A 115,343-nucleotide genomic window follows, 5' to 3' on the forward strand; every position below is an offset into this window, starting at 1 on the left:
GCGCGGGGCGCCGCGCGGGGCGGCCCCCCCCCCCGCGGCGGGGGTCAGTGGGTGGCGGCCGCCGGCGGGAGGGCCGCCGCGACCGCGGCGGCCAGGCGGTACGGGTCCCCGCTCGGCCGGTCCGGGTGGCGGGTGGTCCGCCCGGCCCACTCCTCCTCGAAGGCGGGCCAGTCGATCGCCCGCGGCGCGGCCCGCCGCACCAGCGCCTCCTCCAGCGACCCGAAGTAGAGCGCCCACCGCCTCGCGTACAACTCCGAGACCAGGCCGCTCCATTCGCGGTTCGCGTAGTCGTGCAGGAAGCCGCCCTCGCTGGTGCTGCGGCGTCCCCACACGCTGAGCAGGGAGCGGGTGTCGTACTCGTACCGGTCCTGTTCGGCCCGGTCGGCGCCCCAGGAGCGGGCCCCGGCGAGCCGGCTGCCGAGGAGGAAGTTCGGGTCGGATCCGGTGACCGCGTCCAACTTCCGCAACCCGTGCTGCCATTCGGCCGTCAGGGCGCGGAAGCGGGCCAGGTCCTTGGCCTCGTAGGCCGCCTTGATCCTCGGCAGCAGCACCCGCGAGTGGTTGGCGAGGGCCTGCCGTGCGGTGTCGACCAGGTCGAAGCGGTAGGCGCTGGAGCCGCGCAGCTCCGGGGCCACCTTCAGCAGGTGGTCCAGCGCCCTGCGGACCGAGCCGGCCGGATAGCGCATGGACTTGGGGCTCCAGTACGCCGACCCGGCCGCGGTCAGGCCGGGCCGGGCGGTGAACAGGCTGTCCTGCGACTCCGACCACAGCCCCGACGAGGTGCTGTACGGCCCCTTGCGCAGCTCCTCCCAGGCCGCGGCGGCCGCGGCGTCGGGCCGACCGTAGCGGCGGGCCGCGAAATCGGCGAACCACTTCCGCTGGTCGATCACCCCCGGCTCCCAGGCCAGGTCCGTGAAGAGATCGAAGGCCGCCGGGTTCGTCCCGGTGGCCTCCGGCAGGTAGGCGATCCCGGCGAGCGCGCTGTTGCCCTTGGCGCGCCAGGGGCCGAACCGCTCGAGCCACACGGAGGTGTTCGCACCGATCGTGGTGTGCCCGCCGAAGTTGTAGATGGTGCCCATCGCGTACGGCGCACCGCCCCAACGCGCCTCGCGGTCCAGCCGGTTGTACCGGTCCGAGAGCCCGTCCAGGATCAGCAGCCTCGACGTGTCCACCCCGGCCAGCAGCTCCGGGGTCGGGTCGTCCTGCCAGCCCAGCACCGCCCACAGCGCGCCCGGATGGGCGGCGTGCAGCGCCTCCTGGATGGCGCCCGCCGCCGCGCCGACGTCGACGGACCCGGTCTGTCCGCCCTCGTGCAGCGGGCTCATCCGGTACATCGTGCTGTCCCCGAACACCGCGCGCTGCTCCGCGTAGTACGCGGCGGCCAGCCTCCGGAAGACGGGCGAGACGGGGTCCAGCCAGTCGGGACGGTCGAAGCCGGCCCAGTCGCCCTGGGCCACCGTGCCCGCGCCCGGGTTGCGCGCGGCGAACTGCGGCGGCACGGTGCCGAAGTAGCCGGGCAGCACCGGGGTCATGCCGAGCCCGCGCAGCTGCTCGGCGATCCGCCCGCCCAGTTCGGCCCGCTCCCGCATCAGCCGCTCGGTGACCGGGCCGCCGAAACCGCTCAGGTTCTGCAGCAGCCACCAGCTCTGGTGGGCGGGGCCGGGGATCCACTGCCGCAGCTCCTCGGCGGAGTAGCCGAAGTCCTGGAGCGCCCGGTAGTACGGGTACTCCGCCCCCACCTGCACGAACACCTCGTTGATGCCGTGCAGGGCGAGCAGGTCGATCTGCCGCTGGTGCTCCTCGAAGGTGCGGTACGGGCCGGAGTACCCGTCGTCGGTGTCGTTGAGCGCGTACCGGTGCGGGACCTGTGCGCTGCGGGTGACCGGCGCGGGGACGGCCGGCAGGCGGGCGGGCAGCAGGCCGATGCTGTCGCCGGGCCAGCCGATGTCGGCCCCGGCGACGTGCTGGAGGTACCAGCCGACGCCGGTGAGCAGGGTGGCTCCGGTGCTGCCGCGCACGGTGATCGCGCCGGCGGTCCCGGACACGGTGAAGGTGTCGGCGCCGGCGGCCGTGTCGGGCACCAGGGTGAACTGGCCGTGGTGGCGCGGGAGCAGCCGCTCCAGGGCGGCCCGCGCGGGCGCGGTGTCGAAGGTCCGGCTCCGGGGTGCGCCCGCGTGCGCGGCGCTTCGTACGGCGGGCCCCGCACCGGCCCGCGCACCGGGCCGTACGTCGGCGGGTGCGGGCGACCCCGCCCCCGGGGCGGTGGCCCCGGGGGCGGGCCCCGCGCAGATCAGCGCCAGCAGCGCCGCGGGAAGAGCGGCGAGGGCGAGCGGGCGGGGGCCGGGCAGCCGGCGCCCGCTTCGTGGCATCGGGTTGCTCATCCGTGGGCTCGGGCCGTCAGACCGGCAGGGCCCAGGCCTGGTCGACCCGGTGGTCGCCGCAGGCGGTCAGCCGCAGTCGTGCGGCCGGGGCGTCCGGGGTGGCGGCGGCGGCCGGCGCGGTCAGGCACATCCCGCTCGCCTGCTCCACGAGGGCTCCACCGCGCAGGTGCGTCCAGCTCTGGCCGGGCTGCCGGCCCTGCGGGGGCGCGCAGTCGGCCAGTTCCACGAGGCCGTCGTCGCCCGCGGACAGGCACTCGCCGGCCAGCCGCAGGCTCGCGTCGTCGCCCAGGGTCCACCGCTGGTCGGGGGCCCCGGTGCAGGCGGCCAGCACGACCGCGCCGACGCCCGTGGTGTTGGCGCCGTCGGCGCACCGGGCGCCGTCACCGACGACCTGCCCGGTCGGCGTGGCCTCGGCGCAGCCGCGCGGGCTGAGCCGCCAGACCGCGGTGTCGTGCCCGGCCAGCCTCCCGGTCAGCGCGTCGGAGACCTCCCGGCGGGTCCCGTTCCACAGGTCCTGTGCGTCGGCCGTGCAGTCGCTCAGGCCGATCTCGTCGAGCGGCACCCTGATGTCGCGGGTGGTGGCCGAGCGGTTGAGCACGGCCACCGCGCGGTCGCCGTTCGCGAGCGGCCGGGTCAGGATCTCGAAGGTGGCGTTGGAGGAGACCACCGCGCCCTGGCGGCCCATCGGATCCTGGTCGAGCTCGATCATGCGGGTGTTCCCGAGGGCCGCGAGTCCCTGGGAGGTCAGCTTGGAGACGTCGGAGGACAGGATGAACGGGGACGCCATCATGGCCCAGAGGGCGACCTGGCTGCGGCTCTCGGCGGCCGTGAGTCCGGGGGCGCCCGCGATCAGGAAGTCGGGGTCGTTCCAGTTGCCGGGGCCCGCGTACCGGCCGAGCCAGCGGTTGTAGCCGTAGTTGCCCAGGACCGAACTCCACCGTGAGGTGGCGGGCGTGGCCGGGTTGTAGACCTTGATGTCCTTGCCCTCGCGCCACAGCTGGCCGGTCTCGCCGACCCAGCCGAGGACCTTGTGCCAGTCGGAGCCGCCCCACTCGCCCTGCTGGAAGTAGGCGGGCGCGGACGCCGAGAGGACCATGTCCCGGCCGCTCTCCCGCAGAGCCTTCGCGACGGCGTTGTAGGCGTCCCGGTAAGCCTGTTCCTTGGTCTGCCCCGGCGGCACCCACAGGTTGCAGCCGTCCATCTTCACGTAGTCGACGTTCCAGGAGGCGAACTGCCGGGCGTCCTGGGCGTAGTGGTCGGCCCCGCCGCCCTGGGGCGCGCCGCTGCCGGGGTACTTCTCGCAGGTGAGGGAGCCGGCGTCCTGGTAGATGCCGAACTTCAGGCCCTTGGCGTGCAGGTGGTCGCCGAGCCAGGCCATGCCGTGCGGGAACTTCGCCGTGTCGACGACCAGCGCGCCCCGCGCGTCCCGGCTCTTGGTCATCCAGCAGTCGTCGACCGTCACCGTGTCGTAGCCCTTGGCGGCGAGCCCGCTCGACACGAGCGCGTCGGCGTTGGCGACGACCTTGGCCTCGTCGATGTCGCACATGTAGTGCGCCCAGTTGTTCCAGCCCATGGGCGGGGTGAGCGCGAGCGGGGTGTCCGAGGTGGCCCGGGGCTCGGCCGCCACCGGGGCGGGGGAGAGCGCGAGGGCGAACAGGGCGGCCGCGGTCAGACAGGGGAGCGACGCACGCAGGCGAGGCGGCACTGAGTCTCCTTGACGTGGGGGCAGGCGTGCGCCCAGTGCAGCGATGCGATTACCCACTGTCAATAAAAGTCGCTGATTGTCGGCCAATGACCAGCAATATGGCTGCAATCGATGTCACACGAAAGAGTCGATACGTCGTATGTTACGGTGTATCTCATGCCGCGCAGATCAGACGCCCTGGACCGGGCGACCCCCGAGGCCATCGCCGTCGCCGCCCTGCGGATCCTCGACGAGGAAGGGCCGCAGCGCCTCAGCTTCCGCAGCCTCGCCGACCGGCTCGACGTCTCCCACGCCACCGTCCAGCGCCGCTGCACCGACCTCGCCGGGCTGCTCGACCTGTGCACCGAGCACCTGGCCGCCCAGCTCCCCGAGATCCCCGCCGGCACGGACTGGGCGCAGGCCACCGAGCAGCGGTTCCGCGCGCTCTACCTGCTGCTCACCGCCCACCCCGGACTGCTGGTGCTGCGCGGTGGCCGGCCCTGGCTCGGCCGCCAGCTCCTCGCCCGGCTCGTCGAGCCCGCCCTCGCCGACAGCGTGGCCGCCGGGATGACCGCCGCCGAGGCGATGACCGTCTACCGCCGCATGTACCTGCTCACCCTGGGCAGCGCGGCCTTCGTGGACCACCGCGACCCGGCCGCTGCCACCGCCGCCTCGCGGGCCGCCCTGGCCGCACTGGATCCGGCGGAGTTCCCCGTGCTCTCCGGCGGACTGGCCGACGTACTGCCGCCCCTGACGGACCACGAGGTGTACTACGGCGCCCTGCGCCAGCTGATCGAGGCCGCCCGGCCCACCACCTGATGGGGAGACAGACCGTGCAAGCAGCACCCGCACAGCAGCTCGACTACGCCGCCGTACACTCCGCCGCCGACCGGATCGCCGGCGGGATACGGCCCGTCGCGGTGGTCCCCGCGGCCGACGAGGGGGTCTGGTACGCGCTGGAACACCTCCAGCACACCGGCAGCTTCAAGGCGCGCGGCGCCCGCAACTTCCTCGCCGCCCACCACGAGGCCGGCGCCCTCCCGGCCGCGGGAGTCACCATCGCCTCCGGTGGCAACGCCGGTCTCGCCTGCGCCTGGGCGGCCCGCGCGCTGTCCGTGCCCGCGACCGTGTTCCTGCCCGCCAACGCCCCGCGCGTGAAGGTGGACCGACTGCGCGGATACGGGGCCGAGGTACGGCTCGTCGGCGACCGGTACGCCGAAGCGCTCGCCGCCTGCGAGGAGTTCGCCGCCACGAGCGGGGCGCTGAGCAGCCACGCCTACGACCACCCGCTCATCGCCGCGGGCGCCGGGACGCTGCTCGACGAGATCCGGACCGCCCTGCCCGGGCTGGACACCGTGGTCGTCGCGGTCGGCGGCGGCGGACTGTTCGCCGGCGTCGCCACCGCCGCGCGCGAACACGGCGTACGGGTGATCGCGGCCGAGCCGGAGAACTGCCGGGCCCTGAACGCGGCCCTGGCGGCGGGACGGGTCGTGGACGTGGCCGTGGACTCGGTCGCCGCCGACTCCCTGGGGGCCACCCGGGTCTCGGCGGACGCGCTGGCCGCCGCCCAGGAGGAGCACGTGACCTCGGTGCTCGTGCCCGACGCGGCGATCACCGCCGCCCGGCGCGCCCTCTGGGAGGAGCACCGGATCGTGGTGGAGGCGGGCGCGGCCACCGCCCTCGCGGCGCTGCGCGGCGCGCCGGAGCCGCTCGGCGAGCGGGTCGCCGTCATCCTGTGCGGCGCCAACACGGACCCGGGCGACCTGGTGGCCCCCACGGCCTGACCCCGCCGCCGGCCCGAGGTGCTCGTCAGTCCTCCTCGTCCGCGCCCTCGCGGACGACCACGACGGTGCCGGCGGAGTACTGCACGACCTGTTGGCTCACCGAGCCGAGCAGGGCGCCCTTGAAGCCGCCGTATCCCCGGGTGCCGACCACCGTCAGGTCCGCCTCCTTCGAGGCGTCCACCAGGACCTGGGCCGGGGAGCCCTGCTCGACGCGGCGGAACACCGGCACGCCCGGCGAGGCGCCGACGGCTGCGTTGACGGTGTCCGCGAGCTTGCGCCGGGCCGCCTCCTCGGCCGTCACCGCCTCGGCGTCGAAGACCTCGGCGGCCACCGGAGCGATGGCGAACGGATTGCGGTTCCACTCCCAGGCCATGACGGCGTGCACCCGGCCGCCCGTCATCCCGGCCTGCGCGACGGCCCAGCGCAGGGCCTCCTTGGAGTGGTTCGAACCGTCCACGCCGACGACGATCAGAGGCTCGACGGTGTCCTGCTCGCTCACGGTGCTTCCTCTCGCTTTGCCCGAACGGTCGATCTCCTCCTTGTATACCCGGAAGGGCGGCCCGACCTCGAACGACGATCGTTGCGACGGCCGACGACTTTCGAGGACAGCCCCGAGCCGCCGGCCCTTGCGAGGGTGTGAGTGTCCAGGCGACCGCCGCCGGACACGGAGCGACATGGAGGAACGGGCGTGGCTCAGCGCAAGGGTTGTCTGATCGGGTGCGGCGTGGCGCTGGTGCTGGGTGTGGGCCTCCTCGTGGTCGTGGTCTTCGGCATGGGGAAGGTCCTCGACATGGCCGACGAGACCCTGGTCGACCCGACGGTCTACGCGTCCGTGAAGACCGGCGACGCGGAGAGCGAGGTCCGCGGCAAGCTCCCGTCGGGCGAGAGCTTCGTCAAGAGCGCCCTCAAGGAGGGCGGACCGGCCGAGCCCGAGGGCAGCACCTGCTCCTGGTACCTCTCCAGCGGCGACACCAAGAACGGCAAGGAGACCGTGCTCCGCTTCTGCTTCAAGGACGGCACGCTCGCGGAGAAGGCGGAGTACCCGATGCGGTAGGTGCCGCGCCCCCGCACGCGGATGCCCCGGACCGGTCCGGTCCGGGGCATCCGCGGCGATCTGTCGTGACCCGGCTACGGCAGGTCCTGGCCCGACCTGTTCTTCACGAGCTGGACGTCGTCGAGGAACAGCTGGAAGAGCAGCTGACTCGCACCGAGCTCCCTTCCGTTCTTGCCGTTCGCGCCCTGCGCGATGCCCAGGCTGTAGGGCTCCTTGTCCTCGGCCTTCACGCCGATGTACCCACCCAGGGTCCCCTCGTTCGCGTTCGCGTTCTTGTAGGTCCCGCCACCCTCGTTGGCCTTGCGGATCAGGTCGTTCTTGTAGCCCGGTCCGAGAGCCATGTGGTCCTGGTTGAAAAGGAGTTCGTGAGCGCCGGGCTTCAGCGTGAACTTCAGCTGGACCGCGTACGGAGCACCTTGGGTGTCGTAGTACCCGTCGGCCTGACCCTGGTCGCCGAGGTGGGCTCCGATCGTCAGGCCCCCGAACCCCTGCTCCCTGAACCCCTTCGCCGAGCCCTCACCGGACGCCACGTAGTCCAGCAGGGCGTCGCGTGAGGCCGCGTCGCCCCAGTAGGTCAGGGCGCTGTGGGCCTCCTCGAAGCTCATGGACCTGTAGAGCTCCATCCGCCCGGAGTCCGCCCCCATCAGCGCCAGATCGGCCAGGAGCTTGGGGCCGACCGTCTTGACGATCTCGTCGATCGTGCGCGGAGGCTTGTGGGCCTTGAACTTCTTCGCGGCCGCCTTGGACGTGGTGATCTGCTTGGCGCGGTCCTTCGCGGCGCTGCTGCTGGATGCGCCCAGTCCCGCCTTGTCCTCCCAGTACTCGACCGTCATCCGGTCCTGCGGGTTCCCGACGCGCTGCACGGCGGGGAGGGAGCCGGAGGCGGGTGAAGGTGCCGTACGGCGCTGCACGTCCGGGGCGGCGTGGGAGCCGCCCGCCATGACCCGCCTGGCGTTCGCTTCCGCTTCGCGCTCGAACCGGTCCGACGGGTCGGAGACCTTCAGTCCCGTTCCGTTGTCGGTGCCCGCGACGGGGCCTTGGCGCTGCTGGATGACGTGGGTGAGTTCGTGCGCGAGGGTGTGCTTGTCGTGGCCGCCGTCGCCTATGACGACATGGCTGCCGGAAGTGTAGGCGCGGGCGCCCACTTCGGCGGCGGAGGCCTTGGCGGCGCTGTCGTTGTGGATGCGGACGTCGGAGAAGTCCGCGCCGAGCCGCGCCTCCATGTCGGTGCGGGTGGCGTTGTCCATGGGGCGCCCGGGCGTGCGCAGGACGTCGTGGACGGCGGACCGCTGCACGGCGGGCTGCCCGGTCTGCTGGTGTCCGCATCCGTCGGTGTGCTGGTGCTGTTCCCGGTTCCGGGACGGATCGGCCCGACGGAGCATCTGCACGACCGCGGCGTTGCCCGCACCGGCTTGGAGTCCCATCAGCCCCACCGGCGGCGTCGCCGCCCGCTGCGGACTCGCGGCGGAGCGGGAGGATTGCAGTAATTGGTCGTCGTTCTTCTGCGCCGGGCGGGGGTGCTTGGGGCTCACGCGATGCCTTTCACTAGGTCGGGGCAGCCGCTGCGCGCAGCTGCCGGCCACCCCCCTCAAGGGGCGGTCACCAGTCGTGACCAGGGGGTCTGAAGCATTATCAGCCAGCTCGCGGGCACGAAGCCAACATCGGGACGAGGGGCCGGCCCCCGCGGGAGGGGCCCGATGCTAAAGCGCTTTCGTACGGTGCGGGTAAAGCGCATTAGTGCGCCGCCTCGCGAACCGGCCATATGGAGGCACCGACTGACGGCGAGCCAGGTTCGTTATCGAATCGATATCACGCCCAACCGGCTTTGTACTAAAGCGCATTAGTCCAGGTCAACCCGGCCGAGTTGAGGTCAACTGGCGCCTTCTGCCAGCCCGTTGTGGCATTCGCCGTACGGGTATCACCGGCCAATGGTGGCTCCGCCTCATTGACGGGGTCCTGACTTCGGGCGACGGTGGGCACCGCCTCCGGCAAAGCGGCCGGACTTCTGCAAAGGCGGCGACGATGACCCGTTCGAACCCGACCCGTATTGCCGTGGCCACGCTGGTGACCGGCGCCCTCCTGTCGACCGCCGCGTGCGGCCTCAGCGGTGGCGCCGGTGACGCGAAGGAGGCCGAGAGGACGGGCAAGGTGGCCGGTGGGATCACCTTCCGGACCCTCCAGCTGAAGCCCACGTTCACGGCCTACGTACAGGGGGTCATCGACGCCTTCGAGCAGAAGTACCCCGAGGTGAAGGTCACATGGGAGGACGTCCCCGGCGACGGCTACAACGAGAAGCTCGTCGCCGACGCCCAGGCCGGGGCCCTCCCGGACGTGGTCAACCTCTCCACCGACTCCTTCCAGCTCCTCGCCGACCGCGGCATGCTCGCCGATGTCGCCAAGCTCGACGGGGCGGCGGCCAAGGAGTACGTGCCGGGCGCCTGGGAGCAGTTCAAGCTGCCCGGCAAGGGCGACAGCGTGTACGCGTACCCGTGGTACGTGACGCCCGAGATCCTCACCTACAACAGAGAGCTCTTCGAGAAGGCCGGCCTGGACCCGGCCAAGCCGCCGACCAGCGTGGAGCAGTTCTTCGACTACGCCGAGAAGATCGCCGCCACGTCCGGGGGCCGGTACTCCGCCTTCATGGCCGATCCCAAGGGCCGACTGCCCGGGGACTGGCAGAAGATGGGCGTCCCGATCCTCAGCGAGAAGCAGGACCGGTTCACCTTCGACACCGACCAGGCCGTCGCCTGGGTGGAGCGGATGAAGGACCTGTACGCCAAGGGCGCCATGCCCAAGGAGTCCCTCCTCAAGTCCGACGACATCAACCAGCTCTACGGCGGCGGCAAGCTCGTGTTCGGCCCGGGCTCCCCGGGCTTCGTCAAGGACATCAAGCAGAACGCCCCGCAGGTCTACGCGAAGACCCAGGTCGCGGGAGCGGTCACGGGCAAGCTCGGCCACATCGGCATCTACGCCCAGTCGCTCGGCGTCAAGAAGGACACCAAGCACCCCGACGCGGCGGCCGAGTTCGCGAAATGGGTGACCAACGGCCCCAACCAGGTGGAGTTCTCCAGGAAGGCCACGATCTACCCCTCCAACGCCCAGGGCCTCGCCGACCCGTTCTTCTCCGACAAGGGCGACGGCAAGGACGCGGAGACCCTCGCCCGGGCGGTCGGCGCCGAGCAGCTGAAGACCGCCGCGCTGGACGCCAACACCCCCGTCCAGTGGACCAACCAGGTGGGCGACGCCGTCGTACGCGAGGTGCAGAAGGCCATCACGGGTGAGCAGGACCCGAGGACGGCGGTGAAGAAGGCCGAGGAAGCGGCGAACAAGCTCCTCACCGCCGCGGCCGACAAGTGACCGCCGTGGGCGGGCGCGTCGGCCCGGACGTCGGCGCCGCGGAGCCGGGCAGCGGCGCCCGGGAGCCGGGCGGCGGAGCGGGCGGCAGCACCCGGGAGCCGGGCGGCGGCGCCGTGCAGCCGGGCGGTGGCGCCCCGGAGCCGCACGGCGGCGCGATCGCGCGCAGGCGCCGCCGCCGGACCGCGCGGCGTGCCATGGAGGCCGATACGGGCCTGGTCCACCGCCGGTGGTGGACCCCCTACCTGTTCCTCGCCCCCGGTCTGGTGATGGTGGCGCTCTTCAGCCTCTGGCCGTTCGTCAACACCGTCGTCCTCTCCTTCACCGACGCCCAGATCCTGCGCGGCGGCACCTTCGTCGGCCTCGACAACTACCGCCGCGCCTTCGCCGACCCCGACTTCTGGGTCGCCACCGGCAACAGCGTGCTCTACCTCGCGGTCGTCGTACCGTGCCTGGTCTTCCTCCCGCTGGCCCTCGCCGTGCTCGTTCAGGCCAGGATCCCCGGCATCGGGTTCTTCCGGTCCGCCTTCTACACCCCGGTGATCGCCTCGGCCGTGGTCGTCGGGCTGATCTGGCAGTGGGTGCTGCGCAGCGACGGTCTCGTCAACACCGTCTTCGAGCGGCTGAACCTCATCTCCGAACCGATCCCGTTCCTGACGGACTCCGCGATGCTGCTGGTCTCCGCGATGCTGGTGACCGTGTGGAAGGGCCTCGGCTACTACATGGTCTTCTACCTGGCGGCCCTCGGGAACGTCCCCGCCTCCCTCTACGAGGCGGCCGCCATCGACGGCGCCGGCCCCGTCCGCCGCTTCTTCAGCATCACCGTCCCCCAGGTGAAGCCGATGATGCTGCTCGTCGGCACCCTCTCCGCCATCTCCGCACTGCGCGTCTTCACCGAGATCTACATCCTCGGCGGTGAGAGCGGCGGCCCCGGCGGCGGCGCCCGCACCCTGCCCTTCCTCATCCGGCAGGTCGGCCTCGGCTTCTCCGGAGAGACCGGCTACGCCTCCGCCATCTCCATCCTGCTGTTCCTCCTGACCCTGGTCTTCAGCCTGCTGGGCCGCCGCCTGTCGAAGGGAGACGAGAGTTGAGCACCCAGCCCCCTGCGGGAAGCACCCCGCCCTCCCCTCGAAGCGCGCCGCCCCGGCGGCCCGGCGCCGACGGCCGCAGGCGCCGGTGGGCCGGCCGGGCCGCCCGCTACGCCACGCTCGTCCTCATGCTCGTCGTCATGCTGGGCCCGATCGTGTGGCAGTTCCTCACCTCGATCCGCGGCCGCACCGAGAACGTGTACGACGGCGTGCTGCCCTCGCAGCCCACCCTCGACAACTACGTCCGGGTCGCCGAGTCCTTCCCGCTGCTCCAGTACGTCGGCAACACGCTCACCGTCGCGGTCCTCGCGGTCACCTCGAACCTGCTCTTCGCGGCGATGGGCGGGTACGCCCTCTCGCGGGCCGCCTGGAAGGGCCGCCGGGTCGTCTTCACCGTGCTCGTGGCGACCCTGATGTTCCCCTTCGAGTCCGTGATGATCTCGATGTTCCTCACGGTCCGCGAGATGGGGCTGGTCGACACCCTCATCGGCGTCTGGCTCCCCGGCGCGGTCTCCGTGCTCAACATCATGATCATGCGGGCGGCCTTCCTCGCGGTGCCCAAGGAGGTCGAGGAAGCCGCGGTCCTGGACGGGGCCGGCGAATGGACCCGCTTCACCCGGGTCTTCCTCCCCGCCGCCAAGGGCGCCCTGGCCGTCGTCTGCATCACCAGCTTCATGGGGGCCTGGGACGACTTCCTCTGGCCCCTGCTCGTTCTCACGAACAGCGACCACTACACCCTGCAGCTCGGCCTGAAGACCCTGGCCGGCGCCACCACCGTCAACGACCAGCGGCTCATCGCGGCCGGTGCGATGGCCGCGCTCCTGCCGATGATGCTCCTCTTCTTCGCCCTCCAGCGTTTCTTCTTCAAGGGCGTGGGCGAGGGAGCAGTCAAGACCTGACCCCACCCGCCCGCCCCGCCGTCCGTACCGACCATCCAGTCCCTGGAGCAGCCGTCATGCACGACGACCGCAGCATCACCGAGCACCGCCTCCGCCGGGTCCTGAAGGAGCGGATCAAGCCCGCCGTCCACTCCCGCCCGGTCCCGCTGACCGTCGAGCGCTGGGAGGCGCCGGGCGAGCCCGTCCCCGTCGCCGAGGGCCTGGCGGCCCGGTACGGGCCCTGCGCGATCGGCGACCCGTGGGGCCCGGCCTGGGGCACCACCTGGTTCAAGGTCACCGGCACCGTCCCGGCCGACTGGGCCGGCCGCACCGTCGAGGCCGTCCTGGACCTCGGCTTCGACCGGATGATGCCCGGCTTCCAGTGCGAGGGCCTGGTCCACCGGGCCGACGGCGGCGAGATCAAGGCGCTCAACCCCTACAACGACTGGGTCCGGGTGGCCGACCGTGCCGAGGGCGGCGAGCGCGTCGAGTGGTACGTCGAGGCCGCCTCCAACCCGGTCCTGGTCGACCACGCGGCCACGTACGAGGGAGACCGGCTGACCAGCGGCGACCAGCCCCTCTACCGGCTCGCCCGGATGGACCTCACCGTCTTCGAGACCGAGGTGTGGGAGCTGGTCCAGGACCTTGAGGTCCTCTACGACCTGATGATCCAGCTCGACACCCGCGAGGCCCGGCGCCACGAGATCCTGCGGGCCATCGGCTCCGCCCTGGACGCGGTGGACCTCGCCGACGTGCCCGGTACGGCGGCCGCGGCCCGCGCCGAGCTCGCCGGGGTGCTGGCCGCTCCCGCCGGCGCCTCCGCGCACCGGATCAGCGCCGTCGGCCACGCACACATCGACTCCGCCTGGCTGTGGCCGCTGCGCGAGACGGTCCGCAAGGTCGCGCGCACCACGTCCAACATGGTCAACCTGATGGACGAGCACCCCGAGTTCGTCTTCGCGATGTCGCAGGCCCAGCAGCTGGACTGGATCAAGACGCACCGGCCCGAGCTCTTCGAGCGGGTCAAGAAGAAGATCGCGGACGGGCAGTTCGTGCCGGTCGGCGGGATGTGGGTGGAGTCCGACACCAACATGGTCGGCGGCGAGGCCATGGCCCGGCAGTTCCTCTACGGCAAGAAGTTCTTCCTCGACGAGTTCGGCATCGAGACGAACAACGTCTGGCTCCCCGACTCCTTCGGCTACACCGCCGCGATGCCGCAGATCGTGAAGCTCTCCGGCTCCCGCTGGTTCCTCACCCAGAAGATCTCCTGGTCCCAGGTCAACCCCTTCCCCCACCACACCTTCTGGTGGGAGGGCATCGACGGCACCCGCGTCTTCACGCACTTCCCGCCCGTCGACACCTACAACAGCGACCTCGGCGGCGCCCAGCTGGCGCACGCCGCCCGCAACTACCGCGAAAAGGGCCGTGGTTCGCGTTCGCTGGCCCCCTTCGGCTGGGGCGACGGCGGTGGCGGCCCCACCCGCGAACACCTCGCCCGCGCCAAGCGCCAGCGGGACCTCGAAGGCTCCCCGAAGGTCCGCATCGAGCGCCCGGACGCCTTCTTCGAGAAGGCCCGCGCCGAGTACGAGGACGCCCCCGTGTGGGCGGGCGAGTTGTACCTGGAGCTGCACCGCGGCACCTACACCTCCCAGGCCAAGACCAAGCAGGGCAACCGGCGCAGCGAATCGCTGCTGCGCGAGGCCGAGTTGTGGGCGGCCGCCGCCGCCGTGAAGGTGCCGGGGTACGGGTACCCGTACGAGGACCTGGAGCGGATCTGGAAGACGGTGCTGCTGCACCAGTTCCACGACATCCTGCCGGGTTCCTCCATCGCCTGGGTGCACCGCGAGGCGCGCGCCACGTATGCGAGGCTGCGCGAGGAGCTCCGCGGGATCACCCTCGCCGCCCAGCTGGCGCTCGCCGGGGAGGGCGCCGAGGAGCTGGTCTTCAACTGCGCCCCGCACGCCCGGCGCGGTGTCCCGGCCGGCGGGGCGGGGCGCCCGGCCGAGGCGGGGGAGCCGGTCACGGTGGAGGAGCGGCACGGCGGCGGGCACGTCCTGGCCAACGGCCGGCTGCTGGTGGAGATCGACGGCCGCGGGCTGATCGTCTCCGTCTACGACCTGGAGGCGCGCCGCGAGACGCTGGCTCCGGGCTCCGCGGCGAACCTGCTGCAGATCCACCCCGACTTCCCGAACATGTGGGACGCCTGGGACATCGACGCGTTCTACCGCAACCGGGTCACGGACCTGGTGGACCTGGACGCCATGGAGGTCGCCCAGAGCGGGCCGGCGGCCGCCACCGTCCGGGTCACCCGCTCCTTCGGCTCCTCCACCGCCGTCCAGGCGGTCACGCTGCGGGCCGGATCCAGGACGGTGGACATCGTCACGGACGTGGACTGGCACGAGACGGAGAAGTTCCTCAAGGCCGCCTTCCCGCTGGACGTGAAGGCCGAACGGACCGCCTCAGAGACGCAGTTCGGGCACGTCTACCGGGCCACGCACACCAACACCTCGTGGGAGGCCGCCAAGTTCGAGATCTGCGCGCACCGCTGGATCCACGCGGAGGAGCCCGGCTGGGGGATCGCGCTGCTCAACGACTCCACGTACGGGCACGACGTGACCCGGGACGTGCGGCCCGACGGCGGCCAGACCACCACCGTCCGGCTCTCCCTGCTGCGGGCCCCGCGCTACCCCGACCCGGAGACCGACCAGGGCGCCCACACCCTGCGGTTCTCGCTCGCGCCCGGCGCGTCGATCGGGGACGCGGTCCGCGAGGGGCACGCGCTGAACCTGCCCGAGCGCACCGTGACCGGGGCGGGCCCGGTCGCTCCGCTGCTCTGCGTCGACGACGACGCGGTGGTCGTGGAGTCGGTGAAACTGGCCGAGGACCGCAGCGGTGACGTGGTCGTCCGCCTCTACGAGTCCCGCGGGGGGCGTGCGTCGGCGGTCCTGACGGCGGACTTCCCCCTGTCGGCCGCGGTCGAGAGCGACCTCCTGGAACGCCCGCTGGCCGGCTCCGCGGTGGGCGCCCCCACCCCGTCGGGGGCGGTTCCGCTGACCCTGCGCCCGTTCCAGATCGTCACCGTCCGGCTCCACCGGGTATGACCGGTCCGGACGTACGGATGACCCCGGCCGGTCCGGCCGGGGTCAGGTCGGTCCGTACCGGTCAGGACGGGTTCAGCTTGATGGCGAAGCCGTTGAAGATGGCCCAGACGTCGACCCAGCCGAGTCCGGTGCTGCACTCCTGTGAGGCGTTGCATCCCCAGCCGTAGCTGACGATGCCGTTGAGCTGCCGTGAGTTCTGGTCGTTGATGAAGATCACCGGACCGCCGCTGTCGCCGCCCCGGCCGACGATGCCGCCGGCGTGGGGCACGCCGTAACTGCCCCAGACGTCCGTTCCGTTGACGTTCCACTTGGCGTTGCCCGCGTACACCGTACGGATGTTGCAGACGACCTTGGAGTTGTACCCCAGCTGGCAGGTGAAGTCCCCGACCGCGACGTTGCGCACCCCGTTGAGGTAGCGGGTGTAGCCGTTCGCGTCCACGCCGTCCCAGGTGTAGCGGTGCGTCGGTGCCTCGATGAAGGCGGAGTCGATCTCCGGCTTCTTGAACTTGACCTGGCCGATGTAGTTGCCGCCGGCGGCCCACACGTTGTCGCCGACGTTGTAGCAGTGGCCCGCGGTGACCAGCCACTGGCGGCCGTCCCACGTGCTGACGGCCGGAATTCCGCTCGTGCAGTACGACCGACTGCCGGAGGCCGGCCCGAGGGCCGCCCCCGCGTAGAAGGGCGAGGTGTCGTTCCAGCGGTTCAGCGGCCTCGACGGCGGTGCCTGGGTGATGCGGACCGGGGTCGCGCCGGCGGCCTTGCGCTGCTGCGCGACCGCGGGGGAGTCGAAGTAGGCCCGGGCTGCCTCGGGCTTGTCCACGGAGAGGTCGATGGCGGAGCCGTCGACGGAGCTGCCGGCGAGGGAGACCGTGAAGGGGAGACCGGCGCTGCCGGTCAACCCGGAGATCTCCTTCATGAGTTCCTGGCGGGATTTCCTCGCCTGGACGATGTGGATCAGCTTGGCGTTCACCTTGGGGTCGGTCTCGTGCACCGCGGCCAGGAACTCCCGGCTGCGGCCGGGATCGGTCAGGTACACGCGGACCGAGCGGTAGTCGGAGGCCATCTCCACCTGCGTGTAGATGTCCGCCCGCGACCCCTGGCCCACCCGGGCCGCGGCATCGGCCGCCGCCCGCAGTGGTCCCAGCACCTCGGCCTGTCGTTCCGGGGCCATCGCGGCGACCGCTCCCGCGGACAGCGGCCCCGGGGGTTCCGCCTGCGCGGAGACGGTCATCAGCGGCAGGACGGCCAGCGCCCCGGCGAGGGCAAGGGAACGCCGTAGCGCATTCTTCATCTGTCCCCACTCTCCGACCCCACCGGTGTGAGGTCTCTGCGCCTGGACGCTATTGAGGGGGGAGGGGGCCGACAAGGAGGGCGGACGGCCCTTGCGGATGCACCGGTCGGGCCGGTCGGAGCACGGGGGGATCAACCGGCGCGTGAGGTCCGACACAGGTGGCACCGTGAAGGCGTGCGGCGCCCGCGTCCCGGGGCAGGGCGCACGCATCTGGTTATGCACTTAGTTGCAAAACCAGCCCCGCCTCGCTAGAACAGAGTCATCACCCCCGCGCGAGGAGGCGCCCCTCATGAGTTCCCAGAGCCGGTACCCGCACCTGCTGAGCCCCCTGGACCTCGGCTTCACCACCCTGCCGAACCGCGTGATCATGGGGTCGATGCACACCGGCCTCGAGGAGCACGCGGGCGGCTTCGAGCGCCTCGCCGCCTTCTACGCCGAGCGCGCCCGCGGCGGCGCCGGCCTGATCGTCACCGGCGGCATCGCCCCGAACGACGCCGGGCGCCCCTTCGAGGGCGGCTCCCGCCTCACGACCGAGGAGGAGGCCGCCGAGCACCGGGTGATCACCGAGGCCGTGCACGCCGAGGGTGGGAAGATCGCGATGCAGATCCTCCACTTCGGCCGCTACGCCTACCACAAGGACCTGGTCGCCCCCACCGCCCTCCAGGCTCCCATCAGCCCCTTCGTCCCGAACGAGCTCAGCGACATCGAGGTCGAGCGCACCGTCGAGGACTTCGTCCGCGCCGCCCGCCTCGCCAAGCTCGCGGGCTACGACGGCGTCGAGATCATGGGCTCCGAGGGCTACCTGATCAACGAGTTCATCGCCGGCGCCACCAACAAGCGCACCGACCGCTGGGGCGGCGCGTACGCGAACCGCGTCCGCTTCCCGCTGGAGATCGTCCGGCGCACCCGCGCGGCCGTCGGCGAGGACTTCATCCTCATCTACCGGCTGTCCATGCTGGACCTCATCCCCGGCGGCTCCACCCTCGACGAGGTCGTCCACCTCGCCAAGGAGATCGAGGCGGCCGGCGCCACCATCATCAACACCGGCATCGGCTGGCACGAGGCCCGCATCCCCACCATCGCCACCTCCGTCCCGCGCGGCGCCTACACCTGGGTCACCAAGCGGCTGATGGGCGCGGTGAGCGTCCCGCTCGTCACCGGCAACCGCGTCAACACCCCGGAGGTCGCCGAGGAGCTGCTCGCCGACGGGCGCGCCGACCTGGTGTCCCTGGCCCGCCCCTTCCTGGCCGACGCCGACTTCGTCGCCAAGGCCGCGGCCGGCCGCTCCGAGACCATCAACACCTGCATCGGCTGCAACCAGGCCTGCCTCGACCACACCTTCAGCGGCAAGATCACCACCTGCCTGGTCAACCCGCGCGCCTGCCACGAGACCGAGCTCGTCCTGTCCCCGACGCGCACGAAGAAGAGCGTCGCCGTCGTCGGCGCCGGCCCGGCCGGTCTCGCCTGCGCCGTCTCCGCCGCCGGCCGCGGCCACGCCGTCACCCTCTTCGAGGCCTCCGGCCACATCGGCGGCCAGCTCGACGTCGCCCGCCGCATCCCCGGCAAGGAGGAGTTCGAGGAGACCATCCGCTACTTCGGCACCCAGCTCGTGGAGAGCGGTGTGGACGTCCGCCTGGACACCCGTGCCGACGTGGAGACCCTGCGCGGCTACGACGAGGTCGTCGTCGCCACCGGCGTCACCCCCCGCACCCCCGAGATCGAGGGCGTGGACCACGCCAACGTCGTCACCTACCTCGACGTGCTGCGCGACGGCGTCCCCGTCGGCGAGCGCGTCGCCGTCGTCGGCGCCGGCGGCATCGGCTTCGACGTCGCCGAGTTCCTCACCGACAGCGGCGAGGGCGCCTCGCAGGACCCCGAGGTCTACTTCCGCCACTGGGGCGTGGACACCGCGTACACCGGCCCCGGCGGGCTCGCGAAGCCCGAGCGCCCCGCGCCGCCGCGCCGCGTCCACCTGCTCCAGCGCAAGGCCACCAAGGTCGGCGCCGGCCTCGGCACCACCACCGGTTGGATCCACCGCGCCGAGCTCAAGCACCGCGGGGTCGTCTCCGTCGCCGGGGCCGCGTACGACCGGATCGACGACGAGGGCCTGCACATCACCGTCGACGGGGAGCAGCGCCTGGTGCCCGCCGACACGGTGGTCCTGTGCACGGGCCAGGAGCCGCGCCGCGACCTGTACGAGGCGCTGCGCGCGGCCGGCATCGAGGCGCACCTGATCGGCGGCGCCGACGTGGCCGCCGAGCTCGACGCCAAGCGGGCCATCCGGCAGGGGACGGAACTGGCCGCCTCGCTCTGACCGGAACCGTCCGAAAGGGGATTGTGGCGGTCCGGCCGGGCCGCCACAATTCCCCGGTGACGTTCTCTCCCGCAGACGCAGACAAGATCCTCGCCGACAACTTCGCCCCCTGGGTGCTCGCCCTCGGACTGACCGTCCAGGAGACGGGCGAGCGGCACGCCGTGCTGCGCCTGCCCTGGTCCGGGGAGCTGGCCCGGGACGGCGGCGGGCTCTCGGGGCAGGCCATGATGGCCGCCGCCGACACGGCCACCGTCATCGCGATCTCCGCCGCCCGGGGCGGGTACGGCCCGATGACCACCGTCCAGCAGTCGACGAGCTTCCAGCGGCCGGTGGTCGGCGCCGACGTGCTGATCCACGTACGGGTCACCAAGCTCGGCAAGCGGATGGCCTTCGCCGACATCACCCTCACCCCCGAGGGCTCGGAGGAACCGGCCGCCACGGCCTCGACCGTCTACGCGCTGCTCGGCTGAACCGTGGCCCCGCCCGATCAACTGTCCAGCGACAGTGCGTTCTTGGCGTGGGCGACGGATTCCTCGGAGGCGGGGCCACCGGGGTTCTCGGTGGCCAGGGCCTGGTTGAGGGTGACGAAGGGGCGCATCCGCCGCTCGTAGCGGGCGTACGCGGCGCGGTGGTCGCCCTCGTCCCGGGCCAGGCAGTCGGCCAGCACGTGGGCGCCGACGAGGGCCAGGCTGGTGCCCTCCCACCGCATCGACGCGAGCCGGTCCACGACGCGCTGGCCGAGGAAGTTCTCCGCGCTGAACACCGAGAGGTAGCTGCCCAGATGGTGGGCGAAACGCTCCTCCGGGCCGAAGGCCAGGCTGCGTACGGTGGAGTGCAGGCCGTCGGCCCCGACCACGAGGTCGAAGGTGCGGGAGGGCCCGTGCGCGAAGTCGACGTGCACGCTGCTCTCGTCCTCGTGCACCATCTCCACCAGGTCCTCGCGCAGCACCTCGATGTCCTCGCTGTCGAGCCGGCCGCTGCTGAAGGTCGCCTCGGTGGAGCGGCCCTGCTCCTGGCCGTCCACCGGGTGCGTTGACAGCCCCTACAGTCGGGGCATGCGCATCGTCTCCCTGCTGCCGGCCGCCACCGACATCGTCGCCGAGCTCGGTCTGGCCGGTGACCTGGTGGGACGCACCCACGAATGCGACTGGCCGCCGGAGGCGGTCGCCGGCGTCCCGGTCGTCACCGCGGCCGAATTCTCCGCCGAGACGCTCAGCAGCCGGGAGATCTCCGATGCCGTGGGCGGCGCCGCGCACTCCGGATCCTCCCTCTACACGCTCGACACCGAGGCCCTGGCGGCCCTCGCCCCCGACGTGGTCCTGACCCAGGACCTGTGCGACGTCTGCGCCGTGTCCTACCGGGGGGTGTCCCAGGCGGTCCGGGTGCTCGACGCCGGTCCGCGGGTGCTCAGCCTGGAGCCCCGCACCCTGGACGACGTACTGGACTGCCTGGTCACCGTGGGGGAGTTGCTCGGGGTGCGGGAGCGGGCCGAGCGGCGGCGCGAGGAGCTGCGCGCACGGCTCGCCGGGGTGCGCCGGCTGACGGCGGGACGCGCCCGGCCCCGGGTGGTGGCCATCGAATGGCTCGACCCGCTGTGGCCGGCCGGGCACTGGGTCCCCGAACAGATCGGCTGCGCCGGAGGCGAGCCGCTGCTCGCCTCGCCGGGGGAGCACACCAAGGCGATGACCTGGGACGAGGTCGTCGCCGCGCGCCCCGATGTCCTCCTCGTGCTGCCCTGCGGCTTTCCGCCCGAGCGCACCCTGCGGGAGCGGGACCTGCTCACCTCCCTGCCCGGCTGGGCCTCCCTGCCCGCCGTACGGGCCGGCGCCGTCTGGGTCCTCGACGGGCCGGCGTACTTCAACCGGCCCGGGCCCCGGGTGGTGCGGGGCGCGGAGGTACTCGCCCACGTGCTGCACTCCGTACGGGCGGGCGAACCGGTGACCGCGGCGGAGGCCCGGCGGCTGGACTGAGCCGCCCCGCGGCGTCGTTCAGCCGCGTTCCGCGGTGACCGGGTACGGGATGAAGGTGCTGCTGTTCTCGTCGACGGCGAGGGTGCGGCCGAGCGGCGGGACCGCCCGCTGGGGGCAGTCGAGGCGTTCGCAGAGGCGGCAGCCCATGCCGATGGGGGTGGCGGCCGCCGTGTTGTCCAGGTCGAGCCCGTCGGAGTAGACGAGGCGGGAGGCGTGCCGGATCTCGCAGCCGAGGCCGATGGCGAAGGTCTTGCCGGGCTCGCCCCAGCCGCCCCGGTGGCGGGTGACGGCGCGGGCGGTCCACAGGTGGCGCTGTCCGTCGGGCATGGCCGCGACCTGGACGTGGATGCGGCCGGGCGCGGCGAAGGCCTCGTAGACGTTCCAGAGCGGGCAGGTGCCGCCGGCGCGGGAGAAGTGGAAGCCGGTGGCGGACTGCCGCTTGGACATGTTCCCGGCGCGGTCGACGCGCACGAAGGAGAAGGGCACCCCGCGCAGCCTGGGCCGTTGCAGGGTGCTGAGGCGGTGGCAGACCGTCTCGTAGCCGAGTCCGAAGTGGTCGGTGAGCCGCTCGATGTCGTAGCGGAACTCCTCCGCGGCCGTGTGGAAGGCGCCGTACGGGAGGATCAGCGCGGCGGCGAAGTAGTTCGCGATGCCGATCCGGGCCAGGCCGTGGGTCGCGGAACCGGGCGCGAAGTCCTCCGCGGCCAGCCGGTCCAGCTCCTCCCCGTACTCCAGCAGGGCCAGTTGGGTGGCGAGCCGGAAGGCCTGCTGGCCCGGCCGGAGCCGGCTGGAGATGTGCAGGACGCGGGCGCGCTCGTCGTAGTGGTGCAGCCGGTCCGAATCGGCCGCGAGGCGCACCCCGTGCCGGTCCGTGAGCCGCGCGGACAGGGCGCGTACGACGTCCCCCGGACGGATTCCGACCTCGCGGGCCAGCTCCTCGGCGGCGAGGTCGGCGTCGTGCAGGTAGTTCTGCCGCCGGTAGAAGAACTCGCGGATCTCCTCGTGGGGTGAGCGCGGGGTGTCGAGGGCGCCGTCCCGGCCGTCCGCGGCCCCGGCGAGCCGCTCGGCGAGCAACTGGCCTCGCCGGCCGAGGTCCAGCAGGACCGAGGCGACGGCGGGCATGCGGGTGGCGAGTTCCGCGAGGTCCGAGGCGGACACCCGGGCTTCGGCCACCTCCGTGGCGAGCGCCTCGCGGAGGTCGGCCACCAGCCGGCTGGTGTCGCGCTCCGAGAAGAAGCCGGGGTCGACACCGAACGCCTCGGTGAGCCGCAGCAGCACCGGGACGGTGAGCGGGCGCGAGTCGTGCTCCATCTGGTTGAGGTAGCTGGGCGAGATGGCGAGCACGCGCGCCAGCTCGGTTTGGCTCATCCGCCGTTCCTCGCGCAACCGCCGCAGCCGCGCGCCCGCGTACGTCTTGCTCACCGTGCTCCTCGCCTGCTCCACGTGTGCCGGGGACAGCCGCAACCCTATGCGGGATCCGCACGCCGTAGACGTTTGCAAACTTGGCAAAACCGCCTGTGAAGATTCGCAGAACTTGGCATTCGTCCCTCCTTGATGGCACTCGGTGCCACTGTCAGAGTCAGTCCTGCGGCCCGCCGGACCCGGCAGCCGAGACGGACGCTCCGGGCGCGATTTATGCCCTGATGTCGGAGATCCCGGCGGTCCCGGCTCGGCGGCTCGGCACCATTGCTCCGCTCGACCTACGGGCCGGTCCGGCGGCCGCGATCCCCGAATGAGGCACACGGTGCCAGCACGGTGCACAGCTGACCAGAACATTGGCAGATCAAGCGATTCATGGAGACGGTGACGGTCATGGCAGAGGCGAACACGACGGCGGCGGCCCAGCAGCTCGAACAGCGGTGGGCCACGGACCCCCGCTGGGCCGGCATCGAGCGCACCTACACCGCCGAGGACGTGGTGCGGCTCTCCGGCAGCGTCCGCGAGGAGCACACCCTGGCCCGGCGCGGCGCCGAGCGGCTGTGGCGCCAACTCCACGAGCAGGACTACATCCACGCGCTCGGCGCACTGACCGGCGGCCAGGCCGTCCAGCAGGTCCGCGCCGGGCTGCAGGCGATCTACCTCTCGGGCTGGCAGGTCGCCGCCGATGCCAACCAGGCCGGCCACACCTACCCCGACCAGAGCCTGTACCCGGTCAACTCGGTGCCGCAGGTGGTGCGGCGGATCAACAACGCGCTGCTGCGCGCCGACCAGATCGCCACCGCCGAGGGCGGCAGCGACACGACCGACTGGCTGGCGCCGATCGTCGCCGACGCCGAGGCCGGATTCGGCGGCCCGCTGAACGCCTTCGAACTGACCAAGGCGATGATCGCGGCAGGCGCGGCCGGCATCCACTACGAGGACCAGCTGGCCTCCGAGAAGAAGTGCGGCCACCTGGGCGGCAAGGTCCTCGTGCCGACCGCGCAGCACGTCCGCACCCTGAACGCGGCCCGCCTGGCAGCCGACATCGCGGACACCCCGACCCTGATCATCGCCCGTACGGACGCCCTCGCCGCGACCCTGCTGACCAGCGACGTCGACGAGCGCGACGCCGAGTTCTGCACCGGTGAGCGCACCGCCGAGGGCTTCTACCACGTCCGGAACGGCATGGCCCCGGTCATCGCCCGCGGCCTCGCCTACGCCCCGTACGCGGACCTGATCTGGGTGGAGACCGGCACCCCGGACCTGGAGCAGGCCCGCGAGTTCGCCGAGGCGATCCACGCGCAGTACCCGGACCAGATGCTCGCCTACAACTGCTCGCCGTCCTTCAACTGGAAGGCCGCGCTGGACGACGACCAGATCGCCAAGTTCCAGCGGGAGCTGGGCGCGATGGGCTACCGCTTCCAGTTCATCACCCTGGCCGGCTTCCACTCCCTCAACCACGGCATGTTCGACCTCGCCCGCGGCTACGCCGAGCACGGCATGACCGCGTACGTCGACCTCCAGGAGCGGGAGTTCGCCGCCCAGGCGCAGGGCTTCACCGCGGTCAAGCACCAGCGCGAGGTCGGCACCGGCTACTTCGACCTGGTCTCCACCGCGGTCAACCCGGCCTCCTCCACGACGGCGCTCTCCGGCTCCACCGAGGAAGAGCAGTTCCACTAGGAGCGCGCCGCCGGCTCCCGCCGGCGCCTTCCGATCGCCGTCCGACGGCGCCCGGGGACCTGTCGGCCCCGGGCGCCGGCCGCCCCACGCCGAGGAGTAGAACCGCATGTCACACACGCCCCTGACCAGCAGCGTCCAGGTCCTCGGCGCGCAGGGTGAGCGCCACGAGGAGATCCTGACCCCCGAGGCCCTGGAGTTCATCGGCCGCCTCGACGCCGCCTTCGCGGACCGCCGCCTGGAGATCCTCAAGGAGCGCCGTCGCCGCGCCGCCCATCTGGTCTCCGGCTCGCCCCTGGACTTCTCCCGCGCCACCGTCGGCGTGCGGACCGACCCCGACTGGCGGGTCGCCCCGCCCGCGCCCGGGCTGACGGACCGGCGGGTCGAGATCACCGGCCCGCCGCAGCGCCGCATGGCGGTCAACGCCCTCAACTCCGGGGCGAAGGTGTGGATGGCCGACTTCGAGGACGCCACCGCGCCCACCTGGGACAACGTCATCGGCGGCCAGCTGAACCTGCTCGACGCCATCGAGCGGCGCATCGACTTCACCACCCCGGAGGGCAAGGAGTACCGCCTCGGGTCGGAGCTCGCGACCATCATGGTGCGCCCCCGCGGCTGGCACCTCACCGAGGAGCACCTGGAGGTCGACGGCCGGCCGGTGTCCGCCTCGCTCGTGGACTTCGGCCTGTACTTCTTCCACTGCGCGCAGCGCCAGATCGACGCGGGCCACGGCCCGTACTTCTACCTCCCCAAGCTGGAGAACCGGTACGAGGCCCGGCTCTGGAACGACATCTTCCTGTTCGCCCAGGACCTGTTGGGCATCCCGCGGGGCACGGTCCGGGCCACCGTCCTGATCGAGACGATCACCGCCGCGTTCGAGATGGAGGAGATCCTCCACGAGCTGCGCGAGCACAGCGCGGGACTGAACGCGGGCCGCTGGGACTACCTCTTCAGCCTGATCAAGACCTTCGGCCACCGCACCGACTTCCAGCTCCCGGACCGGGCCAAGGTCACCATGACCGCCCCCTTCATGCGGGCGTACACCGAACTGCTCGTCCGCACCTGCCACAAGCGGGGCGCCCACGCCATCGGCGGCATGGCCGCCCACGTGCCCGGCAAGGACGCCGAGGCCAACACGGCCGCCCTCGCCAAGGTCCGGCTCGACAAGGAGCGCGAGGCCGAAGACGGCTTCGACGGCTCCTGGGTCGCCCACCCCGGACTCGTCCCCGTCTGCCGCGAGGTCTTCGACGGGGTGCTGGGGGAGCGGCCGAACCAGCTGGAGCGGACGCGCGAGGACGTCGAAGTCGTCGCATCGGACCTGCTGTCGGTCCGCCGGATCGCCGCTCCGCCGAGCTCCGAGGGCATCCGCTCCAACGTGGCCGTGGCCCTGCGCTACTTCGACGCCTGGCTGCGCGGCAGCGGCGCCGTCGCCCTGAACGGCCTGATGGAGGACGCCGCCACCGCCGAGATCGCACGCGTGCAGATCTGGCAGTGGCTCCGCCACGACCGCGTCGACCGGCGCACGCTCACCGACCTCCTCGACGCCGAGTGCGCCGCCCTGGAGGCCGAGGACCCGCAGGCCCTGGTCCTCGAAGCCCGTGAGGTCTTCGTCGACACCGCGCTCTCGGTGCAGCTGCCCGCGTTCTTCACCCCCGAGGCCTACACCCGTCACCTGGTCCGCACCGCCGCCGTACAGGTGACCGCGTGAGCGCCCCGGCACGGCGGGCGACCCGCGTCCTGCGCGTCGGGGTCGTCGGCGGCGGACAGATGGGGGCCGGCATCGCCGAGGTCTGCGCCCGCGCCGGGCTCGACACCGTCGTCGCCGAGGCGGATGCCGGCGCGGCCCGCGCCGCCCGCGAGCGGGTGGCCGTCTCCCTCGAACGCGCCGTCCAGCGGGGCAAACTGGACCGGTTCACCGCGGAGGACGCCCTGGCCCGACTGGTGTTCACCGGAGACCTGGAGGACCTCGCCGACCGGCAACTGGTCATCGAGGCCGTCACCGAGAACCCCGAGGCCAAGGCCGAGGTCTTCACCGCCCTCGACAAGATCGTCGAGGACCCCGAAGCCATTCTCGCCACCAACACGTCCGCCATCCCGATCATGCGGCTGGGCATGGCCACCGGCCGCGCCGACCGGGTCGTGGGACTCCACTTCTTCAACCCCGTCCCCGTCCTGCCCCTGGTCGAAGTGGTCTCCTCCCTCCACACGTCGGCGGACACCCTGGCCGCGGTCGAATCCTTCGCCCGGGAAACCCTGGGCAAGACCACGGTCCGCTCTCAGGACCGGGCCGGCTTCGTCGTCAACGCGCTGCTCGTCCCGTACCTGCTCTCCGCCATTCGGATGGCCGAATCCGGGTACGCGAGCGCCGCTGACGTGGACGCGGGCATGGAGCTGGGCTGCGCCCACCCGATGGGCCCGCTCAAGCTCGCCGACCTGATCGGCCTGGACACCGTCGCCGCCATCGCCGAATCCCTGTACGCGGAGTTCAAGGAGCCGCTCTACGCCCCGCCCCCGCTGCTCCGGCGGATGGTCCAGGCGGGGCTGCTGGGCCGCAAGAGCGGCCGCGGGTTCCACACGTACGACCGGGGCTGATGAGGGACCCGGTGGTGCCGCTGCGGGGTTGAGGGACCCCCGACGGCACGGACAAGGAGCGCGGAGCGGCCCGGTGAGCCGCTCCGCGCTCCTGTCGTGGGACGCTCCGTCAGAAGGACGTCCAGGTGAAGGCCACCTTGTCGCCGGCCTGCAGCTTGAACTGGCAGCCGCCGACCGGGGTCGGCGTGCCGTTGACCGATATGCTCCAGTACGCCGAGCCGCCGCCGCTGACGTTCTTGATGGAGTCCACGGAGAAGTCGTCGAAGGACGCGTACCAGGTGCCGTCCCAGCCGAAGTAGTTCCGGCGCGCGGCGTCGTCGAGCGCGGCCGTCGGGGTGGGCACGGCCGTCGGGTTCGCGGCCCCGTTGGTGCCGTCGCACTTGTGCGTGCCACCGGTCGCCGTGGTGACGTCGTGCCCCTTGGTGTTGACCTTCCCCTTGAACAGCAGCCCGTCGGGGCCCTGCACGGTGAGGGACACGTTGACCGCTCTGTTCGTGTTCGGGGCGGCCTTGGCGTGCGCGACGGCCGGCGCCGTGGCGAGGGCGAGACCGAGGGCCGCCGTGGTGATCAGGGCGCGGCGGGCGAGAGTCTGGCGCATGAAGTGCCTTCCTGGCGTGCATCGAGGTCGTGCGCCGCGGCCCCGATCGCCTCGGGCACACCGCGTCCCCCCGGGCCCGGGGAAGCGGGCACGGGTGATCGGTGAGCCTGGGGCTCAGGGCTTCGTGCTGCAGACCGTGACAGTGAGAAGCCGTACGCACCGCACGCTGGGTGGTCCGACTCGCGGCGCGGATGCGCCGCTCACGGTTGCAGGTCAGCGCCGGAATCACACCGGCTTTCCCCAGTCGCGCAGGCATTCAGTTGGACGTCAGGCATGTACCTGACGAAAGGCATCGTAGGGGGAGCCACCCCGGTCCCACCAGCACTCACCGGTACTCGTCGGCACCCCGGCCGGTCGGCGCGCGCGAGGGAGGGCGTTCTGGGATGGTGGATCACAGGTAGCCACACCGAGGAGCCGACATGTCCGGACAGTTCGAGGCGAGCGTCGAGATCGACAGGCCGGTCGAGGAGGTCTTCGCCTACCTCGCCGACGGGCGCAACGACCCCGATTTCAGCCCGCGCGTCCAGGAGATCACCAGGATCCCGGACGGTCCCACGGCCCTCGGCACGGTCTTCCGCAGCACCGTCAAGGACGCCGGGATGAAGACCGCCCGCGAGTTCCGCATCGACGGCTTCGACCCGCCGCGCCTGATCCGCTGGACGGAGCAGAGCAAGAACCTCGTCACCGCGGAGGGCGGCTACGACCTCGAAGCCCTCCCGGACGGCCGCACCCGGGTCCGGATCTTCAACACCCTGCACGGCCACGGCATCGGCAAGCTGCTCGTCGGCCTCGCGGCGAGCGCCGCACGCAAGGACGCCCCCGACTTCGGCCGCCGTATCAAGGCGGCCGCGGAGGCGTCCCCCACGAACCGGTAGCGCCTGCCGCCGGTGTCAGGCCGGTGTCAGGCCGAAGCCGGGCCGGTCAGAACCGCCCGGGCCCGGACGGGATCGGCAGCGGCTTCGACGGGGTCAGGGATCCGCGCTGCCGCTCACCGCTCGGCGGGTTCTGGCAGGTCACGTCCTGGGCGGGCAGCTTGCCCGTGGTCAGGTACGCGTGGACCGGCGCGTTGGCGCAGGAGGTGGGGTCGGCGAGGTACACGCCGTGGCCCTCACCGCCGGCCGCCAGCACCATCCGCGAGCCCTTGAGCGCGCGGTGCAGGCCCTGGCCGCTGACGAGCGGGGTCTGTGAGTCCCACTCGTTCTGCACGGTCAGCACGTTCGCCTTCTTGTTCATGGGCGTGGCCGCCTCGAGCGGCCGGTCCCAGAAGGCGCACGGCTTGATGTTGGACGCGAAGTCCCCGTACAGCGGGTACCTGGCCTTGTCCTTCGCCGCGTCCCGCTCGTACTGCTCGGTGTAGCGGGGCCAGCTGCCGGTGTCCCCGCACACCACGGCCCAGAACACGGCGGTGCCGTTGTCCGAGGCGGGATCGGCCGCCGCGCCGCCGGTCAGCAGCCGCTTCAGCTCCGTCAGGGTCATGCCCTCGGGCAGCGGCCTGCCCTCGGCCGCGGCCTTCAGGGCCGCGACCAGGGGAGTGGCCTGCGCCGGGTAGAAGAACACCCCGCGCGCGGCACGGATCATGTCCCCGTCGACCTTCAGGCCCTCGAGGTCGATCGGCTCCTTGTCGGCGCGCGCCACCAGCCCCCAGAACGTCTCGGACACGGCCCTCGGGCTGTCGCCCAGCCCGTACTCCGCCGACCGCTGCGCCGCCCACTGCGTCCAGCGCGCGAAGGCGGGCTCGGCCTCGGTGGCCCAGACCTGGATCATGCCGCGCCAGATCCGCTGCGGGTCCACACCGCTGTCGAGCACGAAGCGGTCGGTGCGGTCCGGGAACATCTGCGAGTACACCGCGCCGAGGTAGGTCCCGTACGAGTAGCCCAGGTACGAGAGCTTGCGCTCGCCCAGCACCGCGCGGATCGTGTCCATGTCGCGCGCCGTGTTGCGGGTGGTGATGTACGGGAGCACCGAACCGGCCTTCTCGCGGCACTTGTCGGCGACGGTGTGGGCCCACGTCACGTCGGAGCCGAAGGTCTCCGGGCGGTAGGCGCGGTCGAAGTTCTGCTCGGCCTCGTCCAGTCCACAGGTGATCGGGGAGCTGGCGCCGACCCCGCGCGGATCGAAGCCGATGAGGTCGTACTGGTCCCGGACCTCCTTGGGCATCGCCTCGTTCATCATCAGCGGCAGGTCGAGCCCGGAACCGCCGGGGCCACCGGGGTTCAGCAGCATGGCGCCGTGCCGCTTGGCCGGGTTCTCGCTCTTGATCCGGGATATGGCGAGGTCGATCGTGCGCCCGTCGGGCCGCCGGTAGTCGAGCGGCACCTTGAGCGTGGCGCACTCGTACGAGGCCGGCAGCTCGGGGCTGCAACGGTGCCAGGCGGGCTTCTGCCGCAGGTGGTCCGCGGCGGGGGCGGCCGATGCCTGGGTCGCCGACAGCAGGGGCACGGTGGACGCGAGGAGTCCGGCGGCGGCGAGCAGTGGTGCGAAGCGTTTCAGGAGCACGAAGGCGTTCCTTTCGGTGAAGTCGCTTACGGCTCCACCTTGTTGCACGCGCGGGCCCTCCCGAATCATCCCGAAGGGTCGTGCCTTGTGCTCCTCACGAACGAGCTGAAATCAGGACAACTGGCCGACACGCCACGGGGGTTCAGGGGTGGGTGGAGTGCTCGGCATGTGCGGAGGACTCGGAGGGCTCTGCGGATCCGGCGTGCTCCGGGGAGCCGGCGTGCTCGGAGGGGCCGGCGTGCTCGGAGGGGCCGGCGTGCGTGTCGCCCTTCTCCAGGGCGCCGCCGAGCCGGCCGCGCACCACCGCCAGGGCGTCCTCCGTCCCCGCGGTGACGACCCACCGGTCCCCGACCAGGTAGAGGCCGCCGTACATCCGGGCCTCGGTCAGCCAGGAGCGCAGCCCCTGTTCGGCGGCGAAGGTGACCATGCGGTAGGGGCCGCCCTGTTCGGTCTTGCAGCCGCCCTGACGCAACTCATCGGCCTCCACGCTCACTTCGGCCGTACAGCCGATGGCCGCGGCGATCTCCTCGATCGAGGTGCCGCGCGGGGAGTCCGAGGCCTGCTCCGCGGACGTCGAGGTGCGGTGCGCGGCCGTCTGCCCGGCGCCGCAGCCGCCGCACAGGAGGGCCGTGAGGCACAGCGCGACGAGGGTCGCGCGTGGCCGGCCCGTCCGCTTGGTGCGGCGGTCGGTGGACAAGGGCATGGCGACCTCTCTGGCTGGTCGGGACGGGGGTCGTGGTGCCCGGGTGGGGAGGGGTCCCGGGCACCACGCGTGGAGGGGCGGGCAGGGCGGGGGGTGTGCCGGGGGCTGGGCCGGGTGGGGCCGGTCCTAGCCGGTGACCTTCGCCTTCTTGCCCTTGTCGGTCACGGCGAACCAGAGACCCTTGTTGTTGTGGCCGCTGATGTCCCCGGGTTCCTTGTCACCGGTGAACGTGTAGACAGGCCAGCAGTCGATCGTCAATTGCTCGGTGCCGTCGGGCCGCTTCACCTTGCCCACCAATTCGGCGGCAATTCCGGTCACATTTGCCTTGTCGACGGGCTTTGCGGGCTTCCAGGTATCCGTGCAGCCGTCCACACAGCCGATTTTCATCGGCCAGGCGCTGTCCTTGTCGAACCGGTAGAGCGTCCGGCCTTCCGCGTCCGAGATGATGGGGCCGAGCTGGGCGTTCTGGTTGACGCTGAGTTCGGCCGTCTTCTCCGCCGCGCCGCCCGTTCCGCTGTCCGCGCCGCCGCCGCTCTTGGCCGGAGCGGCCGGCTTTCCGTCCGGTCCCAGCACGTGCCAGGTTCCGCCGACGCCCTCGCCGAGGGAGTCGCCCGCCTTGGTGTCCTTCGCGTAGCGGTACACGGGCCATCCCGCGAGCGTCAGCTGCCGGGTGCCGTCGGCCCGGGCGACCGATCCGAGGAGGCTCTTGTCGATCCCCTCACCTGCCGAGACGTCGTCCGCGGCCACGGCGGGCCAGGCCGTGGCACAGTCCCCTTCGCAGTTGGACTTGGGGGGCTTGGGCGTGTCCTTGTCGAACCGGTAGAGGGTGCGCCCCTCGTTGTCGGTGACGCCCGAACCGACCGTCCCGATCTCCTGTACCTTCAGCTGCCCGGCCGGGCCGTTCTTGCCGGCCGCGCCCGACGGGTCGGCCCCGGATCCGCTTCCGTAGACGTCGTCGTAACCATTCCCGACCTGTTTGCTGTCGCCCACCGGCTGGACTGATGTCCCCTTTCCCGAGTAATTGTCCCCGGAGCCGCATGCGGCCGTCAGCATCAGTACCGCGACCGCCGACCCGGCGAATATCTCACGACGCATCCTCTTCACGATCTCTCCTTCAGGTTCGGTTCCGCGTTTTCTTGCCCCCGGTAATTGATACGGGGCCCCGGGCGGCCGAAGCGGAATTCCCTGGGAATTTGTCAGATCGCGCCAAGATTGAACCCGGCGCAATGGTTCAGTCCTGGATGCGCAGGGCAAGGGCCGGGCAGCGCCGCACCGCGCGCAGCGCCTTGGGCCGCAGCCGCCCCGGAACGGGCATGGACGCCTGCGCCGGAAAGCCGTCCGCGTCGAGCCGTACGACGTCGGGCAGGATGTCCACGCACAGCCCGTGCCCCCGGCACAGGGTCCAGTCCACGACCAGCCGCTCCGGACTCTCGTCCTCGGGCAGCGGCAGCGCCCCCAGCACCCGTCGGCCGCACCCGCTGCCGAGGGCGTGGTCCCGGAACTCGTCCGGGAACACGCTGAGCGCCGAGGCCACGAAGCGCGAGGTGCCGTCGGGGTGGCTGCACGCGCCGCGGCCCAGCACCGCCTTGAGGCGCGTCTCCACCATGTCGAGGGCGGTTCTGCCCCCTCCTCGGATCGCGTCCTCCAGTACGTCGGCCAGTGAGGGCAGCCCCCGCACGCACGGGCCGCACTGGCCGGCCGACTCGTTCGCCATCCAGCGGGTCACCCGCGCCACCTCGCCGGCCGGGCAGGTGTCCTCGGGCAGCGGAAGGACCGCCCCCGCCCCCAGCCGCGCGCCGAGCGAGTCGAGGGACTGCCGGGACACCTCCGCGGCGCGGGCGGACCCCGGATCGAGCCATTTGCCGTGATAGCCGCCGACCAGTACGCCCTGACCGGGATCGGTGCCGCACAGGTCGAGGATGTACGAGAGCGCGGCCCCGGTCGGCGTTTCGACGACGGTGGTGCCGGCGACGGTCAGCAGGACGGTGCCCGGCTCGTTCGGCAGGCCGGTCGTACGGTAGTCCAGCGCGCCGAGCCGTGCGGCGACGGCGAGTTGGGCGAAGGTCTCGGTGTTGGACAGCAGGGTGGGCATGCCGCCCAGGCCCCGTTCGCTGGTCCGCACCTTCTGCCCGGACGGCAGCGTGTCACCTCCGTTGAGGCCGTTGATGTGGGCGGTGCCCTCTCCGGTGACGAACCGCTCGGGGAGCAGCGCCACCCGCACCCGACGGCCGGCCGGGCCGCGTTCCGCGATGGCGGCCCGTACCGACTGTTCCACGTCCGTCCGGGTGACCCCCACCACGACGTCGTCGGCGGCGATCGCGGCGGCGGCGAGCAGGGCTCCGTCGAGCACCAGATGGGGGGCGTGCAGCAGAAGAGCCGTGTCCTTGAGGCAACTCGGCTCGCCCTCACTGCCGTTGACGACGACCGCGGTCTGCCCGTCCCCTCCCCGGGCGGACCGCATGACGGCGCGCAGTTTCCGGGCGAAGGGGAAGCCCGCCCCGCCGCGGCCCCGCAGGTCGATGTTGTCGGAGAGGTCGACCAGTTCGTCCGGCCGGTACCGGGGGAGCGAGCCGTGTGCGGTCAGATGGGCGACGCGGTCGAGCCTGGGCGCCTGGTCGAGCCCGGCCAGCAGCCTGGGGGCGCCCACGCAGCCCAGGCTGGGGCTCGTCGGGCCGGTCACAGCCACCGGTCCCCGGTGGTGACCTGCTCGTCGTTCACGCCGAGGCCGCCGCCGACCCGGCTCGGGGCGTACACGGCGGCGCGCGGTGGGTCGTCGGACCGGGACGGCGGAGCCGGACGGTCGGGGGCGATCGGACGCGTACCCCGTCTGGGCCGGGGCACGGCCGCCAACACGACGGACGGCTGTGGCGCGGTCTGTGGGCCGGCCGGCCGGGACGTCACCTCACCCATACGGGACTTGAGGCGGAACGCGAGCACTCCGGCGACACCGGCCAGGCACAGGGCGTAGGCCGCCGTGACCCAGACGTCGGCGGGCCGGCCCGCCTTCAGTCCGTGCACCAGGGACGCGCCCCAGGCGGGGTAGGCCCCGAAGTGCAGGGCCCGCCACCACAGGGAGCGGCCCTTGGTGGCGAACGCGCTGCGCACGGCGCCGGATATCGCCACCGCGAGGAAGAGGTATCCGGCCAGCGAGCCGAGGCCGATCAGGACCGGCTGGCCGACGTCCGTGAAGGGCACCACCGCCGAGGCCGCCGTCGTACGCTGCTCCGCGATCTTGACCCAGATGTGGAGGGCCAGGAATCCCAGCCCCGCCACCGCGAGGCCGCGGTGCACGCCTTGGGCGAGCAGCCGGTGGCCCGAGCCCAGCAGGAGCCGGTCACTGGCCACCAGCCCCCACAGGACGGTGGAGGTGAGCGAGACGAGCGAGAGCACGCCCGCCCCGTAGTCGAGGAAGTCCCACACCTGGGTCAGTGCGCCCGCGCGGGCGGCCACGACGAGGGAGACGACGGCCGCGCCGACCGCGCTGATCACACCGGGGCGCAGTCTGCCCGCGGTGGGAAGGAGGGAGGGCCGCCGGACGGCGCGCCGGCCGGCGGCCGGGGCCGTTGCCGCTGCCGCGTGACGGCTTCTGCGGCGGGCTCTGTGTGAGCGGGACATGTGAGGCTGGGACAGGGGCATCCAGTTCTCCTGTGCGCCTGGGCTCCGAGCACTCCACCTGGCGCTCGGGCACCCGGGGGTCGTTGTGTCCTCTGTGCCCGGCAGCGCTGTGAAACTCCGCGCCGGCCGAGGGAACTTGGGGCCGGAGTGCAGCAGCATCGTGGAGCTGCACACCAGCTCCACAGGATTTATCGAAACGTGATAATTTCTCGCACCGCGTCTCCGACGCATCGAACAACACCGGAAGATTCCCCTCCAGCGGAGGTTGCGACTGGCCACCGCGCCGCCTGTCACCTACGCGTCCCGCACGGCAAAATCGTCGCAAAATCAAGGGACCGTAAGTGGCCGGACCTCTCCAGGAGGGAGTACGAGGGCCGCAACTCCCGTGCCAGACAACGATGTTGGCGCGGGGGGCAACCTCGGCGGGCTTGTCGCTCTTCCCCGGACAAGCCTCACCCCGGCACGAACGAGGAAAACGATGTGCGAACTTCTGAACCGCATCTGGTCCCGCCCGCGTGGCGAGTGGACCCGCGTCCTGCGCAAAGAACTGCCCGCGCTGGCCGCCGAGATAGTGGAGGAGCTTCTGCATGGAATTCCGGAATTTTCCGCACTTATCGATGACAACGATGCCATCGATGACGAGTTGCTCAGGCAGTGCGTGGAAGAGGCTCTCCTCACCGCGCTCGGCTACCAGGAGCAAACCCGGGAACAGACACCGGACGAGGACGAGGACCAGGACCGGGACGAGGACCCGGACGAGGACCCGGACGAGAGCGAGGACGACATCGCGGACACGGACACGGACATGGACACGGACATGGACATGGACACGGACCTGGACATGGACACGGACCTGGACACGGTTGGAGTCGAGACCGAGACCAAGGCCCGGATCAAGGCCGGAATCCCCGCCCAGAGGAACGGCGAGTGCGAGGTCACGCACGAAGGCCGCTACGAGGTCGTCCGGGAGGGCGTTCGCGAGGGCGGCCGCGAGGGCGTCCGAGAAGGCGGCTGCGCGGGTGACCGTGCACGTGAGGACCTCTTCAAGGCGCTCACCGACGACCGGGCCGCTTCCGAGAGTTCCCTCGTCGAGCTCGCCGAGGCGGCCGGCTGGCCCCTCCCGCCGGCCGTACGGGCCATCGTGCCGGCCTCGCCCGTCGAGGCCCAGCAGCTCGCCGCCGTACTGGCCGACGCCCTCACCGGCACCTTCGCGGGCCGGCCGTGCCTGCTGGTGCCCAGCACCGACCAGGACACCCGCGCCCCTCTGGACCAGCTGCTCCGCGGCCGGTTCGCGGCCGTGGGCCACGCGGTCCCGCTCCGGGACACGGCCTCCTCGCTGCGCTGGGCGCTGCGGCTGTTCGCCCTGACGCCCGCCCGCCCGGGCCTGGAACTCCGGGCCGTGTTCGTGGACGACCACCTCTCGACCCTGCTGCTGCTCCAGGACGAACCGCTCGCCCACGCGCTGGCCGCCCGGTGGCTGCGGCCGCTGGCCGACCTGACCCCGCGCCAGAGCGAGCGCCTGGAGGTGACCCTGCTCGCCTGGCTGGAGGGCGGCGGTGCCCCCGAGGCGGCCAAAGCCCTGAGCGTGCACCCGCAGACCGTGCGCTACCGCATGCGCCAGCTGGAGAAGCTCTTCGGCACCGGCCTGCGCGACCCCCGTACCCGCTTCGAACTGGAGATGGCCCTGCGCAGCCGCCGGCTGATGGCCCAGGTGCGACGCCAGCACTCGCGCGTGAGCCGCAGGGCGGCGCGCGTGATCACCGCGGACTTCACCCCCCTCGTCGTCGGGCGCATGGCCCGCGTCAACGGCCTCTGAAAGACCCCCTGAAGACCCCCGAGAGGCCCCTGAAAGACCCCTGAAAGGCAACTGAACCGCAAGCAGCCCGGCCCGGCCCCGTCGTCACGGGGCCGGGCCGGGCTGTTGTGTGCGGTGTTGGCCCGAAGTCGGCTCCGGGCCAACACCTTTCCCGGGGCGGGCGCGGTGGTGGGGGTGAGGAGCGCCCGGCCCCGGGAGCAGAAGGGTCCGCGGGGGCAGAAGGGTCCGCGGGGGCAGAAGGGTCCGCACCGGCCCGGATCGCAAGGAACCGGACCGGTGCGGACCAGGGTGGTCAGCGGCAGGTGCGTCCGTCGTTGATGCAGCTCACGGCCTTGTTCATCAGGCCGTTCGACATCACGTTGATGAAGTCGTCGTGGTCGGTCACCGGCTTGTGCAGCTGCTCGGGGAAGCTGTCCACGGCGATGCGGGCGCCCGGCGCCACCCCGTACGTGAGGCGCATCACCAGCTGCGGAATGGCCTTGAAGCCCTTCTGGCAGCGGCCGTTCTTGTCCGGGAAGGCCACGTGCGTCCGGTGGTTGGCGCTGTCGACGTTCCGGCCGTCCCAGCAGCTCTGGAAGGTGAAGGTGCGCACCACGTCGCTGCCCTTGGGGCAGACCGGGTACTTGTCCTTCAACTGGCGGTTCTCGAAACCGGTGCAGCTCCACGAGGCGTTGGCGTTGGCGTTGCCGTTGGTGAGGGCCTTGGCGTCACCGGTGATGATGCGCAGGAAGCGGGGCATCGCGGTGACCTTGCCGACGGGGCTGCCCTTGAAGGTGATCGACACCTGCTTCGGCTTGAGGATGGTGCCGACGTTGGCGTCCTGGCCGCCGCCGGGAGCCTTGGCGTCCCGCTCCGTCTTGCCGTCGCGCAGTCGCAGCACGGGCCAGTAGTAGGCCGACTGGTCGCCGTTCCCACAGGTGGTGCCGGAGGCGGCGAGGCTGTCGTTGGTGGAGAAGGCGTCGGTGGTCTTGTTGCCCACGTAGTCGTGCATGTGGTGGGCGCCGTTGGAGACGCCGGGGGCGACGATCACGTTGTCGGGGTTGAAGTGGCCGTTCTCGTTGCGGCCGCACTGCGAGGTGAAGGACCCCTTGGAGGCGTTCCCCGCCGCGGCGGGCGTGCGTACGTTCGGCTTGACCTTGTTGATGTTGACGAAGTCGCTCTTCGCGGGACCGCCCTTCTGGCCGCCGGCGCCGCTCTTGGCGGCGGCGCTCAGCTCGCCCCCGCCGCCCGCTTCGGCGTCGTTCGCGACGGGTGCCTCCTTCATCGTGCAGCCGCCCAACGCCTTGATTTCCTGCTGGGGTTGGCCGCCGTTTCCGATCGCGTCGGCCATGCCGGAGATGGTCTTGTCGCGCTGTTGCTTCAGCTCACCGAGGAGGGCGTCGCCCTTCGCCTCGCCGGCGGCGAGCCGCCGGTAGGCGTCGGCCACCTGGTCGTCCAGCTTGGCGAGACCCTCGTCCACCTGGGTCTTGGCCTGGTCGGGCACGGCGGTGAGCTTCTCCCCGACGTCGGGACAGTCGATGGTGGCCGCCAGCTTCGTCGCGCGGTCGCCGTCCTGGCCCGCGGACGCGTTTCCCGCGACGATGGCGACCCCGCCACCGCCCAGTACGAGGGCGGACACCACGGCCAGGAGCTTGTTCGACAACCGGGGGCGTTTGTGGCCCTTTTGACTCATGCGATCACTTCACTTCGTCGTTCGGACATTGTCGGAGAGCGTGTCGAAGTCGACCAGTCCGCTGTCTTCGAGGACCGTGATGTGGTCCAGGACCGTGGCATTGGCGGACGTGGCGAGGGCTCGCACCATGGAGTTGCGGGTCTGCGCCCGAATCCCCGCCAGCAGTGCGAAGACCTTTCCGTGCGCTCGGCGCAGCAGCTGGACGAACAAACGCTCGTACTCGTCCCCCTTGGCGCGGGTCAGCTGGCCCAGCCAGTCCTGCTGCTGCGTGGAGGGCTGGTTGGGCAGATCGACGCCGAGGGCCTGGCCGACCTGGATGACCTGCCGGTCCAGCTCGGTGTGGCCCTCGACGAGGTGCTCCCCGGCCGTGCGGATCGCGGGGCGCGAGCCGCGCTGCTGGGCCTGCCGGCCTGCGGGCAGTTCCCACAGGCCGGCGAGCCGTACCTTGCGGATGAAGTCCCGGTCCGCGGCCGTCAGAGGTCCGTAGGCCGTGCTCATCGTCCCGCCGCCGTCGTCGTCGCCCGCAGCCGGACCCGCGACGGCGGCCGAGGCGGTGCTGCCGAATCGGTCCACGGGTATCAGCAGGGCGATCAGGGTGAGGGCGAGCGCGGTGATGACGACACCGCTTCCGATCGTGTATCTCGTGGCCACTGACAAGCTGTTGAAGGATCTCCGCCGCAATGACAGCACTGTGCCTCCTCGCTCCATGGGCCGGGAAAGTGGCGGGGCAGGAGGGGCCGCACGTGCCGTGCGGTGCACACCCGCATTCCCGGGGGTGTCACGGGACGCTAGTGCCAGGTGTGGCGCGACTGCGGGAGGACATCACCATCGGACAAACATCCCGGCGGTCCCGCGAAAGGCTGCTATCTTGCCGCGGCCCGCGCACCGGCGGGCCGCGGCCCCGCATCAGCGGGGGGACGTGTCCACGAGGTGGTCGAAGGCCAGACCGCTGGAGGCCTCCCCGCGGCCCGCGCCGCGGCGTGCGCCGAGCCAGACGACCACCTGGCCGTCCCGGCCCCGGGTGCGGTTGAACGACACCGTCAACCGCGAGCCGGACTGCGGGACTTCCTCCTCGTTCACGTAGTAGGCCAGGGGCCGGGCCGGGGGCGCAAGGTCGAGTCCCGGCCGCAGCAGCTCCGTCCGGGGCTGTACCGCGTGGCCGCCGACCGGATGCGGCATCGCGGCGCGCTGCAGCCGCACGGACCGGTTGCCCTCGTCCGCGTGGACCGCGACGAACGGAATCCAGTGCTCGGGCACGGAGTTCATCGCCTCGTACGCGACCGGGGCGAGCGGGCCGGTCCGCCCGGGCGGCGGGTCGAGGCGCAGCCGGTGCGCGAGGCTCTCGGCGGAGAGCTCACTGCCCCGGCGCGGCTCGCCGGTCGCCGTGCGCGCCGTCTGCTCCAGCCCCCAGACCAGGTTGGCCTGTTCGTCACGTACGAGCAGCACCTCCTCCAGCACCGGACCGTCGGCGATCCTCGACGCGCCCGGTGGCAGGAGCAGGGCGGTCTGCGCGGCGGTCTGCTCCCCGCCCACGCAGTCCAGGGTGAACATCGACCAGCGCTTCCACTCCCCGGCGGTGCCCGCACCGGCGGGGGCGATCCACAGCTGCTCGCCGAAGACGTCCGTCACGCTCAGCCCGCGCACCTGGGCCAGCGTCCCGGCCGGCAGATCGCACGGCAGCTGGTACCAGTCGTTGCTGTAGACGAGCGCGAACTCCAGGAAGACCAGCCGGGCCAGATCGGTGCTGTCCGGCCGCACCGCCGCGAAGTTGGTCTTCCCGTCCTCCACCGCCCACCAGCGTGGCAGCGGCATCCCGGAGAACCGGACCGGTGCGGGGAAGACCGTCCGGTGCAGCGCCTCGGGGGCCGGCGCGGTCCCGCCCAGCGGCCCGCGCCGGTCCACCGAGAAGGCGTGCCACTCCAGTTCGCCGCCCGGGTACTCCGGAGCCGTGAGGACCTGCTCCCCGTCATCGGTCCCCGCGGCCACGGAGAAGCGGTGTTCGAGCCGGCCGGGTTCCCAGGCGGGCGTCCCCGCGGGCTGGTCGATCAGGGCGTCGAACCAGGCGACCAGCTCCCGGCCCCGCCGGTTCAGGTCCTCGTAGTGGATGTGCAGCACGTTCACGATGCCGTCGGAGGCGAGGCCGTTCTCGTACTTGAGGTGGCGGTAGAGGAGGTACCCGTCCATGTGCCGTCCGGCGACCGCCTGCAGGGTGGCCCACACCTCGGGATGCGCCACCCGCGGGGTGTCCCGGGGCTCCTCCGGATCGGGCAGGGCGATCGGGTACCTCGCGACGTACTGCCCGCGGAAGTCCTCCACCGACGAGGTCGTCAGGTCGCGGATCAGTTTCAGCCAGCGGTGTCCCAGGGCCAGCCGCAGGTCGAAGGAGACCGGATCCGCGCCGAACCGGAACTGCAGCGGACGGCGCTGCGCCACGGACTCCAGCGGCCGGTCCGCGGCGAGCGGCTCCACCGGTCCGGCCGGCGGGCGGAACCGGGTGGGCGGCGCCCCGGTCACCGAGTAGGTGGCGGTCACCGGAGAGCCCGCGTCCGAGCCACGGAACTCGCCGAGCTGCCACTGCCGGGTGAGCATCCACAGCGGGTCGCGGACCTCCGCCCGCAGCGCCCTGCCGAAATCGGCGGTGCGCGGCCGCCCCTCCAGCCGGTTCCACAGCCCGACGGTGGGTTCGAGGCGCTGGTCGAGCGCTAGCGGGAACTCGATGCGGGCCGGTTCAGTCATGGGCGGCCGCCTTCCGGCGCAGATTGCCGATCGCGAGATCGGTGCTGACGGTGATCGGTTTCCGGGTCGCGGACATGACCGTGGCCGGCAGCAGCTGGGCGTACGCCGTGCCCTCCAGGTGGACGGGTTCCACGGCCCGGGCCCTGGCCAGCCCGAAGGTGTCGAAGACCGCCGCGAGCAGGTCGTCCGTGGTCCAGTCGCCGCCCGGCGCGGGCGGTGCGACCAGCAGCATCGCCTGCGGCGGCTCCGAGTCCGGCCGGTCGTAGTGGACGGCGATCCCGGTGGTCTCCCGTTCGGCGGGGATGACCTCGGTCCACTCGTCGAGCAGCAGGCCGCACACCTCGGGGACGCCCGGCAGCGGCTCGGCCGCCGGGCCCGCGTAGTGCGCCGTGAAGAGCACCTTGTCCTCGGTGAGGCTCATGCGCCGGTCCGGGTCCTTCGGGAAGTCCATGGCCAGCCAGTGCTCGCCGTCCCGGTGCGGCAGCTGCACCGGGGTCAGCCGGGGCTCCTCCCGGGTGACGAGCAGCCCGCCGTAGCCGAGCAGGGCGTCGGCGAGGACCACCGCCTTCTCCCACAGCCGCGGCTTCTCGCGGACCCGGGCGATGCCGTGCAGCCAGTCCTCGACGGGGAAGCTGCGCGGCGCGGGCGGATCGGTGCGCAGATGGGCGATCAGCTCCTCGCTGCCGCGCAGCGCGGCCCGCCAGTCCCGGGCGAGCCGGTCCGGCGGGGTGAACTCCGGGACGCTCAGGACGTCCTCACCGAGCAGCGCCTTCAACGCGTCGGTCCCGGCCCGCACCCGGTCGGGCCCGGTGACCGCCGCGTCGTACACGCCGAGGGCCTCCCCGGCCGTGCCGATGCGCAGCTCGATCTCCTCGAGCAGGGCCTGGCCGCGGGTGAGCAGCTCGCGCCCGTACGCCACCACGCGGTCCTCGTACGGGGTCAGGTCCAGCCCGGTCGGATCGAACGCGGTGATCGGCAGCAGCGCGGACACCTCGGCGAGCAGCCCGGACAGCGTGGTCCGCGTGGTCCGCGCGACCGCCAGCAGATCCTTCAGCCGGGCGGCGAACTCCCGGCGACGGGAGAGGAGGAGGGCGCGCAGCAGGGCCGGGCGCTCCGGGCGCGGGCTGGTCAGCTCCGTGGCGATCAGCCGCTCGGCCTGTTGCAGCAGGTCGAACCGCTCCTCCTCCGGGGCGGACGCCGGGAGCTCGTCGTACCGGTCGAGGAGTACGTCGGCGTCCGCCAGGGAGCGCTCCATGCGGGCCGCGGCCTCCGCGACCGCCGCCAGCACCGCGGCGAACTCACCGCGCCGCCATCCGGTGAGCTCGGCCCAGCCGCTGCGGGCCAGCCCGAACCGGCCGGCGCCGGCCGCGAGTTCGGCGTAGCCGACGAGGAACGTGTCGATCCCGCGCAGGATCTCCGTACGGGCGGACCCCGCGGGCCGGGCGGCCCGCACGGCCCGGAGGGGATCGGGCGGCGGAGGGTAGAGCGGCTCCAGGTCCGCCAGGAACGCCTTCGTCTCCTCCCGCAGACCCGCGAGGGATTCGAGGACCTTGGCGGGACGCTCCCGGGGCAGGGACACGGCCTCGTCTGCCGCGCGGTCGACCGGGTTCACCCCGGCGCCGGGCACCAGATCGGTGGACCGCAGGGGACGCGAGGTGGTCAGCAGCGAGCGCAGCGCGCCGATCAGCGGCGACAGCTCGAAGAAACCGGTCTTCCCCGGGACCCGCCGCGTGTAGTGGATGACGGGCAGCGCGTCCGGCCGCGGCGGCGCCGAGCCGAAGACCGCACCGGTGATCCGGTCGTCGAGATCGCTCATCGCCGCCTCGCCGGCCGGCCGGACCGCCCACAGCAGCTCGATGGACTGGAGCCCCAGGTCCGCCTGGGTCACCACGCGGCTGCGCGGCTCGCTCGTCACCGGATCCACCCAGGTCACCAGGGCCGCCACGTCCTCCGCGTCGGGCAGCAGCCCGGCCAGCCAGTCGTCGACCGCCGGTTCCGCGCGGGCCCGCGGACTGCTGCGGCCCGCCGCCCCGGCGCCGTGGTCGGGGCCGAGCCCCGGAGTGAACTGGAGGGCCAGCCGATGGGTGAGCGTGGTGCCGCTGCGCGGTGTCCTGACCACGTCCGGCTCGGGCGGGAAGCCCTCCTTCGCGTAGGCGTCCAGGGTCGCCGCGGCGCGTTCGGTGTTGCCCAGCAGCGTCTGGTGGGTGCTCTCGGCCACGGCGAGGTCGGCCAGCGCGTCGTGGACGTCGAGGAGGTGCGCCAGCTCCGCGTCCATGGCCTCCCGCTCGGTCCGCCCGACGTCCTCGGGCAGCCCCACGGCCCCGTACGGATAGCTCGTCAGGCCCGAACGGGTCGCCCGCCGGACCAGTTCCAGACCGTCCACCACATTGCCGGCCTCGATCAGCCGGACCTCGTCCGGCGGTGCGCCCTGGGCCGAGAGCCTCCCCGCCCGCAGCGGGAAGGCCCCGCGCAGCGGCTGGATGAACCGGTCGAGCTCCACCCCGGGGTGCCCCTCGTGCAGGCCGCGCTCGAAGCGCCTGCCGAGCATCGCGCCGAGCGACTGGCCCTGGCGGAGCCCGTCCAGCAGGGACAGCGCGACCCGGACCCGGCCGGAGCTCAGGTTGACGGCGAAGGCACCGGTCTCCTCCCGGCCGCCGTTCGCGAGGTACCCGGCGCGCAGCACGGCGGCCGTCCTGGCCTGGGCCGGGGACGGCGCGTGGATCCAGCCGCCGTTGCGCGGGTCGTGCGGCAGTGCCTGCGCCCCGAAGACCCCCCGCAGCTGCTCCGGCACCGCCACCTCGGCCGGCCGCTCCTTGCGCGGAACGACGTCCTCCAGCCAGCCGTACGCCCCCAGGTGCAGCCCCGGGCGGGGCGCCCCGGTGCCGTCGGGCCCGTACCTCAGCTCCGCGAGCTTCTCGGTGGCGAGGCCCAGCCGCCAGGCGTCCAGCCGGTGGCCCGCGCAGTCCAGGTGCTCGGTGAAGACGCGCTCCAGCCGGGCGGTGGGCAGGGCGGCGAGCAGACCGAGCGCCTCCACCTGCTCGGCGAGTTCGGTGGTGGCCGGGTCCGCGGCGCGCAGGGCCCCCGGGACGAAGCGGTGCAGCGGCTCCTCGTTCCCCGTGATGTCCGGGGCCTTCGCGTACAGCTGGCGGTAGCGGCTCTCGCTGGGCAGCAGCACCTCCGGGTGTTCCGGGTCGTCCGCGACGTGCACGAAGGGCGGGTCGGCGGGCGAGGGAACCGGCAGCCCCTTCGCACGGGCGAGCCGGCGGCCCGTCTCCACCCAGCCCAGCAGGACGGCGTGCCGCAGCATCAGGTACAGCAGGGCCGCGGGGCGGGCGTCGTCGGCGAAACCCGTCTCCTGCCGGACCGTCTCCAGATCCCGTCCGGCGTGTTCCGCGAGCCACTGGAGGTAGTTCCGCGCGGGCGCCGTGGTCGAGGGGCGGACCGGCTGCGTCTCGGACAGCGGCCCGTCGTCGATCAACGGACCGAGCAGCGGATTCTGGCCGTCCACGAACAGCCGGCCGAGCAGGTCCGTGTCGCCGGCGGGGGCGCCGAACCGGGCGAGGAGCTCCCTGACCGGCTCCGCCATCCGCAGCCGCTCCAGCGCGGACACCACCAGGTGGCCCCGGCCGTCGAGGTTCTCCCGGTTGAAGAGGTCGTCGACGCTCTGCGCGTACCGTTGGTGGAACTCGGCGGAGGAGGGGTGCAGGGCGAGGATGTCCAGCAGCTGCCGGTGCGCGTCGCCGCTGTCCGTGCCCAGCCGGGCGACCTTCGCGGTGGCCGCGTCCCAGTCCGCCGCGGCCTCGGTGAGCAGCCGGTGCAGGCCGGTGCGGTGGGCCGCCCGGGCGGCCGGGGAGGGCCAGGCCAGCTGGTCGAAGGCGGTCGTGACCACGATTCCGTAGGGCTGGCGGCCGATCTTCACCACGGGCAGCGGGCCCCGGCCGCTGACGTACCGGAGGAAGAACTCCCGGGTCTGCGCGACCGTCTCCTCGGACAGCATCGGATGGAGCGAGGTGCGCAGGTGGTTGCCCCACGTGGCGGGCCACAGCGAGGTGTTCGCGGCGCGCGCGTCGCGCAGATCGGTCCGGTCGCCGTTCGGTACCGCGGTCAGGGCCGCGGGGTCGATGCCCAGGAGCTCGGCGAACCACCGGCCGTCGGTCTTCGCCGTCCAGTCGCCGGGCGCCGCCGCGGCCGCGACACCGTACGCCGCCCGGCGCGCGGCCTCGGCCTCCTGGCGGGGGTCCTGGCCGGCGGGGGCCTGCTCGGTGTTGTTCGTCGGGGTGCCCTGCGGCAGCAGGGCGAAGCCGCCCGGGCTCTGTACCTGGTGGGTGATCAGCTCGGCCAGCGCGGCCGCCGACTCCCCGGCCGTGGCCCCTTCGCGCAGCCCGAGCACGACCAGCCGGTGCAGTCCGGCGCGGATCGTGTCGTCCAGCGGGATCCGCACGCCCATCCCCACGGCCACCGCCGTGTCGAAATCGGTCATCCACATCAGGTCCGCCGGCATCCGCAAGGCGCCGGTCCCCTCGTTCACCCGCAGCTGCTCGTCGGACGGAGTGCTCGGGTCCGGGCTCACGGCGAGCGGGCCCGCCACGGGCTCCCCGGTGGCCTCGCAGACCAGCCGGCCGTCGCGGTAGCCGAACACCCGGAACCGGTCGGGCAGCAGGGTGGCCTTCGCCGCCCGCGTCCACGAACTCGGGGCGATCTCGGAGTCGGGCGGCTGCGACAGCACGAGGAAGGCCACCGCCACGAAGTCGCCGGAGGTGACCGGCGCGGCCTCCACCCCGGCGGGCGTACGGGCCCGGATGGTGGCGGCCCGGCGCGGCCCGACCGCCGCGAGCAGCGCGATGTCGGCGGCGCGCAGCCGCCCGCGGTCGCCGTGCGCCTGCCAGACGGCGCTCCAGTACGCGACGGTGGGCTGCCGGTCCTCGGCGGGCACGGGCGCGGGGCCGGTGATCACCAGGACGGCCGTGCCGGCCGGCAGCCCGGAGGGCCGGTCGGCCGGGTTGTCCGGGAGGTACGAACGCAGCAGGTACGCCGCCCGGCCCTGCTGCACCCGCCCCGTCAGCTCCTCCCAGGCGGCCCGCTCCCCGCCCGGGTCGCCCGCCGAGCGCCACACGGCGGTCCAGTAGGCGCCCAGCGCACTCAGCTCGGCGCGGGTCGGGCGCGGTTCGAAGGCGTCCACCGACCACTCGTCCGGGAAGATCCGCACCAGCAGCTCGGTCGCCGTGAACCGGGTCTCCAGCCGGACGGGTCCGAGCAGGACCGGGTGGGCGCGGGTGAGGTCAGCCACGGGGCAGCATCTCCTGTGCGTGCACGGCCATCAGGACCGGTGCCTGGAACAGCATGTACGCGACCTCGGCGGAGTCGAGCCCGCCGTGCCACCGGCCCAGCGCGGTGTCCTCACCGTGCTGGGCCACCTTCTCGGCGTCCTCCACCGTGCTGGACACGTCCAGGAGCTCCACCTCGGTGGTGGAACCGTCGAGCCCGACGAAGCCGCGGCGGCCGCCCGGATCCACATCGCCCCAGGTGAGGTCGTTCCAGACCTCCACGTCGACCGGGGCCCCGTCGTCCGCGCCGAACCGGGGGTCGCCCGGGCGCTCCTGGAGGACGAAGAACCAGCCGGGGTCCTTCGCGTCCCCCCGGGCCTCCGCCGCCGTCAGGTCGAAGCCGAGCAGGTGGATGTCGGGCTCGGCCCGGGCCTCGTAGATCGGCAGCAGGATCTCGTCCGGGCCGGGCCGGTCCGGGTCGCGCAGGGTCACGGGTTGGCGTTCCAGCGTCGGATCGGGATGCTCGTTGCTCGGGTTCCAGCGGGCGCGGTGCGCGTAGACCGCCGTGTTCGGGTACTTCTTGAGCAGCTCGCCGCGGATCAGCAGGACGAGTTCGTCGCGCGGCTTGCCGGGCTCCGGCTGCCGGTGGTCGTGGGCGCCGAGCGCACTGTCCGGCGCCCACTGGTGGACCGGTGGGATGTCGTACAGCCGCTCGCGCCGGGCGGCCTCGTCCTCGCCCTGCAGGGAGGCGGCCGGGCGCGGATCCCAGAACTGCCGGAAGGGGGTGCCCCGCTGGTCGCAGGGGAACTCCCGCCACAGCAGCTCGCGCGACAGCTCGTGGTTGAGGCCGACCATGAACGCCTCGATGAACTCCTGGTCGGTGTCGAGGAGCGTGACCGTGTTCGGCGGGACCAGGCCGAGGTTGGGCACGAAGGAGTCCACCGAAAGGCCGCGCAGCGCCTCGTACATGGGCAGGTCGATCTTCGGGTACGCCATCACCTCCAGGAACCGTTCGGCGAACGGCGCCAGGTGCGCGGCGTCCAGCCGGACCGCGCTGAGCATGGCCCGGGGCACCGTCTCGGTGGCGTCCAGCCCGCCCAGCACCCCCCGGGCGGTGCCCTCCACGTCCAGCGGGTCGGGCACGGTGGTGCGCGAGGCGGCGGAGGCCGCGGCCCAGCCTTCGTAGAGATCGGTCAGTGCCAGTTTGAAGCGCCGCGCCTGTTCGCTGTCGACCGCTTGTCCGGCCTCCGGCTGTCCGCCGTCCGCTTGTCCGCCGTCCGCTTGTCCGCCGTCCGCTTGTCCGCCGTCCGCTTGTCCGGCGGCCGCGGCGCGCACCGGCGGGGAAGTGCTCTCCCCGGGACGCCGGAGCACGAAGTGCTCGCCGACCGGCAGGGACTTCACCGGATCGGGCAGGGGGACCGGCCGGATCTCGCGGTCCACCCGGGTGGGCGTCACGACGGCGGGCGGGGTGGTCTTGGCGGGCGCCGCCGTGACCAGCTCCGGCTCCTCGTCCATCCGCGGGAGCAGCGCCTCAGCGGGCTGCTGCCGCGGGAACCTCAGCGTCTGCATCAGCCGCGAACCGGGCCGGGTGATCCGGCGCATCTCCGCGGAGACGGGAGCGGCCGCGATCCGGCTCGTGGCCACCTTGAAGCCGGCGGCCACCTGCTCCGTCAGACCCGCCCCGCCGGCCAGGCCCGCCGACCCGGCGGCCCGGGTCACCGGTACGGTCACCCGGCCGTGGGCGGGCGCCGTCAGTGCGAGGGAGCGGCCGACCGGGCGGGCCACCGCCCGCAGGGCCCGCGGCGCCGCGGCCGCCGCACCGGGCGGCGCCGGTGGTGCGGGCGGCGGCCCGAGGTGCTTGTCCTGGAGCCGCAGCCCGACCTCGCAGGCCAGCTGCGCCGCCCTGATCCGGTGGTTGACCTCCACCACGTCGCCGACCTGAGCCCACGCGGCGGCCATGAACTCCTCCTGCCGGGCCTGGACGATCTGCGTGCCGAAGTTCGCGGCGATCCGGAAGCGCGGATCGAGGTTGAGCCGGTGCACCCAGTTGCGGTCGTGCGCGACGGGCGCGCCGTTCTCGCCGGTCAGCAGCCGGGAGGTGAGCGCGGGCCAACGCCCGTACAGCGGCGGGGTGATCATCGGGTCCGCGCTGTCCGCCAGTACCGCGGCGGCCGTACCCCCGGTGGCGGTCAGCGCGGCGTGCGCCTCGGCCGGGGGCCGTACGAGGTAGTCGTCGGCCAGGTTGACCAGCTCGGCCAGCGCCTTCTGGAAGGGATGGGGATAGCTGCCGGTCGGCGCCGGGTACCCCTCGGCCTCGGTGAAACGGCTGTCCCAGTTGTCCCATACGTCCCTGGGACGGACGGTCTGGAGCGCCCCGCCGAGCTTCAGCACCCCGCCGATGGCGGCCGGGGTGTCGATGCGGGGCAGCGTCGGACCGGGCCTCTCGTGCACGTCGACGTCCCGGCGGGCGACGTGCGGACCGGCCTCCGCCGGGACCAGTAGCCGCACGAGGTACTCGAAGTCGCCGGCCGTGCCGGTGCTGAAGGACCAGCGGTGGTAGTAGGGCATCCGGCCGTCGTCGCGGCCGGGCCCCCAGCTCAGGTCGGTCGCCTCCACCCCGGCCTGGTCGAGTCCCAGTCCCGCCCGCCGGCCCGACTCGAAGGCCGGGACCAGGAAGGCGTGGTAGCCGGTCAGCGGACTCAGCCGGCGCGGGCAGACCAGCCGCGAGCAGGCGTCGTCCGGGCTGGTCCGCAGCAGGTTCGCGAGTGCCTCCAACGGCCCCCGCATCTCGTCGGTGAGCACGCTCCCGGTCCCCGCGAGGTCCCCGTTGACCTGGACGTGCGCCCAGGCGCCGAGCTGCTCCGCGGGCGGCAGCTTCCCCGGATCCCTGACGAGGACGTACGGCAACGGGCCCTCGGAAGGCCCCCCTTCACGGAACTCACCGCCCTCGGTGTCCCGGGGGTCCGCCGGTCCGGCGAGCACGATCAGCGCGAGCCAGGGCAGCAGCCGGCCCGCCGCGTCCGGGGCGGCCGGGCTGTACCGCCAGAGCAGCTCCTCGTCGTAGAACTCGACGTGGACGAGGAAGTTCGGCTCCACGTTGGTGACCGAAGGCAGCGGCTCGGTACGGGAGATGGCACGGGGGTCCAGCCCCACGACGTCCCCCGGGCCGTACAGCTGCACCGACTGCGTCACGATCCGCTCCAGCACCGGACGGTCCGGGTGCTCCCCGGCCAGCCGCAGGGCCACCGGGATGCGCGGGCGGGACCCGGAACCGGCCGGGGGAGCCTGGGTGATCTTCGTACCGAGCCCGGTCCGCAACCACGGCAGGAAGGAGTACGAGCTGGAGTCGGGGTGCGAGGTCACGGGCCGTCTCCGATGCGGAAGAGCTCGGTGCTGCGGGTCAGGTCGTCGCTCTCCACGTCCGCTGCCGCCAGCCCGGACCGTACGGTCCCGCCGGCCACCAGCGCCTCCGTGGAGGAGAGAGCGACCGCCGCGAAGGCCCACCGGCCGGCCGTCAGGCCCGCCGCGGGCGTCCAGGAATCGTGCGCCGTGTCGTAGAGGAGGACGCTCTGGTAGCCGGCCGCGTCGCGCACCGCGCCCGTGCCGCCGATCACCAGCACCTTCCCCGGGCCCAGGGGCACCGCCCGGTGGTGGCCGCGGCCGCCCGGCCGGGGCACGCCCGCCGTCCACTTCTGCGTCCCGAGGTCGTACAGCTCGGCGCCCAGTCCGGCGTACGGGTCGTACGTGCCGTCACCCGGTACGCCCGGGGTGGCGCCCCCGATCACGAGCGCCGTGGTGTCGGACAGCCGCAGGGCCTGGTGGCGGCTGCGCGGTGCCGTCAGGTTCCCGGTGGCCGACCAGCTCCCGGTGGCGCCGGCGGCGGTGGCCGGGGTGTAGAGCTCGCAGAAGGCCAGGGCCGCCTCGTGGCCCGGAGCGATCGGCGCGGAGCCCCCGCACACCAGCACCCGGCCGTCCTTGAAGCACACGGCCGTGTGCCCGCCGCGGGCGTCGTTCATCGGCTTGACCGGGGTCCAGGTCCGCTTCACCGGATCGTAGATCTCGGCGGAGGCCAGCGCCCTCGCCGAATCCCGGGACCGGACCGCGAAACCCCCACTGACCAGCACCTTGTCATCGGCCGTCAGGACCGCGGCGTGCCCCCACCGGCCCTCGTTCATGCCGGTGGTCTCCGTCCACGTGCCGGTCTTCGCGTGGAAGACGGCGGCGGCCGTGAGCGCGGGGGAGAGCCCCGGCCCGCTCGTGCCCCCGGTGACGAGGACGTCGCCGTCGGCCAGCAGGGTCGCCGCGTGCAGCCGTCGCGGCGCCCCCGGCAGCTCGCCGGCGGTGCTCCACGCACCCGGGGCCGACGCACCCGTACCCGGGGTGTACAGCCAGGCCTTGGCGAGCCCGGCGGACCTCCCGTCGGCCCCGGCCACGACCAGCACCTGTTTCTTCTCGTTCCGCAGCTGGAGGGCGGTGTCGTACTGCCCGTACCAGCAGGCCGCCTCGGGCAGCTCGCCCTGCGGAGTCCACTGCCCGGTGGCGGCGGCCAGGGTGGTACTGGTCATGGCTTCGGTTCCTCCGTAGTCGCCCGGGTCACGGGGTGAACAGTTCGGTGCCGGCGGTGGTCACACCCGGATCCGGGCCGGGGGCCGCAGGGCCCGCCGCCACCAGGCCGCCGGCCGCCAGCACCCGGCCGTCGGCCAGCACGGCCGCGGCGAAGTCCGCCCGGCCCTCGGCCGGGGAACCGGTGGCGGCCCACCGGCCCGACTCCGGGTCGAAGCGCAGCGCACCGCGAAACGCCGAGGCGAACGCCGGGCCGTCCGTGCCGCCCGCGACGAGGACCTCGCCGGTCCGCAGCAGGAACGCCCGGTGCCCGCTGCGCCCGGCCGGCATGTCCGCCACCCGCGTCCACACGTCGTGGACCGGGTCGTACAACTCGGCGCGGGCCAGACTGTGCCCGCTCACCGCACCGCCCTCGGGCAGCAGCGTGGGGTCGCCGCCCGTGACCAGCACCCGGCCGTCCGCGAGGACCGTCGCCTGGTGCCCGGCGCGCGGGGTGTGCAGGCTCGCGGCCGGTGTCCACGCGTTCCCTGCCGGGTCGTACCGCTCGCACCAGGCCAGCGGGACGGCCCCGCCGCCGGTGGCCAGCGCCCCGCCGACGACCAGCACCCCGCCCCCGGGCAGGGGCACGATCCGGTGCCCGGACCGGGCCTGCCCCATCGGGGCCGCCGCCCGCCACTCGTCCCGGGCGGGGTCGTACACCTCGGCCGAGGCCAGTGAACGCCCGTCCCCCGTACCGCCCGTGACGAGCAGCCCGCCCTGGGGGAGCAGCCCGCCCGGGGGGAGCACGAGGGCCGCGTGCCCGTACCGCCCGGACAGCGGGGGCTTGTTCGTGGCCCGCCAGGTACCGGCGAGCGGATCGTGGAGCTCCGCCGAGGCGAGCGCGGTACCGTCGGCTCCCGCCCCGCCCACCACCAGCACCCGGCCGTCGCCCAGCCGGGAGGCCGAGTGCCCGCCGCGGGCGGCGGCAAGCGGCCGCGCGGCCGACCAGACGGTGTTCACCGGATCGAACAGCCCCGTCACGGCCACCGGCGCGCCCGAGCCGTCACGGCCACCCGTGATCAGCACCGTGCCCCCGGCCAGGAGCACGGCCTCCGCCCCGCGGACCGCGGCGGGCGCGGGCGTGGCCGCCGCCGTCCACGTCCCCGGCTGCCGCGGGCTGCCCTGTGCGTCCGACACCGGGATGACGTGCAGTTTCCCGGCCAGTCCGGGGTCCGCTCCGACCCACCGGGCCAGGGCGTCGGCCGCCGTCGCCGGACTGCGGAAGCCCGCGGCCGGAGCCGGCGGGGAGCCGGATCCGTCCGGCGGGAAGGCCTGCACGTTGTTGCGGGTGTGCGCCACCACGTACCGTTGCCCGCCGGCCCGCACGGTGTCCTGCTCCGCGTACGGCCGCCGGCGCTGCGCATCGGTGCGGGAGAGCGGGGAGCGGCTGGTGCTGTTGCCCTTCAGCAGCCGGCCGAACACGGCCGGGCTGACGCTGACGAGGCGTTTGCCCGCGGGCGGTGGGGCCGTGGAGGCCCGGCCGGCCGCGGAGCCGCCGACGGCCGGGCCCGGCGGGACGGGTCCGGTGGCCCGCCGTGCCTTCTCGTCGATGACGATCTGCTCGTACCGGGCGCTGCGCCGCACGATCCGGGGCGCGGCGAGCACCCCTTCGGCCGCCGCCAGTTCGAGACCCGCGTCCTGGTCCTCGTACGCCGGCCGGGACAGCTTCGCCGCGTCGTCCATGTCCTGGAACTGGGCCATCGCGAACTTGTCGCCCGTGGCCGAAACCGTTACCAGGCCGCTGTCCCAAACCGGCTCGACCGTGAACCGCTGTCCGTCGCTGGGGCGTTGGGTGCCCACCCGGTCGATCCGGACGTCCAGCGGGAGCGCCCGCTGCTGCACGAAGAGGCTGCCGAGCGGGTGCAGGACCAGCCCCTCGGAGCCGGGCAGCTCCCGGAGGGTGACCAGGGCGCGGGAGCCGCCGTCCGGCAGCCGCGTAGTCCAGCCCTCGGTCTTGCGGACCTCGCTCTCCAGCAGGGCCAGCACCTCGACGGGCGGCAGCGTCGTGTGGTGCGACTCCCCCCACTCGATGTCGAAGTCCGCGGAGATCTCGAAGAACAGCAGGGAGATCGAGCCGCGGCCGCGGGCCCGCCAGGGGGACACCCCCTCCAGCCTGAAGTCCAGGTCGATGCCGAACAGCCCGACGCCGAAGGCCTTGAGGGAGACGTGGGCGGAGATCTCGATGACGAAGGCGAAGGGGGAGAAGCGGAACAGCGCGTCGAAGCTCAGTCCGCCCTCGATCCCGAAGTCCTCGAAGCCGAGCCGCAGTTCGGCCCTGGCGCCGAACTGGACCGTGTTGCTGGTCACGGCGAAGTAGCCGGAGACCCGCAGCAGGCGGCCGGGCTGGTTGAGGATGTCCACCGAGATCCGGTCCGGCACCGGGAACGGCAGGGGCGGCGGCCGGAACGAGGGGTGGAACCCGCCGACGGTCAGGACGAAATCGGGGTCGTCCCCCCATGTGACGACCAGGCCCATCCCGCCGTCGATGGTGATCGTCAGGATCCGGGACTCGAAGAGCCGCGCGGTGAACCAGAGACGGGACCTGTCCACCTGCAACGCCCCGACGAACTGCACCTGGATGACCAGCAGGGCCAGTTCCTCGGTGGGCAGCACACAGCTCAGCACGCCGAGGACGGCGACGTTGCCGGGCGGGATCTCGACGACGATCCCGAGGGAGATCCGGATCAGGGCCGGGGTGCCCCAGCCGATCTTCGCCATGGGCCCGACGAGGAACGTGCCGTCCTCCGGCGGGAAGAAGGCACGCAGATCGCTCAGGATCCGGGGCGCGTTCGCGACGACGTCCTTCGGGAACATCACCGACTCGATGGAGCCCGAGCGCAGGCCGTTGCCCAGCGCGTCCAGGTCCATCCCGCGGTTCAGCCCGATCAGACCGCCCACGGCCAGCAGGGTGAACCCGTACCCCAGCTGGATCCCGCCGCCCCCGAACTCCGTGGTGATCACGATCAGCAGGGAGAAGCCCCGGGCGTCACCGGGCATCCGGGTGCTGATCAGCCCGACCGCCTGCAGGGCGAGGAATCCCGCGAACTCCAGACTGAGCGCCCCCGCGTACTCGCCCCGCTCGCCGTCCACGGACAGGTACCCGCCGCCGGAGATCAGCCCGGCGTCCAGCTGGAGGCCCACGCCCGTGGGCGGCTTGAAGCCGAACCGGATGTCGACCGGTCCGAGCGAGCCGCCGTCCTTCACCCGCAGCTCGGCGAGCAGACCGACCCGCTCCACCGAGGCCTGGACCGGGCCCAGCGCCGCCTTGAAGCTGCCGGAGATCTCCAAGGGGACGGCGCCGTCGCCCGCGAGGGCGGCCCGCAGGTACAGCGCGGTGATCTCGACCGGCCCGAGCGAGAGGTGCGCGGGCAGCGAGACCTCCAGCCCGCCGCCGCCCTCGAACCGCAGCCCGGCCGAGGGCGACCACAGGGCCCGCAGGTCGATCCGGGACTCGATCCGCCCGCCGCCGGTGAGGGTGCCGATGAACCCGTCCCCGGCGGACAGGTCGATGAGCACGTGCCCGTCGGCGAGATCCAGCAGGGCGGCCGGTTCCACGGTCAGGGCGCCGCCCGCCGCCGCGTCGGCCAGCAGCCCGATGCCGAGCGCGAACCGTCCGATCTCCAGCCGTGAGCCGCCCGTCTGACCGATCAGCAGCATCGGCTTGCCGTCGGCCCGTACGGCCTCCAGGCGTGCGGAGGCCTCCAGGTGCAGCGCGCCCGCGCCGGGACGCAGTTCGATGCCGAGCGGCGGGGCGATCCGGCCCTCCAGCCCGCCGTCGAACCGGGACGCGGCGCCCAGCACCAGCTTTCCCGACTTGCCGAGGGAGACGGTCCGGGTGACGTCCTGGTCCGCGCCCACCCGTACCCGTACGAGCAGGTGCGGCGGGGAGACGGTCGGGTCCACGCCGAAGCGGAACGCGTAGGCGTCGAGTGCCTCCGGTCCGCCCTCGGGCGCGTGGTACGTGAAGGGGTGCCCGTGGTCCGCGAGGTACGCGCCGAGGCGCCGCAGCAGCTTCGCGCCGTCGAACTCGGGCCGGCCGAAGTCGAAGACCTCCGCCAGGTATCCGGCCGGCGAGGTGAGCAGCGACAGCAGCCGGTCCAGGCGCAGGGTCCGGCGCGGCACCGCCACCACGCTCGGGTCGGCCGGATCGACACCGCCGCCGGTGGTGTCGAAGATCCCGGCCAAGCCCAGCAGCGCGGCCGCCTCCAGGCTCATGCCCTCGACGTAGGAGATCAGGGTGGAGGCGAGCAGCCGCTGCGGCAGCTCCGCGGCCTCGGCGCGCAGCCGGGCCCGCTGCGCGTCGGTCAGGCCGCCCGATCCGGTGACCGCGGCGTCGAGGGCCGGGCCGACGGCCGTGATCGCGTCGAGCACCTGGCTCAGTACACCCAGCAGCCGCACGCCCGACTCGACGATCCGGGCCGGCTTCCCGCCGTCGACGGCCGCGGTGAGATCGGCGACGGCGGAGGCCAGTGCGCCCGCCTGGACGGCGACGGAGCCCAGGGCCCCGGCGGCGGGGCCGAGGCCGCCGGGCACCCAGAAGCCCAGTTCCAGCAGGAACCGGTCGCGGTTCTCCGCGGCGAGCCGCACCTCCAGCGGCTGGAGGGCCCGGGCGAGTTCCCGGGCGAGCAGTTCCAGGGTCCCCGCGGCCATGTCAGCTCCCCTGCCCGTGGTCGTCGTACGTCGCGAGGTCCGCCAGCGGTACGCCCGGCAGGGCGAGCAGCAGCGCGCGGACGGAGGTCAGGTCCGCCCGCAGCGCGGGACTTCCGGCCAGGACGAGCTCGTCGAGCAGCCGCCCGATGCCCGCGGCCAGGGGCTTGCCGCCGAGCGTCTGCGGGAGGGGGACCTCGCGGTGCACGTCGGCCAGCAGCCAGCGCAGCAGGGCGGGCCCGTGCATCCGGTGCCAGGCCGCGGTGACCCGTCGCTCGGTGTCCACGAGGTGGCGCACCTCCGCGGCGTGCCGGGTGGCCAGGGCGGCGAGGTTCCGGCCCGCGGGACTGGTCTCGGCGCGGCGGCGCAGCTCGGCGGCCCGCGCGCGGAGGTGGGAGGGCCAGGCCGGGTAGGCGGCGGGCGGCAGCACGACCGGACCGGCGTCGGCGAAGGCCTGCCCCCTGGCCTTGTCGACGGCCCTCGTCGGATTCACCCGGCCCGCGCCCCAGCCGGCGAGGTCCTCGGGCGGGATGGGCGAATGGGGGGAGAACGGCGGATCGCAGGACGCCATCAGGCGCTTCTTGATCTCGTCGTGCGCCAACTGCGGATTGGCCTCGATCATCAGTGCGACCACCCCCGCGACGTACGGGGCGGAGTAACTCGTCCCGTTGCGCGGCGTGTAGCCGTACGGATCCCGCTTCCTGGCCCGGGCCACCCACACCCCGATCCCCGGGGCGCACACCTCGGGCTTGGGGGTGCGGTCGGGATCGCACAGCGGGCCGCGGCTCGACGAGCGGGCCAGCTCCCGGTCCTCGTTGTCGTAGTTCCCCACGGTGATGGCCAGCCGGGAGCCGGCGGGTGAGCCCACGGTGCGGGTGCGGTCCCGTTCGGTGAAGCGGAACCGGCTGAGCCGGTGCTCGCCCGGACTGTCGACCCAGATGTCGAAGTCGGCGGCGTTCCCGGACGTTTCCCGCAGGCTGATCGTCCACACGCCCATGGTGATCATGTTGGCGGCGGGCACGGGGTCGATGCTGAAGGCGATGCGGTTCTTGCCGTGGGGCGGGACGCCCAGCACCGAGGAGACCGTGACCGGATGGTGGGCCACGGTGGCCGTCAGCTCTCCCGGGGGAGACACGGGGGAGGGCAGGGACTCGCTGTTCGCGATGAACGGCGCCGTCAGGTCGAAGGTGAGCCGGGCCGCGCCCGAGTACCAGATCTCGAATCCGTCCGACCTCGTGTCGCGGTACGCGACGAAGATGCCGCGTGTCGCCGGACCGTTCGCCGGGACGGTGCCGCTGGTGTGCCAGCCGCGCGTGGGCAGGCCCCCGGGCGGGGACAGCACGGTGGCGCTGGGCGGTTCGGGGTCGGCGGCCCCCTCGTTGCCGGCGCCGATGACGACGGCGCGGACCGATTCGTCGGCGATGGCGCCCGAGAGGTACGTCTCCAGGTGGCTGGTGCCGTCGTGGGGGCCGGTGTGGTCGATGTAGTTGATGTTGATCACGAGTGGTTCGCCGCGCTGGGCCGCCAGCTCCATCAGGTGGGCGACCGCCAGGATTTTGCTGTCGTCCCCGTGCGCGGTGCGGGCCATGACGAGGCCGGCGCCGGGGGCCACCCCGCCCCTGTAGTACGGCTCGTTCTGCCAGCACTTGGGGACGGAACGGGGCGCGCCCGCGGCGACGGAGGCGGTGGCGGTGCCGTGGCCCGCGGCGTCGCGGAAGGCGAAGTCGATCTCGGCCGGGTTCTGCAGGGCCGCGTCGATCTCCGCCGGCTCGTAGAAGAGGGGCACGCGGTCCACGACGAACTGGGCCGGCCCCGGCACGGCGGGGGAGGGGGAGCAGACGACATCGGGGAGGATGCGGCTGTCGAGCGTGTCGCTGTTGTACTTGCCGCCGAAGGTGATCACGAGCGGGTGGGCGGGGAACGGTCCGCCCTCCACCCTGACGTCCCCGGCCTGGATCTCGGGGGTGACCCCCGCCCAGGCGTTCTGGAGGGCCTGCGCGGTGACGGGGAACGGCAGCTCGGCGGAGACCTGCCGCGGCGCGGGGCAGAACAGGGTGGGAGGCGGATCCCAGCGGAAGTGCGCCCTGCCAGCGGTCAGGTGGGGCGAGGCCGAGATCGACTGCCGCAGTGTGACGTCGACGAGCTGGGTGATCAGGGTCCGGCCGTCCTCGTAGAACGAGGAGTGGTGGATGTCGATGCCGGAGTCGATCATCCCGAGCAGTACGCCACGCCCGGTGACCTCGGAGTCCAGCGGCTCGGCTCGCCCCCCTGCTTCCTGGGGCGGGGCCTGGGTCGGGGCCTGGGCCGGGGGCGGCGACGGGGGAGGGGTCTGGGCCCGGGCCCTGCGCCCGGGGTCCTCCCCCGTCGCGGCCACGGCGTCCGGCGGCTCCCCGCGACGGTTGCTCTGGACCGACACCACCGCGTCCAGCGCGGCGATCCGCTCCAGGTCGAGGAGGGCCACGGTGCCGACGAGGATCTCCCCCGCGTCGATCTGGGTGACGAAGCCGGCCGCCTCGACCGCGGCGCGGTCGCCGGACAGCCGGACGGACACCTTGGCCGTGTCGGGCGGGGGAGGAGCGTCCCGCGCCGAAGTCATCCGCCGCGCCCACGCCTTGAGCGCGCGCACGTCCGCGACGAGCGCCGCGTCCAGCTTGCTCTCCATCGGTACCACCCCCCTCGGCCTGTCCTCAAAAAGGCTAGAAGCTCACCAATGGGGCGGTAAATGGAAAATCGTTTCGATACGCGGATAGTCCACCCCTTCGGGCGAAGTCGCCCTCGCGGAGGTTTGGCGCTTGCGGCCGTGCGGATCACGCGCTTTAATAAATGAACGAGCATTTATTAACGAGGGAGTGGCGCTGGTGGGACGTCCCCGAGGGGTCGAGGACGCGGTGATCCTGCGCGCCGCGGCCCAGGTCATGGGCCGGGTCGGGCCGGCCGGGCTCACGCTGGCCGCCGTGGCGCGCGAGGTCGGGCTGGTGCCCGGCACCCTCGTACAGCGCTTCGGATCGAAGCGCGGCCTGCTCCTGGCCCTCGCCGACCAGTCCGCGAAGGACGCCGGCGAACGGGTCGGCCGGGTGCGTCGGGCGCACGATTCGGCGCTGGAAGCCCTGGCGGCGCTCACGGCGGAATCGGTGGCCGGGATGGACACACCGGAGACCTTCGCCCATCATCTGGCGTTCCTCTGCATGGACCTCGCCGACCCGCAGCTCTACGAGCACGCCCTGGCCGTGCACCAGGCCCAGGGGCGGGCGGTCGAGGCACTGCTGGCGGAGGCGGCGGACGCCGGTGAGCTGCGCGCCGGAACGGATGTCGCGGCGCTGGCCCGCACCGTGCAGGCGATCACCGCCGGGGCGGGCCTGACCTGGGCGCTCGACCGCCGCGGCACCCTCGCACAGCGGCTCCGGCAGGAGCTCGACACCGTACTGCTCCCGCACATCCCGCCCCGGCACGGCCAGGACCTGGAGGAATCACGATGACCGACACTCACCCGCTGGCAGGGAAGGTGGCCCTCGTCGCAGGCGGCACCCGGGGCGGCGGACGGGGCATCGCCGTCGAGCTCGGTGCCGCCGGCGCGACGGTGTACGTCACGGGCCGCAGCGGCGCCGGCGGCCGCTCCGACCTGGACCGCCCGGAGACCATCGAGCAGACCGCCGAGAAGGTGACCGCCGCGGGCGGCCTGGGCATCCCCGCCCGCACCGACCACAGCCGTCCCGACGAGGTGAAGGCCCTCGTCGACAGGATCGCCGCGGAGCAGGACGGGCGGCTCGACGTCCTCGTCAACTCCGTCTGGGGCGGCGACCCGCTGACCGACTGGGAACACCCCCTGTGGGAGCAGGACCTGGACACCGGGCTCCGGCTGCTGCGTCAGGCGGTGGAGACCCACGTCATCACCAGCCGGTTCGCGCTCCCCCTCATGGTCGCCCGCAAGAGCGGCCTGGTCGTGGAGGTCACCGACGGCAACACCGCCCGCTACCGCGGCACGTTCTTCTACGACCTGGCGAAGTCCGCGGTGATCCGCCTCGCCGTCGCGCAGGCGGCCGAGCTGAGGCCGCACGGCGTCGCGGCCGTCGCCATCACACCCGGCTTCCTGCGCTCGGAGGCCCTGCTGGACCACTTCGGCGTCACCGAGGCCAACTGGCGCGACGGCGCCGCCCAGGACCCGAACTTCGCCCACTCGGAGACCCCCGCCTACCTCGGCCGGGCGGTCGCCGCGCTGGCCGCCGACCCCGGGATCATGGCCAAGACCGGACGCGCCCTCGCCACGTGGGGCCTGTACGAGGAGTACGGGTTCACCGACGCCGACGGCACTCAACCGGACTTCGCCGCCCACTGGGCCAGGAACCTGGAAGAGGAGTACGGACCCTTGGGCGACCCGCTCTGACCGCCGGGTGATGTTCCGTCAAGCTCCGTTGTCAGTGCCTCCCCATAGTGTGGATTCATCACTCGGGAGCCTCGAAAAGGAGCGCAGACATGTCCGCCAACAAAATCCAGCACAAGGTGAACCACGTCGCGCTGGTAGTGGACAGTTCGGGTTCCATGCACCAGCACCAGAGCCAACTCATTCGTGTCGTGGACGAGTTCGTGGCGGGCCTGAAGGCCGAATCGGACAGCCTCGGTCACGAGACCCGGATCAGCCTCTATTCCTTCGACCACAGGGTGGAGAATCTGGTCTGGGACATGGACGTGAAGCACCTTCCGTCCATGCGGGGCCTGTACAAGGTCAACAACGGCGCCACGGCCCTCATCGAAGCCTCCCTGAAGTCCCTGGACGACCTGGGACACATCTGGGAGGAGTACGGCGAGCACAGCTTCCTCCAGATCGTGGTGACGGACGGCGAGGAGAACGCCTCCGGCGGCGACCGGCGGCACGACGGCGACATGACCATCCTCGGCCCCTGGCTCGACAGGATCGCGGCGAAGATGGGCGCCCTCCCGGGCCACTGGACCTCCGCGATCCTGGTCCCGAACTCCCTGGCGAAGCGCACCGCGCAGAACTACGGCTTCCCGGCCGGCAACATCGCCATCTGGGACGCGGATTCCCGGGAGGGCGTCGAGGAGGCGATCGGCACGGTACGCGCCGCCGCCACCAGCTTCCTCCGAGGCCGCGAGCAGGGCGTGCGCGGCACGAAGAACCTCTTCGCGGTCGGCCAGGACATCTCGGTCGACGACGTACGGGCGAACCTCGAACCGGTCCCGGCCGACAAGTACCGCCTCCTGAAGGTCGACACGGAGGTCGAGATCCGGTCCTTCGTCGACTCGCACCCGGGCGTGACGTACGAACGCGGATCCTGCTACTACCAGCTGGGCACCCGGGTCCAGGTCCAGCCCGACAAGGAAGTCATCGTCGTCGAGAAGGACACGGACCGCGCCTATACGGGCGACGCCGCCCGCAGCCTTCTCTTCGGCACGGGAATCCAGGGAACGGTCTCGGTGAAGGCGGGCCGCAATCCCAAGTTGGAGGTCTATGTGCAGAGCCGTTCGGTGAACAGGAAGCTCAAGCCGAAGACCCGTCTGCTCATCATGCTCTGAATGGAATCCGAAAGGAAGACGAGAAAGTGCGGAGACCGTCGATGGACGAGGCCGTAGGGCTGCTCGAGGGTGAATTGAAGGGTGAGCAGCGGGTCCTTGCCGACCTGGACACGGAAGACGTCTGGCTTTCCTATCTCCGGTTCGGGCGAAGGCTTTTCGACGTCCCGGACGCACCTGATGCCGATGGCCTTCTGTTCCAGTACGGAACCCACTCGTTCGGCGGTTCTCCGACGTTCATGCTGGACCTCACCCGACAGTTCGAGATCGTCGACGGCGACGGCGAGCACGACCACCACGTGCAGGTCCACTGCGAGCTTCGCTACGGGATCGCACCCGAACTCCAGGCCCTTGGAAGCTTCGACTCGTGGTTCTTCCACGGCGCGGGCGACGATCTCGAGGAGTGGGCCCGAGGGCTGAGCGAGCGGGCGGCCTGGACAACGCTCCGCATGCTCAAGCCCGCCGAGATCAGGGTGTACCAGGAGCAGGTGTAGTCGCCCGGCACGTTCCTCGGTGGAGCACCGGGCCCGGGCGCCTGCCGGCAGGGCTCGGCCGGGCGGCCTCGACGGCGCTCCCACCGGCAGGCGCCAGCCGGGAGGGTGGTTCCCCGGGGCGGATGCGAGGGGATCCGCGCGAGCCGGATCAAGGGGGCCTACGGTCGGTCTCGGGCGGCTCCCTCCGGGCCGCACGACACGTCCAGGTAAGAGGTCGAACCTTCATGACGCTCAGCATCCGCAACCAGATCGCAGGCACCATCACCGCCGTCACCGTCGGCGAGGCCATGGCGACGGTCAAGGTCCGGCTGGACGGGGGGCAGGAGATCACCGCGGCCATCACCGCCGACGCCGTCAAGGACCTCGGCCTCATCTCGGGCTCCGGCGTCAAGGCGCTCGTCAAGGCCACCGAGGTGGCCCTCGCCACCGGCCCGGTCGAGAACATCTCCATCCGCAACCAGCTCACCGGCACGGTCTCCGACGTCGCCATCGGCCCGGCCATGGCCGCCGTGAAGGTCAACGTGAACGGCGGTCACCTGACCGCGGCCGTCACCGCCGACGCGGTCGACGCGCTCGGGCTGTCCGCCGGCTCGCCGGTCGTCGCGCTGATCAAGTCGACCGAGATCTCCCTCGCCACCGCCTGATCCCCGCTCAGAGGTCGGGCGCCGCGAGGGCGCCGAACCACACGTGCGTGACGGCGCTGACGTAGCGCGCTCCGCACCGGTCCGAGGGGACCACCAGCTGCGCCCCCGCCTCGTCGAGGTCCTCCCCGTCGAGGCGGGTGGCGAGCAGCACCGGACTGTCGCCGAAGTCCTCGTCGAGCTCGGCCCAGGCGAGGACGGTGTGGTGCCCGTCCCCGCCGCTGACGGCGAGCAGGAACCGCGAGCGGTCCTTGCGCCGCCGCGCGTCGAAGGCGGGGCCGGCCCCCGCGACCACGTCACGCAGCAGCGCGCCCTCGAACACGTGGTGCTGCGGGCCGTTGGTGGCGCAGTCGAACACCACCTCCATGCGGTACTGGGTCCATTCCCGCAGGTCCGCGACGCTCAGGGTCGCCGGGTGGTCCAGGTCTCCGTGCAGCATGAGTTTGGCCATACGGATCCGATGCCCAGACTTCATCATCGTGGAAACGTACCTGCCACCCTCATCTCACCATGTGGCTTGCACCTGTGTGAGGTTTACCCCTCATGGGCTTGCATCCTCTGCCAGACCACGTCCCGCGTCACCGGCATTTCCGTGAACCGCACCCCCGTCGCGTCCCGCAGGGCGTTCGCGAAGGCCGGGGCCACCGGGTTGAAGGGGCTCTCGGACATGGACTTCGCGCCCAGCGGGCCGATCGCGTCCGAGGTCTCCATGAAGTGCACCTCGGTGCGCGGGACATCGGCGTACTGCGGGAGGCGGTAGCGGCGGAACGCCGCCGTGGTCACCTCGCCGCGCTCGTCCACCCGTACCGTCTCGAAGAGGGTCGCGCCCAGCGCCTGGGCCACACCGCCCTCCACCTGGCCGCGGCACTGCATCGGGTTCATGACCTTGCCGGCGTCCGCCGCGTGCACGCTGCGCAGGATCTTCATCTCGCCGGTGCCGGGGTCCACCGCCAGCCGGAACCACTGCGCGTTGAAGGCGACCGAGCGCGGGGAGCCGCCCCAGTGGCCGTCCGCCGCGACCTCGTCGAGCTTGCCCTTGTCGTACGCGGCCTCGTACAGCTCCTTGAGGGTCACGGTCCGGCCCGCGCAGTCGAAGGCCTCGGCCTCCAGCTTGCACAGGTGGCGGGCGACGCCCGTGTGCCGGGCCGCGAAGGTCTGGAGGCGTTCCGCGAGGGAATTGGCCGCCAGCATCACGGCCTTGCCCGCCACCACCGTGCCGGCCGAGCCGAAGGCGCCCGTGTCGTGCCGGACGACGTCCGTGTCCGACTGGCGGACCGTGATCCGGTCGACGGTGGTGTTCAGCGCGCCGGCGGTGATCTGCTGGTGGACGGTGGTGGTGCCGTTGCCGAACTCAGCCGTGCCCACCGCGATGTCGTACGTGCCGTCGCGCAGCAGGCTGACCCGCGCGTCGGCGAAGTGGCCGCCCGGCGGGCCGGTCGCGATCATCGCGACCGCCGAGCCGGTGCCGGTGAGCCAGCCCTCCGGCACGTCCTCGTGGCTGCGGTCCTCGGCGATGGCCTTGCGCACGACGTCCATGCACTGCTTCATCCCGTACGAGGCGATGAAGAGGTCCTCCTCGTGGCCGATCGGGGTCACCATGTGGTCGCCGGCGCCGATGACGTTCTTCTCGCGCAGCACGAGGGGGTCCATGCCGAGCTTGACGGCGAGCTCGTCCATCACCGATTCGAGGGCGAACAGGACCTGGCCCAGCCCGTAGCCGCGGAAGGCGCCCGCCGGCACGCCGTTGGTGTAGACGGAGTACGCCTCGACCTCCTTGTTCGGCGCCTTGTAGACGGCGAAGGACTCGCCGACGCTGTGGAACATGACGGCCGGGCCGTGGTTGCCGTAGGCGCCGGTGTTGGAGAGCACCCGGATGCGCAGCGCGGTGAGGGTGCCGTCGGCCTTGGCGCCGATCTTGATGGTGATCTTGAACGGGTGGCGGGTGGTGGCCCCGTAGAACTGCTCGGCCCGGGTGAATTCCAGCTTCACCGGGCGCCGCAGCTTCAGGGCGGCGAGGACGACGATGTCCTCGGTGAGCATCTCCTGCTTGCCGCCGAACCCGCCGCCCACGCGGCCCGCGACGACGCGGACCTCGTCCTCGTTCAGGTCGTAGAGCGCGCACAGCGCCCGCCGGGTCAGGAACGGCGCCTGGGTGGAGGAGCGGACGGTGATGCGCTCGCCGTCGCCCTCCTCCTTGGGTTCGAAGTACGCGACGCTGCCGTGGGTCTCCAGGCTGGCGTGCTGCACGCGCTGGGTCTGGAAGGTCTCCTCGTAGACGACGTCCGCCTCCGCGTACCCCTGCTCCATGTCGCCGAGGGTGTTGTGGACCTCGCCGCACACGTTGTTCTCGGCGCGGAAGATCCCCGATTCGGGGCCCTTGGGGTGGAGGACGGGGGCGCCCGGGAGCATGGCCTCCTCCGGGTCGATCACGTACGGGAGCTCCTCGTACCTGACGACCACGCGGCGGCAGCCCTCCTCGGCGGCCTGCTCGCTGTCGGCGACCACGGCCGCCACGCGCTGGCCGACGAAGCGGACCACGTCGTCCAGGACGCGGGTGTCCATCGGGTCCTCGGTGGGGTGCTCGTGCCGGGCGGACGAGTACAGCCGGTCGGGGGCGTCGTGGTGGGTGAACACGGCGTGCACGCCCGGGACCTGGAGGGCTTCGGTGGTGTCGATGGAGACGATGCGGGCGTGCGGGTGCGGGGAGCGCAGCAGCTTCATGTGCAGCAGCCCGGGCACCCCGATGTCGAAGGTGTAGCGGGCGGTGCCGGTGACGACCTGTGGTCCGGCGGGGGCGCCGAGGCTCTTGCCCACCGCCTGGCCCGCGCAGGGGCTCTCGGTGTGCTTGACCCCGCGTACGGCGTCCTCGATGGCGCGGTAGCCGGTGCAGCGGCAGATGTTCCCCTTGAAGGCGCGCGGGAGGTCGTCGAGCTTGCCGTCGTCGTGGGCGGTGCCCTGCTCGGCCTGGAGGGCGGAGGTGGTCATCAGGAACCCGGCCGTGCAGAAGCCGCACTGGAAGCCCTGGGCGTCGAGGAACTGCTGCTGGGCGGGGTGGAGCTCGCCGCCGGGCTTGGCCAGGCCCTCGACGGTGGTCACCGAGCGGCCCTCGGCGCGGACGGCGGGATAGAGGCAGGAGTGCACCGGCTGCCCGTCCACGTGGACGGTACAGGCCCCGCAGTCGCCCTGGTCGCAGCCCTTCTTCACGCCGAACCAGCCGCGCTCGCGCAGGTAGGTGCGCAGGCACTGGCCGGCCCGCGGCTCCTCCTCGAAGCGCTGCTCGTTGATCTCGATCTCGTAGCTCATCGGGAAGCCTCCTCCAGCGTGAGTTCGCGACGGATCTCCTCCGCCAGGCGCAGCGCCATGTGCCGCCGCCAGGCGGGCAGGCCGTGGATGTCGTCGAACCACTCCTCGGGCCGGACGACCTCGTCGACGGCCGCGCGCAGCTCGGCGGCCGTGGGAGGCAGCGCGAACCAGAAGCGGAAGGGGCGGGTGGTGGCCGCGGTGACCGTGACCGTGAGGGAGCCGTCGGAGGGGTCGGACGCGCCGATCACGAGGGCGCCGGAGCGCCCGAGCCCGTAGAGCGAGGCCTGCCGGAAGGCCGTACGGGCGTCCAGGGCGCGGGCGGGGAGCCGTACCGAGCGCAGCAGCTCGCCCTCCTTCAGGTCCTTGACCCCGGCGCCGAGGACGAAGTCGGAGACCGGCAGGCGGCGGGTGGCGCCGTCCTGGCCCTGGAGGAGGACGGTGCCGTCGAGGGCCGCGGTGAGGGAGATCATCGGGCCGGCGGGCAGGCCGTTGCAGAGGTTCCCGCCGACCGTGGCCATGTTCCAGATCTTGAAGCTGGCGAGGAAGGCGCGGCAGCACTGCTCGAAGAGCGGGGCGGCGGTGGTCGGCAGGGTCCGGGCGAACCTCGACAGCTCGGTGATGGTGCAGGTCGCGGCGATGTCGAGGGAGCCGTCGGGCTGCCAGGACAGGGGCGGCCAGCCCATCCGGGAGAGGTCGACCAGGCGGCGGATGTGCGGCTGCGGCTCGGAGAAGAGGTACGTACCGCCGCCGAGCCAGGCGTCGCCGGGACGCCAGGGTTCGCGGCGGCGCGCATCGCGTACGTCGAGCACTGTGTTGAGGTCCAATTCGCGCCACCGGCCTTTCCGGTCACAGGGGGTTTCCGCCAGTGAAGCAAGGGACCCGGGGCGAAACGACTGGTCCCGGCCACGGAAACGAACGAGGTCGCCGGGGTCCGTCCTGGAGAATCAACCAAGAGGCTCACCGGGTTCCTCACCTAGCATTTACGATGGCTCAGCCTCTATTCACCTCGCGAATGTGGGCACGACCCACCGCAAGGAGTCCCCGCCATGCACGTCCTCGACCTGCTCCAGCTCGACAGCCTCGGTCTCAGCCTGCTCTGGGGAGAGGAAGCCCTTCTCGGCCAAGAGGTCGTCGGGGTCACCGCCACCGACCTGGAGGAGCCCGGCCGGTTCCTGGGGCCCGGGGAGCTCGTGCTGAGCGGTCTGGTGTGGTGGTCGGAGGGGGACGAGGCCAAGGCGGACCGTTTCGTCACCGCCCTCGCCGACGCCGGCGCCACCGCACTGCTGGCCGGTGAGGAGACCCACGGGAGGGTCCCCGACGAACTGGTGGCCGCCTGCCGGGCCCACCGGGTGCCCCTCGTGGCCGTCCCGGCCCGGACCAGCTTCCGGGCGGTGACCGAGGCGGTGTACCTGCGTCAGTGGGGCGACCTCAGCCGGCGCCCGACCCGGCTCTTCGCCCTGCCCGAGAACGTGCGCGGCGAGCTGAGCCGGCTCGTCGAGGGCGGGGCCGGCCCCGCAGAACTGCTGGAGCGGGCCTGCGCGCACCTGGGCCGGGTGTCCTGTTACCTGCTCACCGCGAGCGGCCGCACGGTGGCCCGTACCCCGTCGGCGCCCGAGCTGCCCGCCGCCCAGGCGTCGGCCGCCTCCGCGCGGGGCGGGGTCTGGCTGCGGATCGAGGCCGAGAGCTCCCCGTACGACGCCTGGCAGCTGCACGTCCCGGACCCGGACGCGGCGCCTCCGCGCGTGCTCCACGAGATCGCCGACGTGCTCGCCCGGTGCCGCGGCGGCCAGGCGCGCCGGCTCGCCGCGGACCGGGTGGCCGGACAGGAGCTGATCGCCCTGCTGGAGGGGACCCCGGCGGGCCCCGCACCGGCGGACACCGGGGCCCTGGAGGAGGCGCTCGCGGCGGCCGGGCTGCCCCCGGGCGGTTCGTACCGGGTCCTGACGGCGACCTCGGGCGACGCCCTGGCGGAGGGCCTGCGGCACCTGGACAACGCCTCGTACGCGGTGGGGCGTTCGGTGGCGGTGCTGCACGAGGACCCGGACACCGCGGGCGACGCGGCGGACCGGCTCCGCGCGGTGTGGCCGCTGCTGCGGCGGTGCGGGGGCCCGCAGGCGGACCTCCGGCTGGGCGTGGGGGCCGAGGCCGCGGGAGCGGAGGGGCTGCGCGCCTCGCTCAGCCAGGCCCGGTTCGCGCTGACGGCGGCGGACGAGGCCGTTCCGGTGCGCGAGGTCGAGCAGTTGGACACCCTCGCCGAGCTGATGGCCGGGGTCCCGCCGGAGGTACGGTCCGTGTTCGCGACGCGGATCCTGGGGGCGCTCGGGGACGGGATGCTGCGGGAGACCCTGGAGGTCTTCCTGGCGAACAACTGCTCCTGGGCGCGCACGGCGGAGGCGCTCCACCTGCACGTGAACACCGTGCACTACCGGATCGAGCGGGTGGAGGCACTGACGGGCCGCGACCTGTCCCGCCTCGACCACAAGCTGGACCTCTACGCGGCGCTGCGCTGCGGGTGACCGGGCGCGCCCGGCGCACGGGGCCGGGCTACGTCAGGTCGATGTGGACCTCGGTGGACTTCACCCGGGCCGTCACCGTCGCCCCGACCGTGATGCCGAGCTCCTCGACCGACTCCCTGGTCACCACGGACACCACCCGGTGCGGCCCCGACTGGATCTCCACCTGGGCCGCCACGTCGTCGAGCCGCACGGCGGTGACGATCCCGGCGAAGGAGTTGCGGACGGACGTGACGACCGTGCCCGACGGAAGGGGATGCAGCCCGGCGGCACGGTCCTTGGCGAAGGCGGCGAGGACCACCCCGTCGACGATCCGCGATCCGTCCGGGCCGCGGCCGGCCGGCAGCCGTCCCGTCTCGGCCCATCGGCGGACGGTCTCGGGGCTCACGCGCAGCAACTGGGCGGCCTGCCCCATGGAATACGACGGCACGCCCGCAGCATAGGGGGTCCCCGGCCGGTCCCGCCGGGCGGGAGGCGTCGGGGCACCCGGGCCGGCGAGCCCGGGTGCCCCGACGTGCACTTCCCTGCCGCCGGTCGCTAGCTCGCCTGCCGGCACTGGCCCGTCCGGGGGCCGGTGACGACCGTGCCCGTCTGCACCGGCTCCGGCTCGTTGCCCTCGCAGCGCAGCGCTCCGGTGACCCGGTTGGACCGGAACGCGGGGGCGCTCTCCCCGGCCCACAGGCCGCTGCCGCTGTTGCCGTCGATCCGCACCGGTCCGGTGACGGTGTTGGCCGAGGCCTGGAGACCGCCGGTGTTGCCCACGAGGCTCAGCGGCCCCTGGAAGGTGTTGCCGACGCAGCCCGTCGCCGCTTCCTGCGCGCCGATCAGCACCGGACCGGCCGTGCCCGTGACGGACACCGGGCCGGTCAGGCGCGAACCGCAGACGGTGACGGCGAGCGCTCCGTCGGCGGAGAAGGGACCCGTGACGCGGGCGTCCGAAAGGGCCAGGGACCCGCCCGGCGCCACCGTGACCGGGCCCGTCTGGCTGCCGCCGGAGGCGAAGCAGAGCGCCTCCCCGGCGCGCACGGTCAGGGCGCCGACGCGTGCGGTGGTGATGCAGGGCCGGCTGAATCCGACCGTGACCGGGGAAGGCGCGGCCGTCGCGGCCGGCGTGTGGCTCGCGTCGCCGCCGTACGCCGCGGTGATCGCGTGGGCGCCGGGCTGGAACGAGCCGGTGCGCAGCTGCGCCCGGCCCGCCTCCAGCGGCACGGTCGCCAGCGGGGTCGTCCCGTCGAAGAACGTGACCGTTCCACCCGGGGCGGCTGTCGCCGGACCGGCCGAGGTGGTGGTGGCGGTCAGGGTGACGGCGTGCCCGAAGAGCGGCGTGGCCGTGTCCGCGGCCACCGCGAGCGAGGCCCCGTACCGGAAGGAGACGACCGCCTTGCCGTTGCCGTGGTTGACCCCCTGGGCGAGGGTGATTCCGGTGGCGGAGGGCGCCGCGTAGCTGCTGCCCCCGCCGCCGCCGGCCCCGTAGAGGTCGCCGGGGCGACCGCCGCCGGAGCCGCCGCCGCCGGCGAAGTAGCCGCCACCGCCACCGCCGCCGCCGTTGCCACCGCCACCGCCGTTGCCACCGGAGCCGCCGCTGCCGGGATTGGGCAGGCTGCCGTACTGGTCGATGTCGCTGCCCGCGCCTCCCGGCGCGCCGACGGTGTTGTTGCGGGGTCCGCCCGCCCCGTGGGCGGACCGGGTTCCACCGCCGCCCGCGAGTCCGGAGCCCTCCGGGCCGCCGCCCTGGCCGCCGGGCTGCGCTTCGAGCCCGCCGCCGTGGCCGCCGTGCAGCAGCGGCCCGCCGTTGCCCGCGCCACCGCCGCCGCCGGCCACCAGGACCCGATCGGCGCCGCCGAAGGCGCCCGTACGCAGATCGCTCGCGCCGCCGCCGGAACCACCGCCGCCGTGGGCGCCGCCGCCGGAGCCGTGGCCGCGGCCGCCCGGCCGGGCGAACTCGCCGTGCCGGGAGGTACCCGAGCTGCCGACTCCGCCGACGGTGATCTGGAGGCTCTGGCCCGGGGTGACGGCCAGGTCCGCGCGGGTCTGACCGCCCAGCCCGCCGGGTGCGCCGTCGTTCGGCGGGCTGGGGAGGACGAAGCCGGCCGCGCTGCCGCCCTCGGCGCCGAAGAGATCGGCCGTCACCGCGGTCACCCCGGCCGGGACGGTGAAGGTGTCGGTGCCGACGGCGGTGTAGGCGCAACTGGGCGGCGCGGCGGTGAAGACGCCGCCCGCGCCGCAGGGGCCGGCGGCGGCCGGAGCCGCCGGATCGGCCGTCGCGGGCAGGGGTGCCAGCGCGGCGGCCAGCAGACCGGCCGCGGCGGCGGCCTTCAGGATCTTCGATCGGTACATGCTCAAGAGGGTTCCAAACGAGGGTATTTGGGAGACGGGTGTGCAGGACCGCAGCCGGCCACGACCGCAGCCGGCTGCGGCGGTCGCGCTACGGGCGACTCAGACGCCGTCGTTCGCGCACAGCGCCCACACGTCGGAGTAGGTGTTCGGGGAACTGGGTGCCCCGGTGTGGGTGAAGGCCGACCAGTACGAGGCCGTGGTGGCCCCGTCCGCGACCGGGTTGCCCCCGGAGTCGCTGGGGTAGCTGCCGTTGAGGTGGTCGCCCTGGGAGCCCGGACCGGTGAAGTTCGTGCTCGTGACGCCGCCGCCGCTGATGGCGGCACCGCCGCTGACCAGCTTGCCGTCGTTCTGGCCGCAGCCGACGGTCACGGTCGCGCCGCTGGTGCCGGCGGTGGGGCCGCTGACCTCGGAGAAGCGCACCTTGACGGTCGTGCCGCTGATGTTGATGTTGTTGCCGCTGCAGATGGCGCACGCGTACGTGGTGTTGCCGCTGTCACCGCCGCCGCCGTTCCAGCCCACGGCGCTCCAGGAGTCGGGGTTGGTCTCACCGTCGGACGCGGCCTTCTGGCCGAAGGCGTGGGCGGAATCGTTGAAGGTGGGGAAGCCGGCGATCGGCTTGAGACTGCCGACGACGGCAGGGGTGATGCGGGCTCCGCCGCCGAGCAGCCGGGTGTTGGCCGGGCAGGTCGCGGTGACGAGGCCCACCGTGGAGCCGGTGGTGGGTCCGGCGACCTTGTTCATCACCACCTGGGTGTGGTTGATCAGGCTGCTGCTGAAGCACATCGCGTACGGGGTGCTGGAGAAGGAGGCGTTGACCGCGCCACCGCTGCCGCCGATGCCCAGCCAGTACGTCACGTCCGTACCGACGACCCCGGTGGAGCCGGTGTACTCGGTGCTGCCGTCGGGGCTCGGCGAGGTGCCGTTGATCTTGTTGCCGTTCGACGAAGTGCCGGTGCCGATGGCCTGGTTGATGCCGCCGCCGGAGATCAGGCCGCTGCTGCAGGCGGCGTTGGTCGTGATCTCGGAGAAGGCGGAGCCGGGACCCGCGGTGGCCCCGGGGGTCTTCACGGTCACGCCGACCGTGTTGGCGTACGCGATTCCCGGTATGGCCAGGGCCAGCAGGGCGCCCACGACCAGCGCCTTCCCAGCGGCGGGGCGCCGCAGAAGCATGTTCCTCAGGTTCGTCATCGGAAAAGTCCCTTTCGGGGTGGGTCTCGGCTTGGAGGCGGCCCGGGACGCACGGAGGTGTCGCGTGCGGGCGGGGCCGTGGGGAGCGCCAGGGGCACCCCTGCGAGCGCGGCGGCGAAGGGGGTGGGGAAGCCGGGCGGACCAGGTCGTGGACCGCCGTGAGCTGACGGGCGTGCGGATTGCGCCTGCGGAATGTATCAGTCGGATAAGCCTGCAAGTGAGGCGGATTCCTGGAATTCACCTGGCAATTGCGGTACTCGCCAGTAGTGGTGTCCGGGGCGTGCGGGAGCACGGCGGCAGCGAGCCGAGAAGGTGGGAGGCCGCGAGGGCAAAGAAAAAGGCAAGGAGGTCAAACCACTCCTTGCCACTCTCAACTTATAGCGCACCAGGGGGCTTGCGGCAAGGCCCCCGCCGTGGGGCAGACTTCGCGGACCGAGCTCCGACCTGCAGAAACGGGAGATCCACCACGTGTGTGTGCTGTTGTCGCGTTGTCCGTCGTACGACCTCGGATCGGAGCTGATGCCGTGAACTCCCTGACCACAACCAGCGCGTTCGACCTTCCCGAGCGCCTCTCCGGCAAGGCCGACGCGGCGCTGATCGACCGCGACGAGCAGCACTTCGCGGCCATCTCGGAGAGCCTCGCCGAGTCGATCGCCGAGCTGTCCGACCGCCTGGAGGCCGCGCGCAAGGCACCCGGCGGCATCGGCCGCGAGGCGATGGACCGGGACGCGGAGATCCACCGCCTGACCGGCCGTCTGCGCACCTTGCGCCGCTTCGGCCTGGACCTGTGCCTGGGGCACGTCGTCGGCGCGGACGACGCCGAGCCCGTGTACATCGGGCGCCTCGGCCTCACCGACAGCACCGGGCACCGGCTGCTCGTCGACTGGCGTTCCCCCGCGGCCGAGCCGTTCTTCGCGGCGACCCACGCGAACCCGATGGGTCTGGCGAGCCGCCGCAGGTACCGCTGGACCCGCGGCCGGATCAGCGACTACTGGGACGAGGTGTTCACCGCCGACGGGCTCGAAGGACACGCCGCGCTCGACGACCAGTCCGCCTTCATCGCCAGCCTGGGCACCAACCGCTCGCCGCGGATGCGCGACGTGCTCGCCACCATCCAGGCCGACCAGGACGCCGTCATCCGGGCGGGATCCCGCGGCGCCCTCGTCGTCGACGGCGGTCCGGGCACCGGCAAGACCGTCGTCGCCCTGCACCGGGCCGCGCACCTGCTCTACTCCGACCCCCGCCTCGGCCACCGCCGCGGTGGCGTGCTCTTCGTCGGTCCGCACGAGCCCTACCTGGCCTACGTCGCCGACGTCCTGCCCAGCCTCGGCGAGGAGGGCGTGCAGACCTGCACCCTGCGCGACCTCGTCACCGAAGGGGCCGCGGCCGGGGTCGAGACCGACGCGGACGCGGCCCGGCTGAAGTCGTCCGCCGGCCTGGTGAAGGCGATCGAGGCGGCCGTCCGCATCTACGAGGAGCCGCCCACCGAGGGGATGGAGGTCGAGACCCCCTGGTCCGACCTGTGGCTGAGCGCCGACGACTGGGCGGTGGCGTTCGACGCGGTGGAGTCCGGCACCCCGCACAACGAGGCGCACGACCAGATCCGGGAGGAACTGGCCACGATCCTCATGGACAAGGACGACAGCGACGCCCCGCCCCACCTGCTGCGGAGGGCGCTGCTCCAGGACCGGGAGCTGCTCAAGGCCCTCCACCGGGCATGGCCGATGATCGAGGCGACCGACCTCGTCGCGGACCTGTGGTCGGTCCCCGCCTACCTGCGCAAGTGCGCTCCCTGGCTCGGCCCCGACGAGGTGCGCGCGCTGCAGCGCACGGACAGCCACGCCTGGACGGTGTCCGACCTGCCGCTCCTGGACGCGGCCCGGCAGCGGCTCGGCGACGCGGAGGCCTCCGTACGCAAGCGCCGGCACGACGCGGCCGTCGCCGCCGAACGCGCGCGCCGGTCCGACGCCATCGACAGCCTGCTGCAGAACGTCGTGCTCGACGAGAGCGAGGGCGCGGTGGGGATGCTGCACGGAGCGGACCTGCAGGACACCCTGGTCGACGAGGGCGCGCTGTCGCGCACCGAACCGGACCTGCTGGCCGGCCCGTTCGCCCACATCGTCGTCGACGAGGCCCAGGAACTGACCGACGCGGAGTGGCAGATGCTGCTGCTGCGCTGCCCGTCCCGGAGCTTCACCATCGTCGGCGACCGTGCCCAGGCCCGCCAGGGGTTCACGGAGTCGTGGCGGGAACGGCTCGAGCGGGTCGGGCTCGACCGGATCGACGTGGCCTCCCTGAGCGTCAACTACCGCACGCCGGAAGAGGTCATGGCGTACGCCGAGCCTGCCATCCGGGCCGCGCTGCCGGACGCCAACGTGCCGACCTCCATCCGCAGCAGCGGGATTCCCGTCGCACACGGCTCCGTCACGGATCTGGACTCGGTCCTCGACACCTGGCTCGCCTCGAACGCCGAGGGGGTCGCCTGTGTCATCGCCACCGGTGACGTCGGCATCGGCACGGTCCGGCCGACGTCGCGCGTCCGGTCGCTGACGCCGGAACTGACGAAGGGGCTCGAATTCGACCTCGTCGTCCTCATCGACCCGCAGACGTTCGGCGAGGGCGTCGAGGGAGCCGTCAGCCGCTACGTCGCGATGACCCGCGCGACCCAGCAGCTCGTCATCCTCACGAGCGCCTAGGCCGTCCTCCGGAAGGACGGGCCGCCGGGGGCGCGGGCGGCCCGTCCACGGCCCCCGTGGCGGGTCAGCGGCCGGGTGCCATGTCGTAGGTGACCCACATGGTGCGGGTGGCCACCTGGTCGTACTTCGACCGCGCGCGGTGGTTGTCGTCCGCGGTGATCCAGCGGACCACGCTCCAGCCGCGCTCGGCCGCGAGCTCGCGCAGGGCGCCGAGCAGCCGGTCGGCGGCGCCCGAGCCGCGGTGCTCGGGCGCCACGAACAGGTCGTCGAGGAAGCAGCCGACCGTCGCGGAGAGCGGCCGGGCGAACGGGCGGTAGTGGGCGAGGCCGAGGAGGCGGCCGGAGGCGTCCTCGGCGACCAGGGCGCCGACCTCGTGGCCGGGGTCGGTCACCCAGGACCACACGGTGGCGGCGGCCTCCTCGGTCTGCTCCACCTCGTAGAAGTCGGCGTACCCGCGGTAGAGGGTGCGCCACTGGGCGAAGTCCTCGGCCCGTACGGCACGCACGTTGATGTCGGACATGTGACGGGGCTCCCGTGATCGAAGGAAGGCGGTGGGAGGAGGAGCGCACGCGCTCCTCCTCCGGGTGCAGGGAACCGATCATGCGGGAGCCGGGCGGCGGGGTCAGGTGCCGGGATGGAGCAAGACGGGCCGCCGGGGCGCCACCGTGGACGGGTGGCCCACCACACCGGGCTGTCGGACGCCGTACGCAGAGGACCCGGCGGCGCGCGGGTCAGGCGGGGGGCTGGACGATGTTGACCATCCAGATGATGCCGAACCGGTCCGTGCACATGCCGAAGACGTCGCCCCACATCTGCTTCTCCAGCGGGACCGTGACCGTGCCGCCGTCGGAGAGCTTGGACCAGTAGCCGCGCAGTTCGTCGGCCTCGTCACCGCTCACGCTCACCGAGATGTTGTTCCCGGGCTTGTTCTCCGATCCCGGCGGGTTGTCGGCGCCCATGAGCGTGAAGCCGTTGTCGGTCTCGAGCATGCTGTGCATGATCATGTCGTCGGAGCCCCCGGCCTCCTTCCCGCTGCCGAAGTCACCGTACGTGTTCACCGTCAGGGTGCCGCCGAAGACCCCCTTGTAGAAATCCATGGCCTGCCGGGCGTTGCCGTTGAAGCTGATGTATGGATTGAGGCGAGAAGGCACGGGATTTCCCCTTCGCTAAGATGCGGCAGTTTTTTGCCAGATTAGGCGAATCCCCACCGATGGCACGGCCCGACTCCCCGGCCCCTGCGGCACCCCGTTCGTGAAAACAGATCCCATTGCCGACTGGGAGGGCCCTGCGGCCCGCACCGCGCAATCACTGCGGCATCCGCATAATGGGTGGAGGTATCGACGGGCGGAAGGGGTCGTCTCGTGCCATCGGCTCGGCCGGGGGGCGAGAAGGCTCACGGCCCGTTCTGGTCCGAGCCGGGGACGCTGCTGGAGCACGTGCGCGTGGCCGTCTTCGGCATCGACGACCGCGGCCTCGTCTGCTACTGGGGGCCCGGCGCGGGAGAGCTCTTCGGGTACGACTCCGCCGCCATCCTCTCGAAGCCCGCCGCGCTCCTCTTCGCCGACGAGATCCGGGGCGAATCCGCCTCCGGAGCCCGGCTGGCGGAGAACGGCCGGACCCTCGGGTACTGGAGGGGCCAGCTGGCGGCGCGGCACCGCGACGGCACGGCCTTCGACTGCGGCTTCCGGGTCTTCCCCGTCACCGGAGCCGGCAGCAGTCCGGTCGTGATGGGCCTGGCGAGCCGCAGCGACGAGCTCGACCGCGTCAAGACCAACCTCGCCTTCCTCGACGCCCTCTTCGAGACCTGCCCGATCGGTCTGGTCATGCTCGACCCGGACCTCCGGTACGTCCACCTCAACCAGGTGCTCGCCGACATGGACGGCCTGCCGATCGAGGCGCACCTCGGGCGCCGCATGGACGAGATCATGATCATGTCCGACGGGGGCGAGTACGAGCGCATGCTCCGCGCCGTCGCCCAGGGCGGCGAACCGGTCGTCGGGGCGCTGGTGGGCACGCGCCCGCAGGGGCATCCGGACCGCGACCAGGTGCGGTCGGTGAGCTTCTTCCCCCTGAGCGAGGCGGTCGGCTCGCGCCCCGGGGTGGGCGGACTGATGGTCGACGTGACGGACCGGGAACAGGCCATCCTGGAAGCCACCGCCAGCCGCCGGCGCCTCGCCCTGCTGGACGGGGCCTCCACACGCATCGGGACCACCCTCGACGTGAACCAGACGGCCCAGGAACTGGTCGACGCGTCGATGCCGGACTTCTGCGACGGCGCCGTGGTCGAGGTCGTGGAATGGATGGACGAGTCCGAGGACTTCGACCCGGCGCGGCCGCTGTACACCCGCAGGATCGCCTCCGGGACGATCCTCCCCGGGCCGGCGGTCGAGCTCGTCAGCGGGGTGGACAAGGTCCAGTACCCGCCCGGCTCCGTCATGCACGACATGCTGGGCACCGGACGCGCCGTGTCCGCCGTGGTCGACGAGGATTTCCTGGCCCGGACCGTCGCCATCGAGTCGCGCGCACGCCTCTTCACCGACAGCGGGGTGGCGGGGGTCCTCGTCGCCCCGCTCATCGCGCGGGGCACCGTACAGGGCATCGCCATGTTCGGCCGGTCCGCCAGCCGGCCGGCCTTCACCCAGGACGACGTCAACCTCGCCGGCGAGCTCGCCTCGCGCGCCGCGATCTGCCTCGACAACGCCCGTCTGTACTCCCGCGTCCAGGACATCGCGCTCACCCTGCAGCGGGCGCTGTTGCCCACCGCCCTGGCGAGCAGCCCGTACGTGGACGTGGCCCACCGGTACGTGCCCGGCAGCCGGATCACCGAGGTCGGCGGAGACTGGTACGACGTGATCAACCTGTCCGACGGGCGGGTGGCGCTCGTGGTGGGCGACGTGATGGGGCACGGGGTGACGGCCGCGGCCGCCATGGGCCGCCTCCGCATCACCACCCAGGCCCTGTCCCGGCACGACAGCGAGCCCGACGACCTCCTCACCGAACTCGACGCATGCGCCCAGGAGAGCGGCATCGAGCTCGCGACGTGCCTGTACATCGTCTACGACCCGCGGAGCGGACGCGCCCGCATCGCCAACGCCGGCCACCCCCCACCCCTGGTGCTCCACCCGGACGGCACCGTGGAGACCATCGGCGAGGTCCTCGGCGTCCCGCTCGGCATCGGCGGCTGCCCCTTCCGGGCGACCGAGGTCGAACTGCCGAAGGACGCGATCCTCGTCCTCTACACCGACGGCCTCATCGAAGCGCGCGGCCGGGACATCGAGGCCGGGCTGGACGCGCTGCGCACCGAACTGGCCAAGGGGCACGGCTCGTTGGAGGAGAGGGCGGACCGCGCCCTCGCCGGGCTGCTGTCCGCCCCGCCGACCGACGACACCGTCCTCGTCCTCGCCCGGGTCCACCGCACGCCGTGAACGCGGACTACGATCATGTGACGGCAGGAGCGGCCCCCGCACAAGCGCGGCAGCCGCGGCGGGGCTGCCGTGCCGCACGGCCGAGGAGACTTCTCTTGTCCGACGAGATCACGCGCTGGTTATCCGCGCACGCACTGCCCCTCACCACCCTGTCCGCCGGCGAACCGTACGAGGAACTCCAGCCGTTGCACGAGGTCCTGAAGGATGCGCGCGTCGTCGGACTCGGTGAATCCACGCACGGCACACGGGAGTTCTTCCTGCTCAAACACCGGCTGCTGGAATTCCTGGTCCGCGAGATGGGGTTCAGGGCGCTGGCGATGGAGGCCAGCGAATCGGCGGCCCTGGCCGTGGACGCCTACGTGGCGGGCGGCGAGGGCGATGCCGGGCGGCTGGTCGCCCGGCTGGACTTCTGGACCTGGCGGACCCGCGAGATCCTCGCGATGGTCGAGTGGATGCGGGAACACAACCGCACGGTCCCGGCCGCCGAGCGGGTGCGCTTCGTCGGCATCGACCCGCAGCGCTGCGCGGACTCCGCCGCCGCGGTCGCCGCCTTCCTGGAGCAGGCCGCGCCCGCGACCGCCGAGTCCGTACGGGAGAGCCTGCGCGTGCTCGCCGCCTCCCGGCCCGGGGAGCGGCCGGACCCGGCCCGGCGCCTGTACGAGGAGGCCGGTGAGCTGGCCGGCTTCCTGGAGGAGCACCGGGCGGGCCTCGCCGCCCGCACGAGTTCCGAGGCAGTCGAGGACGCGATCCGGCACGCGCGGATCCTGGTCCGCTGCGCCGATCTGATCACCCGGCCCCTGGAGCCGAACCCCGGCGAGGAGAGCCTGTACGCCGTCCGGGACCGCCACATGGCCGGGGCGGTCGACGCGCTGGTGGACGGCACCGGCGACCGTGTCGCCGTATGGGGGCACAACGGGCACGTCGCGAAGGGCACGTACGGGGCCGGGGTGCCCGCGCTCGGGAGCCTGCTGCGCCGTCGCCACGGCGAGGCCTACTACGCACTCGGCCTGCTCTTCGGGAAGGGCCGGTTCCGGGCCCGGCGGGGCACCGGCACCACCGCCCCGGCGGTCGGCCACCGGATCGGCGGCGCCGGCCGCTCGGTCGAGGCCCGGCTGGCGTCCGCCGTACCGGGCGACTACCTGGTCGACCTGCGGGGCGGGGAGGCACAGGCGGCGCCCGCCGTGCGGGAATGGCTGCGCGGGCCCGGCCTCCAGCGCAGCTTCGGCGCCAACGTCCCCCGGTTCACCTACCGCTTCCACCTCGCACCGCTCGTACCCGCCCAGGATTACGACGGCCTCGCCTTCGTGGCGAAGTCGACCTGCTCCCGCCCCCTGGCGTGATCCCACGCCGGGAGGGGCAGCGCCCACGCGTCAACGGCACACACACCAGGAGGTTCTCCATGACCGGCTCGGCCCGTCACCAGCTGTTCTCCTACGGCACGCTGCAGTTCCGCGAGGTCCAGCTCGCGCGGTTCGGCAGGCTGCTCGAAGGGACGCCCGACGCACTGCCGGGATACCGGATGACCTACATCGAGATCACCGACCCCGAGGTGATCGCGGCCAGCGGAACCGACCGCCATCCCCTGGTGGTTGCCTCGTCCGACGACGGCGAGGCCGTCGACGGCACCGTCTTCGCGATCACCGACGAAGAGCTGGCATCGGCGGACGACTACGAGGTCGACGACTACGCCAGGACCCAGGTCGTCCTGCGCTCGGGCACGAAGGCATGGGCCTACCTGGAGGCGCCGGTCACCTCCGCCTGATCCGGCCGCCCGACGGTCGCTGCTCCACCGTGCTCGCGGCCGACCGCGTCGCCCCTGTCAGTGGTGTGCGTCACAGTTGAGGGAAGTGGCAGCACGTACCCCGCGTCCGAGGTGATCTCCATGAGGTACGCGATCCGGGCCGAAGGTCTGGCGAAGCGGTTCAAGCAGACCCGTGCGCTGGCCGGTGTGGATCTCCAGGTGCCGGCCGGCAGCGTCCTCGGCCTGCTCGGTCCCAACGGTGCGGGCAAGACGACCGCCGTCCGCATCTTCGCCACCCTCCTGCAGCCGGACGCCGGGCGCGCGGAGGTCGGTGGGTTCGACGTCGTGCGGCAGGCGGGCCGGGTCCGTCCGCTGATCGGGCTGACGGGCCAGTACGCCGCCGTGGACGAGAACCTGACCGGCACGGAGAACCTGCTGATGATCGGGCGGCTGCTCGGCCTGCCGCGCGGCCCGGCCCGGGCCCGGTCGGCGGAACTGCTCGGCCGCTTCCAGCTGAGCGACGCGGCGGGACGGGCCGCCAAGACGTACTCGGGCGGCATGCGACGACGTCTCGACCTCGCGGCCAGCCTGGTGGGGCGGCCCCGGATCCTCTTCCTGGACGAGCCGACCACCGGACTCGATCCGCACAGCCGGGGTGAGGTCTGGGACATGCTGCGCACCCTGGTCGCGGAGGGGGTGACGGTCCTGCTGACCACGCAGTATCTGGACGAGGCGGACCGGCTGGCCGACAGCATCGTGGTGATCGACAAGGGCCGGGTGATCGCCAACGGGACGCCCGACGGGCTGAAGTCGCAGGTCGGCGGCCAGGTGCTGCAGCTACGGCCGGCCCACGCCGCCGACCTCGGCACGGCGCTCGCCCTGCTCACCGAGGAAGCGGGGCCCCAGGCCAAGATCGAGGGCGACGAGATCACCGTGCCCGTCAAGGACCCGGAGCATGCCGAGCGTGGTGCGCCGGCTGGACCAGGCGGGCATCGCCGTGGCCGAGCTGACCCTGCGGCGCTCGTCCCTCGACGAGGTGTTCATGGTCCTGACGGGCCACCGGGCCGAGCCGGAGTCCGAGGAGGGCGAGGGCGACGACGAGCAGTACGCGGCAGCGGAGAGCCTGTCATGACCACCGCCTCCACCCCCCTGACCGACACCCGCGGCGGCAGCGGCCGGGTGCACCCCCTGGCGGCCCTGCGGCAGACGGGGACGCTGGCGTGGCGCAGCCTGGTCTCCGTCAAGCACAACCCGCTGGAACTCGTCGACTACAGCATTTCGCCGATCATGTTCGTGTTCCTGTTCACCTACGTCTTCGGCGGACAGATGGCCGGATCCCCGCAGGCGTACCTCCAGTACGCGCTCGCCGGGATCATCGTCCAGAACACGCTCTTCATGAGCACGTACACCGCCATGGCCTTGAACACCGACCTCACCAAGGGCGTCTTCGACCGCCTGCGCAGTCTGCCCATCGCCCGCGGGGCGCCGCTGTTCGGCCGCATCACGGCCGACCTGGCCAAACAGCTCTGGGCGATGCTCCTGATGCTCGGCCTCGGCGCCCTGCTGGGCTTCGAGGTCACCGGCGGCGCCGCGGGCTTCTTCGGCGGGCTCCTGCTGCTGCTGACCTTCGCCGCCGCCGTCGCGTGGACGGCGGTACTGATCGGGATGCTGGCCGGCGACGCGGAGAAGGTGCAGGTCTTCGCCTTCACGCTGATCTTCCCGATCACCTTCACGAGCAGCGCGTTCGTGGAGGTCGACACGATGCCCGGCTGGCTCCAGACCTGGGCGGACGTCAACCCCGTCACCCAGCTGTCGGACGCCTTCCGGGGCCTGCTGCTCGGCACCCCGGCAGGCGAGGCGATCATGTGGTCCCTGATCTGGGCCGCGGGCATCGCCCTGGTCTTCATGCCCCTCGGCATGCGCGCGTACCGGTCCAGGGCCTGAGGCCGCGGGCCCCGGCCCGCGGGCCCGCCCGGTGGGTCCGGGCTCAGCTCGGGGCCGGGGCCAGCACCACGAAGTCCGCGTTCGACGGGTCGAGGCAGACGGCGAGCCGGCCGACGCCCTCGGCGTCCTCCGGGCCCATCTGGACGCTGCCACCGTTCCCGGTGACCCTGGCGACCGCGGCGTCGCAGTCGTCGACGGCGAAGACCGGGTGCCAGTACGGCCGCCCGCCCGTCAGGGCGAGGTGCTCCTCGGGCAGCTCCATGAGGCCGCCGTGCATGCGCTCCTCGGGAAGTCCGGCGGGGGTGATGAGGGCGTACGTGCCCCCGCCGCCCGGCAGCGGCATGTCGCTGAACCGCCAGCCGAAGAGACCGCCGTAGAACTCCTTGGCGGCCGAGGCGTCGCTCGTGTACAGCTCCGTCCAGGACAGTGAGCCCGGCTCGTCCACCAGCTGGACCCCGCTGTCCTTGCCCGGCTGCCACACGGCGAACTGGCCCCCCAGCGGGTCGTCGTACTGCGCCATCCGCCCCCACTCGTCGAGGTCCCTCGGCGGCACGCGCACCGTGCCGCCGGCGCGCTCCACGGCCGCGGTCGTGGCGTCCGCGTCGGCGACGCTGTAGTAGATCATCCAGGCCGAGCGCGCTCCCTCCTCGGTGAGCTTGCCGAGCCCGGCGACGATCTTGCCGTCCTTCCGGAACATCCCGCCCTCCATCTCCTCGCTCTCGCCCATGGACTCGTAGTCCCACCCGAGCACGGCGCCGTAGAAGGCCGCGGCGGCGGGGACGTCGGGAGCGCCGAGGTCGATCCAGCAGGGGGAGCCGGGGACGAAGTCGGTGGTGATCATGGTCGATCCCTTTCGCTACTGGAGCTCGGACAGGTCGACCGAGTCGGCGGGGGCGGGGGGCTTGGGTCGGACGGGCTCGTCGAAGGCGGAGAAGGAGGTCTCCACCTTCTCGCCGGAGTCGTCGGTGCCCTGGATGCGCAGGAGGTACGGCTGGTCCTCGGTGGAGACCTGGTAGCTGCCCTTCCGGTCGTCCTGCCGGCTGTTGACCGTGATGGCCGGACGGCCGTCGACGGTGGTGCGCGCGCCCTTGTCGAGCTGTTCGTTCGCCGGTTTCGAGGCGAACTCCTTCTTGTAGAAGTCGAGGTCGCAGAATTCGGCGAAGTCGCTCAGCATCGGGCTGCTCGTGGTGCCGTGCAGGTAGCGGCCGTTGATGAGAGCGATGGCGTCGTCCGCCGTGCCCTCGGGCGCTTGGGCCCGCAGCAGTTTGTCGTCGAGCTTCATCCACACGTCGTCGCCGCGTTTGACGACGTCGGCCGTGCCGGAATTGCCGGGAGGGGTGACGGTGCCCACGCAGTTGCCCCACGCGTCGAACCGGAGGTCCAGAGCGGTGGTGCCCGACCCGTCGGTCACCTTGGCCGCCATGCGCATGGACGTGAGCCCGGACATGGCCTCGCGGGCGGCCGCGGCGATGGCCGGGGCGCTCTTGTCGGCGATGCCGTTGTCATCGGCTCCGGCGGCGCCCGTGCCAGGGCCCGCGAACATGATCAGAGTGATGGTTCCGGCGGCCGCACATCGGGCCGCTGCTGCCCGGGGTGCAGACATCGGGCATCACCTCCCTCTGCAGCGTAGGTCCGTGCGGCGGCGTGCGCAGTCCGGACGCGGTCCGGGCGGCCGTCGGCCTCTCGTGCCGGCCGCGCGATTGCTGCAGAGTGGGCGTCCGCACACCTCACGACCCAGGGAGTTCCGCCGTGGCCACGACCTCTGAGACACCGGGGACGGCGTCCGCCGACCGGCCTGCCGTCCGGATCGAGAGCGACGGCCCGGTCCGTACGGTGATCCTCAGCCGCCCCGGCGTCCGCAACGCGGTCGACGGCCCGACCGCGGCCCGACTCGCCGATGCCTTCCGGGCGTTCGAGGCGGACGAGGAGGCGTCCGTCGCCGTGTTGTGGGGCGAGGGCGGTACGTTCTGCGCGGGCGCCGACCTCAAGGCCGTCGGCACCGACCGTGGCAACCGGGTGCAGGCCGAGGGCGACGGGCCGATGGGCCCCACGCGGATGAGCCTGACCAAACCGGTGATCGCCGCGGTCAGCGGCCACGCGGTGGCGGGCGGGCTCGAACTGGCCCTGTGGTGCGACCTGCGGGTGGCCGAGGAGGACGCGACCTTCGGCGTGTTCTGCCGCCGCTGGGGCGTGCCGTTGATCGACGGCGGTACGGTGCGGCTGCCGCGCCTGATCGGCGAGAGCCGCGCGATGGACCTCATCCTCACCGGCCGCCCCGTGACCGCCGCCGAGGCGTACGGGATCGGCCTCGTGAACCGCCTCGTACCGCCCGGGGAAGCCCGCCGGGCGGCGGAGCGGCTGGCCCACGAGATCGCCGGGTTCCCACAGGTGTGCCTGCGGCACGACCGGCTCTCCGTACGGGAGCAGCACGGGCTGGGGGAGGCGCGAGCGCTGGCCGCCGAGTACCGGCACGGCCTCGTTCCGCTCGCCGCGGGGGAGACCCAGGCCGGCGCCGACAGGTTCGCGGGCGGCGCCGGGCGGCACGGCTCCTTCACCGGATGAGGCGCGCGGCCCCCGGGCACGCGGGGCACGGGACCCGCGTGCACGCCGAGGTGCGCGAGCTGGGCCGCGAGCTGGCCCTGGTGCCCGAGCTGGCCGGCACGCACGTCCGCAACGAGGTCGCGATCGTATTCGACTGGGAGAACTGGTGTGGCGCGAGGACGTGACGCTCACCGGCGCCCGACCCGAGCTCTTCTTCGACGGACCCGACTGGGACGACGACCGCCCGGCGGCCACGGTGCACACGCACGGCCGGGGGACCGCCCGCTACGTCGCGACCCCGGCACGATGCGGGCCTCGTCGACCGCGCACTGGCCGACGCGGGAGTCGCTCCCGTCCTGCCCGGCCTGCCCATTGGCGTCCAGGCGACGATCCGGCACGGCGCCGACCACGACGTCCTCATCCTGCTCAACCACACCGAGGACGAGCAGGAGGTGGCCCTGCCTGCCGAGCGCCGGGACCTGCTCGACGCCCACAGGCCCCTCGTCCGCCGGGCGACCCTCGCGCCGCGGGGCGTCGCCGTCCTCGGCAGCGGCGGCTGAGCGCCCCACCCACACGACCGCACCACCGCACCACCGCACCACCAGCCCACCGCTTGACCACGTACGTCCCACCCCCAGGCCTCACGGAGGACACAGTGAGAAGAGCCCTACTCCCCGCGATACTCGCCGCGGCGCTCGCCCTCGGAGCACTCGCCGCCTCCCCGACCGCCGCCTCCCCGACCGCCGCCTCCCCGACCGTCGCGTCCCCGACGGCCGGGACGACCGCCACGACCCCGGCCGCGGAGGCGTTGGCCGACTCGTGGACCGCGCCCCTCAGCACCCGCGGCCGCTACGTCGTCGATGCCGCGGGCAACCGCTTCAAGCTCAAGTCCGCGAACTGGCACGGCGCTCAGGGATCCTGGAACGGCTCCGGCGACATCAACGACCCGGCCAACCACCACGACGGTGAGAAGGGCGACCAGATGCCCCTCGGTCTGGACCGCGCGCCGATCGCGCGGATCCTCGCCGGATTCCACGAACTCGGCATCAACAGCATCCGGCTGCCGTTCTCGAACGAGATGCTGCACGACCAGCGCCCGGTCTCCGACGCCTCGGTCGCCGCCAACCCGAGCCTGCGCGGCAAGACCCCGCTCCAGGTCTTCGACGCCGTCATCGCGGCGACCACGTCCGAGGGCTTCGCGGTGATCCTCAACAACCACACCAACACCTCGCGCTTCTGCTGCGGTCTGGACGGCAACGAGCGCTGGAACACCAGCCAGTCCACCGCGCAGTGGGAGAACGACTGGCTCGACCTCGCCCGGCGCTACAAGGGCAACAAGCGCGTCGTCGGCGCCGACCTCTACAACGAGGTCCGCCGCACCGTCACCGACGACGCCAACTGGAACTGGGGCAACGGCCACGACTGGTGGGCCGCGTCCCAGCGCCTCGGAGACCGGCTCCTCACCGAGGCCAACCCCGACCTGCTGGTGATCGTCGAAGGCATCAACTGGCAGGGCATACCGGCCGACGGGCTGCCCCACGGGCGTCCCACGCTCGAACCGGTACGCACCCTCTCGCACACCCTCGTCGCCTCGAACAAGCTGGTGTACGCGGCGCACTTCTACGGCTACACCGGGCCGAACCACACCGGAGCGACGGGCATGGGCGAGACCCACGACCCGCGCTACCAGGAACTCTCCCGAGAGGACCTCTTCGCGACCCTGCAGCGGCAGGCGTTCTACGTCACGGCCGAATCCGGCCGCCACTTCACCGCACCCCTGTGGATCAGCGAGTTCGGCATCGGCAGCGACGAGACCAACCCGCAGGCCCGCGCCTGGTTCGGCAACCTCGTGGACTACCTGATCGCCAACGACACCGACTTCGCCTACTGGCCCCTGGTCGGGTGGACCGGACACGGCACCTGGTCGATCCTCAACTTCGATGCCTCGGGCCGCCGTTCCGGACTCCTCGACGGCGGCGACTGGCGTGCCGGCGACTGGAACCGGCTGGTCACCTCCCCGCAGAAGAGCGGCACGGTCGCCGTCTCCGACACCTGGGACATGCTCAACCTCGACCACGCCGACGCGGTCCAGTCGGCACGCGTACGGGCGCTCGGCGACTGGGACTCGGGCGCCCGCAAGGGGACCTGCCCCGACGGGCAGCGGCTCATCGGCCTGGCCCACCGTGACGGGCGCGGCCTGTGCACCGACGCCGGGGCCCCCGGCCTGCCGGCCACCGGCCCGGCGCCGACCGTCGTGAACGACGAACGCAACGTACAGCAGGGCGATTGGGCGGGCGGCTACACCAAGTACCAGTGCGGGCCGAACCAGTTCATGACCGGCTACAGCGTGCGCGGCCAGGCGGTCTCCGCGGTCCTGTGCGCCCAGGCGGTCCGGACGCTGGGGACGAACGGCCGAACCGTCTGGTTCGACCGCGGTGACAACCGGCCGGCCGCGGGCCCGGGCGGAGAGTTCGCGTACGGCAACCACAAGGGCCAGTGCGGCGCCGACGAGTACGCCGCGGGCATCGCCTTCACCGGGGCGTGGGCCAAGGGCAAGACTCCGGACGCCCTGCTGTGCCGCAAGCTGTGACCTCCGACGGCTGAAGGCTGACCGCACCGCGCACCCGGTGTTGCTCCGGGTGCCCGGTGCGGTCGCACCGTACGGTGGTTCCGTGACGGACCATGCGGCGGACGCGGTGAGCACGGAGATGGCCGCGGCCCAGCTCAAGGAACGGCTCTACGCGACGATCACCATGATCTCCGTGGTCATCGGGCTCGCCGGCAGCAGCCACGTCAGCGCCTTCGGAGCCGCGGCGACGATCGGGACCGCCTCGGTGGGCCTGTGGCTGGCCGCGCTGGTCGCCGACCAGCAGGCCCACCGCGTGACGCACGGAGCCCTCGCACGTGGACGGGAACTGCGCGCGATGCTCTTCGTCAGCAGCCCGCTGCTGCTGTCCGCGGTGGGCCCGCTCGCTCTGGTCGGCGCCTCGGCACTGGGGGTGATGGGCCTGGACACGGCGCTGCTCGTGGCGGCCGGGGTCAACGTCGCCACCCTGTTCGCGTGGGGGTGCTACGGAGGGATCCGGATGGGGGGCGGGACGGCCTTCGCGCTGCTCGCCGGCGGGATCGACGCGGCGATCGGCACGGCGGTCGCCTTGGTCAAGGCCGCTGCCGGGCACTGACGTCACCAGGACGCGTCCGCGGGAGGTGGTGCCGGCCGGCCGACACCACGAGGCGAACGGCGCGCAGGGCCTGGAGGTCCTCCAACGGGTTGCCGTCGACGACGAGGAGGTCGGCGCGGTAGCCGGGGCGGAGCAGGCCGGTGTCCTCCGCGAGGCCCAGAGCCTGCGCGGTCTCCGTCGTGGCGAGGTCGACGACCTCCGCCGGGGTGAAGCCGATGTGCTCGAAGAACTCCAGGCTGGAGACGAAGTCGTCGAAGACGGCCCGGGGGACCCCCGCGTCGGTACCGGCGATGAACCGTACGCCCCGCTCTCGCATCCAGCGCAGCCGGTCGAACATCTCCTCCGCGCGCTCCGGACCGAAGCGCCGGGCGAAGCCCCGCCAGTCGGGACTGGCCGCCGGGCAGACCCGGATGCCCCGGGCCACGATGGCGGCGACGAGTTCCTCCCGTACGTCGAACCCGTCCCGCCCCATCCACGTGCAGTGCTCGATCGTGGCCACGCCCGCGGCGACGGCCGCGGCGATCCCCTCGGTGCCGTGCGCGTGGGCTGCCACGGCCAGCCCGGCGGCGCTCGCCTCCGCCACCACGAGGCGCATCTCCTCGGGGGTGAACTGCGCCTGCCAGCTGGGAGGTCCGTCCTTGGTGATCCCCCCGCCGGTGGCCATCACCTTGATGACGTCGGCGCCGAGCTCCGCGTTGCGCCGGACGGCCGCCCGGATGCCGTCGGCCCCGTGGACCTCGCCGCCCAGGAACCAGCAGTGCCCTCGTTGTCCGGTCAGGGGCGTGCATGCGGCCAGGATGCGGGGACCGGGCCGCAGCCCGCCGGAGATCTCCGCGCGCAGCCGTACGGCCAGTGCGCCCCGGTCGCCGAGGTCGCGAACGGTGGTGACGCCCGAGCCCAGCAGCCGCGCCGCCCGGTCGGCCATGCCCAGGATCAGTTCGGCATCATCCGTCTCGCGCAGGCCGGCCACCGGATCGGGGCCGGCATCGAACGCGAGATGGACGTGGGCGTCGATGAGTCCGGGCAGCACGGTGGCGCCGGGGAACGCGAACCGGGGCAGGTGGCGCGGGGTACGGGCCTCGACGGCCGGCTCCGGGCCGACGGCGGTGATGGTCCCGCCTTGGACGAGTACGGCCCCGTCGGTCAGATGCCGGCCGCGAGGGCCCGTCACGATGCGTGCTGCCGAGATCAGGCAATCCATGGAGGTCTTCCTCGTTTACGGGGTGATGGCGTCGGCGAGCAGGACCAGCTGGCGTACGTCATCCTCCAGGCTGTCGCCGTTCGGCAGGGCGATCGGCACGGCCTGCGAGGGCGCCGGTTCCCCGGCCGCGAGGGCCGTCCGCAGATGCCGCGCGGCGGATTCGGTCGCGAGCTCGCTCGTCGTAGGGTCCTCTTCCGCTTAGGCCGCGAAGATCGCCCGGACAGGGCCTAGCCCGAGACGGCCTCGTCCCAGCCGCGGTTGACGGTCTCCCTGGCCTTCGCGGTCTGTCCCTCCGTCGGGAACGTCGGCGTGCCCTCGACCGTCGGCAGTTTCTCCGCGGCCGTCTTGTCGAGGGTGCCGTCCTTCTCCATGGCGTCCATCAGGACGGGGCGCGCGTAGGCGCCGAGCCGGAGGTTCTGGCCCTCCGGGCTGAAGACCCACTCCTGCCACAGGCGTGCCGCGGCGGGGTGCGGGGCGTCCTTGTTCACCCCGTTCGCGTAGTACTCGGCGAAGCTGCCGTCGAAGGGGATGGCGGTCCGCCAGTCGACGTCCGCGCCCTTCTCGCGGAACGCGTCGGCGTATCCGAGGTTGAGGAAGTCCCAGTCGATGCTGATCGGGGTCCGGCCCGTCTCGATCGTGGCCGGTGACGATGCGACCGGGATGAAGTTGCCGTTCTTGCGGAGCTCGGCGAAGAAGTCGATGCCGGGCTGGATGTTGTCGAAGGACCCGCCGTTCGCGAGGGCCGCCGCGTACACGCCGGCGAAGGCGGAGCCGGACTTGGTGGGGTCGCCGTTGAGCGCGACCTGGCCCTTGTACTCGGGCTTGCGCAGATCGGCGAAGGTCGAGGGGCAGGTCTTCACGCGCTTGGCGTCACAGCCGATCGACATGTAGCCGCCGTAGTTGTTGTACCAGCGGGCGTCCGGGTCCTTCTGGTCCTCGGGGATCTGGTCGAAGGCGGCGACCCGGTACGGGGCGAGCAGGCCCTGCCGGGCCGCGGACTGGGCGAACGAGCCCCCCACGTCGATCACGTCCGGGGCGCGGCCGCCGTCCCTGCGCTCCTTCAGGGCGTTGATCTCGTCCTGGCTGGTCCCCTCCGGGTTCTCCACCGTGACCTTGATCCCGTACTTCTTCTCGAAGCCGTCGATCAGCGCGCCGTAATTGGCCCAGTCGCGCGGGAGCGCGATCGCGTTGAGCGAGCCCTCCTTCTTCGCCGCCGCGGTCAGCGCCGCCATGCCGCCGGCGTCCGCGGCCGAGGTGGCCACCGCAGGCGCCCTGGGCCCGGCGACGGGCTTGTCTCCGCAAGCGCCGAGGGGCGCCGCCGAGAGGGCCAGGCAGGCGGCGACGAAGGCTGTCCGGAGACGGGATGCGGGCACAAAGGCTCCATAACGGGCGGTCGCGTACCGATCGAGCCCAGCGTACGTTCGACGGCCTCGGCAGCGCAGTCCCGAACGGTGGTGTCCGCCCTCTTCCCCGGTAGCCGCCGTAACGGCGGCTACCGGAACGCGTCGTCGTCCCACCCGGCCAGGAGCGCCTCGCCGAGATCCATCGCGGCCGGTGCGGCCCCGTCGTGGAGCGCCTGCTCGCTCCAGATGATCTTTCCGCGGGGGGTGTAGCGGGTGCCCCAGCGCTCGGCGAACTGCGCGACGAGGAACAGACCGCGGCCGCCCTCGTCGGTGTCCGCGGCGCGGCGCAGGTGCGGGGAGGTGCTGGACCCGTCGGAGACCTCGCAGACCAGGCAGCGGTCGTACAGCAGCCGCACCCGGATGGGCTCGGTGCCGTAGCGGACGGCGTTGGTCATCAGCTCGCTGAGGATGAGCTCCGTGGTGAAGGCGATGTCCTCCAGGCCCCACTCCGCCAGCCGGCGGGAGCAGGCGTTGCGCACCGGGGAGACCGCCGCGGGGTCGGGGGAGACGTCCCACTCGGCGATCCGCGAGGGGTCCAGCCGGCGGGTGCGGGCCACCAGCAGCGCGACGTCGTCGCTGGGCCTGGTGGGCAGCATCGCCTCGATCACGGCGCTGCACGTCTCCTCCGGGGTCCGGGCGGGCCCGGACAGGGCGGCGCGCAGGGCCGCCAGGCCCGCGTCCGGATCGAGGTCGCGGCTCTCGATCAGCCCGTCGGTGAAGAGCGCCAGCCGGGAGCCCTCGGGCAGGGTGAGCGTGGTGGTCTCGATGGGCATGCCCGCGCCCAGGCCCAGCGGCGGGGAGACCGGCACCTCGGGGAAGGACACGGTCCCGTCGGGGGCGACCAGCGCGGGGCCCGGATGCCCGGCGGTGGCGGCGGTCACCTGCCCCGAGACGGGGTCGTAGATGGCGCACAGGCAGGTGGCTCCGGTGATCCCCTGCCACTCCTGCTCGTCGGTGTCGATGTGGGCGACCAGCTCGTCCAGGTGGCTCAGGAGCTCGTCCGGGGGCAGGTCGAGGGTGGAGAAGTTGTACACGGCGGTGCGCAGCCGGCCCATGGTGGCGGCGGCGTGCAGACCGTGGCCGACGACGTCGCCGACCACCAGGGCCACCCGGGTGCCGGGCAGCGGGATGACGTCGAACCAGTCACCGCCCACCCCGGCCCGGGCGGCCAGATAGCGGTGCGCGACCTCGACGGCGGACTGCTCCGGCACGCCCCGGGGCAGCAGGCTGCGCTGCAGGGTGACGGCCATGTTGTGCTCGCGGGTGTAGCGGCGGGCGTTGTCGACGGACACGGCCGCCCGGGCGGTCAGCTCCTCGGCGAAGGACACGTCCTCCTCGTCGAACGGCGGGGAGTCCTGCCCCCGCCAGTAGCCGGCCATCCCCAGCACCACGCCCCGGGCCCGCAGGGGTACGACGATCAGCGAGTGGATGCCGCGGTCCAGGATCTGCCGGGCGTTGGCCTGGTGCTGGGCCCGCCAGCGGCGGGAGGCGCGCAGGTCGGCCTCCAGGACCGCACGGCCCTGGGCCAGCCCGGTGGCCATGGGCCCGGCGGGGGCGAACCGGATCAGCTCGCCGACGGGGGTGAGCGGGTGGTCGCCCCGCAGGCCGACGACGGCGGTGCGGCGCATCTCGGTGTTCGCCTCGGGCGGCTCCTCGCCGCGCAGCACCGGGTCCAGCAGGTCGACCGTGACCACGTCGGCGAAGCGCGGGACCGCCACCTCCGCCAGTTCCTCCGCGGTGCGCTCCACGTTCAGCGTCGTACCGACCTGCACCCCCGCGTCGTAGAGCAGCTTCAGCCGCTCCCGGGCCACCTCGGCCCTGCCCGACAGCGCCCGCAGCTCGGTGGTGTCCCGCAGGGTGACGACGGTTCCGGCCTTCCCGTAGGGGGCGGTGGGCCGGATGTTGATCGCCAGCAGCCGATCGGCCGCCATGTGCAGCTCGTCGGTCGCGGAACGGCCCGATGCGATCGGCTCGGCGATCGCCTCCTCCAGACCCAGGTCCGTGACGGGGCGGCCCTCCGCGTCCGCCGGCAGGTCCAGCAGGCGGCGCGCCTCGTCATTGGCCAGCAGCAGCCGTCCGCCGCCGCCGATGATCAGTACGCCCTCCCGCACCGCGTGCAGCACCGCGTCGTGGTGCTCGTACATGCTCGTCATCTCGGCCGGACCCAGGCCGTGGGTCCGGCGCAGCAGCCGACGGCTCACCAGAGCCGTCCCGCCCGCGCTCAGGATGAGCACGCCGGCCGCGGTCCCGAGGACGACCGGCAGCTGCCGGTTCACCATGCCCTGGACGTTCTGGACCGTGACCGGGGAGGAAACGACGGCGATGACGCGGCCGTCGGGGTCCTTGACGGGGACCACCGAGACCACCGACTGCCCCAGAGAGCCTTCGAACGTCTCGGTGAAGGACTTGCCGGCCGCCGCCTTGGAGAAGGGGCCGACGACGCGCCGCCCGATCTGCCGCGGGTCGCTGTGGGTGAGGGTGACCCCGTCGACCGTGTAGACGTTGATGCCGTCGACCCCGGCGACCTTCGCCGCCGCCTGGGCGCTCGGCTGCAGCACCGCGCTCGGGTGGGCGCTGTGCACGGCCGCGACGATGCCGGGTGATTCCGCGAAGGTTCCGGCGGCGGCGAGCGTACGGTGCCGGGCGTCCAGCATGGCGTCGCTCCGGGCCTGCACCACGAGCGCCGCCACCGCGGCGGCGACGAGGAGCACCACGACGGCCAGCTGGAGGAGGAACACCTCGCCGGCCACGCTGCGCACGCTCAGCAACGAGGACAGACGCTGTGGCCGCCGCGCTCCTCCCATGGGGGGCTGGACGCGCTCCGGCCGGAGGTCGGTCATACTCCATCTTCTTACCTCGGCGGCCCGTCGGCAGCGGGGAGCGCCTGCGCGGCGTCCCCGGCGACCGGATGCCCGTGCTCACCGTGGCCGTCGGGGCGGCCGCGGCCCCGCTCGCCCGGCGCCGGAGCCCCGCGTGGCGCTCCCGGGGGCGGGACCCGAGAATGAGATGGCCGGAGGGGGGCGCGCGGGACGGTGGTTCATTTCCCGCACTGCCGTAGAGACGCAGGTGATGACCCATGTGCCGATGGCTCGCGTATTCGGGTACGCCCATGCTGCTCGACACCATCCTGTACAAACCGGCTCACTCGCTGATCGACCAGAGCCTGCACTCCAAGCTCGGAGTGGAGACGACGAACGGCGACGGGTTCGGTGTCGGCTGGTACACGGACGACATCGAATCCCCGGCGCTCCTCAGGGACGTCGGTCCCGCCTGGAACAACCGCAACCTGCGGGAGATGGCGGACCACGTCCGCTCCCCGCTGTTCTTCGCGCACATCCGGGCGTCGACCGGGACGGCGGTGCAGCAGTCGAACTGCCATCCGTTCCGGCACGGCCGCTGGATGTTCATGCACAACGGAGCCATCTCCGGTTTCCACCTGATGCGCCGGGAGCTCACCCTGCTCGTCGATCCCGCCCTCTACGCCGACATCGGCGGAACGACGGACTCCGAGGTGATGTTCTACCTGGCCCTCACGTACGGCCTGGAACAGGACCCGCCGACCGCCATCGCCACGATGGCGGGAGTGGTGGAGCGGGTCGGGCACGAGCACGGCGTGGAGTTCCCGCTCCAGATGACGCTCGCCATGACCGACGGCGAACGCGTCTGGGCCTTCCGCTACTCCAGCGGGCACGCCTCCCGCTCGCTGTTCTACAGCAGCAAGGTGGACTCGCTGCGCAGGCTGCACCCGGACATGGCGTTCCTCCAGGAGGTCTCCGACGAGACCCGCCTCATCGTGTCCGAACCGCTCGGGGACCTGCCCGGCGCCTGGAACGAGGTACCCGAAAGCAGCTACGGCGTCGTACAGCCGGGCGCCGACGAGCTGTTCCCCTTCGTCCCGGTGCCCGCGTGACCAACGACCGACAGGAGAGCGGGCCATGCAGATCTCGATGCTCAACCTGGCAGCGGACTACGACTACCCCCTGCTGAACGTGTTCTGGACCATGATGATCTTCTTCCTCTGGGTCCTCTGGTTCATGCTGCTCTTCCGCGTCATCGGCGACATCTTCCGTGACGACGGACTGGGCGGCTGGGGCAAGGCGGGGTGGACCATCCTCGTCGTCGTGGTGCCGTTCCTCGGCGTGTTCGTCTATCTGATCGCCCGAGGACGCGGGATGGGCGAGCGCGAGCTCCAGCGGGCCCAGCAGCAGGAAAAGGCCTTCCAGTCCTACGTGCGCGAGAGCGCCGGGCCCACCGGTCACGCCGATCAACTGGCGAAGCTCGCCGAGCTCAAGAACCGCGGCGACATCACGCCGGCCGAGTACGAGCAGGCCAAGGTCAAGGTCCTCAGTTCCTGAGGAACGGACCAGGACTCACAGGAAGGCGAGGCCGATGCTCCCCTATCCGCCGATCGCCGAGCACGGTCTGATCGGGGACCTGCAGACGTGTGCCCTCGTCTCGTCCGAGGGCGTGCTCGACTGGTTCTGCTCTCCCCGCTTCGACGCGCCCAGCATCTTCGCGAGCCTGCTCGACGACCGCCGGGGCGGCTACTTCGCCATCACCGCGGACCCGCCCGACGTCTCCGCCGACGGACCGGCGGGCAACGCCGAGGTCGTCAGCCAGCAGCTCTACCTGGCCGACACCGCCGTCCTCATGACCCGTTTCCTCACCCCCGAGGGCGTCGGCGAGGTCGTCGACTTCATGCCCGTGCGCGATCCGCACACCGTCACCGACCGGCACCACGTGGTGCGGGTGATGCGCGGGGTACGCGGAACCGCGCGCTTCAGCCTGGAGTGCCGCCCGCGCTTCGACTACGGCCGGGCGCCGCACGACCTGACGTTCGACGGCACCACCGCCCGCTTCGACGGCCCCGGCATCACCGCGTACCTGCAAGCACTGGGGCCGGTCGCCCTGGAGCCCGACGAGACGGACGTGCGCGCGAGCGTGGCCCTGGCCGAGGGCGAGCGCGCGGCCGTCCTCCTGACCGTCTGCGACGCCGACGGCGCGCCCCCGCCGGCGGTGAACGTGCACGACATGACGGAGGAGTTCAACGACGTCCGCGACTTCTGGCACGGCTGGACCTCGCGCTGCACCTACCGCGGCCGCTGGCAGCAGATGGTGAACCGCTCCGCGATCACCATCAAGCTGATGACGTACGCACCGACCGGCGCACCGATCGCCGCCGCCACCATGGGCCTGCCCGAGCAGGAGGGCGGGGAGCGCAACTGGGACTACCGCTACACCTGGGTCCGTGACGCGTCCCTCTCGGTCCGCGCCATGCGCGACCTCGGATTCACCGACGAAGCCAACGCCTTCCGCAGCTGGCTGCTCCGGCGGCTGCAGGACGGCGGGGCTCCCAACGGCGAACCCCTGCAGATCATGTACCGCGTCGACGGGGACCCGTACCTGAGCGAGGAGATCCTCGACCACATGGAAGGGTGGCGCGGCTCCAGACCGGTGCGTTCGGGCAACGGCGCCGCGGACCAACTGCAGATGGACATCTACGGCGAGGCCGTCTACGCCCTCGCCCAGACCGGCCAGGTCAGCAACGTGATCGGCTACGACGACTGGCTGCGCTGCGCCGCCCTGCTGGACTGGCTGTGCGACAACTGGGACCGCCCCGACGAGGGCATCTGGGAAACCCGGGGCGGCCAGAAGGACTTCACCTACAGCCGTCTCATGTGCTGGGTCGCCCTGGACCGCGGCATCCGGCAGGCCGCGGCCACCGCCCGCCCCGCCGACGTGACCCGCTGGACGGCGGCACGGGACGCGATCCTCGACCAGGTCATGACCCTCGGCTGGAGCGAAGAGCGGCAGGCGTTCGTCCAGGAGTACGACAACACCGTCCTGGACGCCTCCCTGTTGCTCATGCCGATGGTCGGTTTCATCGCCCCCAAGGATCCGCGCTGGCTGTCCACCCTCGACGCCATGGACACCGAACTCGTCTCCGACAGCCTCGTCTACCGCTACGACCCCGCCGCCTCTCCCGACGGCCTGCAGGGCTCGGAGGGCACCTTCTCCCTGTGTTCCTTCCTGCACGTCTACGCCCTCGCCAAGGCCGGCCGGGTCCATCAGGCCCGCTACTCCTTCGACAAGATGCTCACCTACGCCAACCACGTCGGGCTGTTCGCCGAAGAGGTCGGCCTCACCGGCGAACAACTGGGCAACTTCCCCCAGGCCTTCACCCACCTCGCCCTCATCACCGCGGCCCTCGCGCTCGACACCGAACTCGACGAGGCCGCGAGGGTCGCCTGACAGCCGCCCGACGCCTGCTCTCCGAGGAGGTGCGCCACGATGGTGCTCGACCTGCTCCTCATCGCGCTGGCGGTCACCCTGTTCCCGCTGCCCATCATGGCCTTCGTCCTGGTGGTGTCCGCACCCGGCGGGGTGCGGAAGGGCCTGGCGTTCATCGGCGCCTGGCTGGCGTGCCTCGTGACCGTGATCGCGGTGGTCCTCCTCTTCACCGGCGGGCAGCCGCCCCCGCCCCGCTCTCCTCCCTCGATCGCGGGGCTCGTGGCCACGCTGGTGATCGGTATCGGCCTGGTCGTCTACAGCGAGCACCGGCGGCGCCGGAGCCGCCGGCGCGCCGCGACTCCGGATCCCTCCGCGGAGGAGGGGAGTGAGGGGAGTGAGGGGACCGAGGCTTCCGGATCGTCCGTGACGTCAGGGTCTTCCGTGACGTCACGGATGGACGAGGCCACCGGATGGTCCGCGGCGGCCCTCGCCGTGCTCCTCCAGCCCTGGGGGATGGTCGCCGCCGCGGCCGCCACCGTCGTGCAGGCCGACCTCTCCCAGTGGCAGTCCTTCCTGGCCCTCATGGGCTTCTGCCTCCTGGCCACCTCCACGCTCCTGGCCATGGAGCTGTACATGGTGTTCTCACCCGAGAGGGCCCAACGAGCCCTCTTGGGCCTGCGCGCCTGGCTGGAACGGCACAAGGACCAGGCGATCGTGGTCCTGTGCCTCCTCCTGGGTCTGTGGCTGGTCGCCAAGAGCCTCTACCAGCTCACCGGCTGAGGTGCGGGGCCCCGCGGCGGATGCTGCAATGAGAACGGGGCCGTGTCCGGCCCCTCGACGCGTTTCCCCAGCCCACACCGCCGGGCCGCCGAGCCACACGCAAGGAGTGCTCATGAGCGACGACATCGAAGACATGGGCCCCGTCGACTTCCTGGTCGTCGAGTTCCCCGGAAACCGCATGACGGGCGAGGCGTTCCCCCTGCTGGTCGACCTGGTGGACAAGGGCATCATCCACCTCCTCGACCTCCGCTTCGTCCAGAAGGACGCCGACGGGACCGTCACCGCCCTGGAACTCACGGACCTCGACGGTGAAGGGAACTCCTTCGGCCTGTCCGTCTTCGAAGGCGCGTCGTCCGAACTCCTCGGCCAGGACGACCTCGACGAAGCGGGCAACGCCCTCCAGCCGGGCAACGCGGCCGCGATCCTCGTCTACGAGAACCGGTGGGCCGCCCCCTTCGCCCGGGCCCTGCGCCGCAGCGGCGCCCAGATGGTGGCAAGCGGCCGGATCCCCGTGCAGGCCCTGCTCGCCTCCCTCGACGCGGACGGAGCCCCCGAAGGCGGCCAACTGCCGTAGTGAACCGATCGGGTTCGGGCAGGGTCGGGACCACACGCGTCCACGGGCGGAGAGAACCTCTCCGCCCGTGGACGCACCGTGGTGCACCCGGCCGCCACCGGCCGGTCAGCTGCCGAGGATCTTGCTCTTCTGCGCCGCGAACTCCGCCTCCGTCAGGATTCCCTGCTCCTTCAGCGCTCCGAGTTCCTTGAGCTGGTCGATCTTGCTGCTCATGTCATCCGCCATCGGCGGAGCGGCAGCGGGCGCGGGTGCGGGTGCGGCGGCGTACTGTTGCTGCTGCTGTGCAGCGGCTTGATCGTCCTGCGTGGCCCACCGGCCCGCCTGGCGCCGCGAAACACGGTTGGACACCGCCGTCGCCGTACCGGCGACCACCGCGGTGCGCGCTACTCCTCGAAGAAGACCAGGCACGTCGTTCTCCCTTGCTGACGGGGCCGGCCCAACGGTCCAGCCGCCGGCCCTCCACTCCCTCCAGCATCGCACCTCGGCAGGCGACTCACTCGGTGGTGGCTCCCGTGGTGATCAGGGCCGCGACCGCCGGCAGACCGGTCAGGGCCAGGGCCCGGCGCTGGCGGTCGGCCGCCGTGCCGTGCCGCAGCAGACGGTGGAGGAGCGAGCTCACCTCGCGGAAGTCACCGTTCTCCTCGAGGGCGGGGCCGATGTGCCGCAGGAGCGCGCACACCACGTCCCCGCTGCTCCGCATCCGGCCCGCCGGGTCCATCAACGTGCCGCTCATCCCGTGCCGGGCCGCATGCCACGTCGCGGCTTGCAGGATCTCCGGCGAGCACAGCGCGGGGGCGGCTCCCGCCTTCTCCTCCGCGATCGCGGTGGCGGCGAGCCCGCGGACGACGCCGGCGAGCATGACCGCGTCGTCCGCCTCCAGCTGTACGTCACAGCAGCGCACCTCGATGGTCGGGTAGCGCTCGGAGAGCCGGGCCTGCCAGTACAGCTGCCCCCGGTCGGGGATCAGCCCGGACTCCACCAGCGCGTCGGCGCGCGCCTCGTAGTCCGCGAACCCCGCGAAGTACGGTGGTGGGCCGCTGACCGGCCAGCGGCCGAAGATGATCGTGCGCCAGCTGGCGAAGCCGGTGTCCCGCCCGTCCCACAGGGGCCCGTTCGCGGACATCGCCAGCAGGGTCGGGAGCCAGACGCGCAGCCGGTTCAGGACGGCCACTGCGGTCTCCGGGTCGGGAATCCCCACGTGGACGTGCATGCCGCAGATCAGCTGCTCGTCGACGAGCAGCCGGGCCTCTCCCCGCATCCTCAGGTACCTGGCCGTGCTGGTGACGGGCACCGGGAGGACGTCCCGGACCGGCGCGGTGGCGGAGATCGCGATCCGGCAGCCGCTGGCCTGGGCGGCGGAGGCGACCGCGTGGCGCAGCCGCAGGAGATGGCCCCCGATCTCCTCCAGGCCCGTGCACACGGGGGTGGCGACCTCGATCTGTGCCTGGAGCAGTTCGTCCTGGACCTCTCGCTCCTCCGCGATCGGTGTCAGGCTGGCCGCGGCACGCACCTGCCGCACGAGCGGTATGGGCAGGAGCGTCTCCGGGTCGACCAGCAGGTACTCCTCCTCGACCCCAACAGTGATCATGCTGGGTGGTACCCCGAACCGGTCGTGATCACCCAGGCGAGGGGATATTTCGGCGTAATAGGGGAAAATCTGCCGCTTTTCGTGTCAGGGGCAGCTCGACCGCGGGTCGTCGTGGACCAGGGCGCAGACCATCTGCTCGCCGCGCCGGTGGTCCGGATAGGTCGCGAGCAGTTCGGCCTTGAAGTCGTTCCACTGGCGGGTGATCTCGGCGGTGGCCCCGGACACGGCGTGGTCGAAGTTGTCGCCGGTCCTCGAGCGGGGGGACGCGGCGGTGTCCTTGTTCAGGCCCTTGTTGTGCGTGACACGGCCCGCGCAGTCGTCGTCCTTGACGCCGGTGGAGTCGAAATCGGAGTAGCAGCCGGTCGCGAGGTCCACGGGTATGCGGGCCCGTGCCTCCCGGGTCCAGTCGGCGTCACTCATGGTGCTGTAACGGCGGACGTCGAGGAAGGGGGCGACATCGGTACGGGCCAGTCCGGGAGGGTTGGTGAGGCCGACCGGGCCGGGGGCGGCCCGGTCGGACCAGTTGGAGTGCGAGTAGAAGTCCTCGATCGGGTGCCACCCGCGGCCGAGCTGTTCCAGGACGGCGCACTTGGCGGGGCCGGACGTCTCCTTCCAGGTGCAGTGCGAAGACAGGTCGCTCTGGTCGGCCCGCACCTTGCCGTCCGCGTCGACGAGCCCGTCGGCCGCCCGGACCGCGTTGCGGAAGCGGGTCACGGAGGTGCGGACGCAGGCGAGGAGCTCGGTGGTGGCCTCGTCCCGGCCGCGGGGATAGTCCTGGTCGTAGCGGGGGGCGAGGTAGTCGGCGTTGTCGCAGTGCAGAGGCCCCAGGAGGAAGTAGCCGCCGTGGTCGTCGGCGTTGACCGCCCCGTCGCGGTCGTCGGCCATCTCGGACAGGGTGACCGGCTCCCAGGGCAGGGCCGCCCGGGTGATCTGCTCGTGGTTGTCACCGGTGAACGCGAACGCGGGACCGGGCGGCGCGGCGGCCAGGGCGATCACGAAGGCGGCCGCGACGATCGCCGGCGGCAGGCCGGGTGGGGGACGGTGGGACACGCGATCACGAGGCCCGGGCCGCCGAGCCCTTGCCCCGTGCCGGCCGCTTCGCCCGTGACGGCGTGGCCGCGGTCCGGACGGTGGGCCACTTGAGTTCGAGCTCCAGCTCGATCTCCCCCTCGCCGACTTCGACCTCGATCTCGGTGCGGAGTTCGTCGGGGACCTGCAGGCTCAGCGTCCCGGAGCCGAATTCCAGCTCGACTTCGCCGCCCTGTCTCAGCGCCTCCGCGAGCGCGGAGAGCTGATCGGCGGCCTCGAGGCGTGACAGGGAACTCTTCTGCTCGAACTTGAGGTCCTTCATGGACGTCTCCGATCCGCTGCCTCGACAGCTTTTCGACAACTAGGGAACGGTGCTTGCCCCCGAACCCCGGGGGAGGAACGCCGCGGCGGCGAGACCGGCCAGCCCGAGGACGGCCAGCGTGATCATCGAGGCGGCGTAGGCATGGGTGGTGAGTCCGGCGACGAGGATGGTGCCGGCGATCGCGGTGCCGAGGGACGAGCCGAGGTTGGACACGCTGCGCGACAGCCCGGAGATCTCTCCCTGCTGGTCCTCGGGGAAGCTCGACTGCACGATGTTGACCGACGGGGTCAGCATCACACCGAGCCCCAGGCCGATCAGCAGCAGCCCGGGTGCGAGGGCCCAGGGACTCGGAGAGCCGCGCACCATGGCCAGCAGGAGGGCGATTCCGGCGGTCGCCAGCACGAAGCCCGCCATGATGAGGGTGCGCTGTGCGTGCCGCTGCGCCAGGCGGGCGGCGGCCAGTGACGACACGAGCAGGCCGAGCGTGGCCGCCGTGAAGATCACGCCGGTCTGGACGGCGTCGTATCCGCGCACGACCTGGAGATAGGCCGCGACGACGAACGACGTCCCCATGAGCACCAGCCACTGGATGTTCTGCGTGACGAGACCGAGGTTCGACGTGCGGTCGCGGAACAGGCTCGTCGGCAGGAGGGGCTCCTTGCCGGCCCGCTCCTCGGCGCGTACCCACAGGAAGAACCACAGCAGTACGAGCGCACCGAGGACGATCAGAGCGAGCATCAGCCAGACGTTGTCGTCGGCCGCCAGGATCCCCGTGACGAGGAGGATGAGCCCGACGGCCGAGAGGACCGCTCCACCGGTGTCGAAGGGGCGCGTGGGATCCGGCGGCAGGGGGTCCTCGATCCGCCGGCTCAGCATGATGATCAGGGCGATCACCGCGGCCTGGAACACGAAGGCCGCCCGCCAGCTGATGGCCGAGGTGATGAGCCCCCCGATCAGCGGCCCGGCGGCCGCGCCGATGCCTCCCAGCGCCATGACGGTCCCGAAGGCGCGGGCACGTGAGGTCATGTCCGTGAAGAGGAGCGTCGTGAGGATGTAGACGGGCGGGATGAGCAGCGCCGTGCCGATGCCTTCGTGGATCGAGTTGCCGAGGATGAGGACGCCCAGGCCCGGGGCGGCGGCGCTCAGCAGGGCGCCGACGCCGTAGACGGCGAGACCGGTCAGGAAGCACCGCTTGCGTCCGTAGCGGACGGTCAGCTTGCCGCCGGGGATCATCAGCGCCGCCATGACCAGGAGGAAGATCGTGATCGCGACCTGCACTCCCTGCACGGTCGTGTCGAGGTCCTCGCTGATGTCGTTGATCATCACGTTCATGTTCGAACCGGCGAAGCTGCAGATGAACTGGGCCAGGGCGAGCGGGGCGAGCACACCGCGCATGGCCCCGGGCGTGCGTCCCGAGGTGTCGGCTTCCGCCACCGGCGCTGCTCCCTCCGCTTCGTCGAGCTGCTGCCATCGCCGCGCCCTGCCTCAAGACTGCGCCGCGGCCCCGCTCGCCGCACTCCGGATCGGGAGCGGCGCCCCATGCGCGGTACCCGGCGAGGTCCTAGGGTTGAAGTGAAGGAGTACCAGTGATCACTCAGGAGGACGTGACATGTCCACCGCATCCGAAACCCCTGTCCTGGACACCCTTGCCGCAATGACGGTCGACTCGCTCGAGCGGTGCGGGCTCGCCCCGGACATGCTGCTGCTCACCCGTATCGCGGCCCTCGCCGCATCGGACGCCCCGCCGATCTCCTACGCCGCCCACATCGATCCCGCCCTCCAAGCCGGCCTGACCGCCGAGCAGTTGCAGGACGTACTGGTCGCGATCGCCCCCATCGTGGGCACCGCCCGCGTGATGACGGCGGCCGGCAACATCGCCACGGCACTGGGCATCGCCATCGCCGTCGCCGAGGCCGAGATCGAGTCCCGGGGCTGACACGGACGCCCCACGGCACCACTGGAACGGCGGTCCGACAGGGCGTCGTTCGAGTGCTGAGGACGCAGGTCCAGGCAGGAGCACACTGATGTCCCAGAGCACGACCGCCGCGATGCGCGCGGTGCCCGGAAGCACACCCCAGGAACGCGCGGCCCAGGGCAAGGAGGCCCGGCGCCGCACGCCGCGCTCGGCGCACGCCGTGTACCGGCCGTCCCCGGACCGGCCGGACCCGCTGGCCATCCTGGAGGCGCAGTCCGGGGCCCGGGTACCCGAGCTGGTCCCGATCCGCTACGGCAGGATGCTGGAATCGCCCTTCCGGTTCTACCGGGGAGCCGCCGCGATCATGGCGTCCGATCTGGCCGGCAGCCCCGACTCGGGGATCACGGCCCAGCTGTGCGGCGACGCGCACCTGCTGAACTTCCGGCTGCTGGCCTCTCCGGAGCGGCGGCTGATGTTCGACATCAACGACTTCGACGAGACCCTGCCCGGCCCCTGGGAGTGGGACGTCAAACGGCTGTCGGCGAGCTTCGTCATCGCGGGCCGGGCGAACGGCTTCGACGACGCCGAGCGCGCGGGCATCGTGGCCGCCGCCGTGCGCTCGTACCGCGAGGCGATGCGCGGCTTCGCCGGCATGGGCAACCTCGACGTCTGGTACGCGAAGATCGACGCGGACCGCCTGGAGGCCCTCACCACGGCCCAGCTCGACAAGGGCGGACGGAAGAAGCTGGCCCGTGCCATGGCGAAGGCCCGTTCGCGCGACACGCTGCAGGCCTTCGACAAACTCACGGAGCTGGTCGACGACCGGCCGCGGATCGCGGCGGACCCCCCGCTGCTGGTGCCGCTCGCGGACCTGCTGCCGGACGTCGAGCGCACCGAGCTCGAGGGCCGGTTCCGCCACTTGCTCGAAACCTACGGCCTCACGATGGCGAGTGACCGGCGGGTGCTCCTGGAGGACTACCGGATGGTGGACATGGCCCGCAAGGTGGTCGGCGTCGGCAGCGTCGGAACGCGTTGCTGGATCCTGCTGCTGCTCGGCCGCGACGGCCGGGACCCGCTCTTCCTGCAGGCCAAGGAAGCCGACACCTCGGTGCTCGCCGACCACCTCGGCGCGAGCCGGTACCGCAACCAGGGCGAGCGGGTGGTCTCGGGACAGCGGTTGATGCAGGCGGCGAGCGACATCTTCCTGGGCTGGGAGCGCGTGGACGGGATCGACGGCAGGCAGCGCGACTTCTACATCCGCCAGCTGCGCGACTGGAAGGGGATCGCGATGCCGGAGACGATGTCGCCCGCGCAGTTGGCGACCTTCGCCGAGGTGTGCGGCCTCACCCTCGCCCGTGCGCACGCGCGGTCGGGCGACCGGATCGCGATCGCCTCGTACCTGGGCCGCGGCGAGTCCTTCGACCGGGCGCTCGTCACCTTCGCCGAGGCGTACGCCGATCAGAACGAACGCGACCACCAGGCCCTGGTCGACGCGGTGCGCGCGGGCCGGCTCCCGGCGGAGGAACTTCCGGCGGCCTGACCGCGTGCCACACGTCAGGGGGCGCCGGCCGCCTTGGGGCCGTCGAAGTCCGCGGGCGGTTGCTCGGCGAGCGGAGCGGGCGCATGTGCCGTGCCGGCGGGGAGCAGTTCGGTCGTGGCGAAGGAGATCACGGCCGCGAGGATGGCGATCGGAATCATGGCGGAGCTGCCCATCAGCAGCACCACGAGGACCACGCTGCTGACCGGCAGCCGCATGACGGCGGCGGTGGCCGCCGCCATCCCCGCCGCCAGGGCCGGTACGAACCCCAGCCCGGGCAGGGGCGCCAGGAGGACGCCGGCCGCGGCTCCGAGGAAGACCGCGGGGAAGATGGCTCCGCCGCGCAGGCTGCCCAGGCACAGGGCGTAGGCGGCGGCCTTGAACAGCAGGACGGCGATCAGCGCGCCGACGGCCCAGGCGTGCGGGTCGGCGGCCAGCTCGCCGAGGGCGGTCTGGCCCGAGAGGGCGACGTCCGCGGGCGAGCGGCCGGTGATCAGGGCGTAGAGGGCGGCGCAGGCCGCGGCTCCCAGCGCGCACAGGACGGTGCGGGGGAGCACCCGGCCGGCGACGAACGCCGCGACCCGTCGGCCCGCCTCCAGGACGGGGTTCAGCAGCACGGCGAGGACGAGCGCGATGAGTACGGTCCACAGCACGTCCGGCGCGTCCAGGGACGGTAGGGGTGTGGGCAGCGTGAGGCTGAGGCTGCCGGTCTGCAGGCCGGTCCACTTGCCGAAGCCCGTGAAGACCAGGGCCCCGATCCCGCTGGAGAGCAGGGCGGGGAGCATGACCGCGAAGAGCTGGGGGCCGCCGATCCCGGAGATCTCGATGAGGAGCACGGCGGCGATCAGCGGGTTGCCGAAGATCGCCGCGATGGCCGCGGCCGCCCCGGCCGCGCCCAGCAGCGCGGTGGTCTGCGGGGTCGCCGGGGTCCGCGTGAGGTCCCGGAAGAGCAGGGCCAGGCCGCCGCCGAGGGCGATCAGGGGTGCCTCCGGTCCCAGGACCGCGCCCAGCGGCAGGCTCGCGGCCGCGGCGAGCACCACGCCCGGCAGCGCGGCCGGGGGCATCGCGCCGGCGTGCAGGCCGCCCGCGGGGATGTGGCCGCCCCCGCCGGTGAGCCGGGCGGCGACCAGGCCGACGATCACACCGGCGATCAGCAGCAGGGGCAGCGGCCACCACCAGGGCGCCGTGTCCCAGCCCAGGTGGTGCGGGAGGTCCGTCCAGAAGACGTGTTGCAGCTCGTGGAGACCGACGAGGAACCAGAACGCGACGAGCGAGACAGGAATGCCGAGGAGGGCCGAGTAGACCAGGATGACGAGGTAGCCGGGGGTGCGGAGGATCTCACGCAGCCGGTCCGCCTCCTTCGGCTGGCCGGTGCCAATGGGTTGAGGACTCGGCTCCGTCATGGAATTCCTTCTTCCTGGCACCTGACGCCGCCACCGAGGCGGCCGAACCTCTCGTCTCGATGATCCGCCCGGCCGGCGGTCTTCGCCGCCGGAAGGCAGCGGGGCCGAGGGAGGTCGGAGGAGGCGGGGGAAGGCCGGGGGAGGGCCCGTCCGGACATGCGAAGCCCCCCGCCGGATGCTGCAATGGCTCTGGCCCGTCCAGGCCCTGCCGCGGCCCCGCCGGACGCGGCGACCCGGTCCGCTCCGGTCCACCCGCACTCCCTGGGAGATGAGCGAACATGCCCGGAACCCTTCGTGGCCCGAGACGGACGTGCGGCGCCGGGACGGGGCCCGGCCGATGACGGCCTCGGATCCGCATCCCGCGGGGTCCGGCGGGGCCACGCAGCCCGAAGAGGCGGACCGGCTGCGCGACCTGCTGCGCAGCGCCGGCTATCTCAAGGCGCTCGTGTTCTGCGCCCTCATCGGTGTTCCGGTGTCGCTGGTGGCCTTCTGGTTCCTGGTCGCTCTCCACCAGCTGGAACATCTGATGTGGAGCGGTCTGCCGGAGTCCCTGGGGTGGGACGCCCCGCCGTGGTGGTGGCCGCTGCCGCTGCTGCTCGTGGCCGGCGTGAGCGTCGGGCTCGTGGTCACCCGTATGCCCGGCGGGGGCGGCCACATCCCTGCCGGCGGACTCCACACGGGCGGCGTCTCCCCCAAAGCCCTGCCCGGCGTCATCCTCGCCGCCCTGCTCAGCCTTCCCCTCGGCGCCACGCTCGGTCCGGAAGCCCCGTTGATCGCCCTCGGCGGCGGACTGGCGTTGCTCTTCAGGGATCTGGCGCGGGCGCCGGCAACCCCCCAGAGCACGGCGCTCCTGGGCGCGGCGGGAGCGGCCGCGGCGGTCGCGGTGATCTTCGGGAGCCCGCTGGTCGCGGCGGTTCTGCTGATCGAGGTGGCCGGGGTGGGCGGGCCCCAGCTGTTCGCGGTCATGCTGCCCGCGCTGCTGTCGAGCGGGGTGGGCTCACTCGTGTTCACCGGCTTCGGACGCTGGACCGGTTTCGACGCGCCCAGCCTCTCCGTGAAGGTGGGCGTGCCCCTTCCGCGGCTCGACGCCGGGGACGTGCTCTGGTGCATCCCGATCGCGGTGGCCATCGGTTTCCTCATGCACCTGGTCATGCGAGGGGGACGGTCGACCGCGCGGTTCGTCGCGAAGCGTCCCCTCGCCCATACGACCCTGTGCGCCCTCGCGGCCGGCGTCTGCGCCGCCGTGTACGGGCTCACCACCGGCCGGTCACCCGCGAACGTGTCCTCCTCCGGCCAGGACACGCTGAGCGCGATGGCCGCCGATCCGTCCGCCTGGGGGGCCGGGGCGCTGATCGCCGTGGTGCTCTGCATGGGCGTCGCCTACTCCCTCTGCCTGGGCAGCCTGCGGGGCGGCCCCGTGTTCCCGTCGCTGTTCCTGGGCTGTGCGGTGGGTGTGCTGCTCGCGCCCCTGCCGGGCCTGGGGGTCGTACCGGCCATGGCCGCGGGCATGGCGGCCTCGACGACCAGCGCCCTGCGGCTGCCGGTCAGCAGCGTCGTGCTCGTCGTCCTGGTGCTCGGCAGCGTGGCCATGACCCCGGTGGTCATCCTCGCAGCCGTCGTGGCCTTCGTGACGACCCAGTTGCTGCCGCCCGGACCCCCCGTTCCACAGGTGGGCAAGGCGGCGGGACCGCCGACCGCGCATCCCCCCGCCGCCGGTGCGTCGTCCGGCTCCGTCTCATGAAGGAGGCCGCATGGCACCTCACCACATGACGGTGCCCGCATCCGTGGTTCTCGTGACGGGCGTGGCGGGTTCGGGGAAGACCACCGTGGGACTGCTGCTGGCCGACCGGCTCGGCTGGGCCTTCCAGGACGCGGACGACCTCCACACGGCGGCGAACCGGGCCAGGATGGCCGCCGGCGAGGCCCTGTCCGACGAGGACAGACGCCCGTGGCTGGCCGCGGTCGCGGCATCGATCGACCGCCGCATCGCGGCGCGCGAACCCGCAGTCGTCGCCTGCTCCGCACTCAAGCGTGCCTACCGGGACCAACTGGCCCGGGGACGGCCCGACGTACGCCTGGTCCACCTGCACGGTTCGCGGCAGCTCATCCGGTCCCGGCTGCAGGCCCGGCACGGCCACTTCTTCCCCGCACGGCTGATGGACAGCCAGTTCGCCGACCTCCAGGAGCCGGCGCCCGACGAGCACGCCTGCGTGGTGGACATCGACCAGCCCCCGGAAGCCGTCGTCGAAGCCGTCCTCGCCCGACTCCGCGCCGTACCGCCCGAGGAGCCGCACATGCCCCCCACGGCATCAGGAGAACAGTGGCGGCTGCGCCACGGCCCGCACACGGCGGTGGTGGTCGAGCTGGGCGGCGCCCTGCGCCACTACGAGGTGGACGGGCGGCCGCTCCTCGACGGATTCGCCGCCGACGAGCCGATCACCGGCGGCCGCGGGCAGCTCCTCGTCCCCTGGCCGAACCGCATCGCCGGCGGCCGCTACCGGTTCGGCGACGAGGACCTGCAACTCCCGCTGACCGAACCGGAGAACGGCAACGCGATCCACGGCCTCCTCAGGTGGGTTCCGTGGCGGCCGCTCGCCCGCAGCGAGAACGCCGTCACGGTGGGCACCACCCTCTTCCCGCAGCCGGGATACCCGTACCGGCTCGAGGTCTCCGCCGAGTACCGGCTGGGGCCGGAAGGGCTGGAGACCACCGTCACCTCCACCAATACGGGGGACACGGCCGCGCCCTACGGCATGGGCCAGCACCCCTATCTGACCGTGGGCACCGACCTGGTGGACACCGCGCTGCTGACCGTGCCCGCCCGCCGGCGGCTCGTGAGCGACGCACACGGCCTGCCGACCGGTGAGGAGCCCGTCGAGGGCACGACGTACGACTTCCGCACCGCGAGGCCCATCGGCGAACAGCACCTGGACACCGCGTACACCGGGCTCGACCGGGACCCCGCCGGCCACTGCACGGTACGGCTCGCGCACCCCTCGGGGCGTCACGGCATCGACGTACGGCTCGTCGAGGGCATCGAGTACGTGCAGGTGTACACCGGGGACACGCTGTCGGAGCCCGGGCGGCGTCGGCGCGGTCTCGCCGTCGAGCCGATGTCCTGCCCGGCCGACGCCTTCCGCAGCGGCACGGCGCTCACCGTCCTGCAACCGGGCGACAGCCATGTCCTGCGCTGGGTCCTGGCCCCGTGGGGATCCCGGTGACCCCGGGCAGCGGGCCGTCGACGCCGCAGACCATGACCGATGGCGCCTTCCGCGCGCTGTACGAGGAGCTGCGCGAGCGCAGCCCCCGGGCCCCCGACGACCGGCGCGGGGCGCTCGGCCACCTGACGCCCGAGCGCGTCGTGGCCGCCGCCGCCGAAGTCCGCTCCGGACGTACGGTGTCCCTCGCCGCGCCCATCGAGACGCTGCCCGGCCCGGACAATCCCGAACCGGCACGCCACCGGATGATCGCGCCCGCCGACGGCGAGACCGGTGCGACCGGCGGCGACGCGCTGCACTTCGCCCGCGACCGGTTCGCGATGAACGTGCACGGGGACGCGGACAGCCATCTCGACGCGCTGTGCCACGTGCTGTTCGACGGGGAGCTCTACAACGGCGTGCCGGCGAGCAGCGTGACGTCCCATGGCGCCGGTGCGCTCACCGTCGAGGTCGTCCGGGACGGCATCGTCGGCCGTGGCGTGCTCCTGGACGTTCCGCGGCTGCGGGGCGTGCCGTGGCTGGAGCCCGGGGACCACGTGAGCGCCGCCGACCTGACCGGGGCGGAGGAGGCCCAAGGGGTCCGGGTGGGGCCGGGCGACCTGCTGTTCGTACGGGTGGGGCATCGACCGCGACGCGAGGAGCGCGGGGCGTGGGACGCCGCGCAGGCCCGGGCCGGCCTTCATCCCACGGCCGTACGGTTCCTGGCCGAGCGGCAGGTCTCCGCGCTGGGCTCGGACGGCAACAACGACACCGCCCCCAGCGCGGTGGCCGGGGTCGGCTTCCCCGTGCACGTGCTGGCGGTGCACGCCATGGGACTGCACCTGATGGACTACCTGCAGTTCGAGGAGTTGACCCGGGCCTGTGCCCGCGCCGGCCGGTGGTCCTTCCTGTGCGTGGTGGCGCCGCTCAGACTTCCGTCCGCCACCGGCTCGCCCGTGAACCCGATCGCCGTTCTGTGACGGACGGAGCGGGCGCCCCGTCCGGTCGCCGTACCCGGGAAGGAGCGATACGTTCGAAGAGGTGGGGTGGCTGCCGCGTCCCGGCAGCGCGCAGAAAGAGGACCCGGTGACGGAGCGGGTCCGCGAGCGCAAGGACGGTGGTCGCCGTGGGCGACTCCCCGCACTACGACGTCGTCATCATCGGCACCGGCGCCGGCGGCGGTACGCTCGCCCACCGGCTCGCCCCGTCCGGCAAACGGGTCCTCATCCTCGAACGGGGCGACTACCTTCCCCGCGAGCGGGACAACTGGGACTCCACCGCCGTGTTCGTGAAGGGCAAGTACCGGGCCCCGGAGTTCTGGCTGGACAAGAACGGCGACGAGTTCCCGCCCGAGGTCAACTACTACGTCGGCGGGAACACCAAGTTCTACGGCGCCGCCCTGTTCCGGCTGCGGCCCGAGGACTTCGGGGAACTGCGCCACCACGACGGGCTGTCGCCGGCCTGGCCGATCCGGTACGAGGACCTCGAGCCCTACTACACGCAGGCCGAGCACCTCTACCTGGTCCACGGACGCCACGGCGAGGACCCGTGGGAAGGGTCGTACAGCGCCCCGTACGCCCATCCGCCGGTCGAACACGAGCCGCGGATCCAGCAGTTGAGCGACGACCTGGAGAAGCGGGGTTTGCACCCCTTCCACCTGCCCATCGGCGTCAACCTGACACAGGACGAGCACGGGCGGGCGACCAGCTCCAGCGTCTGCATCCGCTGCGACCGCGTGGACGGCTTCCCCTGCCTGGTGCGCGCCAAGTCGGACGCCCAGGTGATCTGCGTGGAACCGGCCCTGCGGCACCCGAACGTCGAGATGATCACCAACGCGCGGGTGGTCCGGCTGGAGACCGACCCGACCGGACGCAGTGTCAGCAGCGTCGTGACCCGGAGCGAGGACGGCGCGGAGGCCTCCTACACCGCGGACATCGTGGTCGTCGCCTGCGGTGCGGTCAACTCCGCGGCGCTCCTGCTGGCCTCGGCCGACGACCGCCACCCGCGCGGGCTGGCGAACAGCTCCGACGTGGTGGGGCGGCACTACATGCGCCACAACAACCTGGCTCTGATGGCCATTTCGAAGGAGCCCAACGACACGAAGTTCCAGAAGACCCTGGCCCTGCACGACTGGTACCTCGGGGCCGACGACTGGGACTACCCGCTGGGCGGCATCCAGATGCTCGGCAAGTCGGACGCCGACCAGATCCACGGCGAGGCGCCCCGCTGGGCGGGCGCCGTGGCCCCCGACATGCCCTTCGAGGTCATGGCCCACCACGCGGTCGACTTCTGGCTGTGCGGCGAGGACCTTCCCCTCCCCGACAACCGGGTCACCCTCGAAGGAGACGGCACCATCCGTCTCGCGCTCGACGAGAAGAACAACATCGAGGGGCTGAAGCGCCTGCGGCACAAGCTCCAGGGCATGCTCAGCCATCTGGGGATGCACGAGCACCAGCTCCTGACGCGCAGCATCTACCTCCACAAGGGCATGCCGATCGGCGCCACGGCGCACCAGGCCGGCACCGTACGGTTCGGCGAAGACCCGGCCACCTCCGCCCTGGACGTGAACTGCAAGGCGCACGACCTCGACAACCTGTACGTGGTCGACACGAGCTTCTTCCCGAGCATCGGCGCGGTCAATCCGTCCCTCACGGCGATCGCCAACGCCCTGCGGGTGGGCGACCACCTCATCGAACGGCTGAGCTGACCTCGGAGGTTCCTCCGACCGGGCGTCGGTGCTCGGCCGCGTGGCCCAAGACCGCCTCGCCCGGCACGCCGATCCCCGAAGGGGGTGCTTTGGTGGCGTTCGGACCCTGCCGGACCGCGGTCCGGCGGATCGGACCGCGCATTCGAGGAGGCAGTCGATCGTGAGTTCCACCGAGGGTGTGCCGCAGGGCGTGATCCCCGCTCACCTGCTCAAGGGCCAGAAGGCGCTCGTCACCGGCGCCAACAGCGGGATCGGGAAGGCCACGGCCATCGGTCTGGGACGGGCCGGCGCAGACGTGGTCGTGAACTACGTGGCGGGCAAGGAAGAGGCCGAGAAGGTGGTCGAGGAGATCACCTCGTTCGGCGTGCGCGCCGCCGCGTACGAGGCGGACGTGTCGCAGGAGGACCAGGTCGTCGCCATGATGGACCGGATGGTCCAGGAGTTCGGCACGATCGACATCCTGGTCGCCAACGCCGGACTGCAGCGCGACGCCGCGTTCGAGGAGATGACGCTCGCCCAGTGGCAGAAGGTGCTGGACGTCAACCTCACGGGCCAGTTCCTCTGCGCGCGGGAAGCCACGAAGGAGTTCCTGCGGCGCGGCGTCGTCCCGGAGGTGTCCCGTGCGGCCGGAAAGATCATCTGCATGAGCTCCGTGCACCAGATCATCCCCTGGGCGGGGCACGCGAACTACGCGTCCTCCAAGGGCGGCGTACAGATGCTCATGGCGACCCTGGCCCAGGAGCTCGCGCCGAAGAAGATCCGCGTGAACGCGATCGCACCCGGAGCGATCAAAACACCGATCAACCGGGGCGCGTGGGAGACGGAGCAGGCCCGGCAGGACCTGCTGCGGCTGATCCCGTACGAGCGCATCGGCGATCCCGAGGACATCGCGTACGCGGCCGTGGCCCTCGCCTCCGACCTCATGGACTACGTCGTCGGGACCACGCTCTACGTGGACGGCGGGATGACCCTCTTCCCGGGCTTCGCCACCGGCGGCTGACCCTCGTCCGGCCCGTCTTCCCGAGCGGCAAAGGAACGCATGCACACCACGCTCCACCTGCTGGCGGCAGACGCCCCCGCCCAACTGCTCCCGGCCAGGGAGCTCATGGCGTTCACCCTGGCCTCCCACATCATCCTCGTGCCGATGGGTGTGGCGCTGCCGCTCATCACCCTGGTCATGCACTACATCGGCCTGCGCAAGAACGACGCCACGGCCCTGCTGCTGGCCCGGCGCTGGTCGGCCGTGATGGCCGTGCAGTTCGCGATCGGCGTCGTCACCGGCACCGTACTGTCGTTCGAGTTCGGCCTGCTCTGGCCCGGGCTGATGGGCAAGTGGGGTGATGTCTTCGGCATCGGCTTCGGTGTCGAGGCCTGGGCGTTCTTCCTCGAAGCCGTGCTCATCGCCATCTACCTGTACGGCTGGCGCAGGCTGAAGCCGCGCACCCACTTCCTGCTCGGGCTGCCGCTGCCGGCCACGGCGCTGCTGGGGGCCTTCGGCATCCTGGCGGCCAACTCGTGGATGAACACGCCCCAGGGGTTCTCGCTCGACTCCCAGGGCAACCCGGTCGACGTGAACGTCTGGAAGGCCATCTTCACCCCGATGTTCGGGCCGCAGTACTGGCACTTCGTGGTGGCGATGCTGCTGACCGCGGGCTACGTCGTGGCGGGCGTCTACGCCGTCGGATGGCTGCGCGGCCGCCGGGACCGCTACCACCGGCTCGGCTTCGCGGTGCCCTTCACGCTCGCCGCGGTGGCCACGCCGGTGCAGTTCATGCTGGGCGACTCGATCGCCCGGCAGGTGTTCCAGAAGCAGCCCGTGAAGTTCGCCGCGATGGAGATCGTCTGGGAGACCGACACCCACGTTCCGGAGTACCTCTTCGGCCGGCTCCATCCGGACGGCACCGTCTCCGGCGGCATCAAGATCCCCCAGCTCGACTCCATCCTGGCCGGGTTCAGCACGGACACCAAAGTGACCGGGCTGGCCTCCGTACCGGCGAGCGACAGGCCGAACGCCACTCAGGCCACGATCGCCCACTGGGCCTTCGACATCATGGTCGGGATCGGCAGCGTGCTCCTGCTCCTCGCCCTCTGGTACGGCCTGGTCTGGCTGCGCCACCGCCGGCCGCCCGGCTCCAAGTGGTTCTACGGCAGCGCCGCCTGCGCCGGTGTCGCCTCCGTCGTCGCCGTCGAATGCGGCTGGATCACGACCGAGGTGGGCCGCCAGCCCTGGATCGTCTACCAGAACATGCGCGTCGCGGAGGCCGTGACCTCGACCCGCTCCACCACCCTGTGGATCATGTTCGGCCTGGTGATCGTGGTGTACGTGTTCATCTTCGGGGCGTTCCTCACGGTGCTGCTGAAGATGCGCGACCGCTGGCGACTGGCCGACGCGCTGACGGACGGACGGCCGGTGGACGCCCCGGAGGCGGTCACCCCCTACGGTCCGCGCCCGGCCGTCCCGGCCGGCGACGCCCCGTCCTCGGGCGACGGCGGCTCCACGCCGTCCGGGGGAGGTGGCGCGTGATGGCCGACCTCGTCGCCTTCGTGATGCTGCTCGCGGTGGCCGCGTACGCCTGCGCCGGCGGGACCGACTACGGGGCCGGCTTCTGGGACCTGACGGCCGGCGGGGCCGAGCGCGGCAAGCGCCCCAGATGGCTGATCGACCACGCCATGGCGCCCGTCTGGGAGGTCAACAACGTCTGGCTGATCTTCGTCCTCATCCTCATGTGGACCGGGTTCCCCGTGCTGTTCCAGACGGTGTTCACCGCGATGTGGCTGCCCCTGGCCCTGGCCGCCCTCGGCATGGTCCTGCGCGGAGCCGGATTCGCCCTGCGCAAACCCAGCCGCCGGCTGGCCCGCCGGCGCCTCTACGGCGCGGTGTTCGCCATCGCCTCCCTGCTCACCCCGTTCTTCCTCGGGGCGGCCGTCGGCGCCATCGCCACCGGCCGGATCGCACCGGGCACCGAAGCCTCGGCGGACGCGTGGGCCAACCCCGCGTCCCTCCTGTTCGGTCTCGTCACGGTCACCGGGACCGCACTCCTCGGTGCCGTCTTCCTGACCGCCGACGCCAAGCGCTTCGACGTACCCGACCTGGTCGGCTACTTCCGGCTCCGCGCCCTCATCAGCCTGGTCGCGGTCGCCCTGGCGGCCGTGGGCGTCCTCCTGGTCACCCACGCCGAGGCCCCCCACGTCTGGCACGGACTGACCCACGGTGCGGGGCTCGCCCTCGCGATCGTGTCCGCCGTGTTCTTCGTCGCCACGGGACTGCTCGTACTGCGGGGCCGGACGCACTGGGCCCGCTTCAGCGCCGTCGGCATCGTCGGCGCGGCCGTCTTCGCCTGGGGGCTCGCACAGCACCCCTACCTCATTCCCACGTCCCTGTCGGTGGCGGACGCCGCGGGCGATCCCCAGACGCTGGCCTGGCTGTCGGTGGTCAGCCTCGTCGCCCTGCTGCTCGTCGCCCCGGCCGTCTTCTTCCTCTACTGGCTGGACACCCATGGCGAGCTGCAGCCCCTCACCGAATCCGAACTGCGACGGACCGGCCCCACGAGGGGGGAGGTGGCCGACGGCGACTGACCTCGTCGCGTCCCCCGTCGCGGCCGTGGGCCGAGGAAGGAAACCGCTGTGAGCGAGGACGACATCCTCCTCGGCATCGCCCTGGTCGTGGCCCTGGCCGCCGCCTGCCAGATCCTCGCCGGCAAACTGCGCGTCCCCGCGCTGATCCTGCTGCTGCCGGTCGGCTTCGCCGCGGGCGCCCTGACCGACATCGTCCAGCCGGACAAGCTGATCGGGGACGACTTCTCCGCCCTGGTGTCCCTGTCCGTGGCGGTGATCCTCTACGACGCCGGTCTCGGCCTCGACCTGCGCAACCTCACCGGCCACACCCGCTCGATCGTGGGCAGGCTGCTGCTCTTCGGCGTGGCCTTCACCTTCCTGGCCGTCTGCGCGGTCGGCCCGGCCCTGTTCGACATGTCGCTCAAGGTGGCCGCGATGGTCGGCATGATCCTCGTCGTGTCGGGGCCCACGGTCGTGGGGCCCCTGCTCCAGTACGTGCGGCCCACGGACAAGGTGCGGCGCCTGCTGATCTGGGAAGGGACACTGACCGACCCGATCGGCGCCATCCTCGGAGCCGTCGTCTTCCACGCCATCGACACGACGCACCAGATCGACATCGGCCGCGGCTACCAGATCGGCCAGTTCCTCATCAGCATGGCCGTCGGCCTCGTCGGCGGAGCCGTGGGCATCGCGGTGCTGTGGCTGACCCTGCGCGTGCTGCGGCTCGGCGAGACGCTCGGCACCCTGGCACAACTGGCCACCGTGATCGCCGTGTCGGCCGGCTGCGACATGGTCCGCGACGACACCGGGCTCATCGCCGCGATCGTCACCGGCATCGCCGCGGCCAACATCCGGGGCTTCGACATGCCCGCCCGCCGGCCCTTCTTCGAGACACTGGTCCAGCTGATCATCGGGCTGCTGTTCATCTCCATCTCGGCCAGCGTCACCCCCGCCTCCCTGACCCCCGTGCTCCTTCCCACGCTCGCCCTCGTCGCGCTCCTGGTCCTCGTGGTCCGGCCGCTCGTGGCCTTCGTCGCGACCATGGGCAAGGACATGACCCGGGGGGAACGGGCGTTCGCGGGATGGATGGCTCCGCGCGGCATCGTCGCGGCCTCCACCGCGGCGGCCTTCTCCGCGAGCCTCGTCCAACTGGGAGTGCGCGGCGCCTCCAAGATCCTTCCCATCACCTTCCTCGTGATCGTCTCGACGGTCGTGCTCTACGCCCTGACCGCGGGCCCCGTGGCCCGACGGCTCGGCGTCGCCCGGCCGAACCTCACACGGCCGCTGCTCGTGGGCGGCGCACCGTGGGCGATCGCCCTGGGCACGGCCCTGCGGTCCGCGGGGCTCGACGTACAGATGTGGGCGGGCATGGGCGAGGAACGCGAACGGATCAAGGACGCCGGAATCAAACTGGCCCGAGGAGACCTGCTGGCCACGGCCACCAACCCGCGGGCGCGGCTGGAGGGGGTCAACGCCGTCCTCCTGCTCACCGATGACGACGACTTCAACGCGCTCGCCTCGGTCGTGGTCGAGGACAACGTCGAGGGCCCCGTCTACCGGGTCGGGCCGCCCCACGAGAGCCACGGTGTCGTCGCTCCCTACACGGGCGGCGCCATCCTGTTCGGCGGCTCACT

The 115,343-nt window shown here is 72.4% G+C and carries 86 protein-coding genes, 1 pseudogene and 1 riboswitch (1 of these 88 running past the window's edge); of the genes and pseudogenes, 47 read left to right on the forward strand and 40 right to left on the reverse strand.

The window, feature by feature from the left end:
- Positions 1–44: 44 nt before the first annotated feature.
- The gene (locus AB0D29_RS08775; protein WP_362852829.1) at positions 45–2,369 is read right to left on the reverse strand and encodes an alpha-N-acetylglucosaminidase; all 2,325 of its coding nucleotides are present in this window, start codon (positions 2,367–2,369) and stop codon (positions 45–47) included.
- A 28-nt stretch (positions 2,370–2,397) separates the two neighbouring features.
- A complete protein-coding gene (locus AB0D29_RS08780) occupies positions 2,398–4,086 on the reverse strand; it encodes a ricin-type beta-trefoil lectin domain protein (protein ID WP_362852830.1) in 1,689 nt (562 codons plus the stop codon).
- A 156-nt stretch (positions 4,087–4,242) separates the two neighbouring features.
- Between AB0D29_RS08780 and AB0D29_RS08785 the strand changes: the two genes are divergently transcribed.
- Together AB0D29_RS08785 and AB0D29_RS08790 are read left to right on the forward strand one after the other, a co-directional pair.
- The gene (locus tag AB0D29_RS08785; protein WP_362852831.1) at positions 4,243–4,884 is read left to right on the forward strand and encodes a winged helix-turn-helix domain-containing protein; all 642 of its coding nucleotides are present in this window, start codon (positions 4,243–4,245) and stop codon (positions 4,882–4,884) included.
- A complete protein-coding gene (locus AB0D29_RS08790) occupies positions 4,884–5,849 on the forward strand; it encodes a serine/threonine dehydratase (RefSeq protein ID WP_362852832.1) in 966 nt (321 codons plus the stop codon). Before AB0D29_RS08785 ends, AB0D29_RS08790 begins: the two co-directional genes overlap by 1 nt.
- Before the next feature lie 25 nt (positions 5,850–5,874).
- Here the strand turns inward: AB0D29_RS08790 and AB0D29_RS08795 are convergent, their stop codons facing one another.
- Complete coding sequence (locus AB0D29_RS08795) at positions 5,875–6,348, reverse strand: universal stress protein (RefSeq protein WP_362852833.1); 474 nt, start codon at positions 6,346–6,348, stop codon at positions 5,875–5,877.
- A 189-nt stretch (positions 6,349–6,537) separates the two neighbouring features.
- On the opposite strand from AB0D29_RS08795, the gene AB0D29_RS08800 reads away from it, so the two are divergent.
- A complete protein-coding gene (locus AB0D29_RS08800) occupies positions 6,538–6,903 on the forward strand; it encodes a hypothetical protein (RefSeq protein ID WP_362852834.1) in 366 nt (121 codons plus the stop codon).
- A gap of 74 nt (positions 6,904–6,977) precedes the next feature.
- Here the strand turns inward: AB0D29_RS08800 and AB0D29_RS08805 are convergent, their stop codons facing one another.
- A complete protein-coding gene (locus AB0D29_RS08805; protein WP_362853114.1) occupies positions 6,978–8,387 on the reverse strand; it encodes a DUF4157 domain-containing protein in 1,410 nt (469 codons plus the stop codon).
- Between the two features lie 538 nt (positions 8,388–8,925).
- Between AB0D29_RS08805 and AB0D29_RS08810 the strand changes: the two genes are divergently transcribed.
- The 4 genes from AB0D29_RS08810 to AB0D29_RS08825 all read left to right on the forward strand — a co-directional run bounded on the left by AB0D29_RS08810 (position 8,926) and on the right by AB0D29_RS08825 (position 15,324).
- Positions 8,926–10,260: a sugar ABC transporter substrate-binding protein gene (locus AB0D29_RS08810; RefSeq protein WP_362852835.1), complete on the forward strand. Its 1,335-nt coding sequence runs from the start codon at positions 8,926–8,928 to the stop codon at positions 10,258–10,260.
- A gap of 194 nt (positions 10,261–10,454) precedes the next feature.
- Positions 10,455–11,348, forward strand: coding sequence for a sugar ABC transporter permease (locus AB0D29_RS08815; protein ID WP_362853115.1), 894 nt, complete (start codon positions 10,455–10,457; stop codon positions 11,346–11,348).
- Complete coding sequence (locus AB0D29_RS08820) at positions 11,345–12,244, forward strand: carbohydrate ABC transporter permease (RefSeq protein ID WP_362852836.1); 900 nt, start codon at positions 11,345–11,347, stop codon at positions 12,242–12,244. Before AB0D29_RS08815 ends, AB0D29_RS08820 begins: the two co-directional genes overlap by 4 nt.
- 56 nt (positions 12,245–12,300) lie before the next feature.
- Entirely contained in the window at positions 12,301–15,324 is a 3,024-nt protein-coding gene (locus tag AB0D29_RS08825) for a glycoside hydrolase family 38 C-terminal domain-containing protein (RefSeq protein ID WP_362852837.1), read from the forward strand.
- Between the two features lie 61 nt (positions 15,325–15,385).
- On the opposite strand, the gene AB0D29_RS08830 is transcribed toward AB0D29_RS08825, so the two are convergent.
- Positions 15,386–16,615, reverse strand: a complete 1,230-nt coding sequence (locus tag AB0D29_RS08830; RefSeq protein ID WP_362852838.1) for a hypothetical protein — start codon at positions 16,613–16,615, stop codon at positions 15,386–15,388.
- A 289-nt stretch (positions 16,616–16,904) separates the two neighbouring features.
- Between AB0D29_RS08830 and AB0D29_RS08835 the strand changes: the two genes are divergently transcribed.
- Positions 16,905–18,929 (forward strand): NADPH-dependent 2,4-dienoyl-CoA reductase, encoded by a 2,025-nt coding sequence (locus AB0D29_RS08835; protein WP_362852839.1) that lies wholly within the window; start codon positions 16,905–16,907, stop codon positions 18,927–18,929.
- Between the two features lie 56 nt (positions 18,930–18,985).
- A complete protein-coding gene (locus tag AB0D29_RS08840) occupies positions 18,986–19,399 on the forward strand; it encodes a PaaI family thioesterase (protein ID WP_362852840.1) in 414 nt (137 codons plus the stop codon).
- Between the two features lie 17 nt (positions 19,400–19,416).
- Here AB0D29_RS08840 and AB0D29_RS08845 read toward each other — a convergent pair whose 3' ends face one another.
- Positions 19,417–19,953 (reverse strand): hypothetical protein, encoded by a 537-nt coding sequence (locus tag AB0D29_RS08845; RefSeq protein ID WP_362852841.1) that lies wholly within the window; start codon positions 19,951–19,953, stop codon positions 19,417–19,419.
- A gap of 31 nt (positions 19,954–19,984) precedes the next feature.
- Between AB0D29_RS08845 and AB0D29_RS08850 the strand changes: the two genes are divergently transcribed.
- Entirely contained in the window at positions 19,985–20,899 is a 915-nt protein-coding gene (locus AB0D29_RS08850) for a cobalamin-binding protein (RefSeq protein ID WP_362852842.1), read from the forward strand.
- Between the two features lie 18 nt (positions 20,900–20,917).
- On the opposite strand, the gene AB0D29_RS08855 is transcribed toward AB0D29_RS08850, so the two are convergent.
- Positions 20,918–22,321 carry a short-chain fatty acyl-CoA regulator family protein gene (locus AB0D29_RS08855; RefSeq protein ID WP_362852843.1) on the reverse strand — a complete coding sequence of 468 codons (1,404 nt, stop codon included), beginning with the start codon at positions 22,319–22,321 and terminating at the stop codon, positions 20,918–20,920.
- 390 nt (positions 22,322–22,711) lie between these two features.
- Here AB0D29_RS08855 and aceA point away from each other — a divergent pair, with 390 nt between their 5' ends.
- The 3 genes from aceA (at position 22,712) to AB0D29_RS08870 (ending at position 26,587) form a co-directional block, all read left to right on the forward strand.
- Positions 22,712–23,998 carry an isocitrate lyase gene (gene aceA / locus AB0D29_RS08860; protein ID WP_362852844.1) on the forward strand — a complete coding sequence of 429 codons (1,287 nt, stop codon included), beginning with the start codon at positions 22,712–22,714 and terminating at the stop codon, positions 23,996–23,998.
- Between the two features lie 106 nt (positions 23,999–24,104).
- Positions 24,105–25,703, forward strand: coding sequence for a malate synthase A (gene aceB / locus AB0D29_RS08865; RefSeq protein ID WP_362852845.1), 1,599 nt, complete (start codon positions 24,105–24,107; stop codon positions 25,701–25,703).
- Positions 25,700–26,587 (forward strand): 3-hydroxybutyryl-CoA dehydrogenase, encoded by an 888-nt coding sequence (locus AB0D29_RS08870; protein ID WP_362852846.1) that lies wholly within the window; start codon positions 25,700–25,702, stop codon positions 26,585–26,587. The genes aceB and AB0D29_RS08870 overlap by 4 nt, the downstream gene beginning before the upstream one ends.
- Before the next feature lie 109 nt (positions 26,588–26,696).
- Here AB0D29_RS08870 and AB0D29_RS08875 read toward each other — a convergent pair whose 3' ends face one another.
- Positions 26,697–27,185, reverse strand: a complete 489-nt coding sequence (locus AB0D29_RS08875; protein ID WP_362852847.1) for a DUF4430 domain-containing protein — start codon at positions 27,183–27,185, stop codon at positions 26,697–26,699.
- 147 nt (positions 27,186–27,332) lie between these two features.
- Positions 27,333–27,476, reverse strand: a riboswitch (cobalamin riboswitch).
- 128 nt (positions 27,477–27,604) lie between these two features.
- Between AB0D29_RS08875 and AB0D29_RS08880 the strand changes: the two genes are divergently transcribed.
- Positions 27,605–28,060, forward strand: a complete 456-nt coding sequence (locus tag AB0D29_RS08880; protein ID WP_362852848.1) for an SRPBCC family protein — start codon at positions 27,605–27,607, stop codon at positions 28,058–28,060.
- 46 nt (positions 28,061–28,106) lie between these two features.
- On the opposite strand, the gene AB0D29_RS08885 is transcribed toward AB0D29_RS08880, so the two are convergent.
- The 5 genes from AB0D29_RS08885 to AB0D29_RS08905 all read right to left on the reverse strand — a co-directional run bounded on the left by AB0D29_RS08885 (position 28,107) and on the right by AB0D29_RS08905 (position 33,873).
- A complete protein-coding gene (locus AB0D29_RS08885) occupies positions 28,107–29,681 on the reverse strand; it encodes an alpha/beta hydrolase (protein WP_362852849.1) in 1,575 nt (524 codons plus the stop codon).
- A gap of 142 nt (positions 29,682–29,823) precedes the next feature.
- Complete coding sequence (locus AB0D29_RS08890; RefSeq protein ID WP_362852850.1) at positions 29,824–30,384, reverse strand: hypothetical protein; 561 nt, start codon at positions 30,382–30,384, stop codon at positions 29,824–29,826.
- Positions 30,385–30,510: 126 nt separating this feature from the next.
- Positions 30,511–31,479, reverse strand: a complete 969-nt coding sequence (locus tag AB0D29_RS08895) for an SCO0930 family lipoprotein (RefSeq protein ID WP_362853116.1) — start codon at positions 31,477–31,479, stop codon at positions 30,511–30,513.
- Between the two features lie 136 nt (positions 31,480–31,615).
- Entirely contained in the window at positions 31,616–33,031 is a 1,416-nt protein-coding gene (locus tag AB0D29_RS08900; protein WP_362852851.1) for an NADH-ubiquinone oxidoreductase-F iron-sulfur binding region domain-containing protein, read from the reverse strand.
- Between the two features lie 29 nt (positions 33,032–33,060).
- The gene (locus AB0D29_RS08905; protein WP_362852852.1) at positions 33,061–33,873 is read right to left on the reverse strand and encodes a hypothetical protein; all 813 of its coding nucleotides are present in this window, start codon (positions 33,871–33,873) and stop codon (positions 33,061–33,063) included.
- 604 nt (positions 33,874–34,477) lie between these two features.
- Between AB0D29_RS08905 and AB0D29_RS08910 the strand changes: the two genes are divergently transcribed.
- Positions 34,478–35,815, forward strand: a complete 1,338-nt coding sequence (locus AB0D29_RS08910) for a helix-turn-helix domain-containing protein (protein WP_362852853.1) — start codon at positions 34,478–34,480, stop codon at positions 35,813–35,815.
- A gap of 292 nt (positions 35,816–36,107) precedes the next feature.
- Here AB0D29_RS08910 and AB0D29_RS08915 read toward each other — a convergent pair whose 3' ends face one another.
- The 8 genes from AB0D29_RS08915 to AB0D29_RS08950 form a co-directional block, all read right to left on the reverse strand.
- A complete protein-coding gene (locus AB0D29_RS08915; protein ID WP_362852854.1) occupies positions 36,108–37,487 on the reverse strand; it encodes a DUF1996 domain-containing protein in 1,380 nt (459 codons plus the stop codon).
- A gap of 9 nt (positions 37,488–37,496) precedes the next feature.
- Positions 37,497–38,138, reverse strand: coding sequence for a DUF4142 domain-containing protein (locus tag AB0D29_RS08920; protein ID WP_362852855.1), 642 nt, complete (start codon positions 38,136–38,138; stop codon positions 37,497–37,499).
- 255 nt (positions 38,139–38,393) lie between these two features.
- Positions 38,394–40,223, reverse strand: coding sequence for a hypothetical protein (locus AB0D29_RS08925; protein WP_362852856.1), 1,830 nt, complete (start codon positions 40,221–40,223; stop codon positions 38,394–38,396).
- The gene (locus AB0D29_RS08930; protein ID WP_362852857.1) at positions 40,216–45,510 is read right to left on the reverse strand and encodes a hypothetical protein; all 5,295 of its coding nucleotides are present in this window, start codon (positions 45,508–45,510) and stop codon (positions 40,216–40,218) included. Before AB0D29_RS08930 ends, AB0D29_RS08925 begins: the two co-directional genes overlap by 8 nt.
- Positions 45,503–48,850 (reverse strand): hypothetical protein, encoded by a 3,348-nt coding sequence (locus AB0D29_RS08935; protein WP_362852858.1) that lies wholly within the window; start codon positions 48,848–48,850, stop codon positions 45,503–45,505. Before AB0D29_RS08935 ends, AB0D29_RS08930 begins: the two co-directional genes overlap by 8 nt.
- A complete protein-coding gene (locus tag AB0D29_RS08940; protein ID WP_362852859.1) occupies positions 48,847–50,052 on the reverse strand; it encodes a kelch repeat-containing protein in 1,206 nt (401 codons plus the stop codon). Before AB0D29_RS08940 ends, AB0D29_RS08935 begins: the two co-directional genes overlap by 4 nt.
- 28 nt (positions 50,053–50,080) lie before the next feature.
- Entirely contained in the window at positions 50,081–54,739 is a 4,659-nt protein-coding gene (locus AB0D29_RS08945) for a kelch repeat-containing protein (protein ID WP_362852860.1), read from the reverse strand.
- A gap of 1 nt (position 54,740) precedes the next feature.
- Positions 54,741–57,398 carry a S8 family serine peptidase gene (locus tag AB0D29_RS08950; protein WP_362852861.1) on the reverse strand — a complete coding sequence of 886 codons (2,658 nt, stop codon included), beginning with the start codon at positions 57,396–57,398 and terminating at the stop codon, positions 54,741–54,743.
- A 196-nt stretch (positions 57,399–57,594) separates the two neighbouring features.
- Here AB0D29_RS08950 and AB0D29_RS08955 point away from each other — a divergent pair, with 196 nt between their 5' ends.
- The 5 genes from AB0D29_RS08955 (at position 57,595) to AB0D29_RS08975 (ending at position 61,400) form a co-directional block, all read left to right on the forward strand.
- Positions 57,595–58,212, forward strand: coding sequence for a helix-turn-helix domain-containing protein (locus tag AB0D29_RS08955; protein WP_362852862.1), 618 nt, complete (start codon positions 57,595–57,597; stop codon positions 58,210–58,212).
- A complete protein-coding gene (locus AB0D29_RS08960; RefSeq protein ID WP_362852863.1) occupies positions 58,209–59,117 on the forward strand; it encodes an SDR family oxidoreductase in 909 nt (302 codons plus the stop codon). The genes AB0D29_RS08955 and AB0D29_RS08960 overlap by 4 nt, the downstream gene beginning before the upstream one ends.
- Positions 59,118–59,206: 89 nt before the next feature.
- Positions 59,207–60,265, forward strand: coding sequence for a VWA domain-containing protein (locus AB0D29_RS08965; RefSeq protein ID WP_362852864.1), 1,059 nt, complete (start codon positions 59,207–59,209; stop codon positions 60,263–60,265).
- Positions 60,266–60,306: 41 nt separating this feature from the next.
- A complete protein-coding gene (locus tag AB0D29_RS08970) occupies positions 60,307–60,756 on the forward strand; it encodes a hypothetical protein (protein WP_362852865.1) in 450 nt (149 codons plus the stop codon).
- A 224-nt stretch (positions 60,757–60,980) separates the two neighbouring features.
- Entirely contained in the window at positions 60,981–61,400 is a 420-nt protein-coding gene (locus tag AB0D29_RS08975; RefSeq protein WP_362852866.1) for a TOBE domain-containing protein, read from the forward strand.
- A 7-nt stretch (positions 61,401–61,407) separates the two neighbouring features.
- On the opposite strand, the gene AB0D29_RS08980 is transcribed toward AB0D29_RS08975, so the two are convergent.
- The 3 genes from AB0D29_RS08980 to AB0D29_RS08990 all read right to left on the reverse strand — a co-directional run bounded on the left by AB0D29_RS08980 (position 61,408) and on the right by AB0D29_RS08990 (position 65,524).
- Positions 61,408–61,836, reverse strand: a complete 429-nt coding sequence (locus AB0D29_RS08980; protein WP_362852867.1) for a molybdopterin-dependent oxidoreductase — start codon at positions 61,834–61,836, stop codon at positions 61,408–61,410.
- 95 nt (positions 61,837–61,931) lie between these two features.
- Entirely contained in the window at positions 61,932–64,700 is a 2,769-nt protein-coding gene (locus AB0D29_RS08985) for a molybdopterin-dependent oxidoreductase (protein WP_362852868.1), read from the reverse strand.
- A complete protein-coding gene (locus tag AB0D29_RS08990; RefSeq protein WP_362852869.1) occupies positions 64,697–65,524 on the reverse strand; it encodes an FAD binding domain-containing protein in 828 nt (275 codons plus the stop codon). Before AB0D29_RS08990 ends, AB0D29_RS08985 begins: the two co-directional genes overlap by 4 nt.
- A 222-nt stretch (positions 65,525–65,746) precedes the next feature.
- Between AB0D29_RS08990 and AB0D29_RS08995 the strand changes: the two genes are divergently transcribed.
- Positions 65,747–67,216 (forward strand): helix-turn-helix domain-containing protein, encoded by a 1,470-nt coding sequence (locus AB0D29_RS08995; RefSeq protein WP_362852870.1) that lies wholly within the window; start codon positions 65,747–65,749, stop codon positions 67,214–67,216.
- 28 nt (positions 67,217–67,244) lie between these two features.
- Here the strand turns inward: AB0D29_RS08995 and AB0D29_RS09000 are convergent, their stop codons facing one another.
- From AB0D29_RS09000 to AB0D29_RS09010, 3 genes are all read right to left on the reverse strand, one after another.
- Positions 67,245–67,643 (reverse strand): TOBE domain-containing protein, encoded by a 399-nt coding sequence (locus AB0D29_RS09000; protein WP_362852871.1) that lies wholly within the window; start codon positions 67,641–67,643, stop codon positions 67,245–67,247.
- A 107-nt stretch (positions 67,644–67,750) separates the two neighbouring features.
- On the reverse strand, positions 67,751–69,550 hold the full coding sequence (locus tag AB0D29_RS09005) for an Ig-like domain-containing protein (protein ID WP_362852872.1): 1,800 nt from the start codon (positions 69,548–69,550) through the stop codon (positions 67,751–67,753).
- Positions 69,551–69,649: 99 nt separating this feature from the next.
- Positions 69,650–70,738 (reverse strand): hypothetical protein, encoded by a 1,089-nt coding sequence (locus AB0D29_RS09010; RefSeq protein WP_362852873.1) that lies wholly within the window; start codon positions 70,736–70,738, stop codon positions 69,650–69,652.
- Positions 70,739–71,262: 524 nt separating this feature from the next.
- Between AB0D29_RS09010 and helR the strand changes: the two genes are divergently transcribed.
- Positions 71,263–73,434 (forward strand): RNA polymerase recycling motor ATPase HelR, encoded by a 2,172-nt coding sequence (helR, locus tag AB0D29_RS09015; RefSeq protein WP_362852874.1) that lies wholly within the window; start codon positions 71,263–71,265, stop codon positions 73,432–73,434.
- Between the two features lie 64 nt (positions 73,435–73,498).
- Here helR and AB0D29_RS09020 read toward each other — a convergent pair whose 3' ends face one another.
- Positions 73,499–73,954 carry a GNAT family N-acetyltransferase gene (locus tag AB0D29_RS09020; protein WP_362852875.1) on the reverse strand — a complete coding sequence of 152 codons (456 nt, stop codon included), beginning with the start codon at positions 73,952–73,954 and terminating at the stop codon, positions 73,499–73,501.
- 211 nt (positions 73,955–74,165) lie between these two features.
- A complete protein-coding gene (locus tag AB0D29_RS09025; protein ID WP_362852876.1) occupies positions 74,166–74,585 on the reverse strand; it encodes a VOC family protein in 420 nt (139 codons plus the stop codon).
- 210 nt (positions 74,586–74,795) lie between these two features.
- Here AB0D29_RS09025 and AB0D29_RS09030 point away from each other — a divergent pair, with 210 nt between their 5' ends.
- From AB0D29_RS09030 to AB0D29_RS09050, 5 genes and pseudogenes are all read left to right on the forward strand, one after another.
- The gene (locus tag AB0D29_RS09030; protein WP_362852877.1) at positions 74,796–76,859 is read left to right on the forward strand and encodes a SpoIIE family protein phosphatase; all 2,064 of its coding nucleotides are present in this window, start codon (positions 74,796–74,798) and stop codon (positions 76,857–76,859) included.
- Positions 76,860–76,954: 95 nt separating this feature from the next.
- Entirely contained in the window at positions 76,955–78,199 is a 1,245-nt protein-coding gene (locus AB0D29_RS09035) for an erythromycin esterase family protein (protein ID WP_362852878.1), read from the forward strand.
- Positions 78,200–78,258: 59 nt separating this feature from the next.
- Positions 78,259–78,621 (forward strand): gamma-glutamylcyclotransferase family protein, encoded by a 363-nt coding sequence (locus AB0D29_RS09040; RefSeq protein WP_362852879.1) that lies wholly within the window; start codon positions 78,259–78,261, stop codon positions 78,619–78,621.
- A 120-nt stretch (positions 78,622–78,741) separates the two neighbouring features.
- Positions 78,742–79,732 (forward strand): annotated as a pseudogene (locus AB0D29_RS09045) (ATP-binding cassette domain-containing protein).
- A complete protein-coding gene (locus AB0D29_RS09050) occupies positions 79,729–80,544 on the forward strand; it encodes an ABC transporter permease (RefSeq protein ID WP_362852880.1) in 816 nt (271 codons plus the stop codon). Before AB0D29_RS09045 ends, AB0D29_RS09050 begins: the two are co-directional and overlap by 4 nt.
- Positions 80,545–80,587: 43 nt before the next feature.
- On the opposite strand, the gene AB0D29_RS09055 is transcribed toward AB0D29_RS09050, so the two are convergent.
- Together AB0D29_RS09055 and AB0D29_RS09060 are read right to left on the reverse strand one after the other, a co-directional pair.
- Positions 80,588–81,385, reverse strand: a complete 798-nt coding sequence (locus AB0D29_RS09055) for a VOC family protein (RefSeq protein ID WP_362852881.1) — start codon at positions 81,383–81,385, stop codon at positions 80,588–80,590.
- Positions 81,386–81,400: 15 nt separating this feature from the next.
- Positions 81,401–82,087 carry a hypothetical protein gene (locus AB0D29_RS09060; RefSeq protein WP_362852882.1) on the reverse strand — a complete coding sequence of 229 codons (687 nt, stop codon included), beginning with the start codon at positions 82,085–82,087 and terminating at the stop codon, positions 81,401–81,403.
- 206 nt (positions 82,088–82,293) lie between these two features.
- On the opposite strand from AB0D29_RS09060, the gene AB0D29_RS09065 reads away from it, so the two are divergent.
- From AB0D29_RS09065 to AB0D29_RS09085, 5 genes are all read left to right on the forward strand, one after another.
- A complete protein-coding gene (locus AB0D29_RS09065; protein ID WP_362852883.1) occupies positions 82,294–83,106 on the forward strand; it encodes a crotonase/enoyl-CoA hydratase family protein in 813 nt (270 codons plus the stop codon).
- Positions 83,103–83,270, forward strand: a complete 168-nt coding sequence (locus tag AB0D29_RS09070) for a hypothetical protein (RefSeq protein ID WP_362852884.1) — start codon at positions 83,103–83,105, stop codon at positions 83,268–83,270. Before AB0D29_RS09065 ends, AB0D29_RS09070 begins: the two co-directional genes overlap by 4 nt.
- 237 nt (positions 83,271–83,507) lie before the next feature.
- Positions 83,508–83,645 carry a Beta-galactosidase C-terminal domain gene (locus AB0D29_RS09075; protein WP_362853117.1) on the forward strand — a complete coding sequence of 46 codons (138 nt, stop codon included), beginning with the start codon at positions 83,508–83,510 and terminating at the stop codon, positions 83,643–83,645.
- Positions 83,646–83,740: 95 nt separating this feature from the next.
- Positions 83,741–85,675 (forward strand): cellulase family glycosylhydrolase, encoded by a 1,935-nt coding sequence (locus AB0D29_RS09080; RefSeq protein ID WP_362852885.1) that lies wholly within the window; start codon positions 83,741–83,743, stop codon positions 85,673–85,675.
- An 82-nt stretch (positions 85,676–85,757) separates the two neighbouring features.
- Positions 85,758–86,267: a hypothetical protein gene (locus AB0D29_RS09085; protein ID WP_362852886.1), complete on the forward strand. Its 510-nt coding sequence runs from the start codon at positions 85,758–85,760 to the stop codon at positions 86,265–86,267.
- Here AB0D29_RS09085 and AB0D29_RS09090 read toward each other — a convergent pair.
- The 3 genes from AB0D29_RS09090 to AB0D29_RS09100 all read right to left on the reverse strand — a co-directional run bounded on the left by AB0D29_RS09090 (position 86,245) and on the right by AB0D29_RS09100 (position 91,675).
- Entirely contained in the window at positions 86,245–87,468 is a 1,224-nt protein-coding gene (locus AB0D29_RS09090) for an amidohydrolase family protein (protein ID WP_362852887.1), read from the reverse strand. The two genes, AB0D29_RS09085 and AB0D29_RS09090, sit on opposite strands and share 23 nt — an antisense overlap.
- A 227-nt stretch (positions 87,469–87,695) precedes the next feature.
- Complete coding sequence (locus AB0D29_RS09095; protein WP_362852888.1) at positions 87,696–88,841, reverse strand: extracellular solute-binding protein; 1,146 nt, start codon at positions 88,839–88,841, stop codon at positions 87,696–87,698.
- A gap of 119 nt (positions 88,842–88,960) precedes the next feature.
- Entirely contained in the window at positions 88,961–91,675 is a 2,715-nt protein-coding gene (locus AB0D29_RS09100) for a SpoIIE family protein phosphatase (protein WP_362853118.1), read from the reverse strand.
- A gap of 272 nt (positions 91,676–91,947) precedes the next feature.
- Here AB0D29_RS09100 and AB0D29_RS09105 point away from each other — a divergent pair, with 272 nt between their 5' ends.
- The 5 genes from AB0D29_RS09105 (at position 91,948) to AB0D29_RS09125 (ending at position 96,456) form a co-directional block, all read left to right on the forward strand.
- On the forward strand, positions 91,948–92,781 hold the full coding sequence (locus AB0D29_RS09105; RefSeq protein WP_362852889.1) for a class II glutamine amidotransferase: 834 nt from the start codon (positions 91,948–91,950) through the stop codon (positions 92,779–92,781).
- Positions 92,782–92,806: 25 nt separating this feature from the next.
- Positions 92,807–93,226 (forward strand): SHOCT domain-containing protein, encoded by a 420-nt coding sequence (locus tag AB0D29_RS09110; protein WP_362852890.1) that lies wholly within the window; start codon positions 92,807–92,809, stop codon positions 93,224–93,226.
- Positions 93,227–93,260: 34 nt separating this feature from the next.
- Positions 93,261–95,123, forward strand: coding sequence for a glycoside hydrolase family 15 protein (locus AB0D29_RS09115; protein WP_362852891.1), 1,863 nt, complete (start codon positions 93,261–93,263; stop codon positions 95,121–95,123).
- Positions 95,124–95,162: 39 nt separating this feature from the next.
- On the forward strand, positions 95,163–95,882 hold the full coding sequence (locus AB0D29_RS09120) for a GAP family protein (protein ID WP_362852892.1): 720 nt from the start codon (positions 95,163–95,165) through the stop codon (positions 95,880–95,882).
- Positions 95,883–95,994: 112 nt separating this feature from the next.
- A complete protein-coding gene (locus tag AB0D29_RS09125; protein ID WP_362852893.1) occupies positions 95,995–96,456 on the forward strand; it encodes a DUF6325 family protein in 462 nt (153 codons plus the stop codon).
- A gap of 105 nt (positions 96,457–96,561) precedes the next feature.
- Here the strand turns inward: AB0D29_RS09125 and AB0D29_RS09130 are convergent, their stop codons facing one another.
- The 5 genes from AB0D29_RS09130 to AB0D29_RS09150 form a co-directional block, all read right to left on the reverse strand.
- Positions 96,562–96,864: an SHOCT domain-containing protein gene (locus AB0D29_RS09130; RefSeq protein ID WP_362852894.1), complete on the reverse strand. Its 303-nt coding sequence runs from the start codon at positions 96,862–96,864 to the stop codon at positions 96,562–96,564.
- An 85-nt stretch (positions 96,865–96,949) separates the two neighbouring features.
- Positions 96,950–98,044 carry a glutamate--cysteine ligase gene (locus AB0D29_RS09135; protein WP_362852895.1) on the reverse strand — a complete coding sequence of 365 codons (1,095 nt, stop codon included), beginning with the start codon at positions 98,042–98,044 and terminating at the stop codon, positions 96,950–96,952.
- 84 nt (positions 98,045–98,128) lie between these two features.
- Positions 98,129–99,094, reverse strand: coding sequence for a hypothetical protein (locus AB0D29_RS09140; protein ID WP_362852896.1), 966 nt, complete (start codon positions 99,092–99,094; stop codon positions 98,129–98,131).
- 4 nt (positions 99,095–99,098) lie between these two features.
- A complete protein-coding gene (locus AB0D29_RS09145) occupies positions 99,099–99,395 on the reverse strand; it encodes an amphi-Trp domain-containing protein (RefSeq protein WP_362852897.1) in 297 nt (98 codons plus the stop codon).
- A 39-nt stretch (positions 99,396–99,434) separates the two neighbouring features.
- Positions 99,435–100,790, reverse strand: a complete 1,356-nt coding sequence (locus tag AB0D29_RS09150) for an MFS transporter (RefSeq protein WP_362853119.1) — start codon at positions 100,788–100,790, stop codon at positions 99,435–99,437.
- A gap of 214 nt (positions 100,791–101,004) precedes the next feature.
- On the opposite strand from AB0D29_RS09150, the gene AB0D29_RS09155 reads away from it, so the two are divergent.
- Both AB0D29_RS09155 and AB0D29_RS09160 read left to right on the forward strand, forming a co-directional pair.
- Positions 101,005–101,331 (forward strand): carboxymuconolactone decarboxylase family protein, encoded by a 327-nt coding sequence (locus tag AB0D29_RS09155; protein ID WP_362852898.1) that lies wholly within the window; start codon positions 101,005–101,007, stop codon positions 101,329–101,331.
- Between the two features lie 88 nt (positions 101,332–101,419).
- Positions 101,420–102,850, forward strand: a complete 1,431-nt coding sequence (locus AB0D29_RS09160) for a DUF2252 domain-containing protein (RefSeq protein ID WP_362852899.1) — start codon at positions 101,420–101,422, stop codon at positions 102,848–102,850.
- A gap of 14 nt (positions 102,851–102,864) precedes the next feature.
- Here the strand turns inward: AB0D29_RS09160 and AB0D29_RS09165 are convergent, their stop codons facing one another.
- Positions 102,865–104,250 (reverse strand): chloride channel protein, encoded by a 1,386-nt coding sequence (locus AB0D29_RS09165; protein WP_362852900.1) that lies wholly within the window; start codon positions 104,248–104,250, stop codon positions 102,865–102,867.
- Between the two features lie 337 nt (positions 104,251–104,587).
- Between AB0D29_RS09165 and AB0D29_RS09170 the strand changes: the two genes are divergently transcribed.
- The 8 genes from AB0D29_RS09170 to AB0D29_RS09205 form a co-directional block, all read left to right on the forward strand.
- A complete protein-coding gene (locus tag AB0D29_RS09170) occupies positions 104,588–105,991 on the forward strand; it encodes a chloride channel protein (RefSeq protein WP_362853120.1) in 1,404 nt (467 codons plus the stop codon).
- A 10-nt stretch (positions 105,992–106,001) separates the two neighbouring features.
- The gene (locus AB0D29_RS09175; RefSeq protein ID WP_362852901.1) at positions 106,002–107,471 is read left to right on the forward strand and encodes a gluconokinase, GntK/IdnK-type; all 1,470 of its coding nucleotides are present in this window, start codon (positions 106,002–106,004) and stop codon (positions 107,469–107,471) included.
- 32 nt (positions 107,472–107,503) lie between these two features.
- Positions 107,504–108,427: a cyclase family protein gene (locus tag AB0D29_RS09180; protein ID WP_362852902.1), complete on the forward strand. Its 924-nt coding sequence runs from the start codon at positions 107,504–107,506 to the stop codon at positions 108,425–108,427.
- Positions 108,428–108,573: 146 nt separating this feature from the next.
- On the forward strand, positions 108,574–110,154 hold the full coding sequence (locus tag AB0D29_RS09185; RefSeq protein ID WP_362852903.1) for a GMC family oxidoreductase: 1,581 nt from the start codon (positions 108,574–108,576) through the stop codon (positions 110,152–110,154).
- A gap of 160 nt (positions 110,155–110,314) precedes the next feature.
- Complete coding sequence (locus AB0D29_RS09190; RefSeq protein ID WP_362852904.1) at positions 110,315–111,154, forward strand: SDR family oxidoreductase; 840 nt, start codon at positions 110,315–110,317, stop codon at positions 111,152–111,154.
- Between the two features lie 39 nt (positions 111,155–111,193).
- Complete coding sequence (locus AB0D29_RS09195; protein ID WP_362852905.1) at positions 111,194–112,678, forward strand: cytochrome ubiquinol oxidase subunit I; 1,485 nt, start codon at positions 111,194–111,196, stop codon at positions 112,676–112,678.
- Positions 112,678–113,730 carry a cytochrome d ubiquinol oxidase subunit II gene (locus AB0D29_RS09200; RefSeq protein ID WP_362852906.1) on the forward strand — a complete coding sequence of 351 codons (1,053 nt, stop codon included), beginning with the start codon at positions 112,678–112,680 and terminating at the stop codon, positions 113,728–113,730. Before AB0D29_RS09195 ends, AB0D29_RS09200 begins: the two co-directional genes overlap by 1 nt.
- A 48-nt stretch (positions 113,731–113,778) precedes the next feature.
- A protein-coding gene (locus tag AB0D29_RS09205) for a cation:proton antiporter (RefSeq protein WP_362852907.1) crosses the window boundary here: on the forward strand, positions 113,779–115,343 show its 5' portion. 202 nt of this gene lie beyond the right edge of the window; the window shows 1,565 of its 1,767 coding nt (coding positions 1–1,565); its start codon is at positions 113,779–113,781; its stop codon lies off the right edge, out of view.

The sequence above is a fragment of the Streptomyces sp. NPDC048424 genome (assembly GCF_040651555.1).
GTDB lineage: Bacteria > Actinomycetota > Actinomycetes > Streptomycetales > Streptomycetaceae > Streptomyces.

Excerpts from the sequence above, each read along its gene's own strand:
- AB0D29_RS08775 (WP_362852829.1), bottom strand. The coding sequence starts at position 2,369 with ATGCCACGAAGCGGGCGCCGGCTGCCCGGCCCCCGCCCGCTCGCCCTC.
- AB0D29_RS08785 (WP_362852831.1), top strand. The coding sequence starts at position 4,243 with ATGCCGCGCAGATCAGACGCCCTGGACCGGGCGACCCCCGAGGCCATC.
- AB0D29_RS08790 (WP_362852832.1), top strand. The coding sequence starts at position 4,884 with ATGGGGAGACAGACCGTGCAAGCAGCACCCGCACAGCAGCTCGACTAC.
- AB0D29_RS08810 (WP_362852835.1), top strand. The coding sequence starts at position 8,926 with ATGACCCGTTCGAACCCGACCCGTATTGCCGTGGCCACGCTGGTGACC.
- AB0D29_RS08815 (WP_362853115.1), top strand. The coding sequence starts at position 10,455 with ATGGAGGCCGATACGGGCCTGGTCCACCGCCGGTGGTGGACCCCCTAC.
- AB0D29_RS08825 (WP_362852837.1), top strand. The coding sequence starts at position 12,301 with ATGCACGACGACCGCAGCATCACCGAGCACCGCCTCCGCCGGGTCCTG.
- AB0D29_RS08830 (WP_362852838.1), bottom strand. The coding sequence starts at position 16,615 with ATGAAGAATGCGCTACGGCGTTCCCTTGCCCTCGCCGGGGCGCTGGCC.
- AB0D29_RS08835 (WP_362852839.1), top strand. The coding sequence starts at position 16,905 with ATGAGTTCCCAGAGCCGGTACCCGCACCTGCTGAGCCCCCTGGACCTC.
- AB0D29_RS08850 (WP_362852842.1), top strand. The coding sequence starts at position 19,985 with ATGCGCATCGTCTCCCTGCTGCCGGCCGCCACCGACATCGTCGCCGAG.
- aceA (WP_362852844.1), top strand. The coding sequence starts at position 22,712 with ATGGCAGAGGCGAACACGACGGCGGCGGCCCAGCAGCTCGAACAGCGG.
- aceB (WP_362852845.1), top strand. The coding sequence starts at position 24,105 with ATGTCACACACGCCCCTGACCAGCAGCGTCCAGGTCCTCGGCGCGCAG.
- AB0D29_RS08875 (WP_362852847.1), bottom strand. The coding sequence starts at position 27,185 with ATGCGCCAGACTCTCGCCCGCCGCGCCCTGATCACCACGGCGGCCCTC.
- AB0D29_RS08880 (WP_362852848.1), top strand. The coding sequence starts at position 27,605 with ATGTCCGGACAGTTCGAGGCGAGCGTCGAGATCGACAGGCCGGTCGAG.
- AB0D29_RS08890 (WP_362852850.1), bottom strand. The coding sequence starts at position 30,384 with ATGCCCTTGTCCACCGACCGCCGCACCAAGCGGACGGGCCGGCCACGC.
- AB0D29_RS08895 (WP_362853116.1), bottom strand. The coding sequence starts at position 31,479 with ATGCGTCGTGAGATATTCGCCGGGTCGGCGGTCGCGGTACTGATGCTG.
- AB0D29_RS08910 (WP_362852853.1), top strand. The coding sequence starts at position 34,478 with ATGTGCGAACTTCTGAACCGCATCTGGTCCCGCCCGCGTGGCGAGTGG.
- AB0D29_RS08915 (WP_362852854.1), bottom strand. The coding sequence starts at position 37,487 with ATGAGTCAAAAGGGCCACAAACGCCCCCGGTTGTCGAACAAGCTCCTG.
- AB0D29_RS08925 (WP_362852856.1), bottom strand. The coding sequence starts at position 40,223 with ATGACTGAACCGGCCCGCATCGAGTTCCCGCTAGCGCTCGACCAGCGC.
- AB0D29_RS08940 (WP_362852859.1), bottom strand. The coding sequence starts at position 50,052 with ATGACCAGTACCACCCTGGCCGCCGCCACCGGGCAGTGGACTCCGCAG.
- AB0D29_RS08945 (WP_362852860.1), bottom strand. The coding sequence starts at position 54,739 with ATGGCCGCGGGGACCCTGGAACTGCTCGCCCGGGAACTCGCCCGGGCC.
- AB0D29_RS08950 (WP_362852861.1), bottom strand. The coding sequence starts at position 57,398 with ATGGAGAGCAAGCTGGACGCGGCGCTCGTCGCGGACGTGCGCGCGCTC.
- AB0D29_RS08960 (WP_362852863.1), top strand. The coding sequence starts at position 58,209 with ATGACCGACACTCACCCGCTGGCAGGGAAGGTGGCCCTCGTCGCAGGC.
- AB0D29_RS08965 (WP_362852864.1), top strand. The coding sequence starts at position 59,207 with ATGTCCGCCAACAAAATCCAGCACAAGGTGAACCACGTCGCGCTGGTA.
- AB0D29_RS08970 (WP_362852865.1), top strand. The coding sequence starts at position 60,307 with ATGGACGAGGCCGTAGGGCTGCTCGAGGGTGAATTGAAGGGTGAGCAG.
- AB0D29_RS08975 (WP_362852866.1), top strand. The coding sequence starts at position 60,981 with ATGACGCTCAGCATCCGCAACCAGATCGCAGGCACCATCACCGCCGTC.
- AB0D29_RS08980 (WP_362852867.1), bottom strand. The coding sequence starts at position 61,836 with ATGCTGCACGGAGACCTGGACCACCCGGCGACCCTGAGCGTCGCGGAC.
- AB0D29_RS08985 (WP_362852868.1), bottom strand. The coding sequence starts at position 64,700 with ATGAGCTACGAGATCGAGATCAACGAGCAGCGCTTCGAGGAGGAGCCG.
- AB0D29_RS08995 (WP_362852870.1), top strand. The coding sequence starts at position 65,747 with ATGCACGTCCTCGACCTGCTCCAGCTCGACAGCCTCGGTCTCAGCCTG.
- AB0D29_RS09005 (WP_362852872.1), bottom strand. The coding sequence starts at position 69,550 with ATGTACCGATCGAAGATCCTGAAGGCCGCCGCCGCGGCCGGTCTGCTG.
- AB0D29_RS09010 (WP_362852873.1), bottom strand. The coding sequence starts at position 70,738 with ATGACGAACCTGAGGAACATGCTTCTGCGGCGCCCCGCCGCTGGGAAG.
- AB0D29_RS09020 (WP_362852875.1), bottom strand. The coding sequence starts at position 73,954 with ATGTCCGACATCAACGTGCGTGCCGTACGGGCCGAGGACTTCGCCCAG.
- AB0D29_RS09040 (WP_362852879.1), top strand. The coding sequence starts at position 78,259 with ATGACCGGCTCGGCCCGTCACCAGCTGTTCTCCTACGGCACGCTGCAG.
- AB0D29_RS09050 (WP_362852880.1), top strand. The coding sequence starts at position 79,729 with ATGACCACCGCCTCCACCCCCCTGACCGACACCCGCGGCGGCAGCGGC.
- AB0D29_RS09055 (WP_362852881.1), bottom strand. The coding sequence starts at position 81,385 with ATGATCACCACCGACTTCGTCCCCGGCTCCCCCTGCTGGATCGACCTC.
- AB0D29_RS09060 (WP_362852882.1), bottom strand. The coding sequence starts at position 82,087 with ATGTTCGCGGGCCCTGGCACGGGCGCCGCCGGAGCCGATGACAACGGC.
- AB0D29_RS09070 (WP_362852884.1), top strand. The coding sequence starts at position 83,103 with ATGAGGCGCGCGGCCCCCGGGCACGCGGGGCACGGGACCCGCGTGCAC.
- AB0D29_RS09090 (WP_362852887.1), bottom strand. The coding sequence starts at position 87,468 with ATGGATTGCCTGATCTCGGCAGCACGCATCGTGACGGGCCCTCGCGGC.
- AB0D29_RS09100 (WP_362853118.1), bottom strand. The coding sequence starts at position 91,675 with ATGGGAGGAGCGCGGCGGCCACAGCGTCTGTCCTCGTTGCTGAGCGTG.
- AB0D29_RS09105 (WP_362852889.1), top strand. The coding sequence starts at position 91,948 with ATGTGCCGATGGCTCGCGTATTCGGGTACGCCCATGCTGCTCGACACC.
- AB0D29_RS09110 (WP_362852890.1), top strand. The coding sequence starts at position 92,807 with ATGCAGATCTCGATGCTCAACCTGGCAGCGGACTACGACTACCCCCTG.
- AB0D29_RS09115 (WP_362852891.1), top strand. The coding sequence starts at position 93,261 with ATGCTCCCCTATCCGCCGATCGCCGAGCACGGTCTGATCGGGGACCTG.
- AB0D29_RS09120 (WP_362852892.1), top strand. The coding sequence starts at position 95,163 with ATGGTGCTCGACCTGCTCCTCATCGCGCTGGCGGTCACCCTGTTCCCG.
- AB0D29_RS09125 (WP_362852893.1), top strand. The coding sequence starts at position 95,995 with ATGAGCGACGACATCGAAGACATGGGCCCCGTCGACTTCCTGGTCGTC.
- AB0D29_RS09135 (WP_362852895.1), bottom strand. The coding sequence starts at position 98,044 with ATGATCACTGTTGGGGTCGAGGAGGAGTACCTGCTGGTCGACCCGGAG.
- AB0D29_RS09145 (WP_362852897.1), bottom strand. The coding sequence starts at position 99,395 with ATGAAGGACCTCAAGTTCGAGCAGAAGAGTTCCCTGTCACGCCTCGAG.
- AB0D29_RS09150 (WP_362853119.1), bottom strand. The coding sequence starts at position 100,790 with ATGCGCGGTGTGCTCGCCCCGCTCGCCCTGGCCCAGTTCATCTGCAGC.
- AB0D29_RS09155 (WP_362852898.1), top strand. The coding sequence starts at position 101,005 with ATGTCCACCGCATCCGAAACCCCTGTCCTGGACACCCTTGCCGCAATG.
- AB0D29_RS09160 (WP_362852899.1), top strand. The coding sequence starts at position 101,420 with ATGTCCCAGAGCACGACCGCCGCGATGCGCGCGGTGCCCGGAAGCACA.
- AB0D29_RS09165 (WP_362852900.1), bottom strand. The coding sequence starts at position 104,250 with ATGACGGAGCCGAGTCCTCAACCCATTGGCACCGGCCAGCCGAAGGAG.
- AB0D29_RS09170 (WP_362853120.1), top strand. The coding sequence starts at position 104,588 with ATGACGGCCTCGGATCCGCATCCCGCGGGGTCCGGCGGGGCCACGCAG.
- AB0D29_RS09175 (WP_362852901.1), top strand. The coding sequence starts at position 106,002 with ATGGCACCTCACCACATGACGGTGCCCGCATCCGTGGTTCTCGTGACG.
- AB0D29_RS09180 (WP_362852902.1), top strand. The coding sequence starts at position 107,504 with ATGACCGATGGCGCCTTCCGCGCGCTGTACGAGGAGCTGCGCGAGCGC.
- AB0D29_RS09195 (WP_362852905.1), top strand. The coding sequence starts at position 111,194 with ATGCACACCACGCTCCACCTGCTGGCGGCAGACGCCCCCGCCCAACTG.
- AB0D29_RS09200 (WP_362852906.1), top strand. The coding sequence starts at position 112,678 with ATGGCCGACCTCGTCGCCTTCGTGATGCTGCTCGCGGTGGCCGCGTAC.